Raw genomic sequence first — 113,561 nt, 5'->3', positions numbered from 1 at the left:
CATGACGCAGCTGGTGGGCTACATCCTGACCACCACCAACAACAACTACGCGGTGCTGTTCACGCTGATCCCGGCAATGTACTTCCTGGCGCTGACCTGGATGTACTTCATGGCGCCGCGCGAGATTCCGAAGCTGGCTGAGTGATTTCTGGTGGGGGTAGGGCTTGAGGACCTCTTCGCGGCGGTCCGACGCGAACCGCCAAAGGCGGCCAGCATCCGACCGCTCATCGCAGGGGAGTTGAAGACAGCTGGCTTCCACAATGGCGATGCCCAGCATCGCCACACCTGCATCAGAAGTCGAAGAACACCGTCTCACCCTCACCCTGGATGCGGATATCGAACCGGTAGGCCGTCCGTCCATTCACCTCGCAGCGCTGGGCAATCAGGGTCTCGCGACGCTGCGGCTGCTCGATCAGGTTGATCACCGGGCATGTGGCGTTGGCCTCGGCCTCGTCGGAGAAATACAGGCGGGTCTGCAGGTGGATGTTGATCCCCCGGGCGAACAGCGAAACGTTGATATGCGGCGCCATCGGCACACCGGCGGCGTTGTTCACCACGCCCGGCTTGATGGTCTCCAGGGTCCATTCCCCCGCATCGAAGGTGGTCGCGGTACGGCCGAAACTGTTGAAGGCCTTCTCCGAATCGAACGCGCTGTCGTAGACCCCTTCGTGGTTGGCCTGCCAGAACTCCAGGAAGGAGTCGCGTACCAGGTGGCCGTTGCCGTCATAGACGTTGCCGAACACCAGGATATGTTCGCCGGGCGCCTCGGGCCGGGCCATCCGGTTCCAGATTTCCTCGGGGCGCGGCGGGTTGCCGGCGGCCGCCAGCGCCAGGCCGATGTGTACGTAGGGACCGGCGGTCTGGGACGGGGTTTCCATGAGCAGTTGAACAGGCATGGTCGGTCTCCTCAGCAGTTTTCGAAGTGGGTCTTGCGCTGGCCGCGCAGCACGATGTCGAAGCGATAGGCCAGGCAATCCATCGGATTGGCGTTGCCCATGTCGAGCCGGGCGACCAGGCTCTGCACCGCTTCGGGGTTGGCGATCGACTTGACGATCGGGCACATCGGGATCAGCGGGTCGCCTTCGAAATACAGCTGGGTGATCAGCCGCGTGGCAATCGACGGGCCGCTGATCGACACGTGGATATGCGCCGGGCGCCAGTCGTTCGGCCCATTGCGCCATGGGTAGGGGCCGGGCTTGATGGTGCGAAAGGTGTAGGTGCCATCACGGTCGGTCAACGCGCGGCCGACACCGCCGAAGTTCGGGTCCAGGGGCGCCAGGTAACGGTCGTTCTTGTGCCGGTAGCGACCACCGGCGTTGGCCTGCCAGATTTCCACCAGGGTGTGGGGAATCGGCTTGCCGTACTGATCGCAGACCCGGCCGGCAAGGATGATGCGCTCGCCCACCGGCAGGCCACCGTTGTTGAAATTGAGCAGCAGGTCGTTGTCGAAACGGCCGAATTTCAGATGGGAGAAGTCCGGGCCGGTGCTTTCGCTGACCGACTGAGGAATGCTCACCAGCGCCTGGCGCGGGGAGCGGGCAATGGAGGTCTTGTAGTCGGGGGTCAGGGCCTTGGGGTGCCAGTTACGGTCACGAATGACAAAACGACTGCTGTCTGCTTCAGACATGTCGGTCTCCTGTTGTTTTTATCGGGAAAGGTAGCTGCACGCTACACACTGCAAATCACGCGCTTGCAGCCTGCCCCAACAGGGAACCGCTGAAAATTGAAAAGCCCGGCCCATTCCATAACCAAATGGTTATGGATAAAGCCCTTCACGATAGGCCTGCCCGACTTCCCGCAACACGTCCACCGACCATTGCGCGGCCAGCGACAGCGGCAGGCTGGCGTTGCTCGAAATCCCCACCGAACCACCCGGTTCACGCTGCCCGAGGTCGATCTCGCGCAGCTCGCCCCGTGCCAGGTCCAGGCGCACCGCATCCAGCGGTGCCAACCATAACGCCGCGCTGGACAACACATAACGCCGGCTCAGGGCCACCGACAGGGTCTCCAGCCGCTGTCGCGACGGGCTGAGGCCACACTGCACGAACAGGCTGTCGGCGAACTTGCGGATGGTGGTGCCCGCCAGCGGCAGCACCAGCGGGAAATTTTCCACCGCCGTACGATCCAGCACGCCCTGCAGCAGGGGATGATCGGGGCGAGCCACCAGGGTCATGGATTCGCTGTACAGGTGCTCGAAGGTCAGCCCCTGGATCTCCGGGCTGTCGGTCATCCGCCCGACCACCAGGTCGACGTCACCGACCCGCAGTTGCGAGAGCAGGTAGGCACTCGGCCCGGTCACCACGCTGACCACCAGCGCCGGATGGCGCTCGTGCAGGCGCCGCACCACCTCCGGAACCAGCAGGCTTTCCACCGTCGACAGCACGCCGAGGCGCACCACGCCGGCCGCGTACTCGCCTTCGCGCAAGGCCTGCACGCCCTCGCGCAGGGTCTGTACCGACGGCCCGGCATAACGCAGGAAGGCCACTCCGGCCTCGGTCAGGCTGATGCCGCTCTTGCTGCGCACGAACAGGCTGGTCTCCAGCAGTTCCTCCAACTCCTTGAGGGTCTTCGACATCGCCGGCTGGCTCACCGCCATGACATCCGCCGCCCGCGCCAGGCTGCCCTGGCGGGCCATTTCGAGAAAGCACACGAGGTGACGGAATTTGATGCGGCTATCGATGTTCACGAGGCGACGGGCTCCGGGGCGAATCGGGACTGTGGCCATTGTCTCCGATATTCAGCGCCGGCGGCGGATTCTGCAGCAAATCCGCGGTCTGATGATCGGACTGGCGGTGTCGCGTCGCGGCAACGACACTCAAATGGCACAAAGACGGGAGGACTCCCCCATGCTCTGGAAAAAGGGACGACGCAGCGACAACGTGGTGGATGCTCGCGACGACGACAATGCCGGTGGTGGCGGCCTACGTTTCGGCGGCGGCAAGGGCCTGAGCCTGACGGCGGTGGTCTTGATCGTCGGCATCGGCCTGCTGACCGGCCAGGACCCGATGCAGATCCTCGGACAACTCAGCGGCCAGCTGGGCCAGCAGGCCTCGGTGCCCGCCACCACGCAGACGCGCCAGGCGCCACCGGCCAATGACGAACAGGCGGACTTCGTTCGGGCCATTCTCGGCGACACTGAGGACACCTGGGGCCAGATCTTCCAGCAGGCCGGGCGTCAGTATCGGGATCCGACGCTGGTGCTGTTTAGAGGTCGGGTCAACTCGGCCTGCGGGCTTGCCTCGTCAGCCACCGGGCCGTTCTACTGCCCGGCAGACCAGCGGGTCTACCTGGACCTGGATTTCTTCCGCGAGATGTCCCAGCGCTTCAAGGCCGCCGGCGATTTTGCCCGGGCCTATGTGATCGCCCACGAAGTCGGTCATCACGTGCAGACGCTGCTCGGCGTCTCGGCCAAGATCCAGGCGGCCCGCCAGCGGGGGCGGCGAATGGAAGGCGACGGCGGCCTGCTGGTGCGCCAGGAGTTGCAGGCCGACTGCCTGGCCGGGGTCTGGGCCTGGCACGCGCAACAACGCCTGCACTGGCTGGAACCCGGCGACGTGGAGCAAGCCTTGAACGCCGCCAACGCAATCGGTGATGATCGCCTGCAACAACAGGGTCAGGGCCGCGTGGTCCCCGACTCCTTCACCCACGGCACGTCCGCGCAGCGGGTGCGCTGGTTCAAGGTCGGCTTCGCCCAGGGGCAACTCAGTCAATGCGATACCTTTGCCGCAAGAAATCTGTGAACAGGCCCAACCGGCTCCTGCCGGGTGCGCTGTTGCTGGGGATGTGCGCCAGCGCCGGACAGGTGGGAGCGGCTGAACACGGGGTCAAGGAGGTCAGCCCCGATCATTTGAAACTGTCGGCCGGGGAGTTGAGCGTCGGCCTCAATCGCGACTGGCAGGGACCGATGCCCGATGTACAGCGTGTGCTGATCATCGTCCACGGCCGCCTGCGCAATGCCATGACCTACCTCAGGAGCGCCGAAACGGCCACCTCCCAGGCCGGCCAGGAGAGCAGCACGCTGATCATCGCACCGCAGTTCCTCAACGACAGCGATGTACGGCGCAATCACCTGCCCGACCGTCTGTTGCGCTGGCACGGCAATGACTGGATGGCCGGCGAGAGCACCACCGGTTCCGCGCCGATGAGTTCCTATGCGGCGCTGGATGAAGTCCTGGCCCGCCTGGGCAATCGCAAGAAATTCCCGGCACTGCGCGAGGTGGTGATTGCCGGGCACTCCGGCGGCGGGCAGGTGGTCCAGCGCTACGCCCTGGTCGGGCACGGCGACGCGCAACTGGCCGGTAGCGGCATCCGCTTGCGCTATGTGGTCGCCAATCCGTCGTCCTACGCCTATTTCAGCGCCCAACGACCGGCGAAGGGCTTCGACCCGGCCGGTTGCCCGGGCTTCAACGACTGGAAATATGGCCTGCAGAACCTGCCGGCCTACGTCACGGAGCAATCGCCGGCGCTACTGGAGCAGACCTACGTGCAGCGCGATGTCACCTACCTGCTCGGGCAGAAAGACACCGACCCGAACCACCCGGCGCTGGACAAGAGTTGCGCGGCCGAAGCCCAGGGTGCCTATCGGCTGCTGCGTGGGCACAACTACTTCGACTATCTGCAGCAACGGCATCCGCAGGGCCTGGCGCAAAGGCTGGTGGAAGTGCCCGGCGTGGGGCATGACGGCAACCGGATGTTCACCTCGCCGCAGGGGCAGAAGGTGTTGTTCAACCAATAGCCGCATAAAGATTGGAGGTCTGGCTGCGGAATGGGCGTGGCGAGCGGGCTTGCCCGCGCTCGGCTGCACGGCAGCCGTAAAGCCAGCGACCTCGTGACACCAGGCAGCCTATGCACCCTGGCTTCAGGGCCGCTTCGCGCCCCAGCGCGGCGGTGCGGCGGTGCGGCGTCCCGACAAGCCCGCTCGCCACAGCGGTGCCCTACCGTGCTGCTGAAGCCACAAAAAGCACAAGCGTTATCGAGCAGACAGCATCCGCTGCAGTGCAGCACAATCCTCGGCATGCCAGTCGGCCAGTTCCGGCCAGGGATTGTCCGGCAGGTTCACCAGCACCGTCCGGGTGCCGGCCGCGCGGCCGCAATCGAGATCGAAACGGTAGTCGCCGACCATCACCATCTCGCTCGGCGCCACGTCCCAGCTCGCGGCCAGTTTCAACAGCCCACCCGGGTGCGGCTTGGGCGGCGCATCGTCGCGGCCCAACACGTCCTCGACGGCAAAGCAGTCGGCCAGGCCGATCGCCTCCAGCGTGACGTGCGCCAATTCGCGGGCATTGCGCGTCAGGATGCCCAGGCGATAACCGCGCCCGGCCAGCTCTCGCACCAGTTCCACCGCGCCCGCCGCCGGCTTCGAGCCCAGCGCCAGGTCGCGCTCGTGCTCCAGCAGCCAGGCATGCTTGGCCGCCGCCTCATCGGCCGGCAGGGCCGCCAGGTGGGTGAGGATGTCATCTTCCGGGGGAATCGACAGGGCCACGCGAATCGCCGCGAAATCATGCACGGCGACGGTCAGGGTGCCGTCCATGTCGAACACCCAGTGCCGCACATCAGCCAGGCTCATGCCCAATCCTTGCGATGACGAATCAGGCCTTCCTGGGTCACCGACGCCACCAGCACGCCGGCCCGGTTGTACACGCTGCCGCGGGAGAAGCCGCGGGAGTTGCCGGCCCAGGGGCTGTCCATCGCGTACAGCAGCCAGTCGTCGGCACGCAGGTCGGCGTGGAACCACAGCGCGTGGTCAAGGCTGGCGACCTGCATATCCTTCTGCCACACCGACTTGCCATGGGGCAGCATCGAGGTGGTCAGCAGGCCGAAGTCCGAGGCATAGGCCAACAGGTACTTGTGCAGGGCCGGGATGTCGGCCAGGGCACCGTCGGCACGGAACCAGACATACTTGATCGGATCAGCCGGCTGCGGGTTGTAGGGATCCTTCTCGGTCACCGGGCGCACTTCGATCGGCTTGGGGCACAGCAGCTTGTCGCGCATGTGCTCGGGGATCAGGTGTGCGCGCTGGCGGGTGATCTCCAGCTCCGAGGGCAGGTTCTCCGGCCCGACCACCTGCGGCATGCTGCTCTGGTGTTCGAAACCCTTTTCGTCGTACTGGAACGACGCACTGCAGGTGAAGATCGGGTGGCCCTTCTGGATCGCGGTCACGCGCCGGGTGCTGAAGCTGCCGCCGTCGCGCACGCGGTCAACCGAATACACCACCGGCAGGGCCGCATCGCCAGGGCGCAGGAAATAACCGTGCAGCGAATGCACATGTCGCGCATCCTCCACGGTCTGGCTCGCCGCCGACAGCGACTGGCCCAGGACCTGGCCGCCGAACAGCTGGCGAAAGCCCAGGTCCTGGCTGCGCCCACGAAAGAGGTTTTCCTCGATAGATTCCAGGGTCAGCAAGTCGACCAGGTCTTCCAGCACTTGGCTCATCAAAACGCTCCTCACACAGGGCAATGCCGCCGGGTCTTGGCCGCGGCGGTCGAGGTCATTCGCTGTTCGATGACAGCACTCATGCCGTAAATGATACAGCGTTTGCGGCACCTGGGCCCGTAAACGCTAGCCGTGCAGGGTTTCCAGCCACTGGTCGCGGCTGATGCGGTACAGCACGTGCTTGCGCAGCGGATGGTCCTCGGCCAGCTTGGGGTGCTCGAAATCCGCCGCCGGGTCGTAGTGCATGCCGATCGCCTGCATGACCTTCTGCGAAGGGGTATTGGCTTCGGTGGTGAACGCCACCACTTCCTCCAGCGCCAGGCGGTCGAACGCGCAACGCAAGGCGGTCCAGGCGGCCTCGCTGGCGTAGCCCAGGCCCCAGTGTTCGTGGGCCAGGCGCCAGCCGATTTCCACCGCCGGGGTGAAGTCGGCGTCGAAGTTGACGTGGGCCAGCCCGGTCAGACCGATGAACGCCCCGGTGTCCTTGCGTTCCAGGGCCCACAGGCCAAAGCCGTGCTCGGCGAAATGGCCGCGGATGCGACCGATCAACGCGGCGCTTTCCAGGCGGCTCAAGGCCACCGGAAAATGGCGCATCACTTGAGGATCGGCGCACATCCGGGCAAATTCCGGCAAGTCGTCATCACGCCACTGGCGCAACAGCAGACGCGCACTCTCAAGTTCCAGTATCGGCTTCATCACTCCCCCTCGAGCATTCCTTGTCACGCTGTTTCCTGCCCGCAAGTGTATCGCGCTGATAAGATCCTTCACTTATTCCTACACGAAATCACCATGCCGCTGCCACTGATCTACCACGATGACTACAGCCCGGAGTTTCCACCGGAGCATCGTTTCCCCATGGACAAGTTCCGCCTGCTGCGCGATCACCTGGTGGACAGCGGCCTGACCAGTGACGCGGCGCTGCTGCGGCCGCAGATCTGCCCTGTGGAGATCCTCGCCCTGGCCCATGACCGCGACTACATCGAACGCTACATGGCCGGGGAACTGTCCCGCGAGGACCAGCGCCGCCTCGGCCTGCCCTGGAACGAAGCCCTGGCACAGCGTACCGTGCGGGCGGTCGGCGGCTCGCTGCTGGCCGCCGAACAGGCCCTGCAGCACGGCCTGGCCTGCCATCTGGCCGGCGGCACGCACCACGCCCACTACGACCACCCGGCAGGTTTCTGCATCTTCAACGACCTCGCGGTGATCAGCCGCTATTTCCTCGAGAGCGGGCGCGTGAACCGGGTCCTGATCTTCGATTGCGACGTCCACCAGGGCGACGGCACCGCCCGCATCCTTGAAGACACTCCCGAGGCCATTACGGTTTCGCTGCACTGCGAGAAAAACTTCCCGGCCCGCAAGGCCCGGAGCGACTGGGACATTCCCTTGCCGATGGGCATGGGCGACGCCGACTACCTACGGGTGGTCGATGACACGCTGAACTACCTGCTGCCGCTGTACCAACCGGACCTGGTGCTGTACGACGCCGGCGTCGACGTGCACAAGGACGATGCCCTCGGTTACCTGAAACTGACCGACGAAGGCCTGGCGGCCCGCGATGAAAACGTCCTGCGCCACTGCCTGGGCCGCGACATCCCGGTGGTCGGGGTGATCGGTGGCGGCTACAGCAAGGATCGCCAGGCCCTGGCCCGCCGTCATGGCATCCTCCATCACAGCGCGCAGCGGGTCTGGACGTCATCAGGCTGTCACTGAGTTGTGCAGGCTTACCCACAATGCCTGTGGAACCGCCTGTGGATAACCTGCGCGAAAGGCTGCACAGGCCTTGTCGGGCAAGGCTCACGGACGGTTGTATGTTTTTCGTACACATGCCGATGGCGTGCCGTTTCGATCGATGGGTGCAAGGCGCGAGGGCCCATTCGCGGGCAAGCCCGGCTCCTACAGTGAGGGCGTCAAACTCGTGGGTTGTGGACGACATAAATCCTGTCGGCACCGGGCTTGCCCGCGAAAAGGTCCGCAACCGCCCACACAGCACAAGGCTGTGGAAAAACGTAGAATACGCGCCCCGTCCAGCCGATTCGTAGCCCTCATGACCCGCTCAGCCCCCGATACCCCTTCCCGCGTCGCCATCATCGGCGGCGGCCCTGCCGGCCTGATGGCCGCCGAGGTCCTGAGCCAGGCGGGTATCCAGGTCGACCTCTACGACGGCATGCCCTCGGTCGGGCGCAAGTTCCTGCTGGCCGGCGTCGGTGGCATGAACATCACCCATTCCGAGCCCTACCCGGCCTTTCTCTCCCGTTACGCCGAACGGGCAGCGCAGATCGCGCCGATGTTGCGGGCCTTCGGCGCCGATGAACTGCGCGCGTGGATTCACGGCCTGGGGATAACCACCTTCGTCGGCACCTCCGGCCGGGTGTTCCCCAGCGACATGAAGGCCGCCCCGCTGCTGCGCGCCTGGCTCAAGCGCCTGCGCGATGCCGGGGTCGTTATCCACACCCGCCATCGCTGGACCGGCTGGCGGGACGGCAAGCTGGTTATCCACAGCCCCGACGGTGAACGGCTCGTCAGTGCCGACGCCACCTTGCTGGCCCTGGGCGGCGGCAGTTGGGCCCGACTGGGCTCCGATGGCGCCTGGTTGCCACTGCTGAAGCAACAGGAGGTCGGGGTCGCGGAGTTGCAACCGAGCAACTGCGGATTCGAGGTCGAGGCCTGGAGCCAACTGCTCAAGGACAAGTTCGCCGGCGCACCGCTGAAGAACGTCGCCATCGGCCTGCAGCACGATGCCCTGCGCCTGGGCGAATGCGTGATCACCGCCAGCGGGATCGAGGGCAGCCTGATCTATGCCCTGTCCGCCGGAATTCGTGAGCAGATCAACCGGCACGGCTCGGCCGTGATCGAGATCGACCTGCTGCCCGGCAAGACCCGCGAGCAGTTGCGCACGGCGCTGGCCAAGCCACGCGGCTCGCGCTCGATGGCCAAGCACCTGCACAGCCAAGTGGGTATCGACGGGGTCAAGGCGGCGTTGTTGCGTGAGCTGACGGAGGCCGCCTGCTTCGGCGATCCCGAGCAGTTGGCCTGCGCGATAAAGGCCCTGCCATTGAAGCTGGTGGCGACCCGTCCGCTGGACGAGGCCATCAGCAGCGCCGGTGGCGTGACATTCGAGGCGATGGACGAGCACCTGATGCTCAAGGCGCTGCCGGGAGTGTTCTGCGCCGGTGAGATGCTCGACTGGGAAGCGCCGACCGGCGGCTACCTGCTGACCGCCTGCTTTGCCAGCGGGCGGGTCGCGGGGAAAGGCATCCTGGAGTGGCTACGGCGCCAACCCTGAAAACCCCATAACCTGATCGTTCCCAGGCTCCGCGTGGGAACTCCTTTCTGGACACTCGGCGTCCGCTCTTGTGACGCAGAGCCTCACGGGCTGCATTCCCACGCAGAGCGTGGGAACGATCGGGCGATCTAAAGAGCGGAGTCAGGGCTTGCGCTTGCGCGGCCCAGTGTTGAACGCCGGGACCTTGCGCACCGGCTTGACCGGCGGCGCAACGTCTTCCGGCTTCTCGCCACTGTCCACCCAACGTCCCAGGTTGCGCTTGCCGCCCCCCGACTCCTTGGGTTTCTTCGGCTTCTTCGGTTTCTTCACCACATTGCCCGAAGCATCCGTCTCCGGCACCCGGTGATCAGGCTCGAAGCCTGCTTCGTCCTGGCGCTTTAGGGTCTGGCGGGTCAACGTCTCGATCGCCGACAGCAGGTTCACTTCATCGGCGCACACCAGGGAAATGGCCTCGCCAGTGGAGCCGGCACGACCGGTACGACCGATCCGGTGCACGTAGTCCTCGGCGACGATCGGCAGGTCGAGGTTGACCACCAGCGGCAGATCCTCGATGTCCAGGCCACGGGCCGCGACGTCGGTCGCCACCAGGATCTGCACTTCGCCCTGCTTGAAACTGTCCAGCGCGCGCTGGCGGGTCGCCTGTGGCCGGTCACCGTGGATACCGTCGGCACTCACGCCCAGGCCCTGGAGTTTTTCCACAAGCTGGTCGACGCCGTTGCGGGTCTTGGCGAACACCAGTACCTGCTTCCACTTGTTCTTGCGCAGCAGGTGCACGAACAGTTCCGACTTGCGCTTCTTGTCGACCGTCACCACCCATTGCTTGACGGTGCTGGCCGCCACGTTGCGCGGGCTGACCTCGATGCTCAACGGGTTGTTCAGGGTCTGCCCGGCCAGCAGGCGGATGGCATCGGAGAACGTCGCCGAAAACAGCAGGGTCTGGCGCTTCTTCGGCAGGGCCCGGTAGATGTTGCCCAGCTCTTCCTGGAAACCCAGGTCGAGCATGCGATCGGCCTCATCCAGTACCAGGGTCTGCAACTGGTTGAACTTGATCGCGTTCTGGCGAAACAGGTCGAGCAGGCGTCCGGGCGTCGCCACCAGCAGGTCGACGCCGCGGCGCAGCTTCATCATCTGCGGGTTGATGCTGACCCCACCGTACACCGCGTAGGTGCTCAATGGCAGGTGCTCGGCGTACTGGCGAACGCTTTCGTGGACCTGCTCGGCCAGTTCGCGGGTCGGCACCAGGATCAGCGCGCGCAGCGAGTTGGCCGCGACCTTGGGGCCTTCCATCGCCAGCAGTTGCAGCAATGGCAGGGCGAAACCGGCGGTCTTGCCGGTGCCGGTCTGGGCCGCGGCCATCAGGTCGCGACCGGCCAGCACGGCGGGAATGGCCTGGGCCTGGACCGGCGTCGGCTCCTTGTAGCCGAGAGTGTCCAGGGCCCGGGTCAGGGGTTCGATCAGGCCGAGAGTGGCGAATGTCATGCAAGTACCATAAAAAAGAGCACCGTAGGAAAAGAGTCAGCGCAAGAAGCCATGCGCGGCAGTTTACCCTGTCAGGCCCCTTTCGGCTTGCGCCACTGCGGCAAACCGATCAACACCACGGCACTGATGATCACCGCCATGGCCATGCACTCGTGCCAACCGATGTGCTCGTCGGCGAACAGGATGCCCAGCAGCACCGCCACCGCCGGGTTGACGTAGGCATAGCTGGTGGCCGCCGCCGGACGGACATTCTTGAGCAGGTACATGTAGGCGTTGAAGGCGATGATCGAGCCGAAGACCACCAGGTAGGCCATGACCGCCCAGCCTTCGACGGAGGGCATCTGGGCCAGGCGCTCGCCGCGGGCGAAACTGGCCAGCAGCAGGACCACGCCCGCCACCAGCATTTCCGCCGCACTCGCCATGCCACCAGGCGGCAGCGGCAGGTGCTTGCTCCACACCGAGCCGAAGGACCAGGTGGCCGCCGCCAGCAGGATCAGGCCGGCACCCAGCGGGCTGCCCTGCAGGTTGGAACCCATGTTGAGCAGGCCGATACCGATCAGCCCGAGGACGATGCCGGCCCACTCCAGGCGAGTGGCGCGACCACCCCAGAAGTAGCCGCAAAGCAGGGTGAACAGCGGCACGGTGGCCACCGTCAGCGCAGCGATACCCGAGGCCACGCCGATATGCTCGGCCAGGGTCACCGCCCCGTTGCCGAAAGTCAGCAGCAACACGCCGATCACCGCAGCGGCCTTCCACTGCTGCCAGGTCGGCGCCGGCACGCCGCGCCAGCGCTGGTAGGCATACATCAGGACGCCGGCGACCACGAAGCGGATACCGGCCATCATCAGCGGTGGCCAGGACTCCACGCCGATACGGATCGCCAGGTAGGTCGATCCCCAGATGAAATACAACGCGAAAAAGGCACCGATCAACGGTAGCGGGAAGCGGCGAGGGGCAGGCATGGCAGGCTCAGGGCAGCACAAGGGAACGCTATTCTAGAAAGGCCATCGGCAAATAATAAGTTACAAAACCGCGTTATCACGCCGGTACACTTTCTAAAACACGGATATCACGGGTATAACCCGTGCTTTCGAAAGCTTGCGTTGCAGAGGCCTTTGTAGATGGACAAGTACGACCGTTTGATCCTGGGAGCCCTGCTGGAAAACGGCCGGGCTTCATTTGCCGAACTGGCGCGCAAGGTCAACCTGTCCGCCCCGGCCGTGGCCGAGCGAGTGTCGAAGCTGGAAAGCAGCGGCGTGATCACCGGCTACCAGGCCAAGGTCGATCTGGACCGGATCGGCCTGCCGATCCGCTGCGTGATCGAATTGCGCTTGAACCAGCATGGCAAGCAGCAGACCTACGACGAACTGGCGCAGATTCCGCAGATCACCGAATGCCACCGGGTGACAGGTGATCCTTGCGTGATCATGCAGGCGGCGGTGGGCTCGATGAGCGAGCTGGAGGAACTGATCAACCGGATCGCCCAGTTCGGTTTCAGCAAGACCTCGATCGTGCTGTCCAGCGCCATCGAGCCGCGGGTGCCGTTGGGGCATCTGGAGAGCAACGGCAATGGCAAGGCCAAGGGCTGACAAGACGGGAAGCTGGCTCCAGCTTGTGGTGATCGGACCAGGGGGATGTGGCGATCGGGCTTTTGTGGCGAGCGGGCTTGCCCGCGCTCGGCTGCGAAGCAGCCGTAAAACCGGACACCTCAGTGGCCTGGGCGTTCTCGGCTGTCTGGTTTCGGGGCCGCTTTGCGTCCCAGCGCGGGCAAGCCCGCTCGCCACACAAGCCCAGCCCGCTCGCCATAGAATCATTCAGGTCAGCCCCTCACCAGAGACAACCACTCCCGGCCACTGGCACCACCTGCGGCATGTCCCGCAGGCGAATCCAGGGCTCCTTGCGCCAGTGCAGCAGGCTCAGCACGCCACCACTCCACTCCAGCAAGCCCAGGCTCGGGGCCTGGGTCCGCGCCGGTTGCGGCTGGTCACGCAGCATCGGCAGCACCTGGTGAGTCAGCCACTGGCGCAGGTGGCGGTTCTCCGGCAAATAGTGATAGACCAGCATCGCGTAGACACCCGACTCGCTGAGCATCAGATGCTCTTCAGCGCCGCTGTTGCCTTGCAGGCTCAAGATACGGCGCTGATCCGGATCGAGCTTGATCGCCTTGCGCTCGTGCCATTCGATGCCCATCAGCTTCCCGACATCGCGGGCGCAGAACCAGGCTTCGTCATGCAGGAGCAAGGCGCGGAGTTTCAGGTGGTGGCGGGTGAAAATATGGGGTTCGAAGCTGATATCGACTTGCGCTTCGAGAATGGAATTTTCCATTTTTGAATCACTCTTGGCTGTCTGAAATCAAGCTGCCAAAAGCCTTCCTACGGACTTGGGTGGCAGCCGTACGCGGGGTAGGAACCGAGTTTTCAGACAACCCCGGCCACGCAAGAGCGTGCCCGCGCACGGCCACCATTGCTGATTATCCGGGCATAAAAAAAGCGCCGCAATCAGGAGGTGGACGCAAAGCGTCTGAAAAGGTCAGCAAGGGTTCCTACGCCCTGTCACCGATTTGGCGATGACGCAGAAAGGCTAGCGGCGACACACCACGCGGAAAAGACAGCACATGTCGCTACCAGAAGTACGACATTTCCCAAAGTCGGGAAAATAGCCGTATGTACCGTGCAGGCCTATCCATCTCCCCCATACTATCCCTACCTCTGCAAATGGCTGATGGCCAGGTACGAGCATTGAGTGGTGTTGAAATGAAGGCCAACGCAAGGGCCGATCAAGAAATCTTTGATGTGGAGCACGAACTGATCCAACGGGTCAGGGCACGCATTGAGGCTAATGAAACTCCAGCATGGGTACCTCTGGATGAAAGCGCAGGCTGAAAGCGACATAGAGACGGAATCTCACAGACACCAAGGCACGCCCGGTTCAAATTTGCACAGAACCTTACGAGCGGTTCAAATTCGGACTGAATTAAGTTCATCCTAGCCAAGGATCATCGGGCCCAGCCTGATACTCCAACACACCGTTCGCACCTCGATGGAGACCGCCGCTCATGCGCGTCGAAACTATCAGTTACCTGAAAGCACATGCATCCGATCTGGACCTTCAAGAACCGATGATCGTTACGCAGAACGGCAAGCCGGCTTATGTCGTCGAATCCTATGAAGATCGAGTTCGCCGGGATGAAGCCTTGGCCCTTGTTAAGCTACTGGCTATCAGCTCTCGCGAATATGCCGAAGGCAAGTTCCTGACGGCTGACGAAATGCGCGCTCGTCGATCCAGAAAATGACCCGCACGGTTTTCACCCACGCCGCCATCCGCTCGATCGACATGCAGGAACTCTATCTAGCCGACAAGGTTGGCCATCAAGCCGCCTCAAAGTACTTTGGTGAGCTGGAAGATGTAGAACAGCGACTCAACGATCACCCGGAATCCGGACAGCTCTGCCTGCAAGCTGCGGAACTGGGGGCCATTCAGTATCGAGAACTGAATTACAACCCTTATCGGGTTATCTACAGCCATGACGCCGCCAGCGACACAGCCGTTGTGCACCTGGTATTGAATCAGGCACAAAACGTGAGGGATTGGCTGGTGCATTACTGCCTGATCAAAGATCTCGATTGACGAGTCTTCGGGCAACACTCCTCCTGGTTTGACTCAGGCTCCCCGATACCGCTTCAAATGCTCCCCCACCTTCGCCGCCGGCACCTTCTGCAGCTTGCACAGCAAGTCATGGGACAGTTCCCGCAGCCCGTGCTTTTCACGCAGTTCCCCGGCCATGTGCGCCAGCAGGTTCGCCGCCATCTCGGCATCGGCCATCGCCCGGTGCGCCTTGCCGGTGTTCGGTAGCTGTGCATAAGTCGTCAGCGTGCCGAGCTTGTGGTTCGGCGCCGCCGGCATCAGGCGGCGCGCCAGCAGCAGTGAGCAGGCGAAGTTCTGCAGGCGGGTGCGCTTGATGCGCGACAGCTCATAGTCCCAGAACTTCTGGTCGAACGCCGCGTTGTGCGCCAGCAGCGGCGTGATGCCAACGAACTCGTTGACCTCGCTCATCACTTGCTCGGCCGAGGGTGCCGTGCGCAGCATGGCGTTGCTGATGCCGGTCAGCTGCTCGATGAACGCGGGGACCCGCACGCCAGCATTCATCAGGCTCTGGTAACGGTCGACGATGCGCCCTTCTTCCAGGATGACCACGGCAATTTCCGTCGCCCGGCAACTGCTGCTCGGCGAGATCCCGGTGGTTTCAAAGTCGATGACCGCAATACGTTCCAAAAGCCCTGCCCTTTCAATGATCGGTTGTTCAGTTTTTCAACAGCAACGCGCCCTCGATCGGCACGTAGCGGCTTGCCGCGCGAATCAGCGAGTTGGCCGTCAGCCCCGGCACGCCATAGGCCACCGCCTCGACCCCATGCTTGCCGATGACACGTTCGAGCAACAGGTCGAAATCACCGTCGCCAGAGGCCAGTACGACTTCGTCGACGTTCGGCGCGGCGTCCATGATGTCGATGGTGATGCCCACGTCCCAGTCGCCCTTGGCCGAGCCATCGCTACGCTGGATGTAGGGTTTGAGTTTCACCGTGAAGCCCAGGTTGCGCAGGATCTGCTGGAACTGCTGCTGCTTGCTGTCCCCCCGGTCAATCGCGTAGGCATAGGCCTCGACGATCTCCCCGCGCTGGCTGATATCGGCCCACAGGGCGGCATAGTTGAAGTGGCAACCATAGGCCTGGCGAACGGTGTAATAGAGGTTCTGCACATCGGCGAACACTGCGATTTTCTTCACCGCGGATCCTCATGGCGCAAACGCGCACTGACGGGCTGACGGACACTCGAGAGCGAACAGGCGCCCAGTATGCCAGCATGGGGGAAGGTTCCGCGAACAATCACGGCTGGCGGCCCGGCCGCAAATGGCCGGCAAGACGGGTTTGGTGCGAGGAAAACGGCATTCGGGGCGCATTGGCGCCCCGGACCGTAAGCAGGATCAGACGTAGGAATCGTCGTCAGAGAAAGAGCTGTCGTCGCTATAGTCGCTGTCGAGGAAACCGCCCTGGTCGTTATTGCCCCAGGAGTCGTTGTTGGCCATGCGTTGCTCGTCGTTCCAGCCACCACCGTTGCCCCAGCCATCGTTGTTGCTCATTGGCGCAGGCTCGATGATTTCCTCGATGACCTGAGGTTGCTGGTTGTGGCGGAACAGGCTGCTGATACCTTCGGCCAGCATCACGCCACCGGCAACGCCCGCGGCGGTTTTCAGCGCGCCACCGAGGAAGCCGCTGCCGACCGGTGCGGCTGGAGCGGCCTGCTGTGGCGCGTAGCTGGGTGGCGGGTTGTAGTTCTGCTGCGGCTGGGCGTTGAAACCTGGGCGCGCCGGCTCACGCCAACCACCACCCGAGCTGCCAGGGGCCGGAGCAGGGGCTGCTTCGCGATTGCCGCCACCGAAGATGCTCGACAGGAATCCGCCGCTGCTCTGCGCCGGAGCCGCACTCTGGGCACGGGCCTGTTGCAATTCGGCCTGGAGCTGCTGGAGCTGGGCCTGGAGTTGCTTGTTCTGCTCGTCGAGACTCTTGATCGCGTGCTCTTGCACCAGGATCGATTGAGTCATGTAGTACGGCGCAGCCGGCTGGCGCGTCAGATGCTCCTTGATCCGCGCCTCGGCCAGGGCGTCGCGCGGGGCTGAATCCTTTTCGGCTTGTTGCAACCGTGAAAACAGTCCATCGATCAGGGTTTGCTCTTCGCTATTCATGGCGACCTCATCAGATTGCCGGGTAGAAATCGGTCGTCCGGGCCAACGGTGGCAGGGACGTACATCAGTTATGGGGGTGTTGCAGGAAGTTTCAATGATCCTTACGCAACGTTTACATTTGAGTGTCGGACAGCCGCATCGGTTAAAGTGACGCCTTGCTTTGACCTTGATAGCGACCCCATGACTCCGTTCACCGTACTACGCGACTCCCTGTATTTCTTCCGCCGCAACCTGGGGCGGATCGCGCAGCTCTGCCTGCCCCTGGTGGTGCTCGAAACCGTGCTCCAGCACCTGCTGGACACCGCCATCGGCCCCGACGCCCCGGCCGCCTATGACCTGCTGGCCGGGCTGGTGATCTACCCGCTGTACACGGCGGCGCTGATCCTGTTCCTCGATGCCCGCACCCGCGCAGGAGAAACCCCGCCCAACCGTGTGCTGCTGGCGGCGGCCCTGACCCTGTGGCCGCGCATGGCGCTGCTGGCTGCGACCACCACCGTGGCGACCGTACTGGGCCTGTCGCTGTACTTCCTGCCCGGCATCTGGCTGACCGTGGTGCTGGCCTTCTCCGAATACCGCCTGGTGCTGCACCGCAGCGAACCGCTGCGGGCGATGAAGGAGAGCTTCAGCCTCAGCCGTGGGAATTTCTGGCTGACCTTCACCTGCATCCTCTGTGTCATGGCGCCGCTGTGGATACTCAAGGGCATCAGTGCCAACCTCTACCCGGAGCCGCAGAACCCTGTACTGACGGTGGTCATCGACAGCGCCCACAGTTTTTTACAACTGTTTACCAGCGTGGTGCTCTTCCGCCTGTATATGCTGATCAGCGAAAAGGCTGACCGGGACTGACCGGACAGCCTCCAGGAACGGGGGTTAACCGCAGACAAGGCCGTCGGGTATGCTCCTACACCAACTGCAACGTCATAAGCCGCGCCCATGACCCGTGCACTCCATTACACCTGCCTGAGCCTCATCCTGGTCGCCGCCCTGCTCGGCCTGTCCCTCTACAGCCTGACCTGGCGGCCGGCCGAGAAGGAAACCCTGCCGGTCAGTTGCACCGCCCAGGCGCCGGTGCTGGTCGCGGGCCAGGCCCTCAAGGTGATGACCTGGAACGTCCAGTACCTGGCCGGCAAGCGCTATGTGTTCTGGTATGAAACAGCCGACGGTAACGGCAAGGATGAACGCCCGACCCCGGCCGACATGGCCTTCAGCCTCGATGAAGTGTCCCGGGTGATTCGCGACGAGAAACCCGACCTCGTGCTGCTGCAGGAAGTCGACGACAACGCCAAGGCCAGCGCCTACCAGGACCAGCTCAAGCTGATCCTGGAGCGGGTGGCCGACCTGTATCCGTGCAGCACGCAGGCCTTCGACTGGAAGGCCGATTTCGTGCCCGACTGGCACATCCTCGGCAGCGTCGGCCGCAAGCTGGCGATCCTCAGCCGCTACCAGGTCGAGCACGCCGAACGCCTGCAACTGCCCCTCGCTCCGGCCAACCTGATCAAGCGCCAGTTCCTGCCTCGCCCGGCCTTGCTGCTCAATTACCTGCCACTGAGCAATGGCGACCAACTGGCAGTGATCAACACCCAACTGGCGCCCTTTGCCCAGAACGACACCCAGTTGCGCCAGGTCCAGGCAACGACCCAACTGCTGGACAAGCTCGAAAGCCAGGGCACGCCGTGGCTGATCGGCGGCGACTTCAACCTGCTGCCCCTGGGCCAGTACCTGCGCCTGCCGGCCAACCTGCGCGGCGGCTATTCGGCGGACAGCGAGTTGCATGTGCTGTGGGACAAGTACCCGATGATCCCGAGCAACAACGAGGCCAGCGGGATCGACCGCGAGCAGTGGCTGACCTTCTACCCGAACAACCCGGCCATCAGCGGCCCGGACCGGACGCTCGACTACTTCTTCTACAGCGCGAAGATGCGCCGGGTCGAGGCGCAGGTGAGGCAGGACGATACGCTGAAGATCTCCGATCACCTGCCACTGGTGGCGCGGTTCCTGCTGCCGGCCGGGCAATAGCGACATTCAGCCACTTCAGTGCGTCGCCGCCGGCTGGGCATCGATGCGCACCCGCATCAGCCGGTAGGGTTTTTCCCGCTTGTCCTGCCCATCATTGAAACCCGGCGAGCGATGCAGTTGGTTGGCGGTGAAGTAGAGATAGCCGTCCGGCCCGATCGACAGGGTGTCCGGCCATTGCGCCCGGGGGTCCTGAACAATGGTCCGCCAGTGCCCGTCGGGCAGACGCTGGCGGATGGCGTCATGCTCGTAGTCACCGGCATAGACCGACCCGCTGGCGTCCGCCTCAAGGCCATCCGAGGCGCCCTTTTCCCCCAGGTCTACGACCGCCTTCTCCAACTCGGCCTCACTCACGCTGGCGTCACGCAGCAGCGCAGTGGAAATCGAGTAGAGGTGCCGGCTCGACAGCGGGCAGAAGTACAGAGTCTGCCCATCGCTCGACAGGGCGATGCCATCGGAAGCGACCTTGAGGAAGCTGGTACCACCCTGGGCGTCACGGGTGATCAGTGCCGGCTTCCCCTCGATCATCGGGACGAAGGACGGGTCGACCGAAGTGGATTTCGCGCCGCTCAGGCGTCGACTGGCGCTGCCATCGGCAAGGTCGACCACGATGATCCCGCCGGGTCCGCTGACGGAAGAGTCGGTCACGTAGGCGACGCCGGCCTGACCGACGCGGAAGTCGAAGCGCACATCGTTCACATAGGTACTCGGCAGGATGACGTTGGCGGGAAACACCAGCGTCTTCACCACCTGGTTGGAGGCCAGGTCGATCGCGACCAGCTTGGCGCCTCCGGCCCTGGGCTGGGAAAACCCGGGAGCGGCGGTGTCGAGCACCCAGAGCCGGCCACGGCCATCGGCAACCACACTCTGCACACTGATGAAGCCGGCTGCGGGATCCTTGAGGTCTGCGGTGTTGATCGGCCGGTTCGGGTAGGCAACCAGCTTGCCATTGACGATCTCCGCCACGGTGAACTCGACGTTGTCACCCCAGCGCGGGAAGTTGACGAAGATCCTTCCGGTTTCCGTCACCGTCACCCCCGTTGGCATGGCCCCGTCGAACGCGTAGACCTGTTCGGGAGCGGCCGGGGCGGCGAAAGAGAAAGCGCTGGCGGAAATGGCCAGCGCGAGGCTTGCAACCTTGAAGAGGGCTTTCATATTCGATTTCCTGAACTTCGAGTGGATGCTGTCGGGAACCCCGCCCCCTCATCAGAGGCTGGCACCGACAGAACTGGAGTGGTGACAGGCTATCCGTGCCGTTCAATCGAAAAAACCGCCTGATTTGGACAAGACCTTCAACGTTTCATTGAAAATGCTGGGACACCTGCCGGAACACCGCAGGTGCCCACCAGCTCAGGCAACAGGAATCGGGTTGTCGACCAGCGACAGGTTGAACTGGTGGATCAGCTCATGTTCGTGCTGGCCCTGGTTGGCGCGCAGCGGCACAACCCGATCCACCAGCACTTCGGTGGTCGCGGTTTCAAGCTTGACCAGGGTTTCACGGATGAAGTCATCCAGCGGCATGGCGCGCTCATCGCCGCTCTTGTGGATCAGGTCGGTATCCACCCACGGCGGCGCGACTTCCAGCACCTTGACGCTGGTGTCACGCAGCATGAAGCGTTGCGACAGCGAGTAGGAGTGGATAGCGGCCTTGGTCGCCGAGTACAGCGCCGTGGCCGCCAACGGAAGGTAGGCCAGTATCGAGCTGTTGTTGATGATGTACGCGTCGGGCTGGCGCTTGAGATGCTCGACGAATGCCGCACTGATCCTTACCGGACCGAGCAGGTTGGTCTGCAGCAGCCCGACCGCCTGCTCGTCATCCAGGTCGCCGGAACCGGCGTTGTCGAATGGCATGATGCCGGCATTGTTGATCACCACGTTCAGCGACGGGTGGCGGCGGATGACCTCCCGGGCGACCGCCTTGATCTGCTGCGGATCGTTGATATCCAACTGGATGGTGTCGATCCCCGGGTTGGCCCGGGCGATCTCGTCCAGCAGGGCCTGGCGGCGCCCGGCGATGATGACCTGGTTGCCGCGTTGGTGGAACGCCTCGGCCAGGGCGCGGCCGATGCCCGAAGTGCCGCCGGTGATAAAGATGGTGTTTGCACTGAGTTTCATGATTTGTGTCCTTCTGAATGAAATGCAATCAGCTGGCGCTGTAGCGCGGTGCCAGGCGGTTGCTGGAAAGCTGGCCGAACAGCGCCTGCCGACTGGCCTCGTACTGTTCGAACGGTCGCAGGTCATGCAGCGAAGGGATGGAAACCAGCACCTCCCGGTCGAAGTCCTGCAGGGCGCCGTCGACCAGGTCGGCGGCCGACATCACAATGCCCGGGTCGAGGTTTTCCACCGGCAGGCCGCCGATCTGCCAGAAGTCGGTCGCGGTAGCACCGGGCAGGACGGCCTGGACCTTGATGCCCTGCGCGGACAGTTCCTTGTGCAGCGACTGGCTGAAGGCGGTGACATACGCCTTGCTGCCGCCGTACACACCGTTGAGCAGTTCCGGCGCCAGGCTGACGATCGACGAGATGTTGATCAGTGCGCCCTGCTGGCGGGCGATGAAGCCCGGTACCGCGGCGTAGGTCAGCCGGGTCAGTGCGGTGACGTTGAGGCTGATCATCTCGGCCATCCGTTCCACATCGCTTTCCAGCAGGCTGGTGTGGGTGCCGATGCCCGCGTTGTTCACCAGCAGGGTGATGCTGGCGTCTTCGCGCAACTTGCGTTCGACACGGGCCAGGTCCTGCGGATTGGCCAGGTCCGCGGGGAAGACTTCGACATTGCGCTGGGTGTCAGTGGTGATACGGCTGGCCAGTGCGTTGAGGCGGTCACGGTTGCGGGCTACCAGTACCAGGTCATAGCCGCGGCGCGCCAGGCGCTCGGCATAGATCGAACCGATTCCGGTGGAGGCGCCAGTGATAAGGGCGGTGCCCTTGTGTTCCTGAGTCATGTTCCTGCTCCGTCATGTGTGGGGGACTGGAGCCATGATGCGGAAAACCGGCTATGTCTTAAACGACGTATATGGTAGTTTTTCAGGACATCAACAGAGGAGCATTGCCATGCACCGAGTAGGCTATCTGCTGACCGAAGGCTTCCAGGTCATGTCCCTGGCGACCCAGTCGGTTTTCGAGTTCGCCAACCTGGTCGCGGGGGAGCCGGTCTACAGGATCCAGAACTTCTCCCTGTCCGGTGGCAGCGTGCGCTCGTCGCTGGGCCTGCAGATCGACACGCTGGCGCTGGGCAAGCCCGGCCTCGCCGACAGCTGGATGGTCGCCGGCACCCTCGAACCACTGACGCCGCCGCCCGCGGGCGTGCTCGACAGTGTGCGCGGCTTCGCCGACAGCGCGCGGCGCGCGGCCGGGATCTGCACGGGCACCTTTATCCTGGCCGCCGCAGGCGTGCTCGACCATCGGCGCGCGACCACGCACTGGGCCCATGCCCAGGCCCTGCAGGCGAACTATCCGGACATCGAGGTCGAGGACGATCGGATCTTCATCGTCGACGGGCCGGTGTGGACCTCGGCCGGCATGACAGCCGGAATGGACATGACCCTGGGGATGGTGGAAAAGGACCTGGGGGCGGAGCTTGCGCGCTCGGTGGCCCACCACCTCGTCATGCATCAGCGCCGCTCCGGCGGACAGTCGCAGCACTCCGAACTGCTGACGCTGTCACCCAAGTCGGACCGGATTCAGAGCGCCCTGGACTATGCCCGCCAACACCTGAGCCGGCCGTTGAGCGTCGAGGAACTGGCCGATGTGGTGCACCTGAGTCCACGACAGTTCACCCGCGTGTTCACCGCCGAGACCGGGCAGTCGCCGGCCAGGGCCGTGGAGAGCCTACGGCTGGAGGCGGCGCGATTGATGATCGAGCAGAGCCGCCACAGCCTGGACGTGGTGGCCCGGGAAACCGGCTTCCGGGACCGGCGCCACATGCGGGAGGTGTTCATCCGTGGCTTTGGCGTCCCGCCACAGGCGGTGCGGCGTGATGCCCGGCGGGTAGGCTGAACAGACACCCACCACCCCCTCCCCGTCCCTTGTAGGAGCAGGGCTTGCCCGCGAAGAACGATAACGTGGTTCGACGGATAGACCGCATCATCGTTCTTCGCGGGCAAGCCACGCTCCTACGGGTGGGGCGGTGTTGGGGTTATTTACGCGGTTTGGCCCGCGCCGTCGCTTCCGCCACCAGCGGGTCATCCGGCCAGTAATGCTTGGGATAACGGCCCTTGAGGTCCTTCTTCACTTCGGCGTAGGTGCTGCGCCAGAAGTTCGCCAGGTCCTGGGTCACCTGCACCGGCCGCCGCGCCGGCGACAGCAGGTGCAGCTTGACCACCTGCCGGCCACCGGCAATTCGTGGCGTCTCGGCCAGGCCGAACAGTTCCTGCAGGCGTACCGCCAGGATCGGCGGCTGCTCGCTGTAGTCCAGGCGGATCGACGAGCCCGACGGCACGCTCAGGTGATGCGGGGCGAGTTCGTCCAGGCGCTGTGGCAACGGCCAGGGCAGCAGGTTGTGGATAATGTTGGCCAGTTCCAGGTTGGCGAAGTGGCTGAGCCGCGAGACCCGGCCCAGGTAGGGCGCCAGCCAGTGCTCCATGCTCGCCAGCAGCGCGGGATCGCTGACGTCCGGCCATTCGCTCTGGCCCTTGTCCGCCAGGTCGAGCTGACGCAGCAGCGCCACCCTCGCCTGCCACTGGCGCAGCTCCGGGGTCCAGGGCAGCAGTTCCAGTCCCTTGCGCCGCACCAGGTTGACCAGCGCCTGGCTGCGCGCCGCCTCGTCCAGCCCGGTCAGCGGCTCGCGACCCAGGACCAGTTCGCCGACCTTGCGCTGGCGTTCGGCGCGCAGCACCCCCTCGCGCTCATCCCAGTCCAGTTGATCGACGACACTCACCTGCTCGGCCAGCACCGTGTCGAACAGGCCTGGGTCGAACTCGGCCGCCAGGTAGATCCGCTCTTCGCGCTGGCCCTGGCGGCTGCCCAGGTCGGCGACCACCAGCCAGGGCTGCTTCATCAGGCTGTCGATTTCGCTGAACATCGCCGCCCGGCCATTGGCCAGGCGATATTCCGCGCCGCCAGCGCGCCGCTGCTGGGCAACCCGGTCCGGATAGGCCAGCGCCAGCAGCGCGCCGAGCCAGCGCGAATGTTCGGGATCAGCCACCGGCTCGCTCGCCTTGCCACGCAGGTATCCCCGGTACTGCCGCGCCAACTGCCGGGCTCGTTGCACGCCACCCTGGCCGCCGCGAGCCACCCGCTCCTCCCCTGCCAGCAAGGCCAGCCGACTGTGCAGGTCGGCACCACCGCCGCGCTGGATATCGCGCTCACCCAGCAGGGCCGCGACATCGCAGGCCATGCTCGCCAGGCCCAGCGCCTGGCCACGCAACAGCAGGTGGGCGATACGCGGATGCGCAGGCAGTTCGGCCATCGCCTTGCCATGTCGGGTCAGCGTCGCGGCTTCGCCTGCCTTACAGGCCAATGCACCCAGGCGCTGGAGCAGATCGCGGGCCTGTGCATACGCCGCAGCCGGGGGCACATCGAGCCAGACCAGTTGCTCGACCGCCACACCCCAGCGTGCCAGTTGCAGGGCCAACCCGGCCAGGTCGGCCTGGAGAATTTCGGCGCTGCCGTAAGCCGCCAGTTGTTCATGCTGGGCTTCGGACCACAGGCGATAGCACACCCCCGGTTCCAGGCGCCCGGCCCGACCGGCGCGCTGGGTCGCGCTCGCGCGGGAGATGCGCTGGGTGTCCAGGCGGGTCATGCCGCTGCCCGGGTCGAAGCGCGGCACCCGCGCCAGCCCGGCGTCGATCACCACCCGCACGCCATCGATGGTCAGGCTGGTCTCGGCGATGTTGGTCGCCAGCACCACCTTGCGCTTGCCTGGCGGAGCCGGCTCGATGGCTGCACGCTGGGCGGCCAGGTCCAGTTCGCCATGCAGTGGGCAGAGCAGGATCTGCGGCTGGCTGCCCAGGGTCTCTTCCAACTGCTGGTGCACACGGCGGATCTCGGCCTGTCCCGGCAGGAATACCAGCACGCTGCCACTTTCGTCGTTGACCGCCTCAAGCACGGTCTGCACCACTCGCGGTTCAATGAATTCGCCAGGCTGGAAAGGCCGGCCCCAACGGGTCGTCACCGGGAACATGCGGCCTTCGCTGCGCACCACCGGCGCCTCGCCCAGCAGGCTGGACAGGCGCTCGCCCTCCAGGGTCGCCGACATCAGCAGGATCTTCAGCGGTTGCTCGTCCCGGAACATCTCGCGACCATTGAGGCTCAGGGCCAGGGCCAGGTCGGCATCCAGGCTGCGTTCGTGGAACTCGTCGAAGATCAACAGGCCGACGCCCTCGAGCGCCGGGTCATCCTGCAGGCGGCGGGTGAGAATCCCTTCCGTCACCACTTCGATCCGCGTACCGGGACCGACCTTGCTCTCCAGGCGAATGCGGTAGCCCACGGTTTCGCCGACCTTTTCCCCCAGCTCCTCCGCCAGCCGTTCGGCCGCCGCCCGGGCAGCCAGACGGCGCGGTTCGAGCATCAGGATGGTTTGCCCGGCCAGCCACGGCTCGTCCAGCAGCGCCAGCGGCACCCGGGTGGTCTTGCCCGCGCCGGGCGGGGCTTCGAGCACGGTTTCGTGGCGTTCGCCCAGGGCCTGGCGCAGTGCAGGCAAAACTTCATCAATCGGCAAGGAAATCATGGTGGCTCCAGAACAGGCCGCCGAGTATAACGGCGAACCGAGCTGCATTAATCACGGTCTTATTCGTTGACCCTTGTATAGTGGGCCTTTCCCTCCAGGAGATCCTTGCATGCGTATTTCTTCGCGCGTTATCGGTGGCGTCGTGGTTGCCACCCTGCTGACCCAGTTGACCGCCTGTGGCTCGATCTTTTTCCCCGACCGCCGTGGCCAGATCGAAGGCAAGATCGACCCGCTGGTCGCCGGCCTCGATGCCATCGGCATCCTGTTCTACGTCATCCCCGGGCTGATCGCTTTCGGCATCGACTTCGCCACTGGCGCCATCTACCTGCCCAACGGCACCACCGCGCAGATCGCCCCGGAAAAACTCCACGAATCCATCGGCACCAATGGCCAGGTCGACAACCAGAAACTGCAGGCGATCATCCAGACCGAACTGGGCCAAAGCCTGCCGCTGAACGACCCGCGACTGATCCAGCACAAGGGCAGCCTGCAACAGTTGGCCATGTATGGCCTGCGTCCTTCCGCCTGATCCCCGCCCGCACAAGGACCGCCTTGCATGAGCAACAGCCCCGAACACGCTCGCCTGCTGCGCCTGGCCACCCGGGCCTCGGTGGCGGTCGCCAGTATCCTGATCGTCACCAAGGCCATCGCCTGGTGGCTGAGCGGCTCGGTGAGCATGCTCGCCGGGTTGACCGACTCGGCACTCGACGGCGTGACCTCGTTCCTCAACCTGCTGGCAGTGCACTATGCGCTACGTCCGGCGGATGACGACCACCGCTACGGTCATGGCAAGGCCGAGTCGCTGTCGGGCATGGCCCAGGCGCTGTTCATCGCCGGCAGTGCGATCCTGATCGCGGTGCAGGCGGTCGAGCGGATCCGCCATCCAGAGCCGGTAGGGGCGCCCTGGCTGAGCATCGGCGTGATCATTCTGTCGCTGGTGCTCACCGCCGCCCTGCTGGTGCTGCAACACCGGGTCATTCGCGCAACCGGCTCCACCGCCGTGCGTGCCGACTCGCTGCACTACCGCTCGGACATGATGCTCAACGGCAGCATCCTGCTGGCCCTGGTGTTCGCCAGCCTCGGCTTTGCCCAGGTGGATGCCTGGTTCGGCCTGGGGATCTCGGCCTACATCCTGTGGAGTGCGATCCAGATCGGCCGCGAGAGTTTTGCCGTGCTGATGGACGAGGAACTGTCGCCGCAGATCAGCCAGCACATGCTGGAACTCGCCAAGGGCGTGCCGGGCGTGCTGGGCGCCCATGATCTGCGGACGCGGGTGTCGGGCAACCACTGGTTCGTGCAGTTGCACCTGGAGCTGCCGGGAGAGCTGACGCTGTCGGTGGCCCACGGCCTGAGTGACCAGGCCGCCGATGCGATCAGTGCCGTCTACCCGAAGGCCGAAGTGCTGGTGCACGCCGACCCTCGGGAAGTGGTGAAACGCCGCGACTGATCAGTAACTGACCTGGTAGCCGCGACTGCTCAGGCAGTTGCCCTCGGCCTGGCGGTAGGTCTGTACCACCGCCGGGTCGGGTGCGTAGGTGACGTTGGCCGGATCGAAGCCACTCTGCTGCACGGCCCAGCGATAGCAATCCTCGCCATCCTGCTGCACCTGCTCCGGACTCTGGCCGTTGGCCGGGTAGGCCGTCACGTCATAGCCATTGCCCGAAGGCGCTGGCGCCACCTGTGGCGCGGCGGCGGGCGGGTCGACCACCACGTAGTCCTGGGTATCTTCCTGATAGAGGTAGTAGGCCCCGGCCGCAAGGAAGAACAGCGTGCTGCCGACCCAGACTTCCCGCGCGTAATCGGGCAGGTAATTGATGCGGATTCCACGCGGTGGTGCGACCACCACGTAACGCGGCCCCTGCGGGCGATACCAGTAGCCGCCGGAGAAGAAGTAGTCCTGCCCACGGTACGGCACCCGCCAGTTACGGTCGGGGAAACGATCGATCACATAGCCTGGACGATACTGCGGCCCCGGGCCCCAGCCATTACCGTGACCGGAGGGACGTCCCGGCCAGCGATGGTCGTTGGGGTGATCGAAGTTGCCACCCGGACGACCATAGTTGCCACCGGCCTGCCAGCCGGGGTTGTAGCCATTGCGCCTTGGAATGTCCGAGTAGTTGCCGCGCATCGGCTCCTGGGTCTGGCGCACGGTGTCGGGCCGGCTCTGGATCGGCAGGTTGTTCTGCGGCTGCGGCGCCGGGCGGCTTTGCTGGTTCGGATCATTCTGTGGTGGACGGCCCTGCCACTGGCCACCGAAGTTCTGCTCGCGACGCTCGAAGTGCTGGTTGTTCTCCGGCCGTGGCTGATTGTTTTCCTGGCGGAACTGGTTCATCTCCGGACGAGCCTGCGGTCGAACCTCCGGCGCCTGGGGACGTGGCTGGGGAGCCTGCGGGCGTGGCTGGATGGCCTCCGGACGCGGCTGATTGTTCGCCGGCCGCTCCTCATGCCCACCCGGGCGCCCTTCGGGCCCACGCTGCCCACCGTTGGGGTGGGGATGCTGCTGGTTCTCTTCACCCCGATCTTCAGCCAGTGCTTGCGCACCAACACTCATACAGAGCAAGCCAACACCTGCCAAATGCCAGATGCGCGATTTCATTCGGTTCCTCACTGCGGTTCAGGGCATAACCATAAGACTGGGAAAGCGGATGCCGGTTCTGCAATACATTATCAGTCACCAGACTTATTTTACGCCCAATAAAAAAGGGAGGCTCGTCAGCCTCCCTTTGGGGAATTTCGTCCGTGCTCGACGCTTTTGACGCCGGCTCACCTCACACCGTCTTCTGGACAGCGTGTAGCCCGGGGGCCTGCACAACCCTGTGGGATTGCCGGCCGCGGAGCGCCTGATTCGGCGGGCCGCTGTGGACTCTATGTCCGGGCAGTGATTCGTGTTGCAGTGATTCTGGTGATAAGAATAGGCCGGGCACGGCGGCAGGCGATTGCGAACATTGCTCGAATAAACATGACTTGCGCAATAATTCGCTTCAGATGGATAATTCAGCGCAATAGTTATGATAAAGGCCTGAACGATGAGCAAACTCGACCGATATGACCTGAGCATCCTGGCGGAATTGCAACGTGACGCCCGCATCTCCAACCAGGAGCTGGCCGAGCGCATCGGGCTGTCGCCCTCGCCCTGTTCGCGACGGGTCAAGCAGCTGGAAGACGACGGCTACATATCACGCCAGGTCGCGCTGCTGGACCGCAAGAAGCTCGGCCTGAGCCTGACCGCCTACGTGCTGATCGGCATGGACCGGCACACGCCGGAACGTTTCGAGAACTTCGAGGCGGCGATCCGCAGCTTGCCGCAGGTGCTGGAGTGCAGCCTGGTGACCGGGATGGATGCCGACTACCAGTTGAAAGTGGTGGTGGCCGACATGGATCACTACCAGAAGCTGCTGCTGGGACACCTGACCCGTATCGAAGGCGTGACCAGCGTGCGTTCCAGCTTCGTGCTCAACCAGGTGCTCAACAGCACCGAATTGCCGCTCAATCACCTGCGCAGCTGACCTGACACCACGCCTTACCTTTGCCGGGATGCTGAATCGGTACGCAGCGGCCGTGATTCTTACCCCTGTGGGAGCGTGGCTTGCCCGCGATCGGGCGCGCAGCGGCCGTGATTCGGTTCACTCGGTGTGCCAGATGGAACGCGTGCTCAGGTTTTGCGGCTACTGTGCAGCCGATCGCGGGCAAGCCCGCTCCCACAGGATGGAGAGCAAGTTCAGCAAGAGCCAGCGGACCAGGGCTGAGGCAAACCGACGCAGGTCAATGCCGGCCGATTCTTCGCTGGCGTATACTCGGCGGGCTTTTTACCCCGCTCGTGCTGGAGAGTCCCGATGGATCCTGCCGTTTTCGAAGAGTGGATGATGACCGGCCTGGTCAGCATCCTGATCATTTTCATGGGTTTCATCGTCTGGGACCTGGCGAAGAAGTCCAAGGCCGGACGCTTCGGTACGCTGATCCTGTTCTTCGTGCTGGGCCTGGGCGTGGCCGCGTTCGTGATCAAGAGCGTGGTGATCGGCCTGATCGAGTCCGGCTCGCTATAACCGCGCCGGGACTTCCTTCCACTGGCCCTGGTCGAGCCCGTCGAGTGTCCAGTCACCAATCCGCACCCGCACCAGACGCAAGGTCGGCAGGCCCACGGCTGCCGTCATCCGGCGTACCTGCCGGTTGCGGCCTTCACGGATGATCAGTTCCAGCCAGCTGGTGGGAATGCTCTGGCGAAAGCGCACCGGCGGATTGCGCGGCCAGAGCTGCGGTTCTTCCAGGGCACGGGCCTGGGCCGGCAGGGTCATGCCATCGTTCAACTCGACGCCCTTGCACAGGCGCTCGATCTGCTCCGCCGTGGGAATGCCCTCGACCTGCACCCAGTAGGTTTTCGCCAGCTTGTGCCTGGGGTCGGCAATGCGCGCCTGGAGCTGACCGTCGTTGGTCAACAGCAGCAGGCCTTCACTGTCGCGATCCAGGCGCCCGGCCGGGTAGACGCCAGCCACATCGATGAAGTCCTTGAGCGTCGCCCGGCCTTCACCGTCGCTGAACTGGGTCAACACGTCGAACGGCTTGTTGAACAGGATCAGCCTGGGCTCGCTCGGCGGCGCCTTGGCGACACGACGGGGAGCAACGGGACTTTTCGCCGCTGAACGGCGGGCGATGGGGCGGGGGGGACGAGACATGGTGAAATGGACATCTGAGAATCGGGAGTCGTCATGCTAGGGCGTATGGCGCATTAATTCCACAGGCGAGGGCCCAGACAGGACTTGATGATCGTTCCCACGCGCCGCGTGGGAACGCAGCCCGTGACGCCATGCGTCACAAAAGCGGACGCCGAGCGTCCAGAGAGGCATTCCCACGCAGAGCGTGGGAACGATCACAACGCGGTACTGTAGGAGCCGGGCTTGCCCGCGAAAGCGTCAACATGAGCGACACAAGACTCCGCGGCCGCCCACACCATCGATATCAGCGGAACGGCGGCTCGTCGAAACTGCGCAGTTTGCGCGAGTGCAGCGAATGCAGCTCGGTGCGCAGCAGGTCCACGGCAGCGATGCCGATCTTCAGGTGCTGGCTGACCGCACGCTCATAGAACGCGTTCGCCGAACCCGGCAGCTTGATCTCGCTGTGCAGCGGCTTGTCCGAGACACAGAGCAAGGTGCCGTAGGGCACGCGCAGGCGATAGCCCTGGGCGGCGATGGTGCCGCTTTCCATGTCCACGGCCACGGCACGCGACAGGTTGATCAGCGGCCGCTCCTGGGCCCAGCGCAGTTCCCAGTTGCGGTCGTCGTAGGTCAGCACGGTACCGGTACGCAGGCGCTTCTTCAGGTCGTCGCCCTTGTCGCCGGTGACATTGGCCGCCGCTTCCTGCAGCGCCAGTTGTACTTCGGCCAGAGCCGGGATCGGGATGTTCGGTGGTACCACGCGGTCGAGAATGCCGTCGCGGCGCATGTAGGCGTGGGCCAGCACGTAGTCGCCAATGGTCTGGGATTGGCGCAGACCGCCGCAGTGGCCGATCATCAGCCAGCAATGCGGACGCAGCACCGCCAGGTGGTCGGTGATGTTCTTGGCGTTGGACGGGCCGACGCCGATGTTGACCAGGGTCACGCCGTGGCCATCGGCCGCCTGCAGGTGGTAGGCCGGCATCTGGTAGCGATGCCAGACCACGGCGGCAGCCACGGCCTGGGCCTCGGCATAGTCCAGGCCCTTGTCGATGATCACGTTGCCCGGCAGCACCATGCGCACGAAACGCGGGTCGTCACGCAGTTGTTCCAGGCCATGGAGGATGAACTGGTCAACGTAGCGGTGATAGTTGGTCAGCAGGATCCACGGCTGCACATGGCGCCAGTCGCTGCCGGTGTAGTGCACCAGGCGACGCAGGGAGAAGTCGACCCGGGCCGCGTCGAACAGGCCCAGCGGCAGGGGTTCGGCGCTCTCCCAGTCGTGCAGGCCGTCGGCGATATCGTCGGTGGCGGCAGACAGGTCGGTGCTCGGGAACACTCGCGCCAGGGCTGCGGCGGTCACGCCGGAGCCGGCCAGCTCATCGCCCTGCTCGACCACGTAGGGATAGGGGATGTTCTGCTCGCTGACACCGACTTCCACCGTCACGGTGAAATCACGCATCAACGGCACCAGCTGTTCCAGCAGGTATTTGCGGAAGGCACGGGGGTGGGTGACGGTGGCGCTGTAGGTACCGGGCAACTGGACCTTGGCATAGGCGCGGGTGATCGTCGGCACTTCACCCTGGTAGGTGTAGGTCAGGCGCAATTCAGGGTAGCGGAACAGCGCACGCTGTTCGGCGTCGGGCTCGATGCGATCCTTGAGGTAGCGCTTGAGCGCCTGGCTCAGGGCGCTGGTCGCACGCTCGTGGAGTTCGGCCAGGCGGTCGACGGCCTGTTCAGCGGATTGCACGACAATAAAAGCTTCGGTCACGGAGAGTATCCTGTCTTTTGATGTTGCAGGCCCTCATCTTGCCTGCAACATCGTCAGACGGAAACATCGGCTTTTCGTTTCCCTCGCGATTCGTGGACCGGCGTACACCGGTGGCGAGCGGGCTTGTCGGGACGCCGCAGTAGTCGTCGCCCAGTTCATCCTACCTGTAGTATCAGAAGCCTTGGGGAGTTGAACGGGCAACGATGGCCTCGACATTCACGCCACACGGCAAGGTGCCGTAGACCAGGCCTCGACCACCGAGGCGAGCGGCGATGAAGCCGTCGCTGACCGCCGAGTTACCCGCTTCCAGCAGCAGCTTGGCCTGCAGGGCCAGGGCGATGTCCTCGGTCAATTGGCGGGCGCGATACTGGATGTCGCCGGTGTCGGCGAAGGCCTGCTTGAGTTGCTCGATATGCCGGGCCAGGCGCTTGTCGCCATGACCATCACCCAGTTCGTCGAACAGCACTTCGAGCACGCCCGGCTCTTTCGACAGCGAACGCAGCACATCCAGGCACTGCACGTTCCCCGAGCCTTCCCAGGTCGAGTTCACCGGCGCCTCGCGATACAGCCGTGGCAGGATGCTGTCTTCCACGTAGCCGGCGCCGCCCATGCATTCGGCCGCCTCGTTGATCATGGCCGGCGCCCGCTTGCAGATCCAGTACTTGCCCACCGCCGTGACCAGCCGGGCGAAACGGGCTTCGTGCCCATCGCCCAGGCGATCCAGCGCCTGGCCCATGCGCAGGCTCAGGGCCAGGGCCGCTTCGCTCTCCAGCGCCAGGTCCGCCAGCACGTTCTGCATCAAAGGTTGCTCACTGAGCAGGCGCCCGCCGACCCGCCGGTGCGCGCAGTGGTGACTGGCCTGGGTCAAGGCCTGGCGCATCAGGGCGCTGGAGCCGACCATGCAATCGAAGCGGGTCATCGCCACCATCTCGATGATGGTCGGCACGCCACGCCCTTCCTCGCCGATCATCCAGGCCAGGGCGCCACGAAACTCCACCTCGCTCGAAGCGTTGGAGCAATTGCCCAGCTTGTTCTTCAGGCGCTGGATATAGAACTGGTTGCGACTGTCGTCCGGGCGATGCCGGGGTAACAGGAAACAGGTCAGGCCCTTGTCGGTCTGGGCCAGGGTCAGAAAGGCGTCGCACATGGGCGCCGAGCAGAACCACTTGTGCCCCACCAGCTCGTAAGGCTGGCCGGGACCACCAGCGCCCACCGGATAGGCCCGCGTGGTGTTGGCTCGAACGTCGGTGCCGCCCTGCTTCTCGGTCATCGCCATGCCGATGGTGGCACCACTCTTGTGGGCGATACCGACATTGCGGGGATCGTACCGGGTACTGAGGATGCTCGGCAGCCACTGCCCGGCGATATCCGCCTGCAACTTCAAGGCCGGCACGCAGGCGAAGGTCATGGTCAGCGGACAACCAGTGCCGGCCTCGGCCTGGCTGTGCAGGTAGGTCATCGCCGCGCGGGCCACGTGTGCACCCTCCTGCGGATCGGTCCAGGGCAACGAGGGCAGGCCGTGCTCGATGGCGGTACGCATCAGCTCATGGTAGGCCGGGTGGAACTCCACGAGGTCCTGCCGGTGGCCGTAGCGATCGTGACTGACGAATACCGGCTTGTTCTGGTTGGCCAGGAACCCCGCCTCCATCAGCGGCCCGCCGGCCAACGCGCCATAGGCGTCGATCCGCGCCTGCGCCCAGCCGGCCCCAAGGCGCCGCGACCACTCCTGCAACGGCAGGTCGATCCGGTAGAGGTTGGCGCCATCGAGCGACGGTGGCTGGTTGGTGACTTCGTGGGTTTCGGCGTACTGATGGAGATTCATCGGGACAAGCTCCTGCAGGAAGTACCTGAAGGTCCAGTGAATCACGCACAACCCGGGGAAAAAAGTGGCATACGCGCCTAAATACCGGCGCTTTCACCCTCTACCGGACTCAACAGGCGGCGCGCCAGCACCCCCTGCAACTCCTCGAAACGCACCGGTTTGTGCAGGTAGTCGGTGACCCCAGCAGCCCGGCAGCGTTCATGCTCCACACCGTTGACCAGGCCGGTCAGCGCCAGGATCGGCATTGCCGAGCGGCGGACCTGCTCGCACAGGATCGCCCCGCCCTGCGGGTCGGCCGCGCCGTCGAGCAGCAAGGCGTCGACACTTTCCAACCGCAAGGTGTCGATGGCCGCCCGTGGCTCGTTGGCGGTCAGCACCCGGTAGCCGAGCTTGAGCAGCATGCCCCTGACCACCAGTTGGCTGACCTCATTGCCGTCCACCAGCAGTACCGTGCACTCCTGCGGCTTGCGCGGCATCGACAGCGGCCGGGCAATCCGTGGAGCACGCACTTCCAGATCCACCTCGATCTGGAAGCGGCTGCCCATTCCGGGCTCGGATTGGTGGGTCATGCGTCCGCCCATCAACCCGACCAGCTGCCGACAGATCGCCAGGCCAATGCCCAGGCCGCCGTATTCGCGGGTCATCGAACCGTCGAGCTGGAAGAAGCGCTGGTACAGCGTGGCCTCGTCCAGGTGTGTGAAGCCGATACCGCTGTCGATCACGGCAAAGGACAGCGTCAGTTGCCCTGGCTCGGCCGCGTGCCCGATCACCCGCAATACCAGCCCGCCTTCGCGGGTGAACTTGATCGCGTTGTCCACCAGGCATTCCAGGCACTGGACGATTTTCGTCGCATCGCCATGGAGGCTGTCGGGCAGCTCCTCGGCCACCTCGACGGCGAAGTGCAGCCCCTTGTTCAGCACATTGCCGGCGAACTGTTCCTGCAGGCCCTTGAGCATCTCGCGCAGGCTGAACGCCTGCGGATACACCTTGAGGCGCCCAGCCTGCAATTCGGTCAGGGTGAGCAGGCCGTTGACCATGCGCATCATGTCCCGCGCCGAACCGGCGGCGGTCTGTTGGTACTGCTCCAGTTCCGGGTTCAATGCCACGGTCTGCATCAGCTCCAGCGAGCCGATCACGCCGTTCATCGGCGTGCGCAGCTCGTGGGTGACCGTCGCCAGGAACTCGTCCTTCAGGCGGTTGCTGTTGGCCAGTTCCTGGTTCAGCACTTCCAGTTTCTGCCCGGACTCCAGCAGCGTCTGCGCCTGCTGCTCGCGCATGGCGTTGATCCGGTCGGCCAGGGCCAGCGACAGCAGGCCGACCTCCAGGGCCGAGCCGATCTGGCTGGCGTACATGGTCAGGAACATGTTCGGCAGGTAGCCCAGCACCATCAGGGTATTGACCAACCCGCCCAGCAGGAACGCCGACCAGGCGATGAGGAAATAGCGCGCCACCCGCTGGCCACGGTACCAGGCCCGGGCACCGGCGAAGAAGATGGTCACGGTGAAGGCCAGCGCCAGCGCCGTTGCCAGGCGCAGGGCCAACGCGTAGCTGCTCATCAGCGACAGCGTCATGACCAGCGCGCCGAACGCCATCAACAGCAACAGCACGCGGTCCAGCCAGCGGCTGTGCGCGGCCGTGTCGAGGAAACTGCGGGCGAACTGGCAACCGAAGAAGCCCGCCGCGCCGATCAGGAACGGCGTCGCGGCGTTGGCCCACCAGGGGTTGTTCGGCCAGAAATACTGCACCGCCGCACCGTTGACCGACAACTGGTAGAAACCGAACGAGGCGATGTAGAAGATGTAGTAGAGGTAGCTGGTGTCGCGCACGCTGAGGTAGATGAACAGGTTGTAGACCAGCATCCCCAGCAGCACGCCATAGATCAGCCCGAGCACATACAGGCGTACCGGCTGGTCCTCCAGGTAGGCCTGCGCCGACCAGAGGCTCAGCGGTGCCTGGACCGAACCTTCGGTCTGCAGGCGCAGGTAGACGGTCTTGCTTTCGTTGGGCGCGAAGTCCAGCTCGAACAGGTAGTTGTTCTGCCTGATCGGTCGGCTGGCGAAGGGCAGTTCATCGCCGGTGCGCTGGCTGAGGCGGTACTCACCGCTGGCGTCCGGCAGGTAGAGATCGATGTGGTCCATCGGCGGGTAGGCCAGCTCCAGCAGCCAGGTTCGCCGTACACCGGGATCTTTCGGTTTGTAGGTCAGGTCGACCTTGAGCCAGAACGCCGATTGCGAGTAGCCCGCATTGAGCGTGTCCTTGTCGTGCCGGCGGAAATGACCGGCCATCGCAGGCGAGGCAATGTCCGCGATAGCGGCTTGGCCGCTCACGTCTTCGAACACCTGCATGATCCGGCCCAGGGGCAGGCTCTGAGTGGATTCATCAAACTCGACTGCGCTCGCCATCAGCGGCAGCCAGCTCAACAACATCATCAGCAAATAGCGCATACAGCCCCAGCATGGCCATTCCGGTCGCGTCAGGAGCCTCCATTCCCTTGAGACGACGTGATGCCGCATAGCCTGTTATTCGTTTGGATCCACTCTAGCATAGCCACTGATGGCTAAAAAACACCATTGAAATTTTTCATTTAATGGCTCTAGGACGGGCTTTTCGGCGATTCAATCGCATTCATGGATAGCTGCTATCGGCCGTATCGGACAAACCTTCAGGGCAAAAACGCAACGTTGCGTGGACGATTCCGAACAAAGCGATTGGTGGTAAGCTCGCGCCCCATGAATACCTACAGCTCTCGTCCCGTTGTTCTCTGCCTTTCCGGACACGACCCCAGTGGCGGTGCCGGCCTCCAGGCGGATATCGAAGCCCTGCTCGCCCAGGGCTGTCATGCAGCTCCCGCTGTCACCGCGCTGACCGTGCAGGATACGGTGAATGTCAGCGATTTCCGCGTGCTCGATCGCGAGTGGGTGTTGGCCCAGGCCAATGCGGTACTCAACGATTCGACAGTCGCGGCGGTCAAGCTGGGTATGCTCGGTTCCCTGGAAATGGTCGACACCGTGGTCGAGCTGCTCCAGGCCCACCCGCACCTGCCAATGGTCTGCGACCCGGTGTTGCGCGCCGGCGGCGGCGGTCGCCTGGGCAAGGACGAAGTCGGCTATGCCATGCGCGAGCGCCTGTTGCCCCTGGCCAGGATCGCCACCCCCAACCTGCCTGAAGCACGCATCCTGGCCGAACTGCCCGAAGGCAGCGCCGACGAATGCGCGGAAAAACTCCTGCCGTACTGCCAGTACCTGCTGATCACCGGCGGCCATGGCGAAGAAGAGGAAATCCACAACCGCCTGTACGGTCGCGACGGCAGCCGCCAGACCTTCAAGTGCCAGCGCCTGCCCGGCAGCTACCATGGCTCGGGCTGCACCCTGGCGAGCGCACTCGCCGGTCGCCTGGCCCAGGGCGAGCAACTGGTCAGTGCCGTACAGTCGGCCCTGGACTACACCTGGCGCACCCTGCGCGACGCCGAACAACTGGGCAAGGGGCAATTCGTACCGCGCCGCCTGCCGCTGGACTTCTGCTCGTGATGCGCCACCCGTAACACCTTGAGGCCGAACCGATGAAACTACGTGGCCTGTATGCCATCACCGACAGCCAGTTGCTGGCCGGCAAGTTCCTGACCCATGTCGAGGCCGCACTGGAAGGTGGCGTGACGCTGCTGCAGTACCGTGACAAGAGCAATGACGAGGCCCGCCGCCTGCGCGAGGCCGAGGCGTTGCTCAGGCTCTGCGAGCGCTACCGGACCCGGCTGATCATCAACGACGACGCCGAGCTGGCCGCGCGCCTCGGGGTGGGCGTCCACCTGGGCCAGACCGACGGCCCGCTGACCCCGGCCCGGGCGCTGCTCGGCAGCCAGGCAATCATCGGTGCCACCTGCCATGCGCAGCTGGAACTGGCCGAACAGGCCGCCCGCGAGGGTGCCAGCTACGTTGCCTTCGGCCGCTTCTTCAATTCCAACACCAAGCCCGGTGCACCGGCGGCCGACATCGCCCTGCTCGAACGGGCACGCCCTGCGCTGCACCTGCCGATCTGCGTGATTGGTGGCATCACCCTGGACAATGCCGCACCGCTGGTCGCCCACGGTGCCGACCTGCTGGCGGTGATCCATGGCCTGTTCGGCGCCGAAAGCGCCCAGGAAGTGACGCGCCGCGCGCGCGCCTTCAATGCCCTCTTCACTTCATGATTTTTTGAGAGCCCGACCATGTCTCGTTCCGAAACGCTGTTTGCCAATGCCCAGAAACACATTCCCGGTGGCGTGAACTCGCCTGTTCGGGCGTTCAAGAGCGTCGGCGGCACCCCGCTGTTCTTCAAGCACGCCGAAGGCGCCTACGTCACCGACGAAGACGACAAGCGCTATGTCGACTACGTGGGCTCCTGGGGCCCGATGATCCTCGGCCACAGCCATCCGGACGTGCTCGATGCCGTGCGCAGGCAACTGGAACACGGCCTGTCCTATGGTGCGCCGACCGCCATGGAAACCGAGATGGCCGACCTGGTCTGCTCGATCGTGCCGTCGATGGAAATGGTGCGCATGGTCAGCTCCGGCACCGAGGCGACCATGAGCGCCATCCGCCTGGCCCGTGGCTACACCGGTCGCGACAGCATCATCAAGTTCGAAGGCTGCTACCACGGCCACTCCGACAGCCTGCTGGTCAAGGCCGGCTCCGGCGCCCTGACCCAGGGCGTACCAAGTTCGGCCGGCGTGCCGGCGGCGTTCGCCAAACACACCCTGACCCTGCCGTTCAACGACATCGATGCCGTGGCGAAGATGCTTGGCGAAGTCGGCCAGGAAGTCGCCTGCATCATCGTCGAGCCGGTGGCCGGCAACATGAACTGCGTACCGCCGGCACCCGGCTTCCTCGAAGGCCTGCGCAGCCTGTGCGACCAGCACGGCGTCGTGCTGATTTTCGACGAAGTGATGACCGGCTTCCGCGTCGCCCTCGGTGGCGCCCAGGCCCACTACGGCGTGACCCCGGACTTGAGCACCTTCGGCAAGATCATTGGCGGCGGCATGCCGGTCGGCTGCTTCGGCGGCAAACGCGAGATCATGTCGCGCATCGCCCCGCTGGGCCCGGTCTACCAGGCCGGCACCCTGTCCGGCAACCCGCTGGCGATGGCCGCCGGCCTGACCACCCTGCGCCTGATCAGCCGGCCGGGCTTCCATGCCGAGCTGACCGACTACACCACGCGCCTGCTCGACGGCCTGCAACAGCGCGCCGATGCCGCCGGCATCCCGTTCGTCACCACCCAGGCCGGCGGCATGTTCGGCCTGTACTTCAGCGGCGCCGACGACATCGTCACCTTCGAAGATGTCATGGCCAGCGATGCCGAGCGCTTCAAGCGCTTCTTCCACCTGATGCTCGAAGGTGGCGTGTACCTGGCACCAAGCGCCTTCGAAGCCGGCTTCACCTCGATCGCCCATGGCGAAACCGAGCTGAAGCTGACCCTGGATGCCGCCGAGCGGGCTTTCGCCGCCCTGAAGTAAGCACTGCAAGCCGTGACAGAGCCGACGCCGGGCACGACCGGCGTCGACTTTCCCGCCTAAACTTTTGGTGTGGTTTCCCGTCATCCCCTCCATGACCGGCAAAACCGGGCGATATAACGCCCGCGCAGCAGAAAAACGAGTAAAGACTTTGTAAGGTGGCCCCCGCTTATTTCATAATGCGCGCCATACACATCCCCTGGCCGGGTACGCCCGCCCTTCAGAGGTACGTCGATTCCCATGAACCGCACCGGCCGCGCCCTTTCATTGGGCTGCCTGTTGCTCCTTCAGCCCCTGCTGGCACAAGCCGGCGGTAACTCGTTGTTGATCCCGGCAATGGGCCGTTGCACGCTCAATACCCAGCCGCAGGATCTCGCCGAGGCCCTGAGCGCCTGTGAACAGGCGGCCAAGGGGGGCGACGCGGAGGCGCAATACGAGCTGGGCGAGTTCTACTACGACGGCAAGAACGCCCCACGCGACCTGAACAAGGCCCTGAGCAACTTCGAACTGGCTTCCCTGCAGGGCCACGCCCAGTCCCAGTACCAGCTCGGCATCATGTTCTACAAGGGTGAAGGGGTGCCGGCCAACAACGTCCAGGCCTACATCGTGCTGAAGATGGCGGCGGTCAATGGCGCCGAGGATGCGCTGGACACGGCTGACGAAGTCGCGGCGCAAATGCCGCGGGAGGAGCTGGAGATGGCGACCCAGGTACTGGGCCAGATCTTCCGCAAGTACCTGCTGGAACTGCAGACCGCCGATGGGCGCACACCCTTCTCACCGTTGCCCTGACTCTGCCGGAACTGTTCCGGCCTCTTCGCGGGCAAGCCCGCTCCCACAGCTACCGGGTTATTTCTCCGGCATCGGCATCGGGAACGGCGTGACGTTGCCCATGCCCCGCGCCTCACTGATCTTCGGCGTGCCCAGGCGCTCGACCTCGTCGATCCGCACGATCGAGTGCATTGGCACGAAGCTGCGCACCACGCCCTCGAACTGCGCCTTGAGCTTTTCCTCACCCGGGTCGACCACCAACTGCGTGCGCTCGCCGAAGACAAACTCCTCGACCTCCAGGAACCCCCACAGATCGCTCTGATAGATCTGCTTGGCGTACATTTCGAACACCTGGCCCTGGTTGAGGAAAATCACCTTGTAGATCGGGGTTTCACGTTTGCTCATGGTGGGCGGACAACACATCGGGGCTATGGAAAGAGGGCGCGAACTATAGCATAGCCGCCGGACGCGCAATGCTAGGAAGCGACCGCGATGCACCTTATAATGCGCGGTTCTTTGAATCACTTGACGATCCCCGCCCATGGCCAAGAAGCTCTATATCGAAACCCACGGTTGCCAGATGAACGAGTACGACAGCTCGCGCATGGTCGACCTGCTGGGCGAACATCAGGCCCTGGAAGTCACCGCCCGCGCCGAAGACGCGGACGTCATCCTGCTCAACACCTGTTCGATCCGCGAACGCGCCCAGGACCGGGTCTATTCCCAACTGGGCCGCTGGCGCGAGTTGAAGGAAGGCAATCCGGACATGGTGATCGCCGTCGGCGGCTGCGTCGCCAGCCAGGAAGGCGACGCGATCCGCAAGCGCGCCCCCTATGTCGACGTGGTTTTCGGACCGCAGACCCTGCACCGCCTGCCGGAAATGATCGATGCAGCCCGTACCACCCGCCTGCCGCAGGTGGACATCTCGTTCCCGGAGATCGAGAAGTTCGACCACCTGCCCGAGCCGCGCATCGATGGGCCCAGCGCCTACGTTTCGGTCATGGAAGGCTGCAGCAAGTACTGCACCTTCTGCGTGGTGCCCTACACCCGCGGTGAAGAGGTCAGCCGGCCATTCGATGACGTGATCGCCGAGATCATCCACCTGGCCGAGAACGGCGTGCGCGAAGTGACCCTGCTGGGGCAGAACGTCAACGGCTACCGTGGCACCACCCATGACGGCCGGCTGGCCGACCTGGCGGAACTGATCCGGGTGGTCGCGGCGGTCGATGGTATCGAGCGCATCCGCTACACCACCTCGCACCCGCTGGAGTTCTCCGACAGCCTGATCCAGGCCCACGCCGAAGTGCCGGAACTGGTCAAGCACCTGCACTTGCCGGTGCAATCGGGATCGGACCGGATCCTGGCGGCGATGAAACGCAATCACACGGCACTGGAATACAAGTCCAAGCTGCGCAAGTTGCGCGCCGCCGTGCCGGGCATCTGCATCAGTTCGGACTTCATCGTCGGTTTCCCCGGGGAGACCGAGAAGGACTTCCAGCAGACCATGAAGCTGATCGAGGACGTCGGTTTCGACTTCTCCTACTCCTTCGTCTACAGCCAGCGCCCGGGCACACCAGCGGCGGACCTGCCGGACGACACCCCGGAAGAGCTGAAGAAGGAGCGCCTGAACGCACTGCAGCATCGACTGAACCAGCAGGGTTTCGAGATCAGCCGACAAATGGTCGGTTCAACCCAGCGCATCCTGGTCACCGACTACTCGAAAAAGGACCCGGGCGAGTTGCAGGGACGCACCGAGAATAACCGTATCGTCAACTTCCGCTGCGACAATCCGCAACTGATCGGCCAGTTCGTCGACGTCCACATCGATTCCGCGCAGCCCCACTCGCTGCGTGGCTCGATGTTGCAGTAGACGCCTGCATGCCGCTGAATCACCCTCTGTGGCGAGCGGGCTTGCCCGCGCTGGGGCGCAAAGCGCCCCCAAAACCTGTCACCGCGACCTGCCAGGCGAAACGCGGAGTCGGGCTTTACGGCCGCCTTGCAGCCGAGCACGGCGGTGCGGCGTTGCGGCAAGCCCACTCGCCACAGAGGGTGGGCGCCGTAAAGAAGAAGGGACGTCTGTCAGACAGAAGCGCTTTCGTCCCCAGGCTGCTAGCGTTATCCTTGAATTCATCTCCATTGCCGTTGGGCGGCTGATAAACAACCTTGAACGCACCCATAGAACCTCATCGTTTCATCCTCGAGCCCTTCGAGGCCCATCGCTTCGCCAATCTGTGCGGGCAGTTCGACGAGCATTTGCGCCTGATCGAACAGCGCCTGACCATCCAGATCCGCAACCGCGGCAATCAGTTCGAACTGATCGGCGAACCCAAGCTCACCACTTCCGCAGAACAACTGCTGCGCCGCCTGTACCGGGAAACCAAGGGTACCGAGCTGTCTCCGGACATGGTGCACCTGTTCCTGCAGGAATCGACGGCCGACGACCTGGAAAACAACCCGGTCGCCGAAGCTGCAGTGGCCCTGCGCACCCGCAAGGGCATGATTCGCCCGCGCGGCCTGAATCAGCAGCGCTACGTGAAGGAAGTGCTGGCCAACGACATCAACTTCGGCATCGGCCCGGCAGGCACCGGCAAGACCTACCTGGCAGTGGCCTGCGCGGTGGATGCCCTGGAGCGCGAGCAGGTCCGCCGGATCCTGCTGGTCCGACCGGCGGTCGAAGCGGGTGAAAAACTCGGCTTCCTGCCCGGCGACCTGGCCCAGAAGATCGACCCGTACCTGCGCCCGCTCTACGACGCGCTGTATGAAATGCTCGGCTTCGAGCACGTGGCCAAGCTGATCGAACGCCAGGTGATCGAGATCGCCCCGCTGGCCTACATGCGCGGCCGGACGCTGAACAACAGCTTCATCATCCTCGACGAAAGCCAGAACACCACCGTCGAGCAGATGAAGATGTTCCTGACCCGGATCGGCTTCGGCTCGACCGCCGTCATCACCGGCGACATCACCCAGGTCGACCTGCCACGGGGCACCAAGTCCGGCCTGGCCCACGTCATCGAAGTGCTCAAGGACGTGCCGGGCATCAGCTTCACCCACTTCCAGCCCAAGGACGTGGTGCGCCATCCGCTGGTCCAACGCATCGTCGAGGCCTACGAGCGCTTCGAGAAGCGCCCCGCCGAGTCCACCCCGGCCAAGGACAGCCCAGCCGATGCTTGAACTCGACCTGCAACTGGCCACTGACGCGCCAGCCCCGAGCGAAGCCGACTTCCGCACCTGGTGCGCATTGGCCCTGCGCCAGCGCAGCGCCGACTCGGAACTGACCATCCGCCTGGTGGATGAAGCCGAAGGGCGCGAACTGAACCGGACCTGGCGACAGAAGGACTACGCGACCAACGTGCTGTCCTTCCCCGCCGACGTACCGGACGAACTGCTGGATATTCCCTTGCTGGGCGATCTGGTGATCTGCGTTCCGGTGGTCGCCCGCGAGGCGGCCGAGCAAGGCAAGGCACTGGAGGCCCACTGGGCCCACCTGGTCATTCACGGCTGCCTGCATCTGTTGGGTTACGACCACATCGATGACGAGGAAGCCGAGGAAATGGAAGCACTGGAACGAGAGTTGCTTGCTGAACTGGGTCATCGGGACCCTTATGCCGATGACGAAAACTGATCTTCACACTATTGATCACAACCCAAGGGAAACGAGTAAATCGCTATGAGCGAAGACCGATCGAGCAACGGGCAGAAGTCCTGGCTGGGTAAACTGACCCAGGCTTTTGCCCATGAGCCGAAAAACCGCCAGGAGCTGCTGGAGCTGCTGCGCGAAGCCCACCAGAACAAATTGCTGGACAGCGAAGCGCTGGCCATCGTCGAGGGCGCCATCCAGGTTGCCGACCTGCAGGTACGTGACATCATGGTCCCGCGCTCGCAGATGATCAGCATCAAGGCGACCCAGACACCCCGTGAATTCCTTCCCGCCGTCCTCGATGCCGCGCATTCGCGCTATCCGGTGATCGGCGAGAGCCACGACGACGTCATGGGCGTCCTGCTGGCCAAGGACCTGCTGCCACTGATCCTCAAGGAGAATGGCGACGGTTTCAACATCAGGGAGCTGCTGCGTCCGGCGACCTTCGTGCCCGAATCCAAGCGCCTGAACGTGCTGCTGCGCGAGTTTCGTGCCAACCACAACCACATGGCCATCGTGATCGACGAATACGGCGGCGTGGCGGGCCTGGTGACCATCGAGGACGTCCTCGAGCAGATCGTCGGCGACATCGAGGACGAGCACGATGTCGAGGAGGACAGCTACATCAAGCCGCTGCCCAGCGGAGATTTCCTGGTCAAGGCGCTGACGCCGATCGAGAATTTCAACGCGTTCTTCGACAGCGAATTCTCCGACGACGAGTTCGACACCGTCGGCGGGCTGGTGATGAGTGCGTTCGGACATCTGCCCAAGCGTAATGAAACCACCGAGATCGGCGCGTATCGTTTCCGTATCCTGAATGCCGACAGCCGTCGGATCCACCTGATCCGCCTGACGCCCATCAACCGCTAAGGACCGAAGCTTTCCTATGCTGCGCTTAACCCGTCCCGGCTGGCCCGGTAACCTGCTGGCCGTGGTGGCTGGCGCGCTGACCACACTGGCCCTGGCGCCATTCGACCTCTGGCCGCTGGCACTGGTGGCGGTCGGCCTGTTCTATGCGGGGCTGCGCGAACTGTCGCCACGCCAGGCGCTGTGGCGCGGCTGGTGCTTCGGTTTCGGCCTGTTTGGCGCCGGTACCAGCTGGATCTACGTGAGCATCCACACCTATGGCGGCGCCTCGGTGCTGCTCGCGGGCCTGCTGATGCTGGCGTTCATCGCCGCCATCGCCTGGTTCTTCGCCCTGCCCGCCTGGCTCTGGGCACGCTGGATACGCCGCAATGAAGCGCCGCTGGCCGATGCGCTGGCCTTCGCCGCCCTATGGGTCGCACAGGAAGCCTTTCGCGGCTGGTTCCTGACCGGTTTCCCATGGCTCTATTCCGGCTACAGCCAACTGGACGGCCCGTTGGCCGGCCTTGCCCCGCTGGGCGGGATCTGGCTGATCTCCTTCACCCTCGCCCTGACCGCCGCCCTGCTGTACAACGCACGGCGCCTGCTCGCTGGCGGACGCAAGGCGTTCATGGCGGCGGGCGTGGTGTTGCTGGCCGGCCCCTGGATCATCGGGCTGGCACTCAAGCATCACGCCTGGACCAGCCCGTCGGGCGAGCCGCTGAGTGTCGCGGCGATCCAGGGCAACATCGAACAGAGCATGAAGTGGGACCCGGCGCAGCTCAATGCGCAACTGGCGCTGTACCGCGACATGAGCTTCAGTTCCAGGCGGGTCGACCTGCTGGTCTGGCCGGAAACGGCCGTGCCGGTGCTGAAGGAGTCCGCCGAGGGCTACCTGTCGATGATGGGCAACTTTGCCGCCGATCGGCATTCGGCGCTGATCACCGGCGTACCGATTCGCCAGGTGGTGCATAACGAAAAGCGCTACTTCAACGGCATCGTCGCGGTTGGCGAAGGCGACGGCATCTACCTGAAGCAGAAACTGGTGCCGTTTGGCGAGTATGTTCCGCTGCAGGACCTGCTGCGCGGGCTGATCGAGTTCTTCGACCTGCCGATGTCCGACTTCGCCCGCGGCCCGGCAGACCAGCCGCTGCTGCAGGCCAAGGGCTACCAGATCGCACCGTTCATTTGCTACGAGGTGGTCTATCCGGAATTCGCTGCCAGCCTGTCGGCGCGTAGCGACCTGTTGCTGACCATCAGCAACGACACCTGGTTCGGCACCTCGATCGGCCCCCTGCAGCACCTGCAGATGGCGCAGATGCGCGCACTGGAAGCCGGCCGCTGGATGATCCGTGCCACCAACAACGGCGTGACCGGGCTGATCAACCCATTCGGCCAGATCACCACGCAGATTCCGCAGTTCGAACGCGGCATCCTGTATGGCGAAGTCGTGCCAATGCACAACCTGACGCCCTACCTGCATTGGCGCTCGTGGCCGCTGGTCATCCTCTGCGGCCTGCTGTTCGGCTGGGCGCTGCTGGCCAGCCGGATTGCCAAGACGGTGTGAAAACACCTCGGCCCCTCCCGAGGCCGAACTGACTTTCTAGGGCGAGCGGGCCTTTTGGGGTGGACAGGCGTCTCGGGGGTGAAGAGGCTCTCCGTGGCGAGCGGGCTTGCCCGCGCTGGGCTGCCAGGCAGCCCTGAAACCTGCCGAGTCGTTGCACCTGATACAACGCGCTCGCTGGTTTTGGGGCCGTTTCACGCCCCAGCGCGGGCAAGCCCGCTCGCCACAAAGCGCCAAGCCCGGAGCAGGCCAGGGTCGACTCAGTAGAAGAGCCGGTACCCCACCTGCCCCACCGCCTCGTTGATCAACTGCCCGCTGCGCCAGATCGCCTTGAACTCCGGCATCCAGCCACCCAGTGGGCTGGCGTTGTCCCTTCCCAGAAAACCAACCGGGGCCGGCACCACGCTGAAACCGGCCTGTTCGAAGCTCCAGACCGCCCGCGGCATATGGGCCGCATGCGTGACCACCACGACTCGCTTGATCCCCAGCGGTGCCAACAACTCATGGCTGAACTGGGCATTTTCCCAGGTCGTGGTGCTGCGTTCTTCCAGCCACCGCACCGTCACTCCGAAATCGTCGCGCATCGACTCGGCCATCACCGCCGCCTCGCTGGGCGGAGTACCGTAGTGCAGGCCGCCACTGGTCAGTACCGGTAAGCCCGAGGCCTTGGCCAACCGGGCCGCATACCGCTGGCGCTCCAGGCCGATGCCGGTCGGCTGGTCGCTGCCCCAGGCCGAATCACCACGCTCGCGCCCCGACCCAAGCACCACGATGGCATCGGCACGCTGTGCCAGCCCCGCCCACTCGCCCCGCTCCAGCGCCGGCACGGTCTCGAGGGCCCGCGCGGACCATTCGACCACCAACGGCAGGCTGATCAGCCAGAACCCGCCAAAGCCGAGGGTGAAGCACACAGCGGCCAGGCGCGGACGACGGCGGCGCAGCCACCAGGCCAGGGCCAGCAACAGCAGGAACAGGCCAGGCGGCAGCAGCAATTGTTTTAGGATGTAGCGGACAGGCATCGGGCACCTCCAGAAGATGCCCGAAGCCTAAGTGCAGAAGGATCAATCAACAACCTTGCAGATCCATGGCCCACAAACAGGCCACGTCAATGACAGGCAACAGGATGCAGCCGGGCGGACCTCATTTGGCCCGAAATGACTTGAACCGCGCCGAATACAGCTTGGGCGCCCTGTCCTTCAACCAGATGATCTCGGCCGAACGCATTTCTTCCCTGGGTTGTGAAAAGGTTGCACCGGACGTTTGCACGCCGCGACCGCTCAGGTCCAGGTAGGCCCTGATCAGTTCGAACTCGGCACGGCTCAAGCCCCGCAACTCCAATTCGGCAGGCCGCTCGTCACGCAGGCGGACCGCCGTCCTCGCGGCATCCAGGGCAAGCCCCAGACGCGTGATCAGGCGCTCGTACAGCTCGGGATCAGTTACATTTCGCTGCGACTCCACCATCCGCTCACCTCATTGAAGATAAGTATCACTTCCCCCTCTATGAGCTTAGCGGCGCCCGGCCAACCAGCCTGCCGCCGCGACCAACGGCCTTTGTCGCGCAATCAGGGTTTCCCTCGGCAGAGCGGCGTCATGTATGCTACGGGGCTTCCTGTAACTCCACTTCCAGCAGCACCCGCACGGTGCGTTGAAGAGGATTGGGCCACCCTTTCCAGAACAAGTAGCCATGCACGAACACTATCAGCCCCGTGAAATCGAAAACGCCGCCCAAACGTTCTGGGATGAGCAGAAGTCCTTTGAAGTCAGTGAACAGCCAGGCAAGGAAACCTACTACTGCCTGTCGATGTTCCCTTACCCCAGCGGCAAGCTGCACATGGGCCACGTGCGCAACTACACCATCGGCGACGTGATCGCCCGCTACCAGCGCATGCAGGGCAAGAACGTCCTGCAACCGATGGGTTGGGACGCCTTCGGCATGCCGGCGGAAAACGCCGCGATGAAGAACAAGGTCGCCCCGGCCAAGTGGACCTACGAAAACATCGCCTACATGAAGAGCCAGCTGCGCAGCCTGGGCCTGGCGGTGGACTGGTCCCGCGAAGTGACCACCTGCAAGCCCGACTACTACCGTTGGGAGCAGTGGCTGTTCACCCGCCTGTTCGAAAAAGGCGTGATCTATCGCAAGAACGGTACCGTGAACTGGGACCCGGTGGACCAGACCGTACTGGCCAACGAGCAGGTGATCGACGGCCGCGGCTGGCGTTCGGGCGCGCTGATCGAGAAGCGCGAAATCCCGATGTACTACTTCAAGATCACCGCCTACGCCGATGAGCTGCTGGAAAGCCTCGACGACCTGCCGGGCTGGCCCGAGCAGGTCAAGACCATGCAGCGCAACTGGATCGGCAAGTCCCGCGGGATGGAAGTGCAGTTCCCGTACGACGTCGACTCGATTGGCGAAGCCGGCACGCTGAAAGTCTTCACCACCCGTCCGGACACCCTGATGGGCGCGACCTACGTCGCCGTGGCCGCCGAGCACCCACTGGCCGCCCAGGCGGCACGCAACAACCCTGAACTGCAAGCCTTCATCGCCGAATGCAAGGCCGGCAGCGTCGCCGAAGCCGACGTCGCCACCCAGGAAAAGAAAGGCCTGCCGACCAGCCTGTTCGTCACACATCCACTGACGGGCGAAAAACTGCCGGTATGGGTCGCCAACTACGTGCTGATGCACTACGGCGATGGCGCCGTAATGGCGGTGCCTGCCCACGACGAGCGCGATTTCGAATTCGCCAGCAAGTACGACCTGCCGATCAAGTCGGTGGTTCGCACCAGCTCCGGCGACACCAACCCGGCCCCTTGGCAGGACGCCTATGGCGAGCACGGCACCCTGATCAACTCCGGCGAGTTCGACGGCCTGGACTTCGCCGGCGCGTTCGACGCGATCGAAGCCGCGCTGATCAGGAAGAATCTCGGCGCCTCGCGCACCCAGTTCCGCCTGCGCGACTGGGGCATCAGCCGCCAGCGCTACTGGGGCTGCCCGATCCCGATCATCCACTGCGACAGCTGTGGCGACGTCCCTGTGCCGGAAGACCAACTGCCGGTCGTGCTGCCCGAAGACGTGGTGCCGGACGGCGCCGGTTCGCCACTGGCGCGCATGCCCGAGTTCTACGAGTGCAACTGCCCGAAATGCGGCAAGCCGGCCAAGCGTGAAACCGACACCATGGACACCTTCGTCGAGTCGTCCTGGTACTACGCCCGCTACGCATCGCCACGCTACGAAGGTGGCCTGGTCGACCCGAAAGCCGCTGACCACTGGCTGCCGGTGGACCAGTACATCGGCGGTATCGAACACGCGATCCTGCACCTGCTTTATGCGCGCTTCTTCCACAAGCTGATGCGCGACGAAGGCCTGGTCAGTTCGAACGAACCGTTCAAGAACCTGCTAACCCAGGGCATGGTGATCGCCGAGACCTACTACCGTCGCGAAGCCAATGGCGCCTACACCTGGTTCAACCCGGCGGACGTCGAGCTCGTGCGTGACAGCAAGGCCAAGGTCATCAGCGCCAAACTGATTTCCGACGGCCTGCCGGTCGAGATCGGCGGCACCGAGAAGATGGCCAAGTCGAAGAACAACGGCGTCGACCCACAGTCGATGATCGACCAGTTCGGCGCAGACACCTGCCGCCTGTTCATGATGTTCGCCTCGCCACCCGACATGAGCGCGGAATGGTCCGACTCCGGCGTCGAAGGTTCGCACCGCTTCCTCAAGCGCGTCTGGCGCCTGGCCCAGGCTCACGTTTCCCAGGGCCTGCCAGGCAAACTGGATATCGCCAGCCTGAGCGACGAGCAGAAAGCCATTCGTCGATCGATCCACCTGGCCATCAAGCAGGCCAGCCACGACGTCGGCCAGAACCACAAGTTCAACACCGCCATCGCCCAGGTGATGACGCTGATGAACGTGCTGGAAAAGGCTGCGCAAGGCACCGACCAGGATCGTGCGCTGATTCAGGAAGGCCTGGAAACCGTGACGCTGCTGCTGGCACCTATCACGCCGCACATCTGCCACGAACTGTGGAATCGACTGGGTCACGCCGACCCGGTGATCGACGCCCACTGGCCAGCGCAGGACGACAGCGCCCTGGTGCAGGACAGCCTGGTGCTGGTGATCCAGGTCAACGGCAAGCTGCGCGGCCAGATCGAGATGCCGGCCAGCGCCACCCGCGAGGAAATCGAAGCGGCGGCCCGGGTCAACGAAAACGTATTGCGCTTCATCGATGGCCTGACGATCCGCAAGGTCATCGTCGTGCCCGGCAAGCTGGTCAACATCGTCGCCAGCTAATTGGACCAGGCGCCCGCCAGTGCGGGCGCCTTAAAAGATTTCCGGGGCTGCCCTGTCGGCCCACGGTTTCAAGGGGAGCAACAAGATGATCAAACGCAATCTGCTGGTAATGGGCCTTGCAGTGCTGCTGAGCGCGTGCGGCTTCCAGCTGCGTGGCACGGGCACCTCCGCACTGACGATCAAGGAATTGTCGGTCAGCGCCCGCAACTCGTACGGCGATACGGTCAAGCAATTGACCCAGGTGCTGGAACGCAGCGGTGTCGATGTCCACCAGGGCGCACCCTACAAGCTGGTCCTGACCGACGAGCAGGAAACCCAGCGTTCGGCAAGCTACAGCGGTGCCGGTCGTAACGTCGAGTACGAACTCAACACCGCACTCAAGTATGAAATCCGTGGTGAAAAGGATCTGCTCCTGACCGATGGGAAGCTGGAAGTACAAAAGTACTATGTACATGACGGCAACAACATCACTGGCGGTGACGCCGAAGCCAGCGAACTGCGCAAGGAAATGCGCCGTGACCTGGTGCAGCAGATGCTCATCCGCCTGCAGGTGCTGACACCGGAGCAACTGGACAGCCTCCAGCAGACCGCCAACGCCAAGGCCAAGGCCGATGCCGATGCCCTGGAAGCCGCGCGCAAGTTCGAAGCGTCGCAGCCACAGCAATCGCCTCTGGAACTGCCGAACCAGTAAGCCACACGGGGCGCCCCCGGCGCCCCTTGGCCACCCGCCTATGAAACTCGCCCCCGCCCAACTCGCCAAACACCTGCAAGGTGGCCTCGCGCCGGTCTATGTCATCAGCGGCGATGATCCGCTGCTGTGCCAGGAAGCCGCCGATGCCATTCGCGCAACCGCCCGCCAGCAGGGTTTCGACGAACGCCAGGTGTTCAGCGCCGACGCCAACTTCGACTGGGGCACCCTGCTGCAAGCCGGTGCCAGCATGTCGCTGTTCGCCGAGAAACGCCTGCTGGAACTGCGCCTGCCTTCTGGCAAGCCCGGTGACAAGGGCGCCGCCGCGCTGATGGAATACTGCGCGCGACCGGCCGACGACACCCTGCTGCTGATCAGCCTGCCCAAGCTCGACGGCAGTGCGCAGAAGACCAAGTGGGGCAAGGCGCTGATCGAGGGTCAACAGACCCAGTTCATCCAGATCTGGCCGGTGGACGCCAACCAACTGCCCCAGTGGATTCGCCAGCGGCTCTCCCAGGCAGGGCTTTCAGCCCAGCAGGATGCCGTGGAGCTGATTGCCGCGCGGGTAGAAGGCAACCTGCTCGCGGCTGCCCAGGAAATCGAGAAACTCAAGCTGATGGCCGAGGGCGGGCAGATCACCATCGAGACGGTCCAGGCGGCGGTGGCCGACAGCGCCCGCTTCGATGTCTTCGGCCTGGTCGATGCCGTGCTCAATGGTGAGGCAGCCCATTCCCTGCGCATGCTCGAGGGCCTGCGCGGCGAAGGCGTCGAGCCGCCGGTGATTCTCTGGGCCCTGGCCCGGGAACTGCGCCTGCTGGCCAACCTGTCCCAGCAGTACAGCCAGGGCGTGCCGCTGGACAAGGCCTTCAGCCAGGCCAAGCCGCCGGTCTGGGACAAGCGCCGGCCACTGATGAGCAAGGCCCTGCAACGGTACTCGGCACAGCGCTGGAGCCAGTTGCTGATGGATGCGCAGCGCATCGACGCGCAAATCAAGGGCCAGGCCACCGGTTCGCCGTGGAGCAGCCTGAGCCGACTCAGCCTACTGATGTGTGGCCAACGTCTGGCACTGCCAGCTGAATAACCCCACTGGACACACAAGCCCATCTGCCTGATGATTCGCGCTCTTCCACCCCAAGAGTGCACTGCCATGAGCAAGCCATCCCGGCGCCGTCCCAACAAAGCCAAATCGATCATTGCCCAGCCACTGTTCCGAAGCCGCCAGGAACAGCCAGCCAAGGGCAAGGGCAGCTACCGTCGCGAAGCCTTCCAGTCTAAAAGCTGGGAGGCTTCTGACTTTCTGGCCGCGTGAAAGTGTCATCACGACCTGCACCCCCAAGGCATGATAAGGTCAACACCTGATTCGCATTCCTCGGACCCGCGCATGCCCTTTAGTCTCACCCTCGGTTGGCCCCTGCGCCGACTGTTCGCCGCCACCAGCTTCATCCTGCTCGTCGCCTGTGCGGAAAAGCCCACGGCTGCCGATGCCCAGCCGCTGCCGACACTGCCGGCCACCCCGACACCCGCTCCCGCGCCACTGCCGGCCGCCGATACCCCATTTATCCAACCTGCCCAGAGCTTCGAGGAATGGCGAGCAGCCTTCCGTGTCGAGGCACTGCGTGCCGGCATCACGGCGGCGACCTTCGACAACGCCTTCGCAGGCGTCAGCCCCGACATGAGCGTCATCAAGGCCGATCGCAGCCAGCCTGAATTCACCCGCCCGGTCTGGGAATACCTCGACGGCGCGCTCTCGGCGACCCGCGTGCGCAAGGGCCAGGCCCTGCTGGTACAGAACAGCGCGGTCCTGCAAAGCATCGAACAGCGCTACGGCGTCGATCGCGAGGCCCTGGTCGCGGTCTGGGGCATGGAGAGCAACTTCGGCCAGTTCCAGGGTGACAAATCGGTGATCCGTTCGCTGGCGACCCTGGCCTATGAAGGCCGCCGTCCGGGCTTCGCACAGAGCCAACTGCTGGCGGCGCTGCAGATCATCCAGCACGGGGATATCCGCCCCGAACAGATGCTCGGTTCGTGGGCCGGTGCCATGGGCCAGACCCAGTTCATCCCGACCACCTACAACAGCTATGCCGTGGACTTCGACGGCGACGGCCGCCGGGATATCTGGAACGACTCGGCCGACGCCCTCGCCTCGACCGCCAACTACCTGCAGAGCTCGGGCTGGCAGAAGGGCCAACCGTGGGGCTTCGAAGTCACGGTACCGGCGGGATTCGACTATGCACTGGCCGACGGCACGATTCGCAAGCCGGTGAGCGAGTGGCTGCAGATGGGCGTGCAATTGCCAGCCGGCGTCGCCCTGCCCTACGGCGCCGCACCACTCTCGGCATCGCTGTTGCTGCCGGCAGGCTATCGCGGGCCCGGCTTCCTGGTGCTCGACAACTTCCGTGCGATCCTCAAGTACAACAACTCGTCCTCCTATGGACTGGCGGTTGGCCTGTTGTCCCAGCGCTTCAACAGTGGGGGTGTGATTCGTGGCAGCTGGCCCAAGGATGACCTGCCGCTCAGCCGCAGCGAAAGAATCGAATTGCAGACGCTGCTCAGCAGCACCGGCTACGATGCCGGCAATCCTGACGGGATCATTGGTGCCAACACCCGCAAGGCCATTCGTGGCGCGCAGCAGTCGCTGGGCTGGCCGGCCGATGGCTACCCGAACCACAAGCTGCTCGAGAGCCTGCGCCAGCGCTAGTCGCGCTTTTGATCAGGCTTGCGGGCTGAGCTGTGCTTGTGTGGCGAGCGGGGCTTGTGTGCTGAGCAGGGCTTGTGTGGCAAGCGGGGCTTGTGTGCCGAGCAGGGCTTGTGTGGCGAGCGGGCTTGCCCGCGCTGGGGAGCGCAGCTCCCCCAAAAACCTGGCATCGCGGTACGTCAGGAATAAGGCAGATGCCTGTTTTACGCCTGCTGCGCAGCCGAGCGCGGGCAAGCCCGCTCGCCACAAAACAGCCTCCAGCCGCTCAGCCCACCAGCTGACTCATCACAAGCTGATGGGAACGGCCTAGAGAAGCACGACATCCTGCTCCAGCATCAGCCGCTGCGTATCGGCATCCAGGCGCACCTTCGCGCCCAGCGGCAGCGTCAGGTTCGGGTCGCAATGCCCGCTACGCCAGCCAGCCAGCACCGGAATCCCCAGTGGCCCCAGCTCCTGCTTGAGCAGGCGGGCCAAGGCCTCGCTGTCGACCCCGGCGAAGTCGCCCACCAGCACCCCCTCCAGGCCTTCCAGCTTGCCCGCCAGGCGCAGGTGGGTGAGCAACCGGTCGACCCGGTACAACGGCTCGTTGACGTCCTCGATGAACAGGATCACGCCGTCGGTATCGATCTCGTAGGGCGTACCCAGGCTGGTGCAGATCAACGTCAGATTACCGCCCTGCAGACGCCCAGAGGCGTTTCCAGGGGCCACGGTGGTCAATGGGAAGGCCTTGGGGTGTTCAAGCACATCACCGGCCTTCAGGCGGCCTCTGAGCATGTCGAACAAGGCCGACTCGGTGGGCGGCAGCTTGCCCTTGAACAGGTCGATGTTGAACAGCGGCCCGTGGAACGTCATGAACCCGGCGTGACGGGCAATCGCCAGGTGCAACGCGGTGATATCGCTGTAGCCGACCAGCAGCTTGGGATTGCGGGCGAGCAACGGGTAGTCGATGCGATCGAGCAACCGTGGGCAGCCGTAGCCGCCGCGCAGACAGAGGATGGCGTCGATCTCAGGATCGGCAAAGGCGTCGTGAAGGTCCTGCAGGCGAACTTCGTCGCTACCGGCCAGGTAGCCATCGCGCTGCGCAACGCCCGGGAAGATCCGTAGCTCGTAACCACGGGAACGCACCCATTGCCGGGCCTCGAGCGGGTCGAGGGCGACCGGGCCAGCCGGGGCGATCAGGCCGATCACCCCGCCTTCGGGCAGCGCCGACACCGCGCTTTGTTCCGGGTAGGAGTCCCGCACGGGTCGAAGGCTGCCCATGGGTCTTACGACGCTCCCAGCAGTTCGGCCTTGACCAGCTTGGCCTGTTCGTCGGCGTGATACGAGGAACGCACCAGCGGGCCCGAGGCGATGTTCTTGAAGCCCATCTTGTAGCCTTCCTCGGCGAACCAGGCGAAGGTGTCCGGATGGACGAAACGCTGCACCGGCAGGTGACTGCGAGATGGTTGCAGGTACTGGCCGAGGGTCAGCATGTCGATGTCATGCTCGCGCATGCGCTTCATCACTTCGATGACTTCATCGTCGGTCTCGCCCAGGCCCAGCATCAGGCCGGACTTGGTCGGTACGTGCGGGACCATCTGCTTGAAGCGTTGCAGCAGGGTCAGCGACCACTGGTAGTCGGAGCCCGGACGCGCGGCCTTGTACAGGCGCGGTACGGTTTCCAGGTTGTGGTTGAACACATCCGGTGGCTCGGCCGCGGTGATCTCCAGGGCAACGTCCATGCGGCCACGGTAGTCCGGAACCAGGGTTTCGAGCTGCACGTTCGGCGACAGCTTGCGGATCTCGCGGATGCAATCGGCGAAGTGCTGGGCACCGCCATCGCGCAGGTCGTCGCGGTCCACCGAAGTGATTACCACGTACTTCAGGCGCAGGTCGGCAATCGCCACCGCCAGGTTCATCGGCTCGTCGACATCCAGGGGCTTCGGCCGGCCGTGGCCGACGTCGCAGAACGGGCAACGACGGGTGCAGATGTCACCCATGATCATGAAGGTCGCGGTACCACCGCTGAAGCACTCGCCCAGGTTCGGGCAGGAGGCCTCCTCGCAGACACTGTGCAGCTTGTGCTTGCGCAGCAATTGCTTGATGCGGTCGACTTCCGGCGACACCGGGATCCGCACGCGAATCCAGTCCGGCTTCTTCGGCAGTTCGGTGGTCGGGATGATCTTCACCGGAATCCGCGCGACCTTCTCGGCACCGCGCAGCTTGACGCCGGTTTCGACTTTCGCACGGGCCGGGCGCTCGGATACATCCAGCGTCGGGATCAGGGTTTGCACAGCGTCTTGCGCAGTAGTCATATCAATCGATTCCGCCCGTGAGGGTCGTCTGCTCAGCATAGTCGAGGTGTTTGACGAGCTGCGCACGCAGCCGGGCACTTACCTCGGCAAATTCAATCGGTCCTGTGTGGTCGCGCAGCTGGGTCATCGCCAGCCCCGCGTAACCGCAGGGGTTAATCCGTCGGAACGGCGCCAGGTCCATGTCGACGTTCAGCGCCAGGCCATGGAAGGAACAGCCGTTGCGAATCCGCAGGCCCAGGGAGGCGATTTTCGCGCCATTGACGTAGACCCCGGGGGCATCGGCCTTGGCCTCGGCCTGCACGCCGTATTCGGCGAGCAGTTCGATCAGGCAGCGCTCCATCCGGCTGACCAGTTCGCGCACGCCAAAACCGAGACGGCGAACGTCCAGCAGCAGATAGGCCACCAGTTGGCCAGGTCCATGATAGGTTACCTGGCCGCCACGATCGACCTTCACCACCGGAATATCGCCCGGCAGCAGCACATGCTCCGCCTTGCCGGCCTGGCCCTGGGTGAACACCGGCGGGTGCTGCACCAGCCAGATTTCATCGGCAAGCTCGTCGGACTTGCGCGCATCGGTGAAACGTTGCATGGCATGCCAGACCGGCTCGTAAGGGGTCTGACCGAGCTCGCGAAAGCCCAACACGCCTGCCATCACAGCACCATGTGTACGAAGCCGGTGGCCCGCAGCTCGCTGTTGATGTTGTACAGCTGATCCTGGTCGGTGGCCACGATGTGCAGCTGGATCGTGGTGTACTTGCCGTTGCTGCTCTGGCGTTCGTCCACGCGTTGGTCGTTGATCGTCGCATGCTTGCGCACGATCTCGACAATCTTGTCCTTGTTGCCCACACCCGTGTCGCTGATCACCTTGACCGGGTAGTCGGTAACCGGGAACTCGATTTTAGGAGCTTTTACTTCAGTGTCTGTCATGACAATAACGGCCTCGTAAGCCCAGGCAACGGACGTGCCTCGCACCCTGGTCGGGTGGAGGCACGCAAATCGACACTATGTGATGAAAATGCCGCTGTTGAAACTGCGTCAGTTGAACATGCCGTAGAAGAACATGCGGATGCTATCCCACAGGCGACGGAAGATACCACCTTCCTCCACCGCGTCCAGCGCGATCAGGTCGGTGCTGCGCACTACCTTGTCATCCAGTTTGACTTCCACTTTACCGATGACGTCACCCTTGGCGATCGGCGCGACCAGTTTCGGGTTGATGGTCATGCTGGCGGCGAGCTTTTTCAGCTGGCCTTTAGGCATGGTCATGGTCAGGTCTTCGGCCAGGCCAGCCTTGACTTCGTGGGTGGTGCCTTTCCAGACCGGGGCCTTGGCCAGCTCGGTGCCCTTCTGGTAGAAGGTCTGGGTTTCGAAGAAACGGAAACCGTAGGTCAGCAGTTTCTGGGTTTCAGCTGCACGGGCTGCTTCGCTGTTGGTGCCGAACACCACCGCGATCAGGCGCTGGCCGTCACGCACCGCCGAGGACACCATGCAGTAGCCGGCCTCTTCGGTGTGGCCGGTCTTCAGGCCGTCAACGGTCTTGTCACGCCACAGCAACAGGTTGCGGTTAGGCTGCTTGATGCCGTTCCAGAAGAATTCCTTCTGCGAGTAGATGGCGTAGTGCACCGGGTCGACACGGATGATCGCACGGGCCAGCAGCGCCATGTCATGCGCCGACGAGTAGTGCTCCGGGTTTGGCAGGCCGGTCGGGTTCATGAAGTGACTGTTGCTCATGCCCAGGTCGCCGGCAGTCTTGTTCATGATGTCGGCGAAGGCATCTTCGCTGCCGGCGATGTGCTCGGACAGCGCCACGCTGGCGTCGTTGCCGGACTGGATGATGATCCCGTGCAGCAGGTCGCTGACGGTCACCTGCGAGCCAACCTTGACGAACATCCGCGAACCGCCGGTACGCCAGGCGTTTTCGCTGATGGTCACCGGATCGTTCTCGCCGATCTGGCCGCGACGGATTTCCAGGGTCGCGATGTAGGCGGTCATCAGTTTGGTCAGGCTCGCCGGAGGCAGGCGCTGGTCGCCGTTGTTCTCGACCAGTACGTTGCCGCTGGCGGCATCCATGAGCACGTAGGACTTGGCGGCAAGTTGCGGCGAAGCCGGCAGGGCCATGTCATCGGCAGCCCAGGCAGCGGGCGCAATGATCAACGGCACAAGCAGGCACAAACGTTTGGCAAAGGTGGTGATGTTCATCCGTCTCTCGAAATCGCTAATGGAAACTTGCCCTTGTGGGCAAAACTAATCAGACAGCCAGGGGCTGCCCCGTGTTCGGTTGCTCGCTCCACCACCCTTTCCAGGCTTTTATTATTAAAAGAACCAACAACCAGGACCCAGCCCTTGCAGGGCTGCCTAATCCGCCATTTTGCCTGTGTTACTCCGACGTCACCAGACTCGGCGAGCCGAGATTGGCCAGACGGACACTGTTCTGTACCTGCTGGACCTCATCCGGCGTGCCGATCGGCCCCATCCGCACCCGATGCAGTGTCTGCTGGTTGCGCACGATCGAGCTGACGAACACCGGTGCCTTGACCATCGAACTCAACTTCGAGCGCAGCAGCTCGGCAGCGTCCGGGTTCGCGAAGGCGCCCACCTGGAGATACTGGCCAGAGGCTGGTACCGCACCGTTTTTTTTTGCATCGGCCTGTGCCTGCACAGGAACAACGTCGGTGGCGTGTTGTTGCGGTGGTGGCGTCCACTGCTCGATGGTGCCGGTGGAGGCCGACAGCGCCGGGGTCGACGTCTGCGCCACCTGCGGCTCATTGAGCATCAGCGGCGCCGGACGGCCACGCTGGGCCCACCATTGCTGCGGGTCGATACCCTCGACCCGGACCCGCGCCGTGCCGATCTCGGCATAGCCGAGCTTCTTCGCGGCGGCGTAGGACAAGTCGATGATCCGGTCGGAATAGAACGGCCCGCGGTCGTTGACCCGCAGGATCACGCTGCGGTTGTTGTCCAGGTTGGTCACCCGTACATAGCTGGGCAGCGGCAGGGTCTTGTGCGCGGCACTCATGCCGTACAGGTCATAGACCTCGCCATTGGCCGTATTCTGGCCATGGAACTTGGTGCCGTACCAGGACGCGGTACCCTGGGCGACGTAGCTCTTGGAGTCCTGCAGCGGGAAATAGGTCTTGCCCAGCACCGTGTAGGGGTTGGCCTTGTAGGGGCCGGAGTGAAGGGTCGGCGTGGCGTCGGGAATCCGCGACACATCCACGTCCCACCATGGCGCACCGTCCTTGTGGGCCCGGTTGATGTCCAGCCCGGGCTTGGAGCGGATCGCATTGGAGGACGACGACTGGTAGGGCGAACGACTGGTCGAGCAACTGGCCACCAGTACCGCCAGCGCGGTATAGGCCAAAAGCTTCAGTGGTTTGGACATTGGCAAAGCCTGCATTACTTGACGCCCCGTGCTTGGACCAACAGCTCAGACAGCTGATGCACGGCCATGGCGTACATTACGCTGCGGTTATAGCGCGTGATCGCATAAAAATTCTTCAGGCCCATCCAATACTCAGGGCCATTGTCGCCTTCCAGGCGAAACGCCGTCACTGGCATGTCATCGCGCAGCGCATCATGACTCGACCAGCCCAGCGCCCGCAACTCCCCGACGGTCTTCACCGGCTCGAGAGCCGGGCTCAGGCCCTGGTCGACCTGGTCGCCACGCACGTCGGCGCGGCTGACCACCGGCTCGCCCGCGACCCAGCCATGGCGCTTGAAATAGCTGGCGACACTGCCGATGGCATCATCGGCATTGGTCCAGATATTGATGTGGCCGGTACCGTCGAAATCCACCGCATAGGCGCGGAAACTGCTCGGCATGAATTGTGGCAGGCCCATGGCGCCGGCGTAGGAACCCTTGAGGCTCAGCGGATCGAGTTGCTCTTCACGGGCCAGCAACAGGAATTCGCGCAACTCCTTGCGGAAGAATTCGGCCCGCGGCGGGTAGTCGAAGCCCAGGGTCGACAAGGCGTCGATGACCCGGTAGTTGCCGGTGTTGCGGCCAAAGAAGGTTTCCACGCCGATGATCGCGACAATCACCTGGGCCGGCACACCATATTCCTGCTCGGCACGGGCCAGGGCCGCCTCATGCTGGCGCCAGAAGTCGACGCCGCGTGCCACCCGGGCCTCGGTGAGGAACATCGGCCGGTATTCCTTCCACGGCTTGACCCGCTCGGCCGGCCGGGAAATCGCATCGAGGATGCTCTGCTTGCGCTCGACCTGACGGAACACGTCCATCAGTTGCTCGCCGGCGAAACCATAGTCGCGGGTCATCTCACCGACGAACTCGGCGACCTGCGGCGATCCTTCGTAGTCACCGGCCAGCGCACCCGGCGCGGCCCCCAGGCAGCCGAGAAGGCCCATCCAGGGAGCGCATCGAGCCGCCCAGTCGCGCATCACTTGCATTGAACTGTTCACCTTAATCAAACCTGCGCGATCCACTTACGGTGGGTGTGGATCGACATCAAAATCCCAAACGCTGACAGCAGCGTCACCAGCGAAGTTCCGCCGTAGCTAATGAATGGCAGCGGCACCCCCACCACGGGCAACAGGCCGCTGACCATACCAATGTTGACGAAAACATAAACGAAGAAAGTCATGGTCAGACTGCCTGCCAGCAACTTGCCGAACAGGGTCTGGGCCTGGGCAGTGATCATCAGCCCGCGACCGATCAGCAACAGATATAGCAGCAGCAGGACGCAGATACCCACCAGACCGAACTCCTCGCCCATCACCGCGATGATGAAGTCGGTATGGCTTTCCGGGAGGAAGTCCAGGTGCGACTGGGTGCCCAGCAGCCAGCCCTTGCCGAATACGCCGCCGGAACCGATGGCGGCCTTGGACTGGATGATGTTCCAGCCGGTGCCCAGCGGGTCGCTTTCCGGGTCGAGGAACGTCAGGATCCGCTGCTTCTGGTAGTCGTGCATGATGAAGAACCACATGCCCACCGCCACCGGCACCGCCGCCGCCAGCACGCTGAGGATCCAGCGCCAGCGCAGGCCGCCCATGAACAGCACGAACGCACCACCGGCCAGGACCAGCAGCGAGGTGCCGAGGTCGGGCTGGCGCACGATCAGGATGAAGGGCACGCCGATCAGCATCAGGCTGATCCCCACATGCTTGAGCTGCGGCGGCAGGGTGCGCTTGGACAGGTACCAGGCGATGGTCGCCGGCATCAGGATCTTCATGAATTCCGACGGCTGGAAGCGAATCACCCCGGGGATGTTGATCCAGCGCGTGGCGCCCATGGCGTTGTGGCCCATGACGTCCACCACCACCAGCAGCATCACCCCCAGCACATAGGCCAGCGGTACCCAGCGGGCCATGAACCTCGGTTCGAACTGGGCGATGACGATCATCGACACCAGGCCGATGCCGAAGGACGTGGCCTGCTTGATCAACAGGTCCCAGCTTTTGCCGCTGGCCGAATACAGGACGAACAGGCTGCCGGCCGCCAGGGTCAGCAGCAGGACCAGCAACGGACCGTCGATGTGCAGGCGCTGCAGCAACGTGGCCCGGCGGCGCATCACATCCTCACTGGAGAGGATGCGATCGAAATTGGCGATCAAGGCGTAGCCTCCGCGGTAGTAGTGCTCGCATATTCAGGTTTGAGCCGGCCATCAGGGCCCAGCAGCCAGGCGTCCATCACCTGGCGGACCACCGGCGCCGCGACGCCGGAGCCGGACTCACCGTTCTCGACCATCACCGCCACGACGATCTTCGGGTTGTTGGCCGGGGCAAAGCCGACGAACAGGGCGTGGTCGCGATGGCGTTCCAGAACCTTCGAGCGGTCGTATTTCTCGCCCTGCTTGATCGCCACGACCTGGGCCGTACCGCTCTTGCCGGCGATCAGGTACTGCGCGCCGACCGAGGCCTTGCGTGCGGTACCGCGGGCACCGTGCATCACCTGCTGCATGCCGTGGTTGACCTTGTCCCAGTCCGACGGGTTGCGCAGGACGATATCCGGCATCGGGTTGTCATCCTTCGGCCGCTGGCCCTCGATGGTCTTGGCCAGGTGCGGCCGGTTCCACACGCCCTTGTTGGCCACCAGGGCCGTGGCCTGGGCCAGTTGCAGCGGCGTGGCCTGCATGTAGCCCTGGCCGATCCCGAGAATCAGCGTCTCACCCGGGAACCAGGCCTGGCGGCGCGTGGTGCGCTTCCACTCACGCGACGGCATCAGCCCCGGCGACTCCTCGAACATGTCCAGGGAGACCTTCTGGCCCAGGCCGAACTTGTTCATGTAGCTGGCCAGGCGGTCGATGCCCAGCTTGTGCGCCAGGTCGTAGAAGTAGGTGTCGTTGGAACGCATGATCGCCGTGTCGAGGTCGACCCAGCCATCACCGGTACGGTTCCAGTTGCGGTACTTGTGGTCGTAGTTCGGCAGCTCGTAGTAGCCGGGGTCGAAGACCCGCGTCGAGGCGTTGACCACGCCGCTGTCCAGGCCGGCGATCGCCACTGCCGGCTTGATGGTCGAGCCCGGTGGATAGAGGCCGCGCAGGACCCGGTTGAACAACGGCCGGTCGATCGAGTCACGCAGCTCGGCGTAGGCCTTGAAACTGATGCCGGTAACGAACAGGTTCGGGTCGAAGCTCGGCTGGCTGACCATCGCCAGCACCTCGCCGGTGCTCGGATCGAGCGCCACGACCGCGCCACGGCGACCGCCGAGGGCTTCCTCGGCGGCCTCCTGCAGCTTGATGTCCAGGCTCAGGATGATGTCCTTGCCCGGCACCGGGTCGGTTCGCTTGAGTACCCGGAGGATACGTCCGCGGGCGTTGGTCTCGACTTCCTCGTAGCCGACCTGGCCATGCAGCTCGGCTTCGTAGAAGCGCTCGATGCCGGTCTTGCCGATATGGTGGGTGCCGCTGTAGTTCACCGAGTCGAGGACCTTGGCCTCCTTCTCGTTGATCCGCCCCATGTAGCCCACCGAATGGGCGAAGTGCGCCCCCTGTGGATAATGGCGCACCAGTTGGGCGACCACCTCGACGCCTGGCAGGCGGAACTGGTTCACCGCGACCCGGGCGATCTGCTCTTCAGTGAGCTCGAACAGGATCGGCACCGGCTCGAACGGCCGGCGCCCCTGGCGCATGCGTTTTTCGAAGAGCACGCGATCCTCGGGCGTCAGTTGCAACACCTCGACGATCACATCCAGCACTTCCTGCCAGTTGCCGGCCCGCTCGCGGGTCATGCTCAGGCTGAAGCTCGGCCGGTTGTCGGCCACCACCACGCCGTTGCGGTCGTAGATCAGGCCACGCGGTGGCGGGATCGACTGCACATGGACGCGGTTGTTTTCCGACAGGGTCGAGTGATAGTCGTACTGGATCACCTGCAGGAAATACAGGCGGGCGATCAATACACAAATCAGCAGCACGACCACCACCGCGCCGACCACGACACGGTTACGCACCAGGCGGGCGTCTTTCTCGTGATCCTTGAGGCGAATCGGCTGGGTCATTCGGCAGGCTTACTTGTGATAGGGGTGGCCGGACAGCACGGTCCAGGCGCGATACAACTGCTCGCCGATCAGGATCCGCACCAGCGGGTGCGGCAGCGTCAGCGGCGACAGCGACCAACGCTGGTCGGCCCGCGCACAGACTTCCGGCGCCAGCCCCTCGGGGCCACCGACCATGAAGTTGACCGTACGCGAGTCCAGGCGCCAGCGATCCAGTTCGACCGCCAGTTGCTCGGTACTCCAGGGCTTGCCATGGACTTCCAGCGTGACGATCCGCTCGTTGGGGCCGACCTTGGCCAGCATGGCTTCGCCTTCCTGACGGATAAAGCGAGCCACGTCGGCATTCTTGCCCCGAGTATTGAGCGGTATCTCCACCAGTTCCAGCGCCAGTTCGGAAGGCAGACGCTTGGCATATTCATGCCAACCCTCTTCCACCCACTTGGGCATGCGGGAACCGACGGCAATCAGACGCAGACGCACGGGCGACCCTTATTCCATGTCCTTGTTGAGCTTGGCGAAGTGCTCATGGGAGTTTTCCGGGCTGTGGTGCGCGGCGCTGGCCGAACGGCTCTGCTCGGCACCGGCCCACAGGCGCTCCAGGTCGTAGAACTGGCGAGCCGAGGCGGTCATCATGTGGACGATGACGGTGTCCAGGTCCAGCAGAACCCAGTCGCTGTCGCCCTTGCCTTCCTCGCCCAGCGGGCGCAGGCCCTTGGCCTTCACGTTTTCGCGGACCTTGTCCAGCATCGCGTTGATCTGGCGGTTCGAGGTACCGGTGGCGATCACCATGTAGTCGGTGATGCTGTTCTTGTCACGGACGTCGATGACCTGGATATCCTGGGCCTTGACGTCTTCCAGTGCGGCCTTGGCCACTTCGACGATTTCAGCGCCATTCAAAACTTCTTTGTTCGTCATATAAAACTCATTCAGCTCGTATGTTTGGCGGTTTCTTCGCGCAACTTGCGGCGTCGAAACCCACCTTCAGTTCGACGCACGGTACAGACCGTGCGCATCGATATAGGCCAGGACCGCGTCAGGCACCAGGAAACGTACCGACTTACCGCTGGCCAGCAGTTGACGGATCTGGGTGGCCGACACCGCGAGGGGTGTCTGCCAGACGAATGTAATATGCCCGCCAGGCCCCGGCAGGGCCCTTGGGTCACTCACCGACCGAGCGGCCAGCAGGTTGCGCAAGGCATCCGGCGGCTCACTGTCGGCATCCGGGCGTTGCAGCACCAGGATGTGGCAATGCAGGAGCAACTCCTCCCAGCGATGCCAGTTGGGCAGGCCGCAGAATGCGTCCCAGCCCAGCAACAGAAACACCTGGTCCTCGGCGGCCAGCTCGGCCCGCATGAGTTCCAGGGTGTCGATAGTGTAGGACGGCTTGTCCCGTTGCAGCTCCCGGTCGTCGACCACCAACGGCGCGATACCGGCCACCGCACAGTCGACCATCGCCAACCGGTCGAGCGCCGACACCTGCGGGGTGTCGCGATGAGGTGGGCGTGCGCTGGGCATCAGGCGCAACTCATCGAGTTCCATCAGTTCCGCGACTTCCAGGGCACTGCGCAAGTGGCCGATGTGCACCGGGTCGAAGGTTCCACCGAGCACACCGATGCGCCGAGGTGGAACTTCGCGAGGGGGCACGGCGGCTGACTGGCGTTGCTCGACCAAGTCAGATCGACTCCTGGCCACGCAGCTGCCCGTCACCGACCACGATGTACTTCTCGCAGGTCAGGCCTTCCAGACCGACCGGTCCGCGGGCGTGCAGCTTATCAGTAGAAATGCCGATCTCGGCACCCAATCCGTACTCGAAGCCATCGGCGAAGCAGGTCGGGGTGTTGAGCATCACCGAGCTGGAATCGACGTCGGCCATGAATCGGCGGGATTCGGCCAGGTCCTCGGTGACGATCGAGTCGGTGTGATGCGAACCGTAGCCGTTGATGTGCTCGACGGCCATGTCCAGGCCATCGACGACGCGGATCGACAGGATCGGCGCCAAGTATTCGGTGTTCCAGTCCTCTTCGGTCGCTGCAACGGCCTCGATGATCGCCCGGGTCCGCTCGCAGCCACGCAACTCGACGCCCTTGGCGCGGAACTGCTCGGCCATGGCCGGCAGGAAGGCCTCGGCAACGGCCTTGTCCACCAGCAGGGTTTCCATGGCGCCGCAGATGCCATAGCGATAGGTCTTGGCGTTGAAGGCGATGCGCCGGGCCTTGTCCAGGTCGGCGTGGGCGCTGACATAGACGTGGCAGATACCGTCCAGGTGCTTGATCACCGGTACCCGGGCGTCGCGGCTGATCCGTTCGATCAGGCCCTTGCCACCACGCGGCACGATCACGTCGACGTATTCGGGCATGCTGATCAACGCGCCGACGGCGGCACGATCGGTGACTTCCACCACCTGAACCACGGCGGCCGGCAGCCCGGCCTCGTCCAGGCCGCGCTGGATGCAGGCGGCAATGGCACGGTTGGAGTTGATCGCCTCGGAGCCGCCGCGCAGGATCGTCGCATTGCCGGACTTCAGGCACAGGCTGGCGGCATCGATGGTCACGTTCGGCCGCGACTCGTAGATGATTCCCACGACCCCCAGCGGAACGCGCATCTTGCCGACCTGGATACCCGACGGCCGGTAGCTCATGTCACGGATCGCCCCGACCGGGTCCGGCAGGCTCGCCACCTGGCGCAGGCCGACGATCATGCTGTCGATCCGCGCCGGCGTCAGGGCCAGACGCTCGACCAGCGCCGGCTCCAGACCATTGGCGCGGGCAGCGGCCAGGTCGAGCTCATTGGCGGCGACCAGTTCGTCACGCGCGGCATCCAGCGCGGCGGCGGCGGCGTGCAGCGCGCGGTTCTTCTGCGCGGTGCTGGCACGGCCGATCACGCGGGAAGCCTCGCGGGCTGCGTGGCCCAGGCGGGTCATGTAGTCAAGAACGGACTCGGTCATGGTCTAAGGAGGTCTTGGCAAAGAAGAAAGCGGCCGATTATAGCTCCCGCGCCGCCTGACGGACAGCGGTGCCGGGCGGATGGTCGAAATGCCGCGCAAATAGCCGCCATTCAGCCTGAATTAAGCACAGAATCGGTATGATTGGCCTCCGAACAGCCTTGGATAGCCATCAGGAACGATGTCCAATCTGACCCCCCTCCCTCTGCCGAACGCCCTGCCAGACAGCTTTTTCGATCGTGATGCGCAGCTGCTCGCCCGCGAATTGCTGGGAAAAGTCATACGCCATCGGGTCGCAGACCTGTGGCTCGCGGCGCGCATCATAGAGACAGAAGCCTATTACTTCGAGGAAAAAGGCAGCCATGCCTCACTCGGCTATACAGAAAAGCGTAAGGCTTTGTTTCTGGATGGCGGACACATCTACATGTATTACGCCCGCGGAGGCGATTCGCTGAATTTCAGTGCCCACGGGCCGGGCAATGCGGTGCTGATCAAGTCGGCCTACCCCTGGACCGACGAGCGCTCCGGCCCCGCCAGCCTGGCACGGATGCAGTTGAACAACCCCGACAGCCAGGGCCGCCCGCGCCCGGCCCACAAGCTGTGCGCCGGCCAGACCCTGCTGTGCAGGGCGCTGGAGCTGAAGGTCCCGATCTGGGACGCCAAGCGCTTCGACCCGCAACGCCTGTTCGTCGAAGACGTCGGCAACCGGCCAGCACCGATCATCCAGACCACCCGCCTGGGCATCCCGCTGGGCCGGGACGAACACCTGATGTATCGCTTCGTCGATGCCGAATTTGCCACCTGCTGCACCCGCAACCCTTTGCGCCGGGGCCAGGTCGAAGGCAGGGATTACCACCTGCTCTCCTGAAGAAGGAAATCACCCATGGGCCCATGGCTCGATAGCATCACCGGCTGGTTGACAGCCAACCCGCAGTGGCTGGGCCTGGCCGTATTCGTCGTGGCCTGCGTCGAATGCCTGGCCATCGCCGGCATCATCGTGCCCGGCACCGTGCTGCTGTTCGCCATCGCGGTCCTCGCCGGCAGTGGCGCCCTGCCCCTGGGTGAGACCCTGTTGCTGGGATTCCTCGGCGGCCTGCTGGGTGACGGACTCTCGTACACCCTCGGCCGCCGTTTTCACCAGAACATCCGCCGCCTGCCCGGCCTGCGTCAGCATCCGGAATGGATGAACGGCGCCGAGTCCTACTTCCAGCGCTACGGCATCGCCAGCCTGCTGGTGGGACGCTTCATCGGCCCATTGCGACCGATGCTGCCGATGATTGCCGGCATGTGCGACATGCCGCTGCCACGTTTCATCGGCGTCAGCCTGATTGCCGCCGCTGGCTGGTCGGTGGCCTACCTGCTGCCCGGCTGGGCCACCGGCGCGGCGTTCCGCCTGCCTCTGCCCGAAGGGTTCTGGCCGCAAACCGCGGTGGTCGCGGCGGGCCTGGCGGCGCTGGTCGGCCTGTGCATCCATTGCAGCCTCAAGCGCCATCCACGCGCCACGCTGCTGATTTCAGGCCTGAGCCTGTTGCTGCTGGTCGGCCTGTTCATCGGCTATCGGCACTTGCAGGCATTCGACCAGGGGCTGATGAGCCTGGTCCAGGAACACCGTGACAAGAGCCTCGACATGATCGCCGTGGTCGTCACCCGCCTGGGCGACTTCCGCACCCAGTTCACCGTCGCGGCGGTGCTCACGGTGTTGCTGCTGCTCATCCGCCAATGGCGGCACGCCTTGTTCTTCGGCGGCACGCTGGCCGTCACCGCCATCGGCAACACCCTCACCAAGCATCTGTTCGCACGCATGCGCCCGGAAGTGCTCAGCGACCCGATCACCAGCTACAGCATGCCCAGCGGCCACAGTTCGGGCTCGTTCGCGTTCTTCCTGGTACTGGCGGTGCTCGCCGGACGCGCGCAGCCACCGCGGATGCGCGTGACCTGGCTGCTGCTCGGCTGCCTGCCGGCATTCGCCGTGGCGTTGTCACGGGTCTACCTGGGCGCGCATTGGCCGACGGACATCCTGGCCGGGGCCCTGCTGGCGATTGCCGTTCTGGCTGCCAGCCTGACCCTGAGCCAGCGCCACCTGCCGTTGGGCAGCATGCCACCACGGGCCTGGTGGCTGATCCTGCCGGCCGCCGTGGCGCTGTACGGCTCACATGCGCTGTGGCACATACCTCAGCAACTGCTGCGGTACGCCTACTAGGCGAACAGCTCGCCCTGCAACTCGTCGAGCAGTTCCTGGATCGCGTCCAGGCGCTGCTGCGGGTCATCGAGCTCCAGCAGGTCGATCTTGTCCAGATCGGAAAACGGCAACAGGTATGCCAGCTGGTTCGCCAACGACTGCTGCCCGCAGGCTTCGACGCCCATGTTCAGCGCCGCGACCATCGGGTGCTCGGCCAACGCCTTGAGCAGGGCCACCAGGTCCTCGTCCTCATCCTGCAACGGCTGCTCGGGAGCCTCGTCCAGCCACTCGACCTCGGCGACGGTCAACTGGTCTTTCTGCTGCTCGCTGCCGAGCACGCGAAAACGCCGGCCACCCTCGACCCGAATGCCCAGCAGGCCATTGTCCTGCTGCTGGAAATCACGGATCAACGCTTCGCAACCGATCCGGGCAAAGCCCTGTGGCGCCGGCCCGACCTCCTCGCCCTCGAGAATGCAGACCACGCCAAAGCCGCCGCCCTGCTTCATGCAGCGGCTGATCATATCCAGATAACGCGCCTCGAAGATCTGCAGGTCGAGGGTGCAGCCGGGGAACAGCACGGTGTTCAGGGGGAACAGCGCCAGGCTCATACAAGGGTTTCCTTAAACCATCCAGGTCACGATCAGTGGCAACAGTACCGCAGTGGACACGCCCATCAAGCTCATCGCCAACGCCGCGAAAGCGCCACATTCGTCGCTTTCCTGCAGCGCCACCGAGGTGCCCACCGCATGGGCGGTCATGCCCAGGGCCATGCCGCGGGCCTCGGGCCGCAACACCCCGAGCCGCGTCAGCATCGCAGGGCCGGCAATCGCCCCGATCACCCCGGTGATCAGCACGAACACCGCGGCCAGGGCCGCCACGCCACCGATCTGTTCGGCGACCAGCATGGCGATGGGCGAGGTCACCGACTTCGGCGCCATGGTCATCAGCATCCGCGGCTCGGCGCCGAACCACCATCCCAGCAGGACACACAGCCCGGTGGCGATCACGCCGCCAATCACCAGCGTAGTAAAAATCGGCCAGAACAACTGCCGGATCCGCCGCAGGTTCAGGTACAAGGGCACCGCCAGGGCAACAGTTGCCGGGCCGAGCAGGATGCCGAGAATCTCGGTGCTCTTGCGGTACTCGGCATAATCGAGGCCACACAACAGCAGCACCCCCACTACCAGCGCCATCGACGCCAGTACCGGTTGCAGGAAGATCCAGCGGGTTTTCTCGAACCCTGCCAGCACCAGTTGATAGGCGCCCAGGGTGATCCCGATACCGAACAGCGGGTGGTGAATCACCGCGGCCCAGGCGCCTTGCCAGTCCACGGTCATTGCTCGCCCCCCTGTCGATCCTTGCGGCGGATCAACCAGTTCATCAACACCCCGACCAGCGCCATGGAAATCAGTACCGACAGCACCAGCGAACCGGCAATGGCCCAGAAGTCCGCGGCGATCTCGCGGGCATAGACCATCACGCCCACGGCCGGCGGCACCAGCAGCAACGGCAGGTAGCGCAGCAGGCTGGTCGCGGCCTCGTTCAGCGGCGCCCCGACTCCGCCGCGGATCAACAGGAATGCCAGCAGTAGAAGCAGGCCGATGATCGGCCCTGGCAACATCGGTACACACAAATGGTTGATAGCCGTGCCAAGCAACTGAAACAGCACCAGCCAAGTCAGGCCGCGCAGCAACATCCGTACTCTCCCTTGTTAACGCACCCCATTATAAGCATGCCGATACGCTGGCATTCGCCAAAGCCATGGTCGCTTGACCGGGCACAAGTGCCGTGATGATCTACAGTGGATGCCAAGGGCTGCAACCCAAGGCCTGAACCCGAACGACCAAGGAGAGGCTCAATGCCCTATGTACCCGTAGCGCAACTCAAAGACTATGTCGGCAAGGAACTGGGACGTTCCGAATGGCTCACCATCGACCAGGAGCGGATCAACCTGTTCGCGGAAGCCACCGGCGATTATCAGTTCATCCACGTCGATCCGGTCAAGGCCGCGCAAACCCCATTCGGCAGCACCATCGCCCACGGCTTTCTCTCGCTGTCGCTGATGCCCAAGCTGATGGAAGACATCCTGATCCTGCCCGAAGGCTTGAAGATGGTCGTCAACTACGGGCTGGACAGCGTGCGCTTCATCCAGCCGGTCAAGGTCGACTCCCGGGTACGGCTCAAGGTCGACCTGGTCGAGGTGACCGAGAAAAAACCCGGCCAGTGGCTGCTCAAGGCCGTCGCCACACTGGAAATCGACGGTCAGGAAAAACCGGCCTACATCGCCGAACCCCTATCGCTCTGCTTCGTCTGAAGCCACATCCGGGCTGTGGCACGAAGCGGCGACAATGCTGTTTCGTGCTTTACCTCTGGACACGACACAATGCTTCGGCATACTCGGTCCCCTAATTGCCCGGATCCCGTCATGCGCCCACTTGCACCCCTTGCCCTGACCCTGCTACTCGCCGCCTGCGGCGATGGCGAATCGCTGCTACCGCCAGACGCCCGTCTGCCGGACGGCGGCCGCTACCGTGGGGAAGTGGTCAATGGCCTGCTGCAAGGCCAGGGGCGCATCGACTACCCCAGCGGCAGCTGGTACGCCGGCCAGTTCGTCAACGGCCAGTGGCATGGCGACGGTGAGTGGCACGGCAGCAACGGCGAGGTCTACAAGGGCCAGTTCCAGCAGGGCCTGTTTCACGGCCAGGGCACCCTGACCATCCATGACAGCAGCTACACCGGCGGTTTCAAGCTGGGCCGGCGCGACGGCGAAGGCACCCTGAAAGAAGCCGGCATGACCTACCGCGGTGAATTCAGGGACGACCAGTATTCCGGCCTCGGCCACCTCGAACTGGAGGACGGCAGCCAGTACCAGGGCGAATTCGCCCACGGCAAGCCCAATGGCGAAGGCCAACGCAGCGATGCCAGTGGCAACCAGTTCACCGGACGCTTCGTCAACGGCCAGCTGGAAGGCGTCGGCACCTTCAACAGTGCCGAAGGCGACCAGTACGCAGGCGGTTTCAAGCACAACCAGTTGAGCGGCAAGGGCCGCTACGAGAACGCCGACGGCGACGTCTGGATCGGCGAATTCAAGGACGGCGTGCTCAATGGCAAGGGCGAGCTGATCGGTGTCGACGGCAGCCATTATCGCGGCGAATTCAGCGAATGGCGCTTCAATGGCTTCGGCCACCTGAGCCTGGCCGACGGCAGCACCTACATCGGCGAGTTCGCCAGCGACACCTACGAAGGCCGGGGCATCCTGACCCTGGCCGATGGCCGCGTGCAGAGTGGTATCTGGACCAACGGCCAGCGGGTTCGCGATGCCGACGGCAAGCTGCTGCCGGACCAGCTGGAGCTGGGCCTGCTGGCCCAGGGACCGCTGCTGGAAAAAGCCCTGGCCGCGGTCCCCGCCTCCACCCCTGCCATCGAGCTGTTCAGCCTGGTGCTGGCCGGCGACGGCAAGCAAAGCGTGTTCATGCGCGAAGCCGACTACGTCAACAACATGCTCGCCAGCCGCTTCGGCGCCTACGGCCAGATCAGCCTGGTGAACCATCGCGACCACCTGATCGACCGGCCGATGGCCACTCGCGAAAACCTGCACCGGGCCGCCCAGACCCTGGCCGATCGCAGCGGTCCGGAAGACCTGATCTTCATCTACCTGACCAGTCACGGCACCCACGCCCACGAACTGGTGCTGGACCAGCCGCGCCTGGAACTGGCCGACCTGCCCGCCGATGAAATGGCCTCGGCCCTGGCCCCGCTGAAGAACCGCGACAAGGTCATCGTCATCTCGGCCTGCTACTCCGGCGGTTTCATCCCGGCACTCAAGGACGAGAAAACCCTGATCATGACCGCCTCACGGGCTGACCGGGTGTCCTTCGGCTGCTCCGAGGAAGCGGACTTCACCTATTTCGGCGACGCCCTGTTCGCCCAGGCCCTGAACCAGACCGACGACCTGCAGCAGGCCTTCAACCTGGCCAAGGCACACGTCGCCGAGCGCGAGCAGACGGACAATTTCGAGGCATCGGAACCGCAGATCTGGGCCCCCAAGGGGGTACTCGCCCACTGGCAGCAGCTACGCAAGCAACAGGCAAGAAAAGCGTTGCAAAGCGCTTCACTGGACAGCAAGGAAGCCAAGAGCAACTAAGCTGATTCGTATCAAGGGAGATATTTTATGTACTTGACACCTCAGCACATCCTGCTCGCTGGAGCCACCGGCCTGACCGGTGAACATCTGCTGGACCGGCTGCTCAACGAGCCGACGGTCAGTCGTGTCCTGGCCCCATCGCGTCGCCCGCTGGCGAAGCATCCGCACCTGGAAAACCCGGTCGGCGACCCGGCGATCTTCCTGCCGCAACTGAGTGGCCGGGTCGACCTGGCGATCTGCTGCCTGGGCACCACGATCAAGCTCGCCGGCTCCGAGGAAGCCTTCCGCGCCGTCGACCACGACATGGTCGTGGCCTTCGGCAAGCGCGCCCGGGAACTGGGTGCACGGCACCTGATCGTGGTCAGCGCGGTGGACGCCAACCCGAAATCCAAGGTGTTCTACAGCCGGGTCAAGGGTGAGATGGAAGAATCGCTGAAGGCACAGGGCTGGCCACAACTGACCATCGCCCGCCCGTCGCTGCTGATCGGCGAACGCAGTGAGCCGCGCCTGGCCGAACAACTGGCGGGGCCGCTGTCCAAACTGATTCCCGGCAAATACCGTGGCATCGAGGCCTGCCAACTGGCCCGGGCGCTATGGCGCCTGGCGCTGGAAGAGCAGGATGGCGTGCGGATCGTCGAGTCCGACGAACTGCGCCGCCTCGGCAAGTAAAACCGACGCGGGCCTGTGGCGAGCGGGCTTGCCCGCGCTGGGGCGCAAGGCGCCCCCCAACATCTGCTATTGCGGTATCACAGGTAGAGCCAGGCGGCTGCATTGCGGCTGCTGCGCAACCGAGCGCGGGCAAGCCCGCTCGCCACACCAGCCGCCGGTATAAACACCAGCCAGTCACCACCGGCCAACGGCCTCCTCTACAACCCACCCGTCGCCTGGAACCCGACACCCAACGCCGTGAACACCGACAACGGCAACAGCAGCGTATCCAGCACGGCACTCGCCGGCAGGTCCAGCCCGGGGTAACCCGGCGCCTCGGCACCGAAACGGTCACGGGGACAGCAACCGCCCTGCAACACATACAGGTCCAGCCGCGTCCCGGCATAGACGACCGGCGCGCCGGCCTTGCCGGCATCCAGCGTCCGCGCCGTCGCGCAACCCGCCAGTTGCAAAACCAGCAACACGCCCAGCAGCGCCTTACTCATTGCTGTTCAAGTGATGCTCGCCCCAACGTGGCAGCATGTCCTGGGGGATGTTCAACAGATTGAGAATCCGCGCCACGACAAAATCCACCAGGTCATCGATGGTCTGCGGCTGGTGGTAGAAGCCCGGTGAGGCCGGCAGGATCGTCACGCCCATGTTCGACAGCTTGAGCATGTTCTCCAGGTGAATGCTCGAGTACGGCGCCTCGCGCGGCACCACGATCAACTGTCGACGCTCCTTGAGGGTCACGTCCGCCGCCCGCTCGATCAGGTTATTGCAGGCGCCGGTGGCAATGGCCGACAAGGTCCCGGTGGAGCAGGGCACGACCACCATCGCCGCAGGCGAGCCCGAACCGGAGGCCACCGGCGACATCCAGTCTTCCTTGCCATAGACCCGGATCTGCCCGGCCTGCGCGCCGGTGTACTCGGTGAGGAAAGCCTGCATCGCCTGTGGCTTGGGCGGCAAGGTGACGTCCGTCTCCGTGGCCATCACCAACTGCGCGGCCTTGGAGATCAGGAAGTGCACTTCGCGGTCTTCGCGCACCAGGCAATCGAGCAGGCGCAGGCCGTACTGCGCGCCGGAAGCGCCGGTCATCGCCAGGGTGATGCGCTCCGGGCCGCTCACCGCAGGGCCTCGGCCAGCTTGCCGTGCAGGCCGCCGAAGCCGCCGTTGCTCATGATCACCACGTGCGTACCGGGCTTGGCCTGGCTTTTCACCCGTTCGATGATCCCTTCCAGCGAGTCGCTGACGATCGACGGCACGGTGCACAAGGCCGCCGTCGCCCCCAGGTCCCAGCCGAGGTTGGCCGGTGCATACCAGATCACCTGGTCGGCCTGGACCACACTCTCCGGCAGGCCATCGCGGTGGGCCCCCAGCTTCATGGAATTGGAACGCGGCTCGATGATGGCGATGACTGGAGCGTCGCCGACCTTCTTGCGCAGACCGTCGAGAGTCGTGGCAATCGCGGTCGGGTGGTGGGCGAAGTCATCGTAGATGGTCACGCCATGGACCTCGGCGACTTTCTCCATGCGCCGCTTGACGCTCTTGAATGCACTGAGACCGGCGATGCCCATCGCCGGCACCACGCCGACATGCCGCGCCGCAGCCAGGGTGGCCAGGGCATTGGCAACGTTGTGCTGGCCGGTCAGCTCCCACTCGACCGTGCCCTGGGCCTCGCCCTCGAACAACACCTCGAAACGCGAGCCGTCCTCGCTGAGCAGGCGCGCCTGCCACTGGCCACCCGCGCCGGTGGTCTGCACCGGCGTCCAGCAGCCCATCTCGATCACCCGCTGCAGCGCCGGTTCGGTGGTCGGGTGAATCACCAGGCCCTCACTCGGAATGGTCCGTACCAGGTGATGGAACTGCCGCTCGATGGCCGGCAGGTCCGGGAAGATGTCCGCGTGGTCGAACTCCAGGTTATTCAGGATCGTCGTCCGCGGGCGGTAGTGGACGAACTTCGAACGCTTGTCGAAGAACGCGCTGTCGTATTCGTCGGCCTCGATCACGAAGAACGGCGTACCGCCCAGGCGCGCCGACACCGAGAAGTTCTGCGGCACGCCACCGATCAGGAAGCCCGGGCTCATGCCCGCGTGCTCCAGCACCCAGGCGAGCATGCTGCTGGTGGTGGTCTTGCCATGGGTACCGGCAACGGCCAGGACCCAGCGCCCCTGCAGCACATGGTCGGCCAGCCACTGCGGGCCGGACACATAGGGCAGGCCCTTGTTCAGCACGTACTCGACTGCGGGATTGCCACGGGACATGGCATTGCCGATCACCACCAGGTCCGGGGCCGGGTCGAGCTGGGCCGGGTCATAGCCCTGGGTCAGTTCGATGCCCTGGGCCTGCAGTTGCGTGCTCATCGGCGGATAGACGTTGGCATCGGAGCCCGTCACGTGATGGCCCAGCTCCTTGGCCAGAACAGCCATCGAGCCCATGAAGGTGCCGCAGATACCCAGAATATGAATGTGCATAGTCGACCTCGTAAAACATGGCCGCAGGTTAGCCCAGGGCGGACGAAATCGCACCTTGTGTTTCAGATTCGCGGGGATCGACAGGACCTCGATGGCAATCGAGGCCCCATGACTCAGACGCAGATCGCGTTGGTGAACACCAGCCGATTGCCGAACGGATCGGCGATCGGCATGTCCATGCTGCCCCAGGGCATGGCCTGGATTTCTGGACGGGCGTAGCCGTAGCCCTTGGCCAGCAATTGCTCGCGAAAGGCTTCCAGCTCGTCGGTTTCGATACGCAGCGCCGAGCCCGGGGTGGTATCGCCGTGATGCTCGCTCAGGTGCAGGACGCAATTGCCCTTGGATACCTGGAGATACAAGGGAAAGCCCGGCTCGAAACGATGCTGCCAGTCGACGTGGAAACCCAGGAACTCGACGTAGAACTCCAACGCCTTGCCCTCGTCGAAAATTCGCAGAATGGGGGTGGTCTTACCGAAGCTCATGTCTGGTCTTCCTGGCGGTCTGGATCAAAGCGCTTCGGCCACGAAACCGGATTCTTTAGTGGCTTAGTGCCATTATCGCGCAAAATCGCGACATCGTTCGCAAAAACCTTACGCAAATCACCAGAATAGCCGGTTTTATTCAGACCATTTCGTTGAGAATCCAATCGGTCACCGAACTGCGCTTGGGCGACCAACCCAGCAGCTCGCGGGCATTCTTGCCGCGCACCCGGCTGTTGGAGCCCAGGCCGTAGTTGGCCATCTCGTAGCCCCATTCGGCTTCGGCCTCGGCCAATGGCCAGTCCTGCGGTTCACCCAGCTGCAGCGCCTTGGCCATGGCGGTGGTCATGTCGATGAACGAGGCTTCGCCGCTCTCGACGAAATAGAAGGTGCCCGCCGGGTTGCCGGTCAGAGCCAGCAGGTACAGCGCAACGACATCCTCGATGTGCACGTTGGACCAGATGTTCTGCCCGGTCCCGACATGGCGCACCACCCCACTCTGGCGCGCCTGCTTCAGCAGGCGTGGCAGTTGCACGCTGTCACGCTTGACCCCCAGGCTGTGGCCATAGATCAGCGTGTTGCAGAGCACGGCCGAGCGCACGCCGGATTTCGCCGCGTCGAGGACCAGGTTGTCGATGGCCACGCGCGCCGCCTTGTCGACGGTCGGTTCCGGCAGGTTGCCCTCGTAATAGACGATATCGCTGGCCTTGCCGCCGGAAGCGTCGCCGACGATGCTCGAACCGCTGGTGTGCAGGAACACCTTGCCAGAACCACGCAAGACATCGAGCAACGTCTCGACCGCACCGCGGTGGTCGCTGCTGGCCGCGTTGATCACCGCATCGGCCTGGCGCGCCTGTTCGGCCAGCAGGCTGCTGTCGTCCAGGCTGCCGATGACCGGGGTGATGCCCAGGTCGCGCAGTTCCTGCGCCTGCTCGGCGCTGCGTACCAGGCCAGTGACCTGATGGTCGGCGGCAACCAGGCCGGTCGCGATGGAACCGCCAATGAAACCGGCGGCGCCGGTCACGAATACGTTCATGGAGAAACTCCCTGCATGGATAAGTGATGGGAGGAGTATCGGGAACTTATCCGTGCCGAATAATCCCCTATTGCCCAATTCACTCTTGCGCTGGAGTCACGAATAGAGGGCGTCGGCCATGGGGATCAATGGCATTGAAAACCCCAGCGACCTCTGCGCGGTATCGCTGCCATAAACGGCTTTAAAAAAACGAAATACTACAAAAAAACCGGACCCTTCTTACTTATTGATCGCCCCCATTCTTGTAGGGTCTGGCCTGACGCAAAGATCGTGTCCCAGGACGTGGTGTAACTCATCATGGCTCTGGCCACTGAGTTTGCCGTTTAGTTGATCACGGCCGACAGCTTGGCCTGCGGATTATCGCTGACCGCCTCGAAGGCCTCCAACTGCATATAGCGCCGTTGCAGGCACCACTCGTCGTTCTGCTCCAGCAGCATTGCCCCAACCAACCGTGTAATCGCCGGATCGTTGGGGAAGATGCCCACCACTTCGGTACGCCGCTTGATCTCAGCGTTTAGCCGTTCCAGCGGGTTAGTGCTGTGTAACTGCTGTCGATGTGCCTTCGGGAAGGCCATGTGCGCCAGCACTTCATCTTCGCAGCCGTCCATGAGCGTGGCGATCTTGGGGTATTTCTCACGAAGTTGATCAGCCACCAGCCGCCATTGCTGATGGCATTCGGTTCGACTGTCCTGGGCAAACACCGTGCGCAGCAAGGCCGCTACCATGGTGCGCTGGCCCTTGCCGACATGGGCCATGGCATTGCGCATGAAGTGAACGCGACAGCGTTGCCAGGTCGCGTGGAAAACCTTGGAAACAGCGGCCTTGAGCCCTTCGTGAGCGTCAGAGATCACCAGTTTCACACCCCGCAGCCCGCGTCGCATCAGGCTTCTCAGGAAGTCCGTCCAGAACGGTTCGGCTTCCGACGGGCCAACCCGCATACCCAGCACCTCGCGCCCGCCGTTGGTGTTCACGGCCACAGCGATTATGACGGCGACCGAGACGATGCGCCCGGCCTCCCGCACCTTGACGTAGGTAGCGTCAATCCACAGGTAGGGCCAATCGCCCTCAAGCGGTCGATCAAGGAAGGCGTGGACGCGCTCATCGATCTCGCCAGCGAGCCTGGATACTTGGCTTTTCGAGATGCCGGACATGCCCATGGCCTTGACCAGTTCGTCGACCGAGCGCGTCGAAACGCCCTGGATATAGGCTTCCTGGATCACGGCTGCCATGGCCTTTTCGGCGGTGCGTCGTGGTTCGAGAAAACCGGGAAAATAGCTGCCCTGGCGCAGCTTGGGGATCTTCAGGTCAACGTCGCCAGCGCGAGTTTGCCAGAGGCGATCGCGGTAGCCGTTGCGGCTGTTTGTTCGGTCAGGGCTTTTGACGTCGAAACCGGCGCCGCACAAGCCCTCGACGTCGAACTCCATCATGCGCTGGGCAACAAACTGGATCATTTGCTTGAGCAGATCAGCGTCTGCCCCTTTCTCAACCAACTCGGTCAATGCGATAGTGGGCTTGGTCATCGTGGTTTCCTGGTGAAGGTTAAGTCCGCAAACTCAACGTTAGCCAAGAACCACGATGACCCACCTCTTTCGCCCGCAGGGCGCCTTCGGTTGGTTCAGTTACACCACTTCTAGGGACACGATCGACGCAAAAAATCGTAACAGGAGCCTCAATTCGAAGGGGAATCAATTATGGATATCGAGCGATATCGCTATCAAGGACGATTAGGCATTGTTTTTCACATCAATCGTTTTGTCATTCAGCCCCTCGATCGTATGAACATGTACAGCATGCACTTCCCCGAAGCACGTGCTGCCCATTACGAAGTGACACAGGTGGCAGTCCAGCTATATGACAAGATGCTGGCCCAAGAACGTCCGTGCTTGATGATGATCGCCTTTTCACAGCCGTTGACCCGAGATCAAGGCGATCGTCTGAATGAACAACGTACGCTTGTCTCATCACTCACATCAGCAGCCTTTGGCGCCATGGGAGCGATCGTGCCGGGTGGCGGCGTCGTTAAGCGCCTTGCCAAGTTTTCTGCCGGGGCCGCAGCGAGCAGGTTTGTGGGCGGAAAATTACCGACCTACCCTGCGGGCGACATCATCGTGAGCCTTGTCGCATCGGTTGACGGGGGAATTGGTCCACAGCAATCATCTTCCTCGATTATCCTGAATGCAGGAAAATGAGAAGGTGCCAACCTACCTAGTTGAACTTTTAGTCTTTTTTCTTATATTCGGGTTCATCGAGCTTCTGCTCTATTTATCAATACGCTACAAATTACGTTACAGATACAGGGCCCTATTCGGAATAGCTCTATGCATCCTGACGTTTCTCATTCCCTGGTACGTTCTACTTTCTTCCTATCAGATGGATGCGGCGGTCGTTATTCCTGCTTTGCTGCTGGGAGGTCTCTCCTTTATAACCACATCAAAAAATGCTAATCAGTAGTATCCCCATGTCCGCATCAGTTCCCCGCATACCCCGCCAGCTTGCCCTGGATAAAGTCGAGAAAACACTGGATACGCAACGCCAGCTGCGAGTTGCGGTAGTACACCGCATGGATCGGCTGGCGATAGCCGCTGTTGGTTTCGGGGAGGATCACCCGCAGGCGACCGGACTGGATGTCCTGGTGGGTCATGAAGTGCGACAGGCAGACAATGCCCTGCCCTTCCAGCGCCAGCTGGCGCAGGGTCTCGCCACTGGAAGCGGCGATATCGGGACGGATCTGCCAGCGGTCGCCCTGGGCATGGCGCAATGGCCAGTGGTTGAGCGTTTCGGTTTGGGTAAAGCCCAGCAGGGTATGGCTGGACAGCTCGTCGACGCTGGCCGGCACGCCGTGACGTTCCAGGTAGGCGGGGCTGGCCAGTATGTTCAGCGGGCTGCTGCCGAGCGAGCGGGCATGCAGGGTCGAGTCCGCCAGGTTGCCGATGCGGATGGCAATGTCGGTACTCTGCTCCAGCAGGTCGATGATCAGGTCGTTGCTGTTGAGCTCCAGCTGGATATCCGGATACAGGCTGCGGAACTCGGCGATGTACGGCACCACCGCATGCAGCATGAACGGCGAGGCCGCGTTGATGCGCAGGCGCCCGGCCGGAGTCTGCTGGCGCAGGGACAGGCGCTCTTCGAGCTCGTCCATCTGTTCGAGGATCTGCTTGGCCCGCTCGAAGAAGAACTTGCCCTCTTCGGTCAGGTCCATGCGCCGCGTGGTGCGATTGATCAGCGTGGTTTCCAGCTTGGCTTCCAGCCGCGACAGGCTGCGGCTGACCGCCGATGGCGTCTGCCCGACCTGCTCGGCCGCTGCGGAAATCGAACCACACTCGATCACGCAGACGAAGATCTGCAACTCATCCGACCTGGCTTTCACACTCACCTCTCGACTCAAGACAGGCCTGATATTAGCCGGCCATGAGACAAAAGGAACCTCACGCCGGCAAATCGAAGACCTTGGCCAGATGCTGCTCGTAGCGGCGAACATCGGCCTCGATGGCCGGGACCTTCATCACGTCGACGCACAGGAATGTCGGCAGGCCACTCATGCCAAGGAACTCGTTGGCCTTGTGGAACGGGAAGTACACCGCATCCACGCCCTTGGCCTCGAAGAAATCGGTGGGATCGTCGAAGGCTTGCTGCGGCGCGTTCCAGGTCAGCGAGAGCATGTACTGCTTGCCCTGGATCAGGCCGCCGCTGCCGTATTTCTGCGAGGCATCGGAACGCGTCCGGCCGTCGTTGGCATAAAGACTGCCGTGACCCGCGGTGAAGACTTCATCGACGTATTTCTTCACGGTCCAGGGCGCGCCCATCCACCAACCCGGCATCTGGTAGATGATCACGTCGGCCCAGAGAAACTTGGCGACCTCCTCGGCGACGTCGTAGCCCTGGTCGATCCAGGTCTGCCGGACATCGCAACCGGAGCGGTCGAGATACGCCAGGGCGGCTTCGTGCAGGGTGGCGTTGTAGCGGCCGGCGGAATGGGCGAACTGCTTGCCGCCGTTGAGTAGCAGGATTTTTTTCATGGACAGTCTCGTGGAGGGCGGACCCGGAGCAGTGCCCAGCGGCAGTCGGGGTCGGCAGGTTCAAGTCAGGGCCGCAGGTTAGCCCGTGCCCTGCGGGCGAAAAACCATGGCTGGCGCAAATCTTTTTTGCCCTAACAGCACAAATCAACTGCGCATTGTTGCCTTAGCATTGAGGCCCTCCAGAACCTGCCCCGCACGGAGCCACCCCATGAGCCAACCCTACGGTTTCATCCTGCACGCCAAGACCCGCCCGGAAAAGGCCGAGGCCTTCGAGGCACTGTTTCGTGCCTATGTCGAACCCAGCCGCCGGGAAGACGGCTGCATCGAATACCACATGCTGCGCGACCAGGCCGACCCGACCCTGTTCATCTTCTACGAGATCTGGCAGTCCAGGGCGCACCTGGACGTACACTCGGCCTTGCCACACATGCGCGCTTTCCACGAGCAGCGCATGGAATTCCTCGAGCGCGATTTCGACATCCGCCTGATCGACATGCTCAGCCCGTCCTCGGCTAGCCGCTGATCAGCAGGTGCCCGCCGAGCAGGCCCATCCCGATGAAAAACACCCGCTTGAACAGGACGGCGCTGATGCGCTGGCGCAGCCATTGCCCCAGCAGCATGCCCACCAGCGCCGGCAGCAACGCCAGCAGCGAAGCGCCGAGTGCGCCCTCGCCCAGGGCCCCGCGCCAGAACAGGCCGGCCGCCAACGCCAGGGTCGACACGGTGAACGACAGGCCCAGCGCCTGCACCAGTTGGTCCCTGTTCAAGCCGAGGGCCTGCAGGTAGGGCACCGCCGGAATCACGAAGACGCCGGTGGCCGAGGTGATGATGCCCGTCAGCACGCCACAGAGCGGTCCCAGCCAGCGCTCCGCCCGTTCACCGACATGCAGGGTCGGCAGGAACAGGCCGCATACCGCGTAGAGCAGCAGCGCACCGCCCAATGCGCGCACCGCCCAGCCACCGCCGCCGACTCCGCCCAGCCACAGGCTACCGAGCCCGGTACCGAGGAAGATCGCCAGCAACATTGGCCACAGCCGCTTGAGCAGCATCGACAGGTGCCCGCCCACCGCCAACTGCCAGAGATTGGTCAACGTGGAGGGAATGATCAGCAAGGCCGCAGCCTGCGCCGGAACCATAGCCAGCCCAAGCAAGCCCATCGCCACCGTCGGTAGGCCGAGGCCGATCACGCCCTTGACCGTACCCGCCAGCAGGAAAGTCACCAACACCAGCAGTGACAGGGCAAGGCCCAGTGTTTCGTAGAAATCGATAAAGGTTTTCATGGCGCCCATGCTGAACCGCCAGGGCCCATTTGAAAATCTGCGATTGGCTGAGCTAGCCTCTGCTGAAACAAGAGGCTGAGCCATGCACTTCGACCTGATCGACCTGCGCCTGTACCTGAACATTCTCGACGCCGGCAACATCACCGCCGGCGCAGCTCGCAGCCACCTGTCGCTGGCGGCGGCCAGCGCGCGGATCCGTGCCCTGGAAGCGTCCCTCGGCACGCCGTTCTTCCTGCGTGGCCGGCGTGGCGTCAGTCCCACGCCGGCAGGCAAGGCGCTGGCCCAGCATGCGCGACTGATCCTGCTGCAAAGCGAGCGGCTGCGCGAGGACCTGGCCGACTACGCCAATGGTGTAAAGGGCCAGGTCCGCCTGCTGTGCAATACTACGGCGCTCAGCGAATACCTGCCGGAACGCCTGGCCGACTTCCTGCGTGAACATCCGCCGGTGGATGTCGATCTGCAGGAGCTGCCCAGCCTGCGCATCGTCCACGCGCTCAGCCAGGGGGTCGCCGACCTCGGGATCGTCTCCGATGCGGTGGACACCCGGGACTTGCAGACCCGCCCGTTCCAGGACGATCCGCTGGTGCTGGTCATCCCCCGCGATCATCCGCTGGCCGCGCTTGCACAACCGAAGTTCAGCGATACCTTGCGCCATGAGCTGGTCGGCCTTGCCGCCGACAGCGCGCTGGCGGTGTACCTCGAAGAGCAGGCGCTGCACCTGGGCCAGCGCATGCAACTGCGGGTACGGGTCGAAAGCTTCGATGCGGTATTGCGCATGGTCGCCCGGGGCGCCGGCCCGGGCATCGTGCCCCAGGCTACGCTTGACCGCTGGCCGGTCGACTCGCGCCTGGTCAGCCGTCCGTTGCCCGAGCCCTGGGCCCGGCGCAAGCTGCTGCTGTGCGCGCGCTCGTTCGAACACCTGCCCTCCTACGCCAAGGCCCTGCTCGACGCCCTGAGCGAACCGGCAACAGGCGACCGTGCGCGCATGGACAGTTGAATGTCGAGCCTGGACAACCGCACGGCGGACACCCCCGCTAGGGTGCAGGCTTCATTCAGAACCTGTGCCCGGAGCCCAGCATGTCCAATCCACCGATTACCGTTCTGCGCGACACCCACCCACTGCCGGTGCTCGACGCCTGCAAATGGGAGAAGCTCGAAGGCGATCCGCACACCGTCAACCTCAACGCCTACAACAGCGAAGACGGCAGCAAGATCATGGGCACCTGGATCTGCACCCCGGGCAAGTGGCGGGTCGATTATGTGAAGTGGGAGTACTGCCACTTCCAGGAAGGCTACTGCATCATCACGCCAGACGGTCAGGCGCCGATCCACTTGAAGGCCGGCGACATCTTCATCGTCGAGCCGGGCATGAAGGGTACCTGGGAAGTCGTGGAGACCGTGCGCAAGTACTTCGTGTTCGCCTGATCGCACCAGGCGTCTTGTCAGCCGGGGCCGTCTCGAAAGACGCGGGTGCCCGGCCTTTGGCAACGATCATGTGGCGAGCAGGCTTGCCTGCGCTCGGCTGCAAGGCAGCCGCAAGACCCAGGCACTCGGTGTGCCTGATACACCGATACCGCCGGCTTGGGAGTGCTTCGCACTCCAGCGCGGGCAAGCCCGCTCGCCACCAACAGCTCGTGTTCGCCTGATCGCACCAGGCGTCTTGTCAGCCGGGGCCGTCTCGAAAGACGCGAGGGCCCGGCCTTTGGCAATGATCATGTGGCGAGCAGGCTTGCCTGCGCTCGGCTGCAAGGCAGCCGCAAGACCCAGGCACTCGGTGTGCCTGATACATCGATACCGCCGGTTTGGGAGTGCTTCGCACTCCAGCGCGGGCAAGCCCGCTCGCCACCAACAGCTCGCTCCCCTCCCGAATAATGAGGAACAGCTGGAAAGGTCGGCCGCCCTCAAGCAACGCGGCGTTCCAGCAGACGATCCGAACCACCTTCAGCCACGCGACGTTCCAGCAGGCGATCCGAGCCACCTTCGGCCACACGACGTTCCAGCAGGCGATCCGAACCACCTTCAGCCACGCGACGCTCCAGCAGGCGATCCGAACCACCTTCAGCCACGCGACGCTCCAGCAGACGATCCGAACCGCCTTCGGCCACGCGACGCTCCAGCAGGCGATCCGAACCGCCTTCGGCCACGCGACGTTCCAGCAGGCGATCCGAACCGCCTTCGGCCACGCGACGCTCCAGCAGGCGATCCGAACCGCCTTCGGCCACGCGACGTTCCAGCAGGCGATCCGAACCGCCTTCGGCCACGCGACGCTCCAGCAGACGGTCGGAACCTCCCTCCGCCAGCAGGTGCTGGCTGGCTGCAGCGTGCCCGCCAGCCGGCACATTGGCCGAAGCGGCATTCGACAGGCCGAGGCCGCCAACCAGGGCGAGGGTGAGGACCAGGGAAGCGGTAGGGAACTTGAACATGGGTAACACTCCTGCGTTGGTGAGTAAGACTCTTGGGGTTGGGGAGTAACCGGACCGGCATCACCGGTCGACAGGTACATTTCAACGCAGGGCTGTATCTGCCATGTGTCGCGAACGGGCGATAAGGTCGCGCAGTGTGTGGCGGCGAGCTGGGTACACAATCTGATACAACGAGCTCCTGCCCGATTCGAACACCTGCCCACAAAAAAGCCGCAAAGCCCGTTGCGGGGCTTTGCGGCTGTCGTGACTTGGTTCCAGGACTCAGCTGGCACTGCCAGCCTTGGCCTCCTGCAACAGGGTCTGGATGACCTTTTCCTGCTCGTCATAACGGCCTTCGCCGAAATGGGTGTAACGCACCTGCCCCTTGGCGTCGATCAGGTAGTGGGCGGGCCAGTACTGGTTATCGAAAGCCCGCCAGATGCGGTAGTCGTTGTCGATCGCCACCGGATAGCCGATCCCCAGTTCCTTCACCTGCTGGCGAACATTGCCGAGGATCTTCTCGTAGGCGTACTCGGGCGTATGCACCCCGATCACCACCAGCCCGTCCTTCTCATATTTCTTCGCCCACGCCTTCACATACGGCAGGGTGTGCTGGCAGTTGATGCAGTCGAAGGTCCAGAAGTCCACCAGCACCACCTTGCCACGCAGGGACTCACGGTCCAGCGGCGCCGAGTTCAGCCACTCCACCGCCCCCTCCAGCGACGGCATCGCGCCCTTGGCTTCAAGGTCAACGGTGGTGGCCGCATTGGCCTTGCTGATCACGTAGTCGATGGCCCGCGGAATCTGCTTCAACACACTTTGCTCCACCGATGTCGAGCCTTGTGAGGAAGTACCGGCGAGCAGAGTATTGTTCGCCCCGGTCGAGATCAGCACCGCCGACAGCAGGACCAGCACACCGGTGCCACGCCGCAGCCAGCCGGTCACCGGGATGGACGGCCTGAGCCGGTTGACCAGCCCACGACCGGCGAAGATCAGCGTGCCGAGAGACAACGCACTACCCAAGCCATAGGCCAGCAGCAACAGACTGGTCTGCGCATTCGCGCCCTGCAACATGGCGCTGGTCAGGATCACCCCCAGAATCGGTCCGGCGCACGGCGCCCACAGCAACCCGGTGGCGACACCGACCAGCAGCGCGGCCAACGGCCCGGACAGCTGGCGCGCTGCCGGATCCAGGCGGTTGCCCAGCAGGACGAACGGCCGCGACAGCCAGGCGCCCGCACGCGCGGAAATCAGTGACAGGGCGAACAGCACCATCACGATCAGCGCCAGCTGGCGACCGGCATGATTGGCCTGGATCACCCAGGCGCTGCTGACCACGGCCAGGCTCGACACCAGCGCGAAAGTCAGCGCCATGCCGCCCAGCGTCAGCAGCACCGAAGAGCGGGAACGATCCGCCCGCGCGAACAGAAAGGGTACGACCGGCAGGATGCAAGGACTGAGCACGGTCAGTATCCCGCCCAGGAAAGCGATAAGCAGCATGACGTCACCTGGCAGAAACAGGCATGAAACCGAGCGCGGCGCGATACGGTTTCATGCGGGTGGAGAGGCGTGTGCGAAGCCGATTCCCAAGGGATCAGCTGCCCTGGTTGCAGTTGGCGAACTTGCCGTACTCCAGGGTGTGGGTCTCGCCCTGGGAGTCGAGGTAGGTCAGGTGCGCGTTGGCGACGCCGCAGCTGCCCATTGCATCGGTGGTGATCGACACCACGTGCTGGATGTCCGGTTTGGCGCTGGCGGCCTGGGCCGGAGCGGCGATGGCCAGGAGGCTCAGGGCGGAGAACAGGCCGGCGGTGCAGAGCGCTTTCAGTTTCATGGTGATTTCCTCAAGTTGTCGTTCGGTTGGTTGGAGCCAGTGTTGTCTGCCTCCTTGGAACCTATTTGACACCCCTGAGGTATCTCGAATGTGTGCGCAATCCGGGGTTCTGAAGTCCGCACGTATCACCGGGGCCTCCAGATACATTGCAATACACAACACTCAGAACAGCCCCATCTGCCCGCCGATCAGGGTGGTGAAATCGTCCTGCACGAACGGCAGGATCGCATCCGCCACCGGCTGCAACTGCTTGGTGATGTAGTGTTCGTAGTCGATGGGCGAACGGCGCACTTCCAGCGGTTCCGGCCCGGCCAGGGCAATCACGTAGCTGATCCAGCCGCCGCCCTGGTATTGCGGTGGGCGCCCCTGGGCGACGTTGTACTCATCGGCCAGTCGCGCCGCGCGCACCTGCGGCGGGACGTTGCGCTCGTAGTCGCCCAGCCGCCGGCGCAGGCGCTTGCGATACACCAGCAGGTCGTCCAGTTCGCCGGCCTGGGTACGTCGCACGTAATCGCGTACGTAGTCCTGGTAGGGCTGGCGACTGAAAATGCGTCGGTACAGTTCCTGCTGGAACGCCTGCGCCAATGGCGACCAGTCGCTGCGCACGGTTTCCAGGCCCTTGTAGACCATCTCCTCGCTGCCGTCGGCGCGGATGACCAACCCGGCATAACGCTTCTTGCTGCCCTCCTCGGCGCCACGGATGGTCGGCATCAGGAAGCGGCTGAAATGGGTCTCGAACTGCAGCTCCAGGGCACTGTCCAGGCCCAGCTCGCGCTGCAGGTGTTCGCGCCACCAGTCGTTGACCCCGGCCACCAGTTGGCGGCCGATCTGCGCGGCCTCCTCCTGGCCATGGGCGCGCTTGAGCCAGACGAAGGTCGAGTCGGTGTCGCCGTAGATCACCGTGTAGCCCTGGGCTTCGATCAGTTGGCGGGTGCGGCGCATGATCTCGTGCCCGCGCATGGTGATCGACGAGGCCAACCGCGTATCGAAGAAGCGGCAACCACTGGAACCGAGCACGCCGTAGAAGGCGTTCATGATGATCTTCAGTGCCTGGGACAACGGCGCGTTGCCGTCGCGCTTGGCGGCCTCGCGGCCCTGCCAGACCGTCTCGACGATCGACGGCAGGCAATGCCGCGTGCGGGAGAAGCGCGCACCGCGAAAACCCGCCACCGACTCGCTGTCGTCGGGATGCCGCAAGCCCTCGATCAGCCCGACCGGATCGATCAGGAAGGTGCGGATGATCGACGGATACAGGCTCTTGTAGTCCAGAACCAGCACCGACTCGTACAGGCCCGGTCGCGAGTCCATGACGAAACCGCCGGGACTGGCCTCGGGCATGCGTTCGCCGAGGTTCGGTGCGACAAAACCCTGGCGATGCATCAGTGGCATGTACAGGTGGGTGAAGGCCGCCACCGAGCCGCCACTGCGATCGACCGGCAAGCCAGTGACGGTGGCGCGCTCCAACAGGAAGGTCAGCAACTGGGTCTTGTCGAAGATGCGCGTGACCAGTTCGCAGTCCTTGAGGTTGTAGCGGGCCAGGGCCGGCTTGTCCTCGGCGAACATGCGGTCGATCTCGTCCATGCGCTGGTAGGGGTTGTCGATCGCCTTGCCCTCACCGAGCAGGTGCTGCGACACATATTCGAGACTGAAGGACGGGAAACTCCAGGTCGCCGAGCGCAGTGCCTCGATACCGTCGATGATCAGCCGGCCGGCCGCTGCCGCGAAGTAGTGGGTGTTGCGCGCGCCGTTGTCGCGCCAGCCCATGACATCGCCGCCACGTCCCAGGCGTAGCGGGACGTTCAGTCGCTGGGCATGCTCATGCAGCACCTTCAGGTCGAACTGCACCAGGTTCCAGCCGATGATCGCATCGGGATCGTGGCGGGCCAGCCAGTCATTCAGCGCTTCGAGCAGTTCGCCGCGACTGTCCCGGTACTCGAGGTCGAAGTCGACCTGGCTGGCATCGCCATTCGGCGGCCCGAGCATGTACACCTGGCGCTCGCCGCAGCCTTCCAGGGCAATCGAATACAGTTCGCCCTGCATGGTGGTCTCGATATCCAGCGACACCAGTTTCAGCCGTGGCCGATAGTCCGCGGTGGCCTTGAGCTGGGTATCGAGCAGCGGCCCATCGGCATTCGGCGTGCCGGCGAACAGCACCGGTGCAGTGATGAAACGCTCCATGAGGAAGCGCTCGGGCGGACGGACATCGGCCTCGTAGACATCCACCCCGCCCTGGCGCAGCAGCTTCTCGATATTCATCAACTGTCGATGCTGCTGGCAGTAAAGACCGAGCACCGGACGATGGCGGAAATCCATCAGTTCCAGCGGGCGCAACTCCACATCACGCTCGTTGCGCAACAGGGTCGTGGCACGCTCGCGCTGTGCGGCGGGAATGAAGGCCACCGAGGGTTGTAGCGGCAAGCGCACATGGCGGGGACCGGCGTCGGTCGCCAACCAGAATTCGACCTGCGTACCCGCGGGGGTGTCGCGCCAATGCCGGGTCAGGACAAAACCCTGCTGTAGATCCACCACCGCCACCTCGAAATCGATTCCTGGCGGTAATTCTACTGTGTCGGGGGATACGCGGATAACGTTTGGGCAGCCCGCCCGGAAAAAACCGAGGACCCGCCCGACGCGAGCCCTCGGAAAAAACCCTTACTCGGGTTTGCGATAGCTGCCAATGATGGCCGAGAAGTCCTTGCCGCCCTCGCCGCGCAGGCTCATGGCCTGGTACAGCTGTTGCGCCACGGCGCCGAGCACCACCGGCTGGTGGGCCTGGCGCGCGGCCTCGGTGGCCAGGCCGAGGTCCTTGAGCATCAGCTCGGCACCGAAGCCGCCGGTGTAGCCGCGGGATGCCGGGGCCGTCTCGATGATCCCCGGCCATGGGTTGTAGGTGTCGGAACTCCAGCAACGGCCCGTGGAGCTGTTGATCACTCCGGCCAGCACCTGGGTGTCGATGCCCAGGGCGGCGCCCAGGGCCATGGCCTCACTGACGCCGATCATCGAGATACCCAGCAGCAGGTTGTTGCAGATCTTGGCGATCTGCCCGGTGCCGACGTCGCCGCAATGGACGATGTTGCGGCCCATCTGCGCCAGCACCGGTTGCAGGGTGGCGAACAGCTCGCTGGAGGCCCCGACCATGAAGGTCAGGGTCCCGGCTGCCGCGCCGCCGGTGCCACCGGAAACCGGTGCATCGGCCATGGCCACGCCCTGCTTCGCCGCTGCGGCGGCGACATCCTTGGCGGTCTGCGGGTCGATGGTGCTGCAGTCCACCGCCGGCACGCCAGCGCCGATCCCGGCCAGCACGCCGTCCTCGCCCAGCCAGACGCTGCGCACATGGGCGGCGGCCGGCAGCATGGTGATCACCAGCTCGCTGCCCTCGGCCGCGGCCTTGGGCGAAGTGCTGATGGTGCCGCCGAGGGCCGCCAGTTCCTTGAGCACCACCTGGTTCAGGTCGAACAGGTTCAGGCTGTGCCCGGCCTTGATCAGGTTGCGCGCCATCGGCGCGCCCATGTTGCCCAGTCCGATAAATGCGATCTTCATGGCCCGTTCCTCGCTCAACGCAGGTTGATGGTGGTGTTCACGCCATGGTTCTCGCTGTCGTCATCGAACCAGCGCGCGGTGACCGTCTTGGTCTGAGTGTAGAACTGCACCACCTGCTTGCCGTACGGGCCGAGGTCGCCGAGCTTGGAGCCGCGCGAACCGGTGAAGCTGAAGAACGGCACCGGCACCGGGATCGGAATGTTGATGCCGACCTGGCCGATGTCGATTTCGCTCTGGAACTTGCGGGCCGAGGCGCCGCTCTGGGTGAACAGGCCGGTGCCGTTACCGAACGGGTTGGCGTTGACCAGGGCGATGGCCTCGTCGAGGGTATCGACTTCCATCACCGCCAGCACCGGGCCGAAGATTTCCTGGGTGTAGATCTGCATGTCGGTGGTCACCCCGGAGAACAGGGTCGGGCCGACGAAGTTGCCCTGCTCGAACCCCGGCACGACGATACCGCGGCCGTCCAGCTCGAGTTTGGCGCCTTCCTTGATACCGCTTTCGATCAGCCCCAGCACACGCTCTTTCGCCCGCTTGGAAATCAGCGGGCCGACGTCGGTACCCGGCTCGCTGCCGGCATTGACCTTGAGTTTCTGCGCCAGCGCCTTGAGGTCCGGCAGCCACTGTTTCGCCGCGCCCACCAGCACCACCACCGAGGTGGCCATGCAACGCTGGCCGGCCGCACCGAATCCGGCGCCGACCAGGGCGTTGAGGGTCTGCTCGCGATTGGCATCGGGCAGCACCACGGCATGGTTCTTCGCCCCCATCATCGATTGCACGCGCTTGCCGTGGCGACCGGCGAGGTCATACACGTGGGTGCCGACAGCGGTCGAGCCGACGAAGGACACGGCCTTGATATCCTTGTGCGTGCACAGCGCATCCACCACTTCCTTGCCGCCGTGCACCACGTTGAGCACGCCCGCCGGCACGCCGGCTTCCAGCGCCAGCTCCACCAGCATCAGGGTCGACAGCGGGTCCTGCTCGGACGGCTTGAGGACGAAGGTGTTGCCGCAGGCGATCGCCATCGGGAACATCCACAGCGGGATCATCGCCGGGAAGTTGAACGGGGTGATCCCGGCACACACACCGATCGGCTGGCGCAGGGTGTAGGTATCGACGCCACCGGCGACGTTCTCGGCGAACTCGCCCATCTGCAGGGTGCCGATCGAGCAGGCGTGCTCGACCACTTCCAGGCCGCGGAAGATATCGCCCTCGGCGTCGGCCAGGGTCTTGCCCTGCTCGGCGCTGAGCACGGCGGCGATGCGCTTGGAGTGTTCACGAATCAACGCCTGCAGCTTGAGCATGATGCGCATGCGGGCGCCGATGGGGGTCAACTTCCAGGTCTGGAAAGCGCGCTGGGCGGCCTCGATCGCGGCGTTCACTTCAGCGGCAGTGGCGAAGGGCACCTTGGCCAGCACTTCCTGGGTAGCCGGGTTGACGATGTCGTGCCATTCACCGCTGCGGGATTCGACCCACTCGCCGTCGATCAGCAACCGGGCGGTCTTGAGGGTGGCGTCGGGCTTGAGAGAAACGTTCATGGAAGTCTCCTGAATTATTGTAATGGCCGAATCCTGGGCGGGCGCCGCAACGCCCGAGCATGGTGACTGGACTGTTTTTGGAGTATAGATGTGCATTCTTCTAATAAGAACGCACATAAAAACCGGACCAACATGCAAAAAAACATCACGTCTTTGGGTTCATTGAACTGGGACGACCTGAAGTTTTTCCTCGAGGTTGCCCGTACCCGCAAGGCCAGCAGCGCGGCCAAGCGCCTGGCGGTGGACTACACCACGGTGTCGCGGCGCATCAGCTCGCTGGAGGCCGCCCTGGGCACCCTGCTGTTCGAAAAGTCGCGCACCAACGGCTTCGTCCTGACCGCCGAGGGTCAACGCCTGATGGGCTATGCCGAGTCGATCGAAAGCACCCTGCACATGGCCTGCGAGCAGGTCTCGGGCTCTGGCGTGGCGCTCTCGGGGCATGTGCGCATGGGCTGCACGGAGGGCTTCGGCAGTTTCTTCATCACGCCGCAACTGAGCCATTTCGTCGACGCCTACCCGGCGATCTCGGTGGATATCCTGCCGCTGCCGCACTTCATCAGCCTGTCCAAGCGCGAGGCGGATATCGTCATTGCCCTGGAGCGGCCGGAGCACGGGCCGTATGTGTGCTGCAAGCTGTGCGACTACCGGCTGCAGCTGTATGCGACCCAGCAGTATCTCGACCAGCACCCGCCGATCCGCCGCGCCAGCGACCTGGGCCGGCACCGCTTCGTCAGCTACGTCGACGACCTGGCGTTCAGCAACGAGCTGCTGTACCTGGCCAACCTGCTGCCCAACGCCACCGCCAACCTGCGCAGCACCAGCGTGATCGCCCAGTTCGTCGCGGCGCAGCAGAGCCGGGCGCTGGCGATCCTGCCGTGCTTCCTGGCGGCGCAGGACCCGAACCTGCTGCCGGTGTTGCCGGATGAGGTGAACATCACCCGGCAGTTCTGGATGTATTGCCGGGAGGATCTGAGGAAGTTGAAGCGCATTACCTTGCTATGGGACTACATCCGCGAGATCACCGAGCGCAACCAGGCGTTGCTGATGGGCGAGAGCCGCGATATGCGTTTCTACGACTGATGAAGTAGGGCGCAGGCAAGGTGCACTCCCCTGACCAGACAAGCAGCATGTGGTGGGATAGGGCCAACGGTGGAGGGAAACTCTCGGCTTGTGGCGAGCGGGCTTGCCCGCGCTCGGCTGCGAAGCAGTCGTAAAGCCGGAATCTCCATTCTGGCCGACACTCCCTGCTACCCGGCGTCAGGGCCGCTACGCGCCCCAGCGCGGGCAAGCCCGCTCGCCACAGAGACCGGTTTCCACAAGGTGTCCCGCGCACAGCCACCTTAGCCAACAACCAGGTCACCGGATGGCTGCCGCTTCCACACCTTGAAATACGTGCCAGTAACGAGCAATGGGCAGTGCTATAGGCTGGAGAGAAAAAACCGGCTTGTGGCGAGCGGGCTTGCCCGCGCTCGGCTGCGAAGCAGTCGTACAGCCGGAATCTCCATTCTGGCTGACACTCCCTGCTACCCGGCGTCAGGGCCGCTACGCGCCCCAGCGCGGGCAAGCCCGCTCGCCACAGAGACCGGTTTCCACAAGGTGTCCCGCGCACAGCCACCTTAGCCAACAACCAGGTCACCGGATGGCTGCCGCTTCCACACCTTGAAATACGTGCCAGTAACGAGCAATGGGCAGTGCTGTAGGCTGGAGAGAAAAAACCGGCTTGTGGCGAGCGGGCTTGCCCGCGCTCGGCTGCGAAGCAGTCGTACAGCCGGAATCTCCATTCTGGCTGACACTCCCTGCTACCCGGCGTCAGGGCCGCTACGCGCCCCGGCGCGGGCAAGCCCGCTCGCCACAGGGGAAGAGCCAGCCACAGGGAGGGACCTCAGTGCTTGCCCTTGCGCGATCAGTCGGCGATCACCACGATCGCCACCCGGCGGTTCTCCGTGCGACCGGCCGCAGTGCTGTTGCTGGCCACCGGTTCGCGGCTGCCCAGGCCACGGACCTGGATGTTCTCCGGCTTCATGCCGGACTGCCGCAGGACCGTTGCCACGCTGTTGGCCCTGCGTACCGAGAGCTGTTCGTTGTAGTCGTCCTTGCCCGACGCGTCGGTATGACCGTCCACCCGCACCCGCTGGATGTCGACGCTCAACAGAGCCTTGGCGATCCGCTCGACGATGGTCTGGCTTTCCGGGTTCAGCCCGTCCAGGTCGCTGCCGAACAGCACTTTGCCCGACAGGCCGAAGGCCCAGCCGTCATCCGTCAGTTGGAAACCCTGCTGCTTGAGGACCGCAACCTGGGTCGGGCTCAGGCCTTTCGGCGGGACCGTCTGACAACCGCCGAGTGCCAGCAGCGCCATCAACAGGGCGACGCTGAGAAATCGCAGGGAACATTGGGTCAAGATCTGCAAGGGTTCAACTCCTGGTAGGAACTGAGGCGGCGCCGTGCTCCGACTGCGCGGTGTGTGAACTGCCTCGGGAAAGGCGCTTGGCCTGGTACATGGCGGCATCGGCAGCATTGAGCAGCGAGCCTGGGGTATTGCCGTGATCGGGGTAGACGGCGATGCCAACGCTGAGCGAGGTGATCACCTGCGCCTGGCCCGGCACCGGGATCGGCAGGTCCATGCTGGCAATAATCTTCTCGGCGATGCGTTCGGCGTCTTCGATGCTGTGCAGGGGCGTCAGCAGCACGGCGAACTCGTCACCGCCCAGCCGCGCGACCAGGTCGCCCTCGCGCAGTTGCGCACGCACGCGCGTGGCCACGGCCACCAGCACCGCGTCACCCGCCGCATGGCCGAAGGTGTCGTTGATTTCCTTGAAGCGGTCGCTGTCGAGAAACAGCACCGCGGCCCGTTCGCCCTGCTTGGCCGCATTGCGCAGGGCGCGCATCAGCCGGCCTTCGAAGAACGCCCGGTTGGGCAGCCCGGTCAGGCTGTCGTGGCTGGCCTGGTGCGCCAGGGTCTGGTTCTCGCTCTGCAGGTGCGCCTGCCAGACCTCCAGCTCGTCGAGCAGGGCATTGAAGTCGTTGCCGAGGTTGTCCAGCTCGGTAATTTCCGCCGGCGGCACCCGTCGGTCGAAGGTCCGCTCGCTACGGGCGGCGTGGGCCACCTTGGCGAGGCTGCGCAGCGGCACGATGATCCCGCGCAACAGTCGGCGGGCCAGGTACAGGCCGAGCCAGGCCGCCAACACGCTGCACACCAGGATGCCGGCCAGGCCGCTGAGCAGGTAGCGCATCAGGCTGGCCCCGTGGCCGGTCAGGCGAACACTGCCGACCTCGCGATTCTGGTGCAGGATCGGCAACTCGATGGGCTGCTCCAGCAGGCCCCGGGCCAACTGCATCTCCAGGTTCGACAACAGGCCGGTTTCCGGCCGTTGCCAATGGGCCAGGCGCTGTCCGCTGGCGGTGAAGATTTCGGCCTCGGCCACCTCTTCGGTGGAGGCGATCAGCTCCAGGGCCTCGGTTGCCGCACTCTTGTCGTTGAACACCACCGCCGCCTCGACGGTGTAGCTGATGGAGCGGGCAATCAGGTGCAGGTTGTGGTCGGCGTAGACCCGCAGCGCCAGCACGCCGAGGAAGGTCAGCGAGACACTCACCAGGCCGACCGCCGCCAGCGCAACCAGCATGTGGCCACGGCCCAGCACCGAACGCAGGCTGCGGCGACTGTCAGGCTTGTGCAGGCCGATCATGGCTGTGCGGCCCGCCGACGGGATAACTGCAGGACGCTGGGATGAATGCGCACGCCGCTGCGGGCCACCGAGTCCAGGTTGACCTCGAAGGCCACCTGGTCGTCGCTGACCCGCAGGCAGAACAGGCTGCCGACGACGCATTGGTCCCCCTCCTCGCTGATGCTCAACACCGCCTGCCCGGCCAGGGCGGTGAACAGTTGGTTGCGCTCGTCCGTGGAGAGCTGGCCGATGTACACCGCGTCACAGTGGCTGGCGACCGCCGTGCTGCTGGCCAGCAGGCGCTGTACCAGCACCGGGCGGCCGCTGGCCTGGGTCGCGCCCTTGACCAGGTCGTCGGTGTACTGGGTCGGCCCGATGATGCACAGGCGCAACTGCGCCGGCTCCACCGGCCAGCGGGCATAGCTGAGGATGCCCAGCACCACCTGGGTGACGGCCTGCGCGCGCTGGTCGGCAGCTCCACCGGGGGCTTCGTCGGCCATGCTCGAATGCATGAACAGGCCACACAGGACGGACATCAGGAACTGTCTTGAGCCAAAAAACCGCCACATCATCCAGGCAGCCATATTCATGTGAGAATTCTCTCGGCGCTACGTCAGAATATTGCCGCAACGATAGCATATAGCTGGCAAAACAGCGTTAGATTGAGATCATGCATAGCCGACTAATGGTTTAGAAATCTCTGAAGTATCGATTTGAGGTTTGCTATTTTTCCTCGCCTGCGGGGCTGCCTAAGATCGGCCCATCGCGTTTCGCTCATGCCGGGCTGATGACCCGCCGCATGACCGTCCGCCAGACGTCAGTGAGACCACCCCACAGAGGGCCGGCTCGACACAACCTTTCCAACTGCCGTAACCGCTCGCCCAGGCTCCGTGTCCTGGCGGGTCCCGAGCAGCTTGAGGTTTGGTCGAGGTTCACTGATGAAACTGGAGATTTTCCGCACCCTCTGGGGCTATGCCGCCAGCAAGGCCCAGGCACTCGACGAATTGCTCGAGGCCGGCTTCGACGGCATGGAAGCCCGCCTGCCACTGCAAGCCGCCGAACGTGCCGAGTTCGCCGCCTTTCTGCGCGCCAACCATACGCCCTACATCAGCACCGTGTTCACCGCCTATGATGTGCTCCCCGAGCAGTCGGCCGCGCCAGCCGAGCATCTGCACGACCTCGAACAGAAACTCGCCTGGGCTGCCGAACTGCAGCCGCGATTCGTCAACGTGCTGGCCGGCAACGATCGCTGGCCATTGACGCAGCAGGTGGAGTTCTTCGGGCAAGCCATGGAGCTGGCCCGGCGACAGGGGCTGACCTGCAGCTTTGAAACCCACCGCGCCCGCTCACTGTTCAATCCCTGGGTCACCCTCGAGTTGATCCGGCAACTGCCCGACCTGCGCTTCACCAGCGATATCAGCCACTGGGTGGTCACTTGCGAGCGCCTGCTCGACGACCCGGCCGACGACCTGCGACCGTTCGTCGAACGCGTCCATCACATCCAGGCCCGGGTCGGCTATGACCAGGGCCCGCAGGTCCCCCACCCCGGAGCCCCTGAGTACGCCCGCGAACTGGCCTTCCACCAGGCGCACTGGGAGAGCGTCTGGCGTTCACAACAGGCGCGCGGCTACCCGGTCAGCACGCTGACCCCGGAGTTCGGCGCCGACGGCTACCTGCACCACCTGCCCTTCACCAATGTCCCGGTCGCCGACTTGTGGTCGCTCAACGTGTGGATGGCCCGCACCGAGCGCGAGCACTTCGACCGTTTCCGTCAGCCAACCCAACCGTGAGGCGTTCGCGTCATGCCTGAGAACAGTCACAGCATTCCGGCCCAGGCCAACTTCAAGAGCATTCCGGTGGTGGATATCACCGGCCTGTTCAGCGTCGAACTGGAACATCGCCTGGCCGTCGCCGATCAATTGGGCGCCGCGGCCAGCGAGGTCGGTTTTCTCTACATCACCGGGCACGGTATCGCCCCGCACCTGATCGCCAACTTGCGCCAGGCGGCTCGCGACTACTTCGCGCAGCCCCTGGAAACCAAGATGCAGCACTACATCGGCACCTCCAAGACCCACAAGGGCTTCGTGCCCGAGGGTGAAGAGGTGTATGCCAAGGGCAAGCCGGACCACAAGGAAGCCTTCGACATCGGCTTCGAAGTACCGGCGGACGATCCGCTGGTGCTGGCCGGCACCCCGCTGCTGGGACCGAACGAATGGCCGCCGCTGCCAGGTTTCAAGGAGGCGGCGCAGGCCTACTACGCCGCAGTCTTCGCCCTCGGGCGCAAGCTGTTCGGCGGTTTCGCCCTGGCCCTGGGGCTGGAGGAAAACACCTTCGATGCGCTGGTCACCCGGCCGCCATCGAAACTGCGGCTGATCCACTACCCGTTCGATGACGCCGCCCAGGACGCCCCGGGCATCGGCGCCCACACCGACTACGAGTGCTTCACCATCCTGCTGGCCGACAAGCCCGGCCTGGAGGTGCTGAATGACCAGGGCCAGTGGATCGACGCGCCACCGATTGCCGATGCCTTCGTGGTGAACATCGGCGACATGCTCGAGGTGATGACCGCCGGAGCCTTCGTCGCTACCGCCCACCGGGTGCGCACCGTGAGCGAGGAGCGCTATTCGTTCCCGCTGTTCTATGCCTGCGACTACCACACCCTGATCCAGCCGCTGCCCAGCTTCGCCAAGGCCGGCCAGCAATACGAACAGATCGCCATCGGCGAGCACATGTACGGCCAGGCGCTGCAGACCTACCAGTACCTGCGCCGACGCGTGGAGAACGGCGAGATCACCCTGCCGGAAAAAGCCCGCAAGCCGTCGAGCTTCGGTCACCTGAAAAACCAGGCACAACCCTCCTGACCCTGCCGACTACCTACCCAACCCGGAGTTACCGTCCATGCTCAAGCATCTCCCTGGCCTGACCCTGCTCGCCACCGCCCTGTTCTGCACCGGCAGCGCCCTAGCCGCCGCGACCGCCACGCCCGGCCAACTGAAAATCGGCATGGAAATCACCTACCCGCCGTTCGAGTCCTACGATGCCGACAAGAACGTGGTCGGCTCCGATCCGGAGTTGTCCCACGCCCTGGCCAAGCACCTGGAGAGCAAGGCCGAGTTCATCGACACCAAGTTCCCGAGCCTGATCATGGGCCTGAACGCCGGCAAGTTCGACGCGATCATTTCCGGCATGTACATCACCCCCGAGCGCCAGACCCAGGCCATGACCATCGCCTACGCCAAGACCGGCGCGGCGATCATGGTGTCCCGGGACAGCGTATTGAAACCGACGGCCCCGGAGGACCTGTGCGGGCTCAAGGTCGGCCTGGAACAGGGCACCACCTGGGTGGCGCAGTTCCAGAAATTGTCGGCTGAATACTGCGTGCCCAAGGGCAAGGGTGCGATCACCGTGAGCGAGTACCCTTCGGCGCCGGAAGTCACCCAGGCGCTGCTGTCGAACAATATCCAGGCGCAGGTGGAGATAGCCGGCGCGGCGAAGATGATCGCCGAGCGGACCAAGGGCCGGGTGCTGGTGACCACTGAACACCCGATCTACCAGCAGACCCTGGGGATCTTCGTGAAGAAGGGCAATGACGCCACCTACCAGGCGCTACTCAAGGCCTTCGAGGAAACGAAGAAAAGCGGCGAGTACACGGCGATCCTGAACAAGTACGCGCTGGAAGCAGCCGAGTAAGCCCCCCCTGTAGGAGCCGGCTTGCTGGCGATAGCGTCCTGACAGCCACCCTCACGGCTGACTGAACCGACGCCATCGCCAGCCAGCAGAGCACCGCCCGGCCGTCACCCACAAGGGATGATGTTGTCCGCTCCAGAGGACGATGTTTTTGCCCCGAAGGCGCCAGGCCCTGGATCACCGAGGTTCCCATGCAATTCGATTGGCCCTATTTCCTTTCGCTGTTCTCGATGCCCGCCTTCTGGCAGGCCTGTGTCACGGTGGTCGAGCTCAGTGCCCTGGCCTGGTTCATCGGCATGCTGCTGGGCTTCGTCCTGGCCTCGGCCAAGCTGTCGACTTCGGCCTGGCTGCGCACGCCGGCCGCGGTGTATATCTGGTTCTTTCGCAGCATCCCGCTGCTGGTCCTGGTGGTGTTCGTCTACAACCTGCCGCAGCTGTTCCCGGCCACGGGCCAGGTGCTGTCCAATCCGTTCTATTCCGGGCTGTTCGCCCTGGTGGTCACCGAGGCCGCCTACATGGCCGAGATCCATCGCGGCGGGCTGATTTCGGTCGCCAAGGGCCAGAAGGAAGCCGGCCGCGCCCTCGGCATCGGCCTGCTGGGATTGCAACGGCTGATCGTGATTCCCCAGGCGTTCCGCATCTCGCTGCCGACGCTGATCAACGAGTACATCACCGTGGTGAAGCTGACCTCGCTGGTCTCGGTGATTTCCCTCACCGAGATCCTCACCGTCGGCCAACGGCTCTACGCCCAGAACTTCCTGGTGATGGAGACCCTCGGCGCGGTGGCGGTGTACTACGTGCTGATCGTCAGCCTGTTCGGCTGGCTGCTGCAGCGGCTGGAGCGCCACCTGGACATGAACCGGCGCAAGTCACAGACCCTCGCCGACAGCGCCATTGCCAGCCTCAGGGCGCGCCTGCGGCCATCACCGGCGAACATCCGCCCGCAGCAGGTGGCCGGAGCCGCCCCGGCGCTGCAGCTGCGCAATATCCACAAGCGCTATGGCAACCACGAGGTGCTCAAGGGCATCGACCTGAACGTCGGCAGCGGCCAGGTGATCTCGATCATCGGTCCCTCCGGCTCCGGCAAGACCTCGCTGATCCGCACCGTCAACGGCCTGGAAAGTATCGACCAGGGCGAAATCGTCCTGTTCGGCGAGAGTTTCATCAGCGCCAGTGACCGCGCCAACAGCCCGCAGATCCGCCGGGGCGTGCGCAGCATCGGCATGGTGTTCCAGAACTTCAACCTGTTCCCGCACCGCAGCATCCTCGACAACATCACCCTGGCCCCGCGTTATCACGGCCAGCGCGGTGAGCCGAGCGAACTGCAGGCCCTCGCCTTGCTGGACAAGGTCGGCCTGCTCGCCCATGCCGACAAGTACCCGCACCAGTTGTCCGGTGGCCAGCAGCAAAGGGTCGCGATCGCCCGGGCGCTGGCGATGGAACCGAAGATCATGCTGTTCGACGAGCCCACCTCGGCGCTCGACCCGGAACTGGTGGGGGATGTGCTCAAGGTGATCCGCGACCTGGCAGACGAAGGCATGACGATGCTGATCGTCACCCATGAAATGGACTTCGCCCTGTCGATCTCCGACCGGGTGATTTTCATGGAAAACGGCGTGGTGCAGCTCGACGCCAGCCCGCGGGAAATCCGCGAGGGCGATCAGGGTGAGCGGGTGCGCCGCTTCATGGGCATCGAGCGGCCGCTGCCGGTCAGCCCAGCTCCAGCATCAGTCCGCTCAAGCGCTTGACCTTGCGCCGCACCGCCTCCTCGAACACCCCGCCGCGCGGTTCGAGCAGGCTGAACCAGTCCTTGGCGCGGGTGATCCCGGTGTAGATCAGCTCCTTGGTCAGCACCGGGTTCAACGCCTCGGGCAGGATCAGCGCAGTGTGGGTGAACTCCGACCCCTGGGACTTGTGCACGGTCATGGCGTAGACGGTTTCGACATCGTTCAGGCGGCTCGGCAACACGAATCGCACCCCACCCTGGCCATCGTTACGGGGAAACGCTACCCGCAGCACCTGCTTGCCCGCGTCCAAGCCATCGCGTTCGGGCAGGCGCAGGGCGATGCCGATGTCGCCGTTCATCAGGCCCAGGCCATAGTCGTTGCGCGTCATCAGCACCGGTCGGCCTTCATACCAGTGCTGGTCGCTGTCGATCAGCCGCCGCGCGTACAAGGCTGCGGTGATGCGCTGGTTCAAGCCCTCGACGCCCCAGGGTCCCTTGCGCACGGCACAGAGCAACTGGAATTCGTCGAAGGAGCGCAACACCGCGCGTGCCCAGTCTTCCCAGCACGGGTCATCGAGGTCACGCCCGGCGGGTGGGCGATGGCCGCGCATCACGTCGAGGTAATGCCGATAGCCCTTGCGCTGGCTGCCTTCGCCATCGAGGACCAGCTTGTCGAACTTGCGGTCCTGCTCGCCCTTGAGGGCCAAGGCGAACAGGTCGGCATGCGCACCCGCCTGCAACAGCGCACGGGCCTCGTCGGCCGCCTGCTGATTGACCAGGCGCGCCAGTTGGCCGATCCCGCTGCCTTCACCGAAGCGGCGCGAGTGGCGCAGCATCACCACCTGCTGGGCCAACGGATGGCTGCCTTCGGTGGCCTCGCGCAAGCCGCCGGCACCGATGTCCTCGCCACTGACCGCCTGCAACCAGGCCCGCGTGGCGGCGCTGTACCAGCCCTCCTCGGCATCGCGGCACAGGTCACCCAGCACCGCTCCGGCCTCCACCGAGGCCAATTGGTCCTTGTCGCCCAGCAACACCAGCCGCGCGTGCACCGGCAGCGCATCGAGCAGGTTGGCCATCATTTCCAGATCGATCATCGACGCCTCATCGACCACCAGCACGTCCAAGGGCAGGCGGTTGCCGGCATGATGGCGGAAGTGCCGCGTACCCGGGCGGCTGCCAAGCAGGCGGTGTACGGTGGTAACCTCGCTGGGGATGCGGGCACGCACCGTTTCATCGATGGTCAGCGAACGCACCTGGGCACTGATGGATTCGGTCAGGCGCGCGGCAGCCTTGCCGGTCGGCGCGGCGAGGCGGATACGCAGCGGCTTGCCGGCCTCCACCGCCGGAGCCTGGAGCAAGGCCAACAGGCGCACCACCGTGGTGGTCTTGCCCGTGCCGGGGCCGCCGGTGACGATGCTGAAGGCACCGCGCGTGGCCAGGGCACAGGCGAGCTTCTGCCAGTCGATACGGCCACTGCTGCCGGCAGCACCGAACAGTTCGGTCAGCCGACGGGCCAGGTCTTGCGGGGGGGCTTCCTGTTCGGCAAGCCGCAGGCGCAGGGCGCTGTCGATGCGCCGCTCGTAGGTCCAGTAGCGCCGCAGGTACAGCCGTCGGCCACTGAGCACCAGCGGCCGTTGTCCGGCCTCCAGGCTCTCGTCATCGGCCAACGCCACCAGCGGGCTGCCACGCAACGCCTGGCACCAGGCCTCACCTTCCAACGCGACCAGCAATTGCGAGGGCAGCAACAGCGCCCCGCTCTGCACGTCGCCTTCCGGTGGCAGCGAGAGGGCGAAATCCGGCTCGCTCAAGGTCTCGAACAAGTCGAGGCAGACATGCCCATGCCCCAGTTGGTGACTGGTCAGGGCCGCCGCCAGCAGCACCAGCGGATCGCCCTGCGGGTCGAGCTCATGCAGGAAGGCCACGAAGGCTTTATCCAGCGCCCGTACCCAGCCGCGCTCGAACCAGCGCTCGAGCAACAGCAGCAGGTCTTCGGCGCGACTCAGTGGCGCCAGCTCGGCGAGACTGTCGTCGTTCAGCGCGGTGGGCAGCAGGTCGGCGAAGGAACGTTTCATAGCAGACTCCCCTGCTCCCAGGCAGGTTCGGATTTCGGCACGGGCCTGCCCTGGAACAGCAGGTCGAGTTGCTCGATCAGCAGACGTGGCGGCCGGGCGAAATAGGCCCCCTGGCTCGGCGCACGGCTACCGCGCAGGAACAGGTACAGGGCGCCGCCCATGTGTCGGTCGTAGTCATAATCCGGCACTCGCGCCTTGAGCTGGCGATGCAGGGCCAGCAGGTAGAGCACGTACTGCAGGTCATAGCGGTTCTCGAGGATTGACGCGGCCATCGCCTGCTCGGTGTAGGCGGCATCGTCGGCGCCGAGCCAGTTGGACTTGTAGTCGGCGACGTAGTAGCGGCCCTCATGCTCGAAGGTCAGGTCGATGAAGCCCTTGAACATGCCATTGAGCAACACCGGCTCGGCTGCGGCCCGGGCGACGCCACCATGGGTGTGACGACGCACCAGTTCATCGACCTGCTGCACGTCGACCTTGTGGCTGGCGAACCAGAACTCCATCTCGACCTGATAGCTGGCGAGGCTGTTGAGCGCCACCGGTGGCTGACCATCACCCAGGCGGAACGGCACCTGCAGCAGATGTGCGAGCCAATCGCTCAGGGTCGTGATCCAGCCTTTCCAGCCGCGCAGGTTGCAGCGCGGCGCGACGGCCTTTTCGATCAGCTCGCGGTCGGCCGTGAAGCGCTCGTCACCGGCCCATTCCAGCAGGCCGTGGAGGAAGGTGCCCGGATTCGGGCCGCGGGGAAACCGATGGATATCACCGCCACTGGCCACCACCTCGCGCGGTGCATCCGGGTCCAGCCGCTCATCGTCGAAAAGCTTCTGGGCCTGGGGGCTCTCCGGCGCTTCGTCACTGCCGGAGCCCAGCTGCTCGCTGATCCGCAGCGCACTGTAGGAGGCGATCCACCAATGCTCGGCAGCCTTGCGCCTGGGCAGCAACGCTTCGAGCAGGGTCGCCTGGTTGCGCGGTGGCTGGTACGACAGGTCGTTGGGGGCCGGCAGTTCCTGGCAGGCCAGTGCCGGACAGTCCTGTTGCAGGTCGCGCAGCCAACCGGCCAGGGCAGTGGACTCGCCCAGCACGGCCCCTCCACCGAGCAGGTAGCCCAAGGCCGACAGGTGCAGCACCGAGCTGTTGTGATTGCCGCGCTTCAGGTCCGCCACGCCCAGCCAGCAGGCGTGCCGGGCCCGGGTCAGGGCCACGTAGAGCAGGCGCAGGTCCTCGGCCAGGCGCTCGTCATCGGCCTGGGCGATCAGTTCGGCGGTCGGCTTGAGGCTGACCTGGGCCTTGCCGTCACTGTCGTGGTAATGCAGTGGCAGCCGGCTGCCATCCACCGGTTTCACCGAACAGATGAACGGCAGGAACACCAGCGGGTATTCCAGGCCCTTGGACTTGTGGATGGTCACCACCTTGACCAGTTGTTCGTCGCTTTCCAGGCGCAGGATCTGTTCTTCGCCGGCCTGGCCGGACAATGCCAGGTGCTCGCCCAGGTGGCGGATCAGCGCCTGTTCGCCATCCAGCTCGCCGGAGGCCTGCTGCAGCAGTTCGGACAGGTGCAGCAGGTTGGTCAGTACCCGTTCGCCATCGCTGCGGGCCATCAGCGCCTGGGGCAACTGGAAGTCATGCAGCAGGTGGCGCAGCATCGGCAGCACGCCCTGGGTGCGCCACAAGGTACGGTAGCCGCGGAACTGCATGACCCGTGCTTCCCAGGCCAGTTCGTCCTGGTTCAGGCGTTCCAGCTCGGCCAGCGGCAGGTTCAGGGTGATACAGGCCAAGGCCGCGCGCAGGGGTCGCTCGACATCGGGCTCGGCGCAGGCCTTGAGCCAGGCCAGCAGGTCGTGGGCTTCCTGGGCGGCGAACACCGAGTCCTTGTCCGACAGGTACACGCTGCGCACCCCACGCGCGGCCAACTCGCCGCGCACCGCCTGCGCTTCCTTGCCGTCACGGACCAGGATGGCGATATCCGAGGGCAGCACTCCCTGCAATTGACCGTCGCGGCTGAAACCGGCGCGCCCCTGCTGCCCGCCATTGAGCAGGCCGACGATTTCGCTGGCGCAGCTGGCCGCCAACTGCTGGCGGTAGACCGCGCCGGACAGCGGCTGCTCGGAGGACAACTGCCAGATGTTCAGCGCCGCCTGCGGCTGGCCGTCGACCTGGAACGCCTCCTTGCGGCCCTGGGAGGCTACCGAGACGAACGGCACCGGATTGTCTGCACCGTCGCGGAACAGGAAGGCCCCCCGGCCCTGCTCGCGCTGCTCGGCGCGTTCGAAAACGTGATTGACCGAGCGAACCATCGCATGGCTGGAGCGGAAGTTTGTATCCAGCGTATGCAGCCGCCCGTGGGTGGCCTGGCGCGCGCGCAGGTAGGTGTAGATGTCGGCGCCGCGAAAGGCGTAGATCGCCTGCTTCGGGTCACCGATCAGGAACAGGCCGCCGTCGGGGCTGTTGTCCTCGATGCGATAGATGCTTTCGAAGATCCGGTACTGTACCGGGTCGGTGTCCTGGAACTCGTCGATCAAGGCCACTGGGAACTGCTCGCGGATCAACCCCGCCAGGCGTTCGCCGCCCTCGGCGCGCAACGCGGCGTCCAGACGTAGCAGCATGTCGTCGAAGCCCATTTCGGCACGGCGGCGCTTCTCGTCCTCGAAACGTGCGCCAACCCAACGGGCGGCGTGCTCCAGCACAGCGGCATCAGGAGTCGGCAAGTCATCGAGACTGGCCTTGAGGCCAGCCATGGCGTCGAGCGCGGGATGTCGAGGCGCTTCGCCCTTCCAGGCCTCGGCCATGCCCTCAGGGGTCAACCGGGTGAAACCGGTGCCGATATCCAACTGCTCCAACGCGTCGTCTTCGGCCCAGGCGGTGAGCTTTTCGAACCAGGGTTCGAAGTAGCGCGCCTGCATCTTGCGGCCATCGACCGTCTTGCTCGCCACGCCTTGCAGGCAGATCTCGCGGAGCTCGGCGGCCCACTGCTTCCAGGGCGCCTTGATCAGCAACAGGACCTGCCGACGCTCTAGCAGGCAGGCCTCGATCAGTTCGGCCGGCTCCGGCTCGCCGTCCTTGATGTCCTCGCCTACATTTCCGAACAGCGCCCGAACCCGTGGCAACAACGCGTCAGGCCCCCCCCAGTGGGCGCGAACCCAGTGCAACGCGTCGCCCTGCATCTTGTAGCAGTAGAGTCGCCAGTAATCGCGCAGCACTTCGCCCAGCAGGTCGCTGTGGTCAGTTTCCAGGGTCTGGGTGAACAGACTGCCGCTGTCGAAGGCGTGTTCGCGCAGCATGCGCTGGCACCAGCCGTGGATGGTCGAGACAGCGGCCTCGTCCATCCATTGTGCGGCGATGTCGAGGCGATTGGCGCAGGCCGGCCATTGCTCGGCAGCGTACTCGGCACGCAGTTGGGCAATCAGGTCGTCCGGCGCGACGGTTTCGTCGCGGAAGAACCGCGCGGCCTCGGCCAGGCGCGTGCGGATGCGGTCGCGCAGTTCCTTGGTCGCCGCGTCGGTGAAGGTCACCACGAGGATCTGCGGCGGCAGCAGCTCGCGCCCGAAGCCGGCGGCTTCACCACCGTGGCCGAGGACCAGCCGCAGGTACAACGCGGAGATGGTGAAGGTCTTGCCGGTGCCGGCACTGGCTTCGATCAGCTGGCTGCCGCGCAGGGGGAAGGCCAGCGCCAATGGCGTCTTGTCATTCATCAGCGCGACTCCTCGTTGACCAGGGAACGCCACGGTGCCTCGAGCAAGGGTCGATAGAGGCTGTCACACCAGCCTTCGAATTCCTCGCTGGCGACCAGCGCATCGTAGTCGGCGAACTGTCGTGCCAGGGCCGCACTTTCACGGCGCTCACCTTCGCTGTTGATTCCATCGCCGTCGTAGGCCTTGCGGGCCGCAACCTCGCCCTTGGCCGGGTCCGGCTGGCCCAGCCAGGCGAAGGCGGTCTTGATCGCCACCGGCAGGGGCCGGCGCATGCCGACCTGCCAGGCCAGCAGCAATTCGCCCAGCAGGGTGTTGGCCCGCTCGGGCTCCAAGGGTGGCAGCAGCAGGGTATCGTCGCTGGCGACCAGCGCGGTGCTCAGTGGCAGTGCGCAGGCACAGGCCACCAGGTGTTCGACCCAGGGTTTGGTCAAGCGATGCCACTTGCGGGTCTTGAGCGAGCCGATGCTGTTGGGGATGGTGGTGACGGCCAGGTAGCCGCCATCGCTGCGTTGGTGCAGGCCGGCCAGCCAGCCTTCCAGGCGCACGCCGCTGGTCTCGATGCCGACCGGTACGGCGCTGGGTACTGGCGTCGGCCATAGCGTCAGCAGTTGCTGGTAGCGCTCCAGCAGGCCGGGCAACGGTTCGATCAGCTCCTGCTGCAACAACTCGCCGAAGCCGGCCATGGGCAGCAGGCCGCTGCCTTGCAGGCGGCGGGCCTGGTCGTTCAGCGCCTGTTGCGGGTTGTCCACCTGCTGCAGGGCGGCCGCGAGCAGGCTGTCGCTGAGGCTGTAGCGTTGCAAGGCATCGAGGACGAAGGGTTCCTCATCGGCCAGCGGCGCTTCGGCGGCCTCGAAGAAGACTTTCAAGCGCTGGCTAAAGAAGTGCCGTACGGGATTGCGCAGGAAATCCTGCAACTGTGCCAGGGTCAGCGGCTCGTCCTGGCGGTAGGGCGCGAGTTCATCGGCCAGCTCGGCGGGGGCCTGCTGTTGGTGCAATTGCTGCCATTCGCGGGCGTAGCTGAACAATCCGGCATCCCCCTCATGGAAGTAGCGGGCGCTGAAAGGCTGCAGCGGGTGCTCCCGGGTCAGGGCCTCGAGCAAGTGCTCGCCGTCGGCGTCGGGCAGCCGCCAGCCACTGGCGATGTGGTCGCGCAGCTGGCCGATCAGCACCGAGGCCGGGCGCTCGCTGTTATCACGGATGCTACGGCCGACCCAGCTGATGTAGAGCTGTTCGCGGGCCGAGAGCAGGGCCTCGAGCAGCAGATAGCGGTCATCCTCGCGCCGCGAACGGTCGCCAGGGCGGTAGTCACTGCCCATCAGGTCGAAGTCCAGCGGCGGCTGCGCGCGCGGGTAGTCGCCGTCGTTCATGCCGAGCAGGCAAACCAGCTTGAACGGAATCGCCCGCATCGGCATGAGCGTGCAGAAGTTCACCGCCCCGGCGAGGAAGCGCTGGGACAGGCGGCCCTGGTCGAGACCCGCCAACCAGGCTTCACGCACGACTGTCAGCGGCAGTTCTTCCTGCAGGTCGACGGCCTCGCAGGTTTCCAGCCAGGTGGCGCGCAGCTGTTCGAGCTGGATCAGCAGGTAGTCGTCGTGCTCGGTGCTGGCGAGGAAGAACAGTTGCAGCAGTGCCTGCAGGCGCTCGCCCCACTGCTGCGGGCGAGCCGGCTCGCAGAGCTCCTGGTGGGCGATTTCCAGGGCGTCGAGCAAGGCGACCACCGGCCCGATCAGGGCTGCATCGAGGCCACCGATTTCATCGTAGGGTTCGATGCCTTCGCAGCCTTCACCCGTGCCGACGGCATAACCGAGCAGCATGCGCCGCAGGCCGAAACGCCAGCTGTTCTGCTCCAGTGCCTCGGGTAGACCAAGGTCGGCACGTTGCTCGGCGCTGAGGCCCCAGCGGATGCCTGCGCCTTCGATCCAGCGATGCAGGGTCGGCAGGTCACGCTCCTGGACATTGAAGCGGGCGCGCAGGGCCGGCACATCCAGCAGATCGAGGATCTCGCTGACCGGGAAGCGGCTGTCGGGCAGTTTCAACAGATGCTCGACAGCGATCAGCAGCGGATCGCGTCCGCGCTGGCCCTGGTCGGCCAGGGTAAACGGAATGAAGCGTGGATCATTGCGTTCGAGCTGGCCGAAGACCGCGCGGATATGGGGCGCGTAGCTATCGATATCCGGGACCATGACGATCACGTCGCGCGGGCGCAGATTCGGATTGGCGCTGAAGCGGGCGAGCAGCTGGTCATGGAGGATTTCCACTTCGCGCTGGGCACTGTGGGCGACTTCGAAGCGGATCGAGCGGTCCTGCTGCAGGTCGACGGCCGGCCAGCGCTCGCGGGTTTCGGCCAGTGGCCGCAGTTCGAGAATGTCGTCCTGCAGCTGGTTGAGCAGGGTTGCCGGCGTGCTGTCGCTGAACAGGTCGATGCGCCCATCACGGAAGGCCGCCCGGTAGCTGCTCGGGTCATCGTAGCTGTCGAGCAGGTTGATGTAGTCGCGGCCTTGCTTGCCCCAGGCGGCCAGCAGCGGGTGGGCGTGCTGGTGCAGGGCCTCGGGGTCGAGGACCACCGGCATGCCGGCCTTGCGCGACTGGCGCTTGTATTCGTTACGCAGCAGGTCCTTGTCGGCGACGATGTCGGTCCAGTGGTGACGACACGGGTTGTGCACGCAGAGCAGCACCTGGCTGAACCGTGCCAGGCCGGCCAGGGCTTCGAGGGCCTGGGCTGGCAGCGAGGAGATACCGAAGACGATCACCCGGGGCGGCAGGCCTCGCGGGGCTGCTTCGAGGTTGTTGATACGCTCGATGAACCGTTGGTGAACACCGGCCCGGCTCTGGGCCATGCCCTCGGTGCCGACGTCCAGCAACAGTGCGCGCCACAGCTCGGCCTGCCAGCAGTTGGCCGGACTCAGCGGCTTGATCTCGCCGCGTACGCTGCGCAGTTGGTGGCGGCCAGCGGCCCAGTCCTCCAGCCAGTCGGCACGGTAGACCTGGTATTGGTCGAAGAGGTCGGCCAGGCGTTCGGCCAGTTGGTAGCGTTTGCGCAGGTCGCTGTCGTGGGTCAGGAAGCGTTGCAGCGGCTCGAAGTGGGGCTGGTCGATCAACTCCGGCAGCAGGCGCATCAGGCGCCAGGTCAGCGGCGCCTTGTCGAGCAGCGACTTGGCCGGGATCTCGTCGCGGCCGAGCACCATGCGATAGAGCTGCCACATGAAGGTACCGGGCAGTTGCACGTCGATGGCGGCGGCGATGCCACAGCCACCGGAGTCGTCGTCCTCGGCATCTTCGGCCAGGGCCAGTTTCAGCCACTGGGCGATGCCGTTGCTCTGCACCAGGGCGATTTCATTCTCCAGGGGCGCCAGGGGATAACGCCGCATCACGTTGATCACCAGGCTGCGCAATTCCTCAGGGCTGTTGCTTTGCACAACCATGAACGCAGGATTGAGTGACGTCGCGTCCGGCATGACGACTTCCTTGGAGAATTCAGAAACGGAGGCAGGACTTTAACATCTATGCCGGGTGAGGATGATGCTGCGCCTGTGACGCGGAGCGTCGGGGGATGCATTCCCACGCGGAGCGTGGGAACGATCAAATCATCGCCGTCCCCTCCCCATGCCCCCAGGCTCCCGGCCCCCGATCGTTCCCACGCTCTGCGTGGGAATGCATCCCAGGACGCTGTGCGTCCGCTTCCGAACGCCAGAAAAGACAAAACCCCAACTGCTTTCGCAATTGGGGTTTCGGAATTTAATCTTGACGATGACCTACTCTCACATGGGGAAACCCCACACTACCATCGGCGATGCATCGTTTCACTTCTGAGTTCGGGATGGGATCAGGTGGTTCCAATGCTCTATGGTCGTCAAGAAATTCTGTAGCCAGCTCGTTGTTTGGGCAACGCTCCAGCGAATCGGGTATGTGACAGTCTTCGGTGTGTTGTGCGTGGCAAACTTTCGGTTCACTTCGTCTTCATACACCGCAATCTGCTTCGTTTCGCAAATTGCTTGGGTGTTATATGGTCAAGCCTCACGGGCAATTAGTATGGGTTAGCTCAACGCCTCACAGCGCTTACACACCCCACCTATCAACGTCGTAGTCTTCGACGGCCCTTCAGGGAACTCAAGGTTCCAGTGAGATCTCATCTTGAGGCAAGTTTCCCGCTTAGATGCTTTCAGCGGTTATCTTTTCCGAACATAGCTACCCGGCAATGCCACTGGCGTGACAACCGGAACACCAGAGGTTCGTCCACTCCGGTCCTCTCGTACTAGGAGCAGCCCCTCTCAAATCTCAAACGTCCACGGCAGATAGGGACCGAACTGTCTCACGACGTTCTAAACCCAGCTCGCGTACCACTTTAAATGGCGAACAGCCATACCCTTGGGACCGGCTTCAGCCCCAGGATGTGATGAGCCGACATCGAGGTGCCAAACACCGCCGTCGATATGAACTCTTGGGCGGTATCAGCCTGTTATCCCCGGAGTACCTTTTATCCGTTGAGCGATGGCCCTTCCATACAGAACCACCGGATCACTAAGACCTACTTTCGTACCTGCTCGACGTGTCTGTCTCGCAGTCAAGCGCGCTTTTGCCTTTATACTCTGCGACCGATTTCCGACCGGTCTGAGCGCACCTTCGTACTCCTCCGTTACTCTTTAGGAGGAGACCGCCCCAGTCAAACTACCCACCATACACTGTCCTCGATCCGGATAACGGACCTGAGTTAGAACCTCAAAGTTGCCAGGGTGGTATTTCAAGAATGGCTCCACGCAAACTGGCGTTCACGCTTCAAAGCCTCCCACCTATCCTACACAAGCAAATTCAAAGTCCAGTGCAAAGCTATAGTAAAGGTTCACGGGGTCTTTCCGTCTAGCCGCGGATACACTGCATCTTCACAGCGATTTCAATTTCACTGAGTCTCGGGTGGAGACAGCGCCGCCATCGTTACGCCATTCGTGCAGGTCGGAACTTACCCGACAAGGAATTTCGCTACCTTAGGACCGTTATAGTTACGGCCGCCGTTTACCGGGGCTTCGATCAAGAGCTTCGCTTTCGCTAACCCCATCAATTAACCTTCCGGCACCGGGCAGGCGTCACACCCTATACGTCCACTTTCGTGTTTGCAGAGTGCTGTGTTTTTAATAAACAGTCGCAGCGGCCTGGTATCTTCGACCGGCATGGGCTTACGGAGCAAGTCCTTCACCCTCACCGGCGCACCTTCTCCCGAAGTTACGGTGCCATTTTGCCTAGTTCCTTCACCCGAGTTCTCTCAAGCGCCTTGGTATTCTCTACCTAACCACCTGTGTCGGTTTGGGGTACGGTTCCTGGTTATCTGAAGCTTAGAAGCTTTTCTTGGAAGCATGGCATCAACCACTTCGCGTCCTAAAGGACACTCGTCATCAGCTCTCGGCCTTAAGATCCCGGATTTACCTAAGATCTCAGCCTACCACCTTAAACTTGGACAACCAACGCCAAGCTGGCCTAGCCTTCTCCGTCCCTCCATCGCAATAACCAGAAGTACAGGAATATTAACCTGTTTTCCATCGACTACGCTTTTCAGCCTCGCCTTAGGGACCGACTAACCCTGCGTCGATTAACGTTGCGCAGGAAACCTTGGTCTTTCGGCGTGGGTGTTTTTCACACCCATTGTCGTTACTCATGTCAGCATTCGCACTTCTGATACCTCCAGCAAGCTTCTCAACTCACCTTCACAGGCTTACAGAACGCTCCTCTACCGCATCACTTACGTGATACCCGTAGCTTCGGTGCATGGTTTGAGCCCCGTTACATCTTCCGCGCAGGCCGACTCGACTAGTGAGCTATTACGCTTTCTTTAAAGGGTGGCTGCTTCTAAGCCAACCTCCTAGCTGTCTAAGCCTTCCCACATCGTTTCCCACTTAACCATGACTTTGGGACCTTAGCTGACGGTCTGGGTTGTTTCCCTTTTCACGACGGACGTTAGCACCCGCCGTGTGTCTCCCACGCTCGGCACTTCCAGGTATTCGGAGTTTGCATCGGTTTGGTAAGTCGGGATGACCCCCTAGCCGAAACAGTGCTCTACCCCCTGGAGTGATACGTGAGGCGCTACCTAAATAGCTTTCGAGGAGAACCAGCTATCTCCGAGCTTGATTAGCCTTTCACTCCGATCCACAGGTCATCCGCTAACTTTTCAACGGTAGTCGGTTCGGTCCTCCAGTCAGTGTTACCTAACCTTCAACCTGCCCATGGATAGATCGCCCGGTTTCGGGTCTATACCCAGCGACTAAGCGCCCTATTAAGACTCGCTTTCGCTACGCCTCCCCTATTCGGTTAAGCTCGCCACTGAATATAAGTCGCTGACCCATTATACAAAAGGTACGCAGTCACAGAACAAAGTCTGCTCCCACTGCTTGTACGCATACGGTTTCAGGATCTATTTCACTCCCCTCTCCGGGGTTCTTTTCGCCTTTCCCTCACGGTACTAGTTCACTATCGGTCAGTCAGTAGTATTTAGCCTTGGAGGATGGTCCCCCCATATTCAGACAAGGTTTCTCGTGCCCCGTCCTACTCGATTTCATGACTAAGAGACTTTCGCGTACAGGGCTATCACCCACTATGGCCGCACTTTCCAGAGCGTTCCGCTAATCTCAAAGCCACTTAAGGGCTGGTCCCCGTTCGCTCGCCACTACTAAGGG

General features: G+C 64.0%; 104 protein-coding genes and 2 rRNA genes (2 of these 106 cut by a window edge). 43 read left to right on the top strand and 63 right to left on the bottom strand.

The genetic code is table 11. The features are described from left to right. Window positions 1–145 carry the 3' end of an MFS transporter gene (locus HU752_RS04870; RefSeq protein WP_225920166.1) on the top strand. The gene continues 1,112 nt to the left of window position 1, outside the view, so 145 of the gene's 1,257 nt are visible here — the last part of the coding sequence; its start codon lies off the left edge, out of view; its stop codon occupies window positions 143–145. Between the two features lie 145 nt (window positions 146–290). Here the strand turns inward: HU752_RS04870 and pcaG are convergent, their stop codons facing one another. The 3 genes from pcaG to pcaQ form a co-directional block, all read right to left on the bottom strand. Beyond that, window positions 291–896, bottom strand: a complete 606-nt coding sequence (gene pcaG, locus HU752_RS04865) for a protocatechuate 3,4-dioxygenase subunit alpha (RefSeq protein ID WP_186682607.1) — start codon at window positions 894–896, stop codon at window positions 291–293. An 11-nt stretch (window positions 897–907) separates the two neighbouring features. Then, window positions 908–1,627: a protocatechuate 3,4-dioxygenase subunit beta gene (pcaH, locus tag HU752_RS04860; protein WP_186682605.1), complete on the bottom strand. Its 720-nt coding sequence runs from the start codon at window positions 1,625–1,627 to the stop codon at window positions 908–910. Window positions 1,628–1,756: 129 nt separating this feature from the next. Beyond that, the gene (gene pcaQ, locus HU752_RS04855; RefSeq protein WP_186682603.1) at window positions 1,757–2,686 is read right to left on the bottom strand and encodes a pca operon transcription factor PcaQ; all 930 of its coding nucleotides are present in this window, start codon (window positions 2,684–2,686) and stop codon (window positions 1,757–1,759) included. A gap of 160 nt (window positions 2,687–2,846) precedes the next feature. Here pcaQ and ypfJ point away from each other — a divergent pair, with 160 nt between their 5' ends. Next, entirely contained in the window at window positions 2,847–3,740 is an 894-nt protein-coding gene (gene ypfJ, locus HU752_RS04850; RefSeq protein WP_186682601.1) for a KPN_02809 family neutral zinc metallopeptidase, read from the top strand. A gap of 41 nt (window positions 3,741–3,781) precedes the next feature. Then, window positions 3,782–4,735, top strand: coding sequence for an alpha/beta hydrolase (locus HU752_RS04845; RefSeq protein ID WP_186682737.1), 954 nt, complete (start codon window positions 3,782–3,784; stop codon window positions 4,733–4,735). Between the two features lie 234 nt (window positions 4,736–4,969). Here HU752_RS04845 and HU752_RS04840 read toward each other — a convergent pair whose 3' ends face one another. From HU752_RS04840 to HU752_RS04830, 3 genes are all read right to left on the bottom strand, one after another. Next, window positions 4,970–5,566, bottom strand: coding sequence for an HAD family hydrolase (locus HU752_RS04840; protein ID WP_186682599.1), 597 nt, complete (start codon window positions 5,564–5,566; stop codon window positions 4,970–4,972). After that, complete coding sequence (tesB, locus tag HU752_RS04835; RefSeq protein ID WP_186682597.1) at window positions 5,563–6,432, bottom strand: acyl-CoA thioesterase II; 870 nt, start codon at window positions 6,430–6,432, stop codon at window positions 5,563–5,565. Before tesB ends, HU752_RS04840 begins: the two co-directional genes overlap by 4 nt. 126 nt (window positions 6,433–6,558) lie before the next feature. Beyond that, window positions 6,559–7,128, bottom strand: a complete 570-nt coding sequence (locus tag HU752_RS04830) for a GNAT family N-acetyltransferase (protein ID WP_186682595.1) — start codon at window positions 7,126–7,128, stop codon at window positions 6,559–6,561. 93 nt (window positions 7,129–7,221) lie between these two features. On the opposite strand from HU752_RS04830, the gene HU752_RS04825 reads away from it, so the two are divergent. Both HU752_RS04825 and HU752_RS04820 read left to right on the top strand, forming a co-directional pair. Then, window positions 7,222–8,142: a histone deacetylase family protein gene (locus HU752_RS04825; protein WP_186682593.1), complete on the top strand. Its 921-nt coding sequence runs from the start codon at window positions 7,222–7,224 to the stop codon at window positions 8,140–8,142. Between the two features lie 334 nt (window positions 8,143–8,476). Beyond that, window positions 8,477–9,715: a TIGR03862 family flavoprotein gene (locus tag HU752_RS04820; protein WP_186682591.1), complete on the top strand. Its 1,239-nt coding sequence runs from the start codon at window positions 8,477–8,479 to the stop codon at window positions 9,713–9,715. A 141-nt stretch (window positions 9,716–9,856) separates the two neighbouring features. On the opposite strand, the gene rhlE1 is transcribed toward HU752_RS04820, so the two are convergent. Together rhlE1 and yedA are read right to left on the bottom strand one after the other, a co-directional pair. Further along, a complete protein-coding gene (gene rhlE1 / locus HU752_RS04815; protein WP_186682589.1) occupies window positions 9,857–11,194 on the bottom strand; it encodes an RNA helicase RhlE1 in 1,338 nt (445 codons plus the stop codon). A 71-nt stretch (window positions 11,195–11,265) separates the two neighbouring features. After that, window positions 11,266–12,156 carry a drug/metabolite exporter YedA gene (gene yedA / locus HU752_RS04810; RefSeq protein ID WP_186682587.1) on the bottom strand — a complete coding sequence of 297 codons (891 nt, stop codon included), beginning with the start codon at window positions 12,154–12,156 and terminating at the stop codon, window positions 11,266–11,268. 159 nt (window positions 12,157–12,315) lie between these two features. On the opposite strand from yedA, the gene HU752_RS04805 reads away from it, so the two are divergent. After that, window positions 12,316–12,783 carry an Lrp/AsnC family transcriptional regulator gene (locus HU752_RS04805; RefSeq protein ID WP_186682585.1) on the top strand — a complete coding sequence of 156 codons (468 nt, stop codon included), beginning with the start codon at window positions 12,316–12,318 and terminating at the stop codon, window positions 12,781–12,783. A 238-nt stretch (window positions 12,784–13,021) separates the two neighbouring features. On the opposite strand, the gene HU752_RS04800 is transcribed toward HU752_RS04805, so the two are convergent. Beyond that, entirely contained in the window at window positions 13,022–13,519 is a 498-nt protein-coding gene (locus HU752_RS04800; RefSeq protein WP_186682583.1) for a BRO-N domain-containing protein, read from the bottom strand. 730 nt (window positions 13,520–14,249) lie between these two features. On the opposite strand from HU752_RS04800, the gene HU752_RS04795 reads away from it, so the two are divergent. Further along, a complete protein-coding gene (locus tag HU752_RS04795) occupies window positions 14,250–14,486 on the top strand; it encodes a type II toxin-antitoxin system Phd/YefM family antitoxin (RefSeq protein WP_186682581.1) in 237 nt (78 codons plus the stop codon). Next, window positions 14,483–14,821, top strand: coding sequence for a type II toxin-antitoxin system RelE/ParE family toxin (locus tag HU752_RS04790; protein ID WP_186682579.1), 339 nt, complete (start codon window positions 14,483–14,485; stop codon window positions 14,819–14,821). Before HU752_RS04795 ends, HU752_RS04790 begins: the two co-directional genes overlap by 4 nt. A 33-nt stretch (window positions 14,822–14,854) precedes the next feature. Here the strand turns inward: HU752_RS04790 and HU752_RS04785 are convergent, their stop codons facing one another. The 3 genes from HU752_RS04785 to HU752_RS04775 all read right to left on the bottom strand — a co-directional run bounded on the left by HU752_RS04785 (window position 14,855) and on the right by HU752_RS04775 (window position 16,931). Next, on the bottom strand, window positions 14,855–15,466 hold the full coding sequence (locus tag HU752_RS04785; RefSeq protein ID WP_186682577.1) for a 3'-5' exonuclease: 612 nt from the start codon (window positions 15,464–15,466) through the stop codon (window positions 14,855–14,857). Window positions 15,467–15,494: 28 nt separating this feature from the next. Next, the gene (locus HU752_RS04780) at window positions 15,495–15,974 is read right to left on the bottom strand and encodes a LabA-like NYN domain-containing protein (protein ID WP_186682575.1); all 480 of its coding nucleotides are present in this window, start codon (window positions 15,972–15,974) and stop codon (window positions 15,495–15,497) included. Between the two features lie 198 nt (window positions 15,975–16,172). Continuing rightward, window positions 16,173–16,931 carry a DUF2076 domain-containing protein gene (locus HU752_RS04775; RefSeq protein ID WP_186682573.1) on the bottom strand — a complete coding sequence of 253 codons (759 nt, stop codon included), beginning with the start codon at window positions 16,929–16,931 and terminating at the stop codon, window positions 16,173–16,175. A 180-nt stretch (window positions 16,932–17,111) separates the two neighbouring features. On the opposite strand from HU752_RS04775, the gene HU752_RS04770 reads away from it, so the two are divergent. Both HU752_RS04770 and HU752_RS04765 read left to right on the top strand, forming a co-directional pair. Next, the gene (locus tag HU752_RS04770; protein WP_186682571.1) at window positions 17,112–17,777 is read left to right on the top strand and encodes a YciC family protein; all 666 of its coding nucleotides are present in this window, start codon (window positions 17,112–17,114) and stop codon (window positions 17,775–17,777) included. A gap of 87 nt (window positions 17,778–17,864) precedes the next feature. Beyond that, on the top strand, window positions 17,865–18,947 hold the full coding sequence (locus HU752_RS04765; protein ID WP_186682569.1) for an endonuclease/exonuclease/phosphatase family protein: 1,083 nt from the start codon (window positions 17,865–17,867) through the stop codon (window positions 18,945–18,947). A 15-nt stretch (window positions 18,948–18,962) separates the two neighbouring features. On the opposite strand, the gene HU752_RS04760 is transcribed toward HU752_RS04765, so the two are convergent. The 3 genes from HU752_RS04760 to HU752_RS04750 form a co-directional block, all read right to left on the bottom strand. Beyond that, window positions 18,963–20,099, bottom strand: a complete 1,137-nt coding sequence (locus tag HU752_RS04760; RefSeq protein WP_186682567.1) for an L-dopachrome tautomerase-related protein — start codon at window positions 20,097–20,099, stop codon at window positions 18,963–18,965. A gap of 195 nt (window positions 20,100–20,294) precedes the next feature. Beyond that, window positions 20,295–21,059 carry an SDR family oxidoreductase gene (locus tag HU752_RS04755; protein ID WP_186682565.1) on the bottom strand — a complete coding sequence of 255 codons (765 nt, stop codon included), beginning with the start codon at window positions 21,057–21,059 and terminating at the stop codon, window positions 20,295–20,297. A gap of 28 nt (window positions 21,060–21,087) precedes the next feature. Next, on the bottom strand, window positions 21,088–21,885 hold the full coding sequence (locus HU752_RS04750; RefSeq protein WP_186682563.1) for an SDR family NAD(P)-dependent oxidoreductase: 798 nt from the start codon (window positions 21,883–21,885) through the stop codon (window positions 21,088–21,090). 109 nt (window positions 21,886–21,994) lie between these two features. Between HU752_RS04750 and HU752_RS04745 the strand changes: the two genes are divergently transcribed. Next, window positions 21,995–22,939, top strand: coding sequence for a GlxA family transcriptional regulator (locus tag HU752_RS04745; protein WP_186682561.1), 945 nt, complete (start codon window positions 21,995–21,997; stop codon window positions 22,937–22,939). A gap of 139 nt (window positions 22,940–23,078) precedes the next feature. Here the strand turns inward: HU752_RS04745 and hrpB are convergent, their stop codons facing one another. Continuing rightward, window positions 23,079–25,610, bottom strand: coding sequence for an ATP-dependent helicase HrpB (hrpB, locus tag HU752_RS04740; protein WP_186682559.1), 2,532 nt, complete (start codon window positions 25,608–25,610; stop codon window positions 23,079–23,081). A 109-nt stretch (window positions 25,611–25,719) separates the two neighbouring features. Here hrpB and pmcY point away from each other — a divergent pair, with 109 nt between their 5' ends. Further along, window positions 25,720–26,139: a periplasmic Zn2+ metallochaperone PmcY gene (gene pmcY / locus HU752_RS04735; RefSeq protein WP_186682557.1), complete on the top strand. Its 420-nt coding sequence runs from the start codon at window positions 25,720–25,722 to the stop codon at window positions 26,137–26,139. Window positions 26,140–26,166: 27 nt separating this feature from the next. Beyond that, complete coding sequence (locus HU752_RS04730; protein ID WP_186682555.1) at window positions 26,167–27,057, top strand: cation diffusion facilitator family transporter; 891 nt, start codon at window positions 26,167–26,169, stop codon at window positions 27,055–27,057. Here HU752_RS04730 and HU752_RS04725 read toward each other — a convergent pair whose 3' ends face one another. Beyond that, window positions 27,058–28,206: a DUF6515 family protein gene (locus HU752_RS04725; RefSeq protein WP_186682553.1), complete on the bottom strand. Its 1,149-nt coding sequence runs from the start codon at window positions 28,204–28,206 to the stop codon at window positions 27,058–27,060. A 430-nt stretch (window positions 28,207–28,636) separates the two neighbouring features. Here HU752_RS04725 and HU752_RS04720 point away from each other — a divergent pair, with 430 nt between their 5' ends. Next, entirely contained in the window at window positions 28,637–29,116 is a 480-nt protein-coding gene (locus HU752_RS04720; protein ID WP_010445083.1) for an Lrp/AsnC family transcriptional regulator, read from the top strand. A gap of 327 nt (window positions 29,117–29,443) precedes the next feature. Then, window positions 29,444–29,653, top strand: coding sequence for a DUF2788 domain-containing protein (locus HU752_RS04715; protein WP_017903158.1), 210 nt, complete (start codon window positions 29,444–29,446; stop codon window positions 29,651–29,653). Here HU752_RS04715 and HU752_RS04710 read toward each other — a convergent pair. The 4 genes from HU752_RS04710 to HU752_RS04695 all read right to left on the bottom strand — a co-directional run bounded on the left by HU752_RS04710 (window position 29,648) and on the right by HU752_RS04695 (window position 36,293). After that, on the bottom strand, window positions 29,648–30,280 hold the full coding sequence (locus HU752_RS04710; protein WP_225920098.1) for a pseudouridine synthase: 633 nt from the start codon (window positions 30,278–30,280) through the stop codon (window positions 29,648–29,650). The genes HU752_RS04715 and HU752_RS04710 overlap by 6 nt on opposite strands. A gap of 283 nt (window positions 30,281–30,563) precedes the next feature. Continuing rightward, the gene (gene amn, locus HU752_RS04705; RefSeq protein ID WP_186682551.1) at window positions 30,564–32,027 is read right to left on the bottom strand and encodes an AMP nucleosidase; all 1,464 of its coding nucleotides are present in this window, start codon (window positions 32,025–32,027) and stop codon (window positions 30,564–30,566) included. 172 nt (window positions 32,028–32,199) lie between these two features. Then, a complete protein-coding gene (locus HU752_RS04700) occupies window positions 32,200–33,849 on the bottom strand; it encodes an acyl-CoA dehydrogenase family protein (RefSeq protein WP_186682549.1) in 1,650 nt (549 codons plus the stop codon). Window positions 33,850–33,926: 77 nt separating this feature from the next. Then, entirely contained in the window at window positions 33,927–36,293 is a 2,367-nt protein-coding gene (locus HU752_RS04695) for a hybrid sensor histidine kinase/response regulator (RefSeq protein ID WP_186682547.1), read from the bottom strand. 285 nt (window positions 36,294–36,578) lie between these two features. On the opposite strand from HU752_RS04695, the gene HU752_RS04690 reads away from it, so the two are divergent. From HU752_RS04690 to HU752_RS04675, 4 genes are all read left to right on the top strand, one after another. Beyond that, window positions 36,579–37,376 (top strand): hydroxymethylpyrimidine/phosphomethylpyrimidine kinase, encoded by a 798-nt coding sequence (locus tag HU752_RS04690; protein WP_186682545.1) that lies wholly within the window; start codon window positions 36,579–36,581, stop codon window positions 37,374–37,376. A gap of 32 nt (window positions 37,377–37,408) precedes the next feature. Next, window positions 37,409–38,032, top strand: coding sequence for a thiamine phosphate synthase (gene thiE / locus HU752_RS04685; protein WP_186682543.1), 624 nt, complete (start codon window positions 37,409–37,411; stop codon window positions 38,030–38,032). A gap of 18 nt (window positions 38,033–38,050) precedes the next feature. Further along, entirely contained in the window at window positions 38,051–39,334 is a 1,284-nt protein-coding gene (gene hemL / locus HU752_RS04680) for a glutamate-1-semialdehyde 2,1-aminomutase (protein WP_186682541.1), read from the top strand. A 237-nt stretch (window positions 39,335–39,571) separates the two neighbouring features. After that, on the top strand, window positions 39,572–40,120 hold the full coding sequence (locus tag HU752_RS04675) for a tetratricopeptide repeat protein (RefSeq protein ID WP_186682540.1): 549 nt from the start codon (window positions 39,572–39,574) through the stop codon (window positions 40,118–40,120). Between the two features lie 57 nt (window positions 40,121–40,177). Here the strand turns inward: HU752_RS04675 and HU752_RS04670 are convergent, their stop codons facing one another. Beyond that, window positions 40,178–40,504, bottom strand: a complete 327-nt coding sequence (locus HU752_RS04670; protein WP_054057101.1) for a DUF1820 family protein — start codon at window positions 40,502–40,504, stop codon at window positions 40,178–40,180. Between the two features lie 136 nt (window positions 40,505–40,640). Here HU752_RS04670 and miaB point away from each other — a divergent pair, with 136 nt between their 5' ends. The 5 genes from miaB (at window position 40,641) to lnt (ending at window position 46,146) form a co-directional block, all read left to right on the top strand. Further along, the gene (gene miaB, locus HU752_RS04665) at window positions 40,641–41,969 is read left to right on the top strand and encodes a tRNA (N6-isopentenyl adenosine(37)-C2)-methylthiotransferase MiaB (RefSeq protein WP_186682538.1); all 1,329 of its coding nucleotides are present in this window, start codon (window positions 40,641–40,643) and stop codon (window positions 41,967–41,969) included. Window positions 41,970–42,262: 293 nt separating this feature from the next. Beyond that, window positions 42,263–43,270 (top strand): PhoH family protein, encoded by a 1,008-nt coding sequence (locus HU752_RS04660; RefSeq protein ID WP_186682536.1) that lies wholly within the window; start codon window positions 42,263–42,265, stop codon window positions 43,268–43,270. Continuing rightward, a complete protein-coding gene (gene ybeY / locus HU752_RS04655; RefSeq protein WP_186682534.1) occupies window positions 43,263–43,721 on the top strand; it encodes an rRNA maturation RNase YbeY in 459 nt (152 codons plus the stop codon). Before HU752_RS04660 ends, ybeY begins: the two co-directional genes overlap by 8 nt. Before the next feature lie 45 nt (window positions 43,722–43,766). After that, entirely contained in the window at window positions 43,767–44,606 is an 840-nt protein-coding gene (locus tag HU752_RS04650; protein WP_186682532.1) for a CorC family transporter, read from the top strand. A 16-nt stretch (window positions 44,607–44,622) separates the two neighbouring features. Then, the gene (lnt, locus tag HU752_RS04645) at window positions 44,623–46,146 is read left to right on the top strand and encodes an apolipoprotein N-acyltransferase (RefSeq protein WP_186682530.1); all 1,524 of its coding nucleotides are present in this window, start codon (window positions 44,623–44,625) and stop codon (window positions 46,144–46,146) included. 257 nt (window positions 46,147–46,403) lie between these two features. Here lnt and HU752_RS04640 read toward each other — a convergent pair whose 3' ends face one another. Together HU752_RS04640 and HU752_RS04635 are read right to left on the bottom strand one after the other, a co-directional pair. Continuing rightward, a complete protein-coding gene (locus HU752_RS04640) occupies window positions 46,404–47,162 on the bottom strand; it encodes a YdcF family protein (RefSeq protein WP_186682528.1) in 759 nt (252 codons plus the stop codon). 121 nt (window positions 47,163–47,283) lie between these two features. Next, the gene (locus tag HU752_RS04635) at window positions 47,284–47,604 is read right to left on the bottom strand and encodes a hypothetical protein (RefSeq protein ID WP_186682526.1); all 321 of its coding nucleotides are present in this window, start codon (window positions 47,602–47,604) and stop codon (window positions 47,284–47,286) included. 223 nt (window positions 47,605–47,827) lie between these two features. Between HU752_RS04635 and leuS the strand changes: the two genes are divergently transcribed. The 5 genes from leuS (at window position 47,828) to HU752_RS04610 (ending at window position 53,820) form a co-directional block, all read left to right on the top strand. After that, on the top strand, window positions 47,828–50,434 hold the full coding sequence (leuS, locus tag HU752_RS04630) for a leucine--tRNA ligase (protein ID WP_186682523.1): 2,607 nt from the start codon (window positions 47,828–47,830) through the stop codon (window positions 50,432–50,434). 85 nt (window positions 50,435–50,519) lie between these two features. Beyond that, complete coding sequence (locus tag HU752_RS04625) at window positions 50,520–51,125, top strand: LPS-assembly lipoprotein LptE (RefSeq protein WP_186682521.1); 606 nt, start codon at window positions 50,520–50,522, stop codon at window positions 51,123–51,125. Between the two features lie 40 nt (window positions 51,126–51,165). Beyond that, window positions 51,166–52,203 carry a DNA polymerase III subunit delta gene (holA, locus tag HU752_RS04620; protein ID WP_186682519.1) on the top strand — a complete coding sequence of 346 codons (1,038 nt, stop codon included), beginning with the start codon at window positions 51,166–51,168 and terminating at the stop codon, window positions 52,201–52,203. Between the two features lie 66 nt (window positions 52,204–52,269). Then, on the top strand, window positions 52,270–52,431 hold the full coding sequence (arfA, locus tag HU752_RS04615; protein ID WP_017123357.1) for an alternative ribosome rescue factor ArfA: 162 nt from the start codon (window positions 52,270–52,272) through the stop codon (window positions 52,429–52,431). 72 nt (window positions 52,432–52,503) lie between these two features. Next, window positions 52,504–53,820 carry a lytic murein transglycosylase gene (locus tag HU752_RS04610; RefSeq protein WP_186682517.1) on the top strand — a complete coding sequence of 439 codons (1,317 nt, stop codon included), beginning with the start codon at window positions 52,504–52,506 and terminating at the stop codon, window positions 53,818–53,820. A gap of 303 nt (window positions 53,821–54,123) precedes the next feature. Here HU752_RS04610 and HU752_RS04605 read toward each other — a convergent pair whose 3' ends face one another. From HU752_RS04605 to HU752_RS04545, 13 genes are all read right to left on the bottom strand, one after another. After that, the gene (locus HU752_RS04605; RefSeq protein WP_186682515.1) at window positions 54,124–55,077 is read right to left on the bottom strand and encodes a S66 peptidase family protein; all 954 of its coding nucleotides are present in this window, start codon (window positions 55,075–55,077) and stop codon (window positions 54,124–54,126) included. Between the two features lie 5 nt (window positions 55,078–55,082). Then, the gene (gene lipA / locus HU752_RS04600) at window positions 55,083–56,111 is read right to left on the bottom strand and encodes a lipoyl synthase (RefSeq protein WP_026145041.1); all 1,029 of its coding nucleotides are present in this window, start codon (window positions 56,109–56,111) and stop codon (window positions 55,083–55,085) included. Between the two features lies 1 nt (window position 56,112). Further along, window positions 56,113–56,763 (bottom strand): lipoyl(octanoyl) transferase LipB, encoded by a 651-nt coding sequence (gene lipB, locus HU752_RS04595; protein ID WP_186682513.1) that lies wholly within the window; start codon window positions 56,761–56,763, stop codon window positions 56,113–56,115. After that, window positions 56,763–57,038, bottom strand: a complete 276-nt coding sequence (locus HU752_RS04590; protein WP_017903133.1) for a DUF493 domain-containing protein — start codon at window positions 57,036–57,038, stop codon at window positions 56,763–56,765. Before HU752_RS04590 ends, lipB begins: the two co-directional genes overlap by 1 nt. 108 nt (window positions 57,039–57,146) lie before the next feature. Next, window positions 57,147–58,310, bottom strand: coding sequence for a D-alanyl-D-alanine carboxypeptidase family protein (locus tag HU752_RS04585; protein WP_186682511.1), 1,164 nt, complete (start codon window positions 58,308–58,310; stop codon window positions 57,147–57,149). A 178-nt stretch (window positions 58,311–58,488) separates the two neighbouring features. Beyond that, the gene (locus HU752_RS04580; RefSeq protein WP_186682510.1) at window positions 58,489–59,508 is read right to left on the bottom strand and encodes a septal ring lytic transglycosylase RlpA family protein; all 1,020 of its coding nucleotides are present in this window, start codon (window positions 59,506–59,508) and stop codon (window positions 58,489–58,491) included. After that, entirely contained in the window at window positions 59,508–60,518 is a 1,011-nt protein-coding gene (mltB, locus tag HU752_RS04575; protein WP_186682508.1) for a lytic murein transglycosylase B, read from the bottom strand. The genes HU752_RS04580 and mltB overlap by 1 nt, the downstream gene beginning before the upstream one ends. A 17-nt stretch (window positions 60,519–60,535) precedes the next feature. Continuing rightward, the gene (gene rodA, locus HU752_RS04570) at window positions 60,536–61,639 is read right to left on the bottom strand and encodes a rod shape-determining protein RodA (protein ID WP_186682731.1); all 1,104 of its coding nucleotides are present in this window, start codon (window positions 61,637–61,639) and stop codon (window positions 60,536–60,538) included. A 38-nt stretch (window positions 61,640–61,677) separates the two neighbouring features. Further along, window positions 61,678–63,564: a penicillin-binding protein 2 gene (gene mrdA, locus HU752_RS04565; protein WP_186682506.1), complete on the bottom strand. Its 1,887-nt coding sequence runs from the start codon at window positions 63,562–63,564 to the stop codon at window positions 61,678–61,680. A 9-nt stretch (window positions 63,565–63,573) separates the two neighbouring features. Continuing rightward, entirely contained in the window at window positions 63,574–64,041 is a 468-nt protein-coding gene (gene rlmH, locus HU752_RS04560; protein ID WP_003185785.1) for a 23S rRNA (pseudouridine(1915)-N(3))-methyltransferase RlmH, read from the bottom strand. 9 nt (window positions 64,042–64,050) lie between these two features. Then, complete coding sequence (gene rsfS, locus HU752_RS04555) at window positions 64,051–64,476, bottom strand: ribosome silencing factor (protein ID WP_017903125.1); 426 nt, start codon at window positions 64,474–64,476, stop codon at window positions 64,051–64,053. A gap of 66 nt (window positions 64,477–64,542) precedes the next feature. Continuing rightward, window positions 64,543–65,205 carry a nicotinate-nucleotide adenylyltransferase gene (gene nadD, locus HU752_RS04550; RefSeq protein ID WP_186682729.1) on the bottom strand — a complete coding sequence of 221 codons (663 nt, stop codon included), beginning with the start codon at window positions 65,203–65,205 and terminating at the stop codon, window positions 64,543–64,545. Between the two features lie 28 nt (window positions 65,206–65,233). Continuing rightward, window positions 65,234–66,505 carry a glutamate-5-semialdehyde dehydrogenase gene (locus HU752_RS04545; protein ID WP_186682504.1) on the bottom strand — a complete coding sequence of 424 codons (1,272 nt, stop codon included), beginning with the start codon at window positions 66,503–66,505 and terminating at the stop codon, window positions 65,234–65,236. A 178-nt stretch (window positions 66,506–66,683) separates the two neighbouring features. On the opposite strand from HU752_RS04545, the gene HU752_RS04540 reads away from it, so the two are divergent. Together HU752_RS04540 and HU752_RS04535 are read left to right on the top strand one after the other, a co-directional pair. Further along, complete coding sequence (locus HU752_RS04540) at window positions 66,684–67,370, top strand: DNA-3-methyladenine glycosylase (RefSeq protein ID WP_186682502.1); 687 nt, start codon at window positions 66,684–66,686, stop codon at window positions 67,368–67,370. Window positions 67,371–67,385: 15 nt separating this feature from the next. Next, window positions 67,386–68,702, top strand: coding sequence for a bifunctional DedA family/phosphatase PAP2 family protein (locus tag HU752_RS04535; protein WP_186682500.1), 1,317 nt, complete (start codon window positions 67,386–67,388; stop codon window positions 68,700–68,702). Here HU752_RS04535 and HU752_RS04530 read toward each other — a convergent pair. The 3 genes from HU752_RS04530 to HU752_RS04520 are packed head-to-tail and all read right to left on the bottom strand — an operon-like array spanning window position 68,699 to window position 70,377. After that, window positions 68,699–69,289, bottom strand: coding sequence for an LON peptidase substrate-binding domain-containing protein (locus tag HU752_RS04530; protein ID WP_186682498.1), 591 nt, complete (start codon window positions 69,287–69,289; stop codon window positions 68,699–68,701). The genes HU752_RS04535 and HU752_RS04530 overlap by 4 nt on opposite strands. Before the next feature lie 12 nt (window positions 69,290–69,301). Further along, window positions 69,302–70,018: an LrgB family protein gene (locus HU752_RS04525; protein ID WP_186682496.1), complete on the bottom strand. Its 717-nt coding sequence runs from the start codon at window positions 70,016–70,018 to the stop codon at window positions 69,302–69,304. Further along, the gene (locus HU752_RS04520; RefSeq protein WP_186682494.1) at window positions 70,015–70,377 is read right to left on the bottom strand and encodes a CidA/LrgA family protein; all 363 of its coding nucleotides are present in this window, start codon (window positions 70,375–70,377) and stop codon (window positions 70,015–70,017) included. Before HU752_RS04520 ends, HU752_RS04525 begins: the two co-directional genes overlap by 4 nt. Before the next feature lie 162 nt (window positions 70,378–70,539). Here HU752_RS04520 and HU752_RS04515 point away from each other — a divergent pair, with 162 nt between their 5' ends. The 3 genes from HU752_RS04515 to HU752_RS04505 all read left to right on the top strand — a co-directional run bounded on the left by HU752_RS04515 (window position 70,540) and on the right by HU752_RS04505 (window position 73,494). Next, a complete protein-coding gene (locus HU752_RS04515; protein WP_186682492.1) occupies window positions 70,540–70,995 on the top strand; it encodes a MaoC family dehydratase in 456 nt (151 codons plus the stop codon). 111 nt (window positions 70,996–71,106) lie between these two features. Next, window positions 71,107–72,825, top strand: coding sequence for a C13 family peptidase (locus tag HU752_RS04510; protein ID WP_186682490.1), 1,719 nt, complete (start codon window positions 71,107–71,109; stop codon window positions 72,823–72,825). Window positions 72,826–72,852: 27 nt separating this feature from the next. Continuing rightward, on the top strand, window positions 72,853–73,494 hold the full coding sequence (locus HU752_RS04505) for an oxidoreductase (RefSeq protein WP_186682488.1): 642 nt from the start codon (window positions 72,853–72,855) through the stop codon (window positions 73,492–73,494). 197 nt (window positions 73,495–73,691) lie between these two features. Here HU752_RS04505 and HU752_RS04500 read toward each other — a convergent pair whose 3' ends face one another. From HU752_RS04500 to HU752_RS04475, 6 genes are all read right to left on the bottom strand, one after another. Beyond that, window positions 73,692–73,979: a YceK/YidQ family lipoprotein gene (locus HU752_RS04500; RefSeq protein WP_186682486.1), complete on the bottom strand. Its 288-nt coding sequence runs from the start codon at window positions 73,977–73,979 to the stop codon at window positions 73,692–73,694. Beyond that, window positions 73,972–74,601, bottom strand: coding sequence for a flavin prenyltransferase UbiX (ubiX, locus tag HU752_RS04495; protein WP_186682485.1), 630 nt, complete (start codon window positions 74,599–74,601; stop codon window positions 73,972–73,974). The genes HU752_RS04500 and ubiX overlap by 8 nt, the downstream gene beginning before the upstream one ends. Continuing rightward, a complete protein-coding gene (gene mpl, locus HU752_RS04490; RefSeq protein WP_186682483.1) occupies window positions 74,598–75,947 on the bottom strand; it encodes a UDP-N-acetylmuramate:L-alanyl-gamma-D-glutamyl-meso-diaminopimelate ligase in 1,350 nt (449 codons plus the stop codon). The genes ubiX and mpl overlap by 4 nt, the downstream gene beginning before the upstream one ends. 113 nt (window positions 75,948–76,060) lie before the next feature. Next, window positions 76,061–76,429: a glyoxalase superfamily protein gene (locus HU752_RS04485; RefSeq protein ID WP_186682481.1), complete on the bottom strand. Its 369-nt coding sequence runs from the start codon at window positions 76,427–76,429 to the stop codon at window positions 76,061–76,063. A gap of 139 nt (window positions 76,430–76,568) precedes the next feature. Next, on the bottom strand, window positions 76,569–77,462 hold the full coding sequence (locus tag HU752_RS04480) for an NAD-dependent epimerase/dehydratase family protein (protein ID WP_186682479.1): 894 nt from the start codon (window positions 77,460–77,462) through the stop codon (window positions 76,569–76,571). 323 nt (window positions 77,463–77,785) lie between these two features. After that, entirely contained in the window at window positions 77,786–78,982 is a 1,197-nt protein-coding gene (locus HU752_RS04475; protein ID WP_217838493.1) for an IS256 family transposase, read from the bottom strand. 171 nt (window positions 78,983–79,153) lie between these two features. Here HU752_RS04475 and HU752_RS04470 point away from each other — a divergent pair, with 171 nt between their 5' ends. Beyond that, window positions 79,154–79,651: a hypothetical protein gene (locus HU752_RS04470; RefSeq protein WP_186689339.1), complete on the top strand. Its 498-nt coding sequence runs from the start codon at window positions 79,154–79,156 to the stop codon at window positions 79,649–79,651. Between the two features lie 278 nt (window positions 79,652–79,929). Here the strand turns inward: HU752_RS04470 and HU752_RS04465 are convergent, their stop codons facing one another. Both HU752_RS04465 and mdaB read right to left on the bottom strand, forming a co-directional pair. Next, on the bottom strand, window positions 79,930–80,829 hold the full coding sequence (locus HU752_RS04465; protein WP_186689337.1) for a LysR family transcriptional regulator: 900 nt from the start codon (window positions 80,827–80,829) through the stop codon (window positions 79,930–79,932). Window positions 80,830–80,887: 58 nt separating this feature from the next. Next, on the bottom strand, window positions 80,888–81,478 hold the full coding sequence (mdaB, locus tag HU752_RS04460; RefSeq protein WP_186689334.1) for an NADPH:quinone oxidoreductase MdaB: 591 nt from the start codon (window positions 81,476–81,478) through the stop codon (window positions 80,888–80,890). Between the two features lie 208 nt (window positions 81,479–81,686). On the opposite strand from mdaB, the gene HU752_RS04455 reads away from it, so the two are divergent. Next, window positions 81,687–82,001, top strand: a complete 315-nt coding sequence (locus HU752_RS04455; protein WP_186689331.1) for a putative quinol monooxygenase — start codon at window positions 81,687–81,689, stop codon at window positions 81,999–82,001. Here the strand turns inward: HU752_RS04455 and HU752_RS04450 are convergent. Further along, on the bottom strand, window positions 81,991–82,758 hold the full coding sequence (locus HU752_RS04450) for a sulfite exporter TauE/SafE family protein (protein ID WP_186689329.1): 768 nt from the start codon (window positions 82,756–82,758) through the stop codon (window positions 81,991–81,993). The genes HU752_RS04455 and HU752_RS04450 overlap by 11 nt on opposite strands. Before the next feature lie 82 nt (window positions 82,759–82,840). On the opposite strand from HU752_RS04450, the gene HU752_RS04445 reads away from it, so the two are divergent. Together HU752_RS04445 and HU752_RS04440 are read left to right on the top strand one after the other, a co-directional pair. After that, window positions 82,841–83,755 (top strand): LysR family transcriptional regulator, encoded by a 915-nt coding sequence (locus HU752_RS04445; RefSeq protein ID WP_186689326.1) that lies wholly within the window; start codon window positions 82,841–82,843, stop codon window positions 83,753–83,755. An 80-nt stretch (window positions 83,756–83,835) separates the two neighbouring features. Beyond that, entirely contained in the window at window positions 83,836–84,183 is a 348-nt protein-coding gene (locus HU752_RS04440; RefSeq protein ID WP_017903103.1) for a cupin domain-containing protein, read from the top strand. Between the two features lie 476 nt (window positions 84,184–84,659). Here the strand turns inward: HU752_RS04440 and HU752_RS04435 are convergent, their stop codons facing one another. From HU752_RS04435 to HU752_RS04410, 6 genes are all read right to left on the bottom strand, one after another. Then, complete coding sequence (locus HU752_RS04435; RefSeq protein WP_225920097.1) at window positions 84,660–85,181, bottom strand: phage infection protein; 522 nt, start codon at window positions 85,179–85,181, stop codon at window positions 84,660–84,662. Between the two features lie 261 nt (window positions 85,182–85,442). Continuing rightward, window positions 85,443–86,660 (bottom strand): cytochrome c biogenesis protein DipZ, encoded by a 1,218-nt coding sequence (locus HU752_RS04430; RefSeq protein ID WP_186689259.1) that lies wholly within the window; start codon window positions 86,658–86,660, stop codon window positions 85,443–85,445. Window positions 86,661–86,754: 94 nt separating this feature from the next. Further along, window positions 86,755–86,991: a DUF2790 domain-containing protein gene (locus HU752_RS04425; RefSeq protein ID WP_186689256.1), complete on the bottom strand. Its 237-nt coding sequence runs from the start codon at window positions 86,989–86,991 to the stop codon at window positions 86,755–86,757. A gap of 162 nt (window positions 86,992–87,153) precedes the next feature. Continuing rightward, complete coding sequence (locus HU752_RS04420) at window positions 87,154–89,517, bottom strand: DNA polymerase II (protein ID WP_186689253.1); 2,364 nt, start codon at window positions 89,515–89,517, stop codon at window positions 87,154–87,156. Window positions 89,518–89,643: 126 nt separating this feature from the next. After that, window positions 89,644–90,531 (bottom strand): 3-hydroxyisobutyrate dehydrogenase, encoded by an 888-nt coding sequence (gene mmsB / locus HU752_RS04415; RefSeq protein ID WP_186689250.1) that lies wholly within the window; start codon window positions 90,529–90,531, stop codon window positions 89,644–89,646. A 14-nt stretch (window positions 90,532–90,545) separates the two neighbouring features. Further along, on the bottom strand, window positions 90,546–92,069 hold the full coding sequence (locus HU752_RS04410) for a CoA-acylating methylmalonate-semialdehyde dehydrogenase (protein WP_186689244.1): 1,524 nt from the start codon (window positions 92,067–92,069) through the stop codon (window positions 90,546–90,548). A 132-nt stretch (window positions 92,070–92,201) separates the two neighbouring features. Here HU752_RS04410 and HU752_RS04405 point away from each other — a divergent pair, with 132 nt between their 5' ends. Then, the gene (locus tag HU752_RS04405) at window positions 92,202–93,149 is read left to right on the top strand and encodes a LysR family transcriptional regulator (RefSeq protein ID WP_186689242.1); all 948 of its coding nucleotides are present in this window, start codon (window positions 92,202–92,204) and stop codon (window positions 93,147–93,149) included. 823 nt (window positions 93,150–93,972) lie between these two features. Here HU752_RS04405 and yfiB read toward each other — a convergent pair. The 3 genes from yfiB to yfiR are packed head-to-tail and all read right to left on the bottom strand — an operon-like array spanning window position 93,973 to window position 96,321. Next, window positions 93,973–94,476, bottom strand: coding sequence for an outer membrane lipoprotein YfiB (gene yfiB / locus HU752_RS04400; RefSeq protein WP_186689136.1), 504 nt, complete (start codon window positions 94,474–94,476; stop codon window positions 93,973–93,975). 4 nt (window positions 94,477–94,480) lie between these two features. Next, a complete protein-coding gene (dgcN, locus tag HU752_RS04395) occupies window positions 94,481–95,752 on the bottom strand; it encodes a diguanylate cyclase DgcN/YfiN (protein WP_186689132.1) in 1,272 nt (423 codons plus the stop codon). Then, complete coding sequence (gene yfiR / locus HU752_RS04390) at window positions 95,749–96,321, bottom strand: regulatory sequestration protein YfiR (protein WP_186689130.1); 573 nt, start codon at window positions 96,319–96,321, stop codon at window positions 95,749–95,751. Before yfiR ends, dgcN begins: the two co-directional genes overlap by 4 nt. A gap of 348 nt (window positions 96,322–96,669) precedes the next feature. Here yfiR and HU752_RS04385 point away from each other — a divergent pair, with 348 nt between their 5' ends. The 4 genes from HU752_RS04385 (at window position 96,670) to HU752_RS04370 (ending at window position 101,166) form a co-directional block, all read left to right on the top strand. Continuing rightward, window positions 96,670–97,521: a sugar phosphate isomerase/epimerase family protein gene (locus HU752_RS04385; protein WP_186689128.1), complete on the top strand. Its 852-nt coding sequence runs from the start codon at window positions 96,670–96,672 to the stop codon at window positions 97,519–97,521. 12 nt (window positions 97,522–97,533) lie between these two features. Then, complete coding sequence (locus HU752_RS04380) at window positions 97,534–98,592, top strand: isopenicillin N synthase family dioxygenase (protein WP_186689127.1); 1,059 nt, start codon at window positions 97,534–97,536, stop codon at window positions 98,590–98,592. Between the two features lie 37 nt (window positions 98,593–98,629). Next, window positions 98,630–99,421, top strand: coding sequence for an ABC transporter substrate-binding protein (locus tag HU752_RS04375; RefSeq protein WP_186689125.1), 792 nt, complete (start codon window positions 98,630–98,632; stop codon window positions 99,419–99,421). Between the two features lie 188 nt (window positions 99,422–99,609). Then, the gene (locus tag HU752_RS04370) at window positions 99,610–101,166 is read left to right on the top strand and encodes an amino acid ABC transporter permease/ATP-binding protein (protein ID WP_186689124.1); all 1,557 of its coding nucleotides are present in this window, start codon (window positions 99,610–99,612) and stop codon (window positions 101,164–101,166) included. On the opposite strand, the gene recD is transcribed toward HU752_RS04370, so the two are convergent. The 5 genes from recD to HU752_RS04345 all read right to left on the bottom strand — a co-directional run. Beyond that, a complete protein-coding gene (recD, locus tag HU752_RS04365; protein WP_186689123.1) occupies window positions 101,129–103,216 on the bottom strand; it encodes an exodeoxyribonuclease V subunit alpha in 2,088 nt (695 codons plus the stop codon). The two genes, HU752_RS04370 and recD, sit on opposite strands and share 38 nt — an antisense overlap. Next, window positions 103,213–106,902, bottom strand: coding sequence for an exodeoxyribonuclease V subunit beta (gene recB / locus HU752_RS04360; RefSeq protein WP_186689122.1), 3,690 nt, complete (start codon window positions 106,900–106,902; stop codon window positions 103,213–103,215). The genes recD and recB overlap by 4 nt, the downstream gene beginning before the upstream one ends. Continuing rightward, on the bottom strand, window positions 106,902–110,357 hold the full coding sequence (gene recC, locus HU752_RS04355; RefSeq protein ID WP_186689121.1) for an exodeoxyribonuclease V subunit gamma: 3,456 nt from the start codon (window positions 110,355–110,357) through the stop codon (window positions 106,902–106,904). The genes recB and recC overlap by 1 nt, the downstream gene beginning before the upstream one ends. Before the next feature lie 284 nt (window positions 110,358–110,641). Further along, window positions 110,642–110,757, bottom strand: a 5S ribosomal RNA gene (gene rrf / locus HU752_RS04350). A 148-nt stretch (window positions 110,758–110,905) separates the two neighbouring features. Continuing rightward, window positions 110,906–113,561: ribosomal RNA gene (locus HU752_RS04345) — 23S ribosomal RNA — on the bottom strand (it continues 235 nt past the right edge of the window).

Origin of the sequence: Pseudomonas vanderleydeniana (assembly GCF_014268755.2) — a bacterium.
In the GTDB taxonomy this organism is placed as follows: Bacteria; Pseudomonadota; Gammaproteobacteria; order Pseudomonadales; family Pseudomonadaceae; genus Aquipseudomonas; species Aquipseudomonas vanderleydeniana.
The sequence above is the reverse complement of the archived record's forward strand: the minus strand, read 5'-3'. Positions and strand labels throughout refer to the sequence as shown.

Excerpts from the sequence above, each read along its gene's own strand:
- pcaG (WP_186682607.1), bottom strand. The coding sequence starts at position 896 with ATGCCTGTTCAACTGCTCATGGAAACCCCGTCCCAGACCGCCGGTCCC.
- pcaH (WP_186682605.1), bottom strand. The coding sequence starts at position 1,627 with ATGTCTGAAGCAGACAGCAGTCGTTTTGTCATTCGTGACCGTAACTGG.
- ypfJ (WP_186682601.1), top strand. The coding sequence starts at position 2,847 with ATGCTCTGGAAAAAGGGACGACGCAGCGACAACGTGGTGGATGCTCGC.
- HU752_RS04845 (WP_186682737.1), top strand. The coding sequence starts at position 3,782 with ATGTGCGCCAGCGCCGGACAGGTGGGAGCGGCTGAACACGGGGTCAAG.
- HU752_RS04840 (WP_186682599.1), bottom strand. The coding sequence starts at position 5,566 with ATGAGCCTGGCTGATGTGCGGCACTGGGTGTTCGACATGGACGGCACC.
- tesB (WP_186682597.1), bottom strand. The coding sequence starts at position 6,432 with ATGAGCCAAGTGCTGGAAGACCTGGTCGACTTGCTGACCCTGGAATCT.
- HU752_RS04830 (WP_186682595.1), bottom strand. The coding sequence starts at position 7,128 with ATGAAGCCGATACTGGAACTTGAGAGTGCGCGTCTGCTGTTGCGCCAG.
- HU752_RS04825 (WP_186682593.1), top strand. The coding sequence starts at position 7,222 with ATGCCGCTGCCACTGATCTACCACGATGACTACAGCCCGGAGTTTCCA.
- HU752_RS04820 (WP_186682591.1), top strand. The coding sequence starts at position 8,477 with ATGACCCGCTCAGCCCCCGATACCCCTTCCCGCGTCGCCATCATCGGC.
- rhlE1 (WP_186682589.1), bottom strand. The coding sequence starts at position 11,194 with ATGACATTCGCCACTCTCGGCCTGATCGAACCCCTGACCCGGGCCCTG.
- yedA (WP_186682587.1), bottom strand. The coding sequence starts at position 12,156 with ATGCCTGCCCCTCGCCGCTTCCCGCTACCGTTGATCGGTGCCTTTTTC.
- HU752_RS04805 (WP_186682585.1), top strand. The coding sequence starts at position 12,316 with ATGGACAAGTACGACCGTTTGATCCTGGGAGCCCTGCTGGAAAACGGC.
- HU752_RS04800 (WP_186682583.1), bottom strand. The coding sequence starts at position 13,519 with ATGGAAAATTCCATTCTCGAAGCGCAAGTCGATATCAGCTTCGAACCC.
- HU752_RS04795 (WP_186682581.1), top strand. The coding sequence starts at position 14,250 with ATGCGCGTCGAAACTATCAGTTACCTGAAAGCACATGCATCCGATCTG.
- HU752_RS04790 (WP_186682579.1), top strand. The coding sequence starts at position 14,483 with ATGACCCGCACGGTTTTCACCCACGCCGCCATCCGCTCGATCGACATG.
- HU752_RS04775 (WP_186682573.1), bottom strand. The coding sequence starts at position 16,931 with ATGAATAGCGAAGAGCAAACCCTGATCGATGGACTGTTTTCACGGTTG.
- HU752_RS04770 (WP_186682571.1), top strand. The coding sequence starts at position 17,112 with ATGACTCCGTTCACCGTACTACGCGACTCCCTGTATTTCTTCCGCCGC.
- HU752_RS04765 (WP_186682569.1), top strand. The coding sequence starts at position 17,865 with ATGACCCGTGCACTCCATTACACCTGCCTGAGCCTCATCCTGGTCGCC.
- HU752_RS04760 (WP_186682567.1), bottom strand. The coding sequence starts at position 20,099 with ATGAAAGCCCTCTTCAAGGTTGCAAGCCTCGCGCTGGCCATTTCCGCC.
- HU752_RS04755 (WP_186682565.1), bottom strand. The coding sequence starts at position 21,059 with ATGAAACTCAGTGCAAACACCATCTTTATCACCGGCGGCACTTCGGGC.
- HU752_RS04750 (WP_186682563.1), bottom strand. The coding sequence starts at position 21,885 with ATGACTCAGGAACACAAGGGCACCGCCCTTATCACTGGCGCCTCCACC.
- HU752_RS04745 (WP_186682561.1), top strand. The coding sequence starts at position 21,995 with ATGCACCGAGTAGGCTATCTGCTGACCGAAGGCTTCCAGGTCATGTCC.
- hrpB (WP_186682559.1), bottom strand. The coding sequence starts at position 25,610 with ATGATTTCCTTGCCGATTGATGAAGTTTTGCCTGCACTGCGCCAGGCC.
- pmcY (WP_186682557.1), top strand. The coding sequence starts at position 25,720 with ATGCGTATTTCTTCGCGCGTTATCGGTGGCGTCGTGGTTGCCACCCTG.
- HU752_RS04730 (WP_186682555.1), top strand. The coding sequence starts at position 26,167 with ATGAGCAACAGCCCCGAACACGCTCGCCTGCTGCGCCTGGCCACCCGG.
- HU752_RS04725 (WP_186682553.1), bottom strand. The coding sequence starts at position 28,206 with ATGAAATCGCGCATCTGGCATTTGGCAGGTGTTGGCTTGCTCTGTATG.
- HU752_RS04720 (WP_010445083.1), top strand. The coding sequence starts at position 28,637 with ATGAGCAAACTCGACCGATATGACCTGAGCATCCTGGCGGAATTGCAA.
- HU752_RS04715 (WP_017903158.1), top strand. The coding sequence starts at position 29,444 with ATGGATCCTGCCGTTTTCGAAGAGTGGATGATGACCGGCCTGGTCAGC.
- HU752_RS04710 (WP_225920098.1), bottom strand. The coding sequence starts at position 30,280 with ATGTCTCGTCCCCCCCGCCCCATCGCCCGCCGTTCAGCGGCGAAAAGT.
- HU752_RS04700 (WP_186682549.1), bottom strand. The coding sequence starts at position 33,849 with ATGAATCTCCATCAGTACGCCGAAACCCACGAAGTCACCAACCAGCCA.
- HU752_RS04695 (WP_186682547.1), bottom strand. The coding sequence starts at position 36,293 with ATGCGCTATTTGCTGATGATGTTGTTGAGCTGGCTGCCGCTGATGGCG.
- HU752_RS04690 (WP_186682545.1), top strand. The coding sequence starts at position 36,579 with ATGAATACCTACAGCTCTCGTCCCGTTGTTCTCTGCCTTTCCGGACAC.
- thiE (WP_186682543.1), top strand. The coding sequence starts at position 37,409 with ATGAAACTACGTGGCCTGTATGCCATCACCGACAGCCAGTTGCTGGCC.
- hemL (WP_186682541.1), top strand. The coding sequence starts at position 38,051 with ATGTCTCGTTCCGAAACGCTGTTTGCCAATGCCCAGAAACACATTCCC.
- HU752_RS04675 (WP_186682540.1), top strand. The coding sequence starts at position 39,572 with ATGAACCGCACCGGCCGCGCCCTTTCATTGGGCTGCCTGTTGCTCCTT.
- HU752_RS04670 (WP_054057101.1), bottom strand. The coding sequence starts at position 40,504 with ATGAGCAAACGTGAAACCCCGATCTACAAGGTGATTTTCCTCAACCAG.
- miaB (WP_186682538.1), top strand. The coding sequence starts at position 40,641 with ATGGCCAAGAAGCTCTATATCGAAACCCACGGTTGCCAGATGAACGAG.
- ybeY (WP_186682534.1), top strand. The coding sequence starts at position 43,263 with ATGCTTGAACTCGACCTGCAACTGGCCACTGACGCGCCAGCCCCGAGC.
- HU752_RS04650 (WP_186682532.1), top strand. The coding sequence starts at position 43,767 with ATGAGCGAAGACCGATCGAGCAACGGGCAGAAGTCCTGGCTGGGTAAA.
- lnt (WP_186682530.1), top strand. The coding sequence starts at position 44,623 with ATGCTGCGCTTAACCCGTCCCGGCTGGCCCGGTAACCTGCTGGCCGTG.
- HU752_RS04640 (WP_186682528.1), bottom strand. The coding sequence starts at position 47,162 with ATGCCTGTCCGCTACATCCTAAAACAATTGCTGCTGCCGCCTGGCCTG.
- HU752_RS04635 (WP_186682526.1), bottom strand. The coding sequence starts at position 47,604 with ATGGTGGAGTCGCAGCGAAATGTAACTGATCCCGAGCTGTACGAGCGC.
- leuS (WP_186682523.1), top strand. The coding sequence starts at position 47,828 with ATGCACGAACACTATCAGCCCCGTGAAATCGAAAACGCCGCCCAAACG.
- HU752_RS04625 (WP_186682521.1), top strand. The coding sequence starts at position 50,520 with ATGATCAAACGCAATCTGCTGGTAATGGGCCTTGCAGTGCTGCTGAGC.
- holA (WP_186682519.1), top strand. The coding sequence starts at position 51,166 with ATGAAACTCGCCCCCGCCCAACTCGCCAAACACCTGCAAGGTGGCCTC.
- arfA (WP_017123357.1), top strand. The coding sequence starts at position 52,270 with ATGAGCAAGCCATCCCGGCGCCGTCCCAACAAAGCCAAATCGATCATT.
- HU752_RS04610 (WP_186682517.1), top strand. The coding sequence starts at position 52,504 with ATGCCCTTTAGTCTCACCCTCGGTTGGCCCCTGCGCCGACTGTTCGCC.
- HU752_RS04605 (WP_186682515.1), bottom strand. The coding sequence starts at position 55,077 with ATGGGCAGCCTTCGACCCGTGCGGGACTCCTACCCGGAACAAAGCGCG.
- lipA (WP_026145041.1), bottom strand. The coding sequence starts at position 56,111 with ATGACTACTGCGCAAGACGCTGTGCAAACCCTGATCCCGACGCTGGAT.
- lipB (WP_186682513.1), bottom strand. The coding sequence starts at position 56,763 with ATGGCAGGCGTGTTGGGCTTTCGCGAGCTCGGTCAGACCCCTTACGAG.
- HU752_RS04590 (WP_017903133.1), bottom strand. The coding sequence starts at position 57,038 with ATGACAGACACTGAAGTAAAAGCTCCTAAAATCGAGTTCCCGGTTACC.
- HU752_RS04585 (WP_186682511.1), bottom strand. The coding sequence starts at position 58,310 with ATGAACATCACCACCTTTGCCAAACGTTTGTGCCTGCTTGTGCCGTTG.
- HU752_RS04580 (WP_186682510.1), bottom strand. The coding sequence starts at position 59,508 with ATGCAGGCTTTGCCAATGTCCAAACCACTGAAGCTTTTGGCCTATACC.
- mltB (WP_186682508.1), bottom strand. The coding sequence starts at position 60,518 with ATGCAAGTGATGCGCGACTGGGCGGCTCGATGCGCTCCCTGGATGGGC.
- rodA (WP_186682731.1), bottom strand. The coding sequence starts at position 61,639 with ATGCGCCGCCGGGCCACGTTGCTGCAGCGCCTGCACATCGACGGTCCG.
- mrdA (WP_186682506.1), bottom strand. The coding sequence starts at position 63,564 with ATGACCCAGCCGATTCGCCTCAAGGATCACGAGAAAGACGCCCGCCTG.
- rsfS (WP_017903125.1), bottom strand. The coding sequence starts at position 64,476 with ATGACGAACAAAGAAGTTTTGAATGGCGCTGAAATCGTCGAAGTGGCC.
- HU752_RS04545 (WP_186682504.1), bottom strand. The coding sequence starts at position 66,505 with ATGACCGAGTCCGTTCTTGACTACATGACCCGCCTGGGCCACGCAGCC.
- HU752_RS04540 (WP_186682502.1), top strand. The coding sequence starts at position 66,684 with ATGTCCAATCTGACCCCCCTCCCTCTGCCGAACGCCCTGCCAGACAGC.
- HU752_RS04535 (WP_186682500.1), top strand. The coding sequence starts at position 67,386 with ATGGGCCCATGGCTCGATAGCATCACCGGCTGGTTGACAGCCAACCCG.
- HU752_RS04530 (WP_186682498.1), bottom strand. The coding sequence starts at position 69,289 with ATGAGCCTGGCGCTGTTCCCCCTGAACACCGTGCTGTTCCCCGGCTGC.
- HU752_RS04525 (WP_186682496.1), bottom strand. The coding sequence starts at position 70,018 with ATGACCGTGGACTGGCAAGGCGCCTGGGCCGCGGTGATTCACCACCCG.
- HU752_RS04520 (WP_186682494.1), bottom strand. The coding sequence starts at position 70,377 with ATGTTGCTGCGCGGCCTGACTTGGCTGGTGCTGTTTCAGTTGCTTGGC.
- HU752_RS04515 (WP_186682492.1), top strand. The coding sequence starts at position 70,540 with ATGCCCTATGTACCCGTAGCGCAACTCAAAGACTATGTCGGCAAGGAA.
- HU752_RS04510 (WP_186682490.1), top strand. The coding sequence starts at position 71,107 with ATGCGCCCACTTGCACCCCTTGCCCTGACCCTGCTACTCGCCGCCTGC.
- HU752_RS04505 (WP_186682488.1), top strand. The coding sequence starts at position 72,853 with ATGTACTTGACACCTCAGCACATCCTGCTCGCTGGAGCCACCGGCCTG.
- HU752_RS04500 (WP_186682486.1), bottom strand. The coding sequence starts at position 73,979 with ATGAGTAAGGCGCTGCTGGGCGTGTTGCTGGTTTTGCAACTGGCGGGT.
- mpl (WP_186682483.1), bottom strand. The coding sequence starts at position 75,947 with ATGCACATTCATATTCTGGGTATCTGCGGCACCTTCATGGGCTCGATG.
- HU752_RS04485 (WP_186682481.1), bottom strand. The coding sequence starts at position 76,429 with ATGAGCTTCGGTAAGACCACCCCCATTCTGCGAATTTTCGACGAGGGC.
- HU752_RS04480 (WP_186682479.1), bottom strand. The coding sequence starts at position 77,462 with ATGAACGTATTCGTGACCGGCGCCGCCGGTTTCATTGGCGGTTCCATC.
- HU752_RS04475 (WP_217838493.1), bottom strand. The coding sequence starts at position 78,982 with ATGACCAAGCCCACTATCGCATTGACCGAGTTGGTTGAGAAAGGGGCA.
- HU752_RS04470 (WP_186689339.1), top strand. The coding sequence starts at position 79,154 with ATGGATATCGAGCGATATCGCTATCAAGGACGATTAGGCATTGTTTTT.
- mdaB (WP_186689334.1), bottom strand. The coding sequence starts at position 81,478 with ATGAAAAAAATCCTGCTACTCAACGGCGGCAAGCAGTTCGCCCATTCC.
- HU752_RS04455 (WP_186689331.1), top strand. The coding sequence starts at position 81,687 with ATGAGCCAACCCTACGGTTTCATCCTGCACGCCAAGACCCGCCCGGAA.
- HU752_RS04450 (WP_186689329.1), bottom strand. The coding sequence starts at position 82,758 with ATGAAAACCTTTATCGATTTCTACGAAACACTGGGCCTTGCCCTGTCA.
- HU752_RS04445 (WP_186689326.1), top strand. The coding sequence starts at position 82,841 with ATGCACTTCGACCTGATCGACCTGCGCCTGTACCTGAACATTCTCGAC.
- HU752_RS04440 (WP_017903103.1), top strand. The coding sequence starts at position 83,836 with ATGTCCAATCCACCGATTACCGTTCTGCGCGACACCCACCCACTGCCG.
- HU752_RS04435 (WP_225920097.1), bottom strand. The coding sequence starts at position 85,181 with ATGTTCAAGTTCCCTACCGCTTCCCTGGTCCTCACCCTCGCCCTGGTT.
- HU752_RS04430 (WP_186689259.1), bottom strand. The coding sequence starts at position 86,660 with ATGCTGCTTATCGCTTTCCTGGGCGGGATACTGACCGTGCTCAGTCCT.
- HU752_RS04425 (WP_186689256.1), bottom strand. The coding sequence starts at position 86,991 with ATGAAACTGAAAGCGCTCTGCACCGCCGGCCTGTTCTCCGCCCTGAGC.
- mmsB (WP_186689250.1), bottom strand. The coding sequence starts at position 90,531 with ATGAAGATCGCATTTATCGGACTGGGCAACATGGGCGCGCCGATGGCG.
- HU752_RS04410 (WP_186689244.1), bottom strand. The coding sequence starts at position 92,069 with ATGAACGTTTCTCTCAAGCCCGACGCCACCCTCAAGACCGCCCGGTTG.
- HU752_RS04405 (WP_186689242.1), top strand. The coding sequence starts at position 92,202 with ATGCAAAAAAACATCACGTCTTTGGGTTCATTGAACTGGGACGACCTG.
- dgcN (WP_186689132.1), bottom strand. The coding sequence starts at position 95,752 with ATGATCGGCCTGCACAAGCCTGACAGTCGCCGCAGCCTGCGTTCGGTG.
- yfiR (WP_186689130.1), bottom strand. The coding sequence starts at position 96,321 with ATGAATATGGCTGCCTGGATGATGTGGCGGTTTTTTGGCTCAAGACAG.
- HU752_RS04385 (WP_186689128.1), top strand. The coding sequence starts at position 96,670 with ATGAAACTGGAGATTTTCCGCACCCTCTGGGGCTATGCCGCCAGCAAG.
- HU752_RS04380 (WP_186689127.1), top strand. The coding sequence starts at position 97,534 with ATGCCTGAGAACAGTCACAGCATTCCGGCCCAGGCCAACTTCAAGAGC.
- HU752_RS04375 (WP_186689125.1), top strand. The coding sequence starts at position 98,630 with ATGCTCAAGCATCTCCCTGGCCTGACCCTGCTCGCCACCGCCCTGTTC.
- HU752_RS04370 (WP_186689124.1), top strand. The coding sequence starts at position 99,610 with ATGCAATTCGATTGGCCCTATTTCCTTTCGCTGTTCTCGATGCCCGCC.
- recD (WP_186689123.1), bottom strand. The coding sequence starts at position 103,216 with ATGAAACGTTCCTTCGCCGACCTGCTGCCCACCGCGCTGAACGACGAC.
- recB (WP_186689122.1), bottom strand. The coding sequence starts at position 106,902 with ATGAATGACAAGACGCCATTGGCGCTGGCCTTCCCCCTGCGCGGCAGC.
- recC (WP_186689121.1), bottom strand. The coding sequence starts at position 110,357 with ATGCCGGACGCGACGTCACTCAATCCTGCGTTCATGGTTGTGCAAAGC.